We start from the raw sequence: 112,888 nt of genomic DNA, 5'->3' as shown, positions 1-112,888 counted from the left end.
AAACAAAATAGCAGACTATTTCCGATAAAAATAATACATTTAGAAACCATAATTGGAAATAAATATGCAATCTATCTGAAAAAAGTAATTGTGTAGTAAAATGGATTACGTTAAAACTCAAGACTTGGTCGGGATATAAAATAAACAGTTGTACCAAAAATACAAATACATTCATTAAAACAAAAGGTACAACGATTCCTTTAAACTTATTCCAGAAGAAACTACGGAAATTTTTATATTTATCTATCGAAAATGTAAAGCCTGATAAAAAGAAAAATAAAGGAATGTGGAATAGATAAACGATTGTTCTACCCGTTTTCGGGGTAAAGGTTATATGTCCAATAATTACTAAAATAATGGCTAATCCTTTTGCCATATCGATATAACCAATTCTCTTTTGCATTTTATTCTCCTTATTCTTCTTTTAGTTTAAAAATACTCATTTCAGATGTTACTTTCTCAACCTCTTCGAAGTACACATTTTTATTATAATGTTCCTTCATAATTTTAATGACACTATTCATGTTACCAGAATCTTTTGCCCAAAAGAAAATAACATTATCGTTATCAATTGAAGAAGATAATAAATTTTCGGAATCATCAATTTTATAGCTATTTAGTAATTGCTGATAATGAGGAGAAAATGTCTGCCAATTTCCTAGTGTCGTTGTATTAGATACAACTTGATTCGTACGAATTCTGAACGTTGAAAGTGTCTGATAGTGGACGATGTCAATCAAGGCAGAGTTACTGCAATTGTAGATAAGCAAATTGAACTATCGGCAGGAAAACATTCTCTTTATATGAAAGACATTCTGGGATTTACAAGTCAGACATTACTTATAGATATCAAAGAAAATGACAATGTCTCTGTTACAGTTGAAAACGCCCCCTCTTTCATTGTGTTAGTTGTTTTACTCCTTATCTTATCTATTCTGTTTAAGACTATGCCGTTTACAGCTGGTCTTTCTCTGGTGAACTAGGGGCTTCCAATTCTATGGATTATTTTCTTACTTTATTTAGTAGTTTTTCGTCGCCATAATCTTTATGATACTTCGAAATAAGGCAAACTTGCAGAGCAGTATGCTCAGTTCTCTTAGTTTTGTTTAAAGAATAGAATGAACAAGTTGAGAATTTGGCAATCAGATATTTTAGGTTGGGAATAATATGTTGTAAGTTGGGAATAATATATTGTAAGTAAGGGATTTCAGTGATATAATGAGGACAGCCCATTTGAATAACTACCACATTTTTTCTTACAGTATAATACAACTGGTTTTTTGTTAACTTATTCCACCTATCACTATGAATATAAACTATATAAATTGGCCAAATTTGATGATAGAGTGATCAGCTAAAAATCTGGATTTAGTCATATAAATTAAGATTGTTATGAACCAAATTATTATTGATACCTTTGTGGAAGAATGTAAAGAAACGACTATCATGGAAGTGTTGTTTGCGATTGCTGTCGGAAACAGATCTCACAGTAGCATATTATACAATTCATTGGCATCATTAACAAGGAGGAGTTTAATTAGACGATGAAAACAATCGGTTTAATCGGGGGTATGAGTTGGGAAAGCACCACTTCTTACTACCAAATTATCAATGAAACTATCAAAAGGGAACTAGGCGGTCTGCATTCGGCTAAAATCCTGCTTTACAGTGTGGATTTTGCGGAGATTGAGCATTATCAGGCTGTTGGAGACTGGGACAAGAGTGCGCAGGTGCTGGCGGACATTGCCCAGCGCTTAGAGCAGGCGGGGGCTGACTTTATCGTCATCTGTACCAATACCATGCACAAGGTTGCACCGCAGATTCAGAAGAAAATTGCAATTCCAATTTTGCACATTGCGCAAGCAACTGCTCAAGCTCTGGTAGATGACGGTATTCGAAAGGTTGGACTCTTGGGGACTAAGTACACCATGACCCAGGACTTTTACAAGGAGAAATTACTAGAATCTGGGCTGGAAGTGCTGATTCCAGACCAAGCAGGCATTGCGGACGTCAATCGAATTATCTATGATGAACTCTGTCTGGGAGATATCAGAGAAAGTTCAAAACAGACATATCTTACCGTTATAGACGATTTAAAAAATGCTGGTGCAGAAGCCGTTATCCTAGGCTGCACAGAGATTGGTCTTCTAGTAAAGCAAGCTGATATAGCTCTTCCTCTTTATGACACAACAGTTATCCATGCAGAGAAAGCAGCGGAGCTGGGGATTGAGTGAAAGACTGGTTGTATTTAGCTTAAGTTCTTAAGGCTATAAGTCAATTATTGGGGGATTTGATTCACGATATTTTTATACAAGCTTTCTAAAAAGAGATAAAAAAGAGGATGTTAGATAATTTTCAGAAGTTTTAGTAGGAAAAATTCTTAATGATAGAAGTGACGGAAAATTGATATGGTGATATGGTATTGTAGAAACTAGGATTTTAGAAAATATTAGTTTCTTTGCAGAAAGGCTGAAAATGATAAAAGTGTAGTAATAAAGGCTTTTAGTATTTAATGAAATTTAGGTTCCCCTTATATTTTGCCAAGACTATCTCTACAACACAAAAAGCAACAGCAGTAAACCGTTGCTTCTTACTTTAATCGGGAAGGCTATTGTCCCAGACTTCTAGAAAATGAGCATGACTTTTCCATTATTCCCAGACTTTATAGCCTGTGCTAGAGCTTCCTGAACATTATTAAAAGAATATATCTTTGCAACTCTGGTTTCTATCTTTGTTTCCGAAACAAGATGGACAATTTCTTCCAAGTCTTCCTTGTTTACTCTAACGTAATTATGTTCAGCAAAAGAGGTATGTTTTAGTACTTGTGGATCAATCTGTTCATCGCTGACAGTCACGAGTCTTCCACCCTTGTGGATAACATCAATACGATTTAGTACACCTGCCGTATCAAAGACAGCATCAAATTCAGGAATAGGATCATCATTTGTATAAATTTCTGTGTCTAATAAATTTATGCTCATTTTTTTTTTTTATTTCTTACTAAGCCAGATGCTTTAACTCCCATTTTCAGAGCAAATTGAAGTGCGTAATAGCCGACACTGCACTGCCAGCTCCCTTGTGGATGAAAAGCCACCACACGCTCACCAGCGGAAAAATTTGAATTCATATCAGCTTCTATTATAATCCCAGCAATATCCCAATCTAGAATTGTTGGGAAAGAAGGGACTTTCTGAATCGTTTCCGGCGTCATATACTTTATGTCTACTGGATTAATTGAAGAGGCAACTACTTGAATCATCACTTCTCCTGCTCGTCTAACGGGACTGTTAAATGTTCGAACCTTAGCAACCTTCGGTCCGCCATAATTCACTATTTCAATACCTTTCATTTATGCTATCCTCCTTTAAATGATAAATTTTCATCAATCGCTCTTTTAAGCGGGATTCAATCTGTTGTAAAATCTGAATTTGATGGCTAACTTCTTTAAGCTTATCCTCATAAATCATAATAACATCTTTACACATAAGGTTCTTATACAGAAAAACAAAGGGATCACAACCCATGACCTGCTGCATTTCTGCTGTTGTTAAACCTAAATCAAAATATAATTTTAATGTCTTAATTCGCTCTAGCGTTAATTTATCATAATCACGGTAACCGTTCTTTAATCTTTTTGGATGGATTAATCCTTTTTCCTCATAATAGCGCAACGATCTCATACTGACATTCGTCAATTTAGAAACCTCTCCAATCCTCATTTCTTTTCCTCCTTGTACTATCATTATACAGCTTGGCATGATGTGAAGGTCAATAAAAAATTATTTTTTTATTAACTCACTAGAAAAGTAAAAAGGTATCTCATACAATAAAGGTAACCTCTAGCTCAGTATTCTATTTTTTGGAAGTGTTGCGAAATTTACCTTATTCAAATGAAATTATTTGAAATTATATAACGTAAAGTGAAAAGTACATAGCGATAAAAGTGCAATAATAAAGGCTTTTAGTATTTAAAGAGGTGTAGATTCCACCAACCAGGTCTTAAGAAAGCTCGTAAAGCTAGCCAATTCTCAAAACGTTAATCGATACGATTATATCAACGTTTTTGGAACGCCCTACACTCTGTGTGGGGTGTTTTTTGTGCTTAAAAATAGGAAATTCCTTACCGTTTTCCTTACCACTAAATTAGTGAATGATGGTAGTATTGGTAAGGAATTTCCCTTTTCCTTACTTATTTTCTACAAAATTTGCGAAGTCTGAGCCGATAGCGCCCATAGTTCATAAAAACAATCTAATTATTTGTATAAGCGTCTCAGCCTTAATGCCAGTGACAAAAAAGCCATCAAGTTTATAAACTTGATGGCTTTAACTTTTATATTCTACCCTACATCCTTCCGACCAAACCACCAATAAGCCACTGCTAGCGAGCAGGCTGACAAGACCAGCCCTACTCCGACATAGCCTAGGTTTAGGCTGCCATTAGGAATGATTTCGGCGCCGTCCACGTAAGCGAAGGGCGTGAGCCATTTGAGGGCGCCCAGTCCAGGGGCAATATTGGCGACTAGGTTGGCTAGGTAGAAGCCTAGCACCAAGCCGATGCCGGCGCCTAGACCGGTGCCGCGACGTTTGCCGGACAAGGCCGACAGGCTCAGGCAGAGGGCGATGAACTCGAGGTGTAAGATTAGATAGGCCAAGTGCAAGAGTAGAAGTTGGCCCATAGGCGCGGACTCACCCATCAGGGTCAGACTTAACAGAACAACTGCTAGGGTCACCGCGTTGAGTATCAGAAGCTGGCTGACGAGGGCCAAGGCTTTGCTGGTGATAACAGAAGCCCGACTCAGGGGATGGGTCAGCAGGAATTCGGCGGTGCCGGCTTGTTCTTCTTTGGCTAGGGAATTGCTGGCTACAATGGCGGCATAGAGGGCGCCGCCCAGGCCTAGGACGCTTTGACATTCAACGGTATAGAAGCCGATGAAGGTTCCCATGTTGAGCTTGCCCAGGCCGAAGGCGTCGGAGAAGGCGCCCATGGTGCTAATCAGGCCGTTGATACTAGCCATTTGGTCCTTAACTTGAGGGAAAAGCAGGGAAATCAGGGCCATAAAACCCGCGATGGCCGCCGTCCACAGGATTAGGCTACGCCAACTTTGGCGTAATTCGTGGTGGAATAGAATCATGACAAATCGCCTCCTTCTTGGTAGTAGTGGCGGAAGATTTCTTCCAGGCTTGGCTCACCCAGGCTGAAATCGCGAACTTGGCCACGCGCCAGGCAGGCTAGTAAGGCATTGAGGTCTCCTTGATAGAGGAAGCTGGCTTGGTCTTTGCCCTTGGCTTGCCAGTTGGAGACGCCGGCTAGGTCTGCCAGGCCAGGTACTTGGCCAGACAGGCTGACGCGTTTGGCTTGGTGTTTCATGAGGCTAGCGACATCTTCGGTGGCCACGATTTGCCCTTGGCGGATAATGGCCGCTCGGTCGCAATGGTTTTGGACTTCGGACAGGACATGGCTAGATAGGAATACGGTCCCGCCAGCTTGACGGCGTTCCTCTAGGAGGGCGAAGAATTCTTCTTGGATCAGGGGGTCTAAGCCACTGGTAGGCTCGTCCAGAATCAAGAGGTCAGGTTGGTGCTGGAGGGCTGCCACAATGCCTACCTTCTTACGGTTACCCAGAGATAGTTGGTCTGCAGCAATTCCCAGGTCCAGCTGCAGCCGGTCGCTGAGGCGGCGACATTCGGCCTGGCAGTCTAGACCTCTCAGATTAGCAGATAATTTGAGTAGGTCGCGGGCGGTCATGCCGGCATAGAATTGGGTTTCGGATGGCAGGTAGCCCACCCGACGTAGGATTTGGCCTTGTTGGCGGCCGACTTCTAAGCCCAGGACCTGGGCACTCCCGCTGGTAGGCTTAATCAGCCCCAGTAGGGTGCGGATAGTGGTGGATTTGCCGGCTCCGTTAGGCCCGATAAAGCCAAAGAGCTCGCCCTGCTGAACGGCCAAGTCCAGGCGCTCGATGCCTCGGTGCTTGCCGTAGGATTTGGTCAGTTGTTGCGTTTGAATAGCGTACATAGGATCACTCCTTTCTAAGATAGAGAGACTTCCAGAAGTCGATTAGTTGGTTGAATTCCGCCTCGATGGTTTCGGGATCAACGGACCCTCGCTGGACATGCTCCCAGAGATAACCCTGGGCGGCCCAGGTCATATCCTTATACATGAGCTGAAAGTCGATATCGGGCCGAAAGCAGCTCATATCTAGCTTGTCCATGAGCTGGACCTGTTTCGCCTTGACTTGTTTCATGCGTTGGGCCAATTCTGGCATAATCTCGGGATCCTGCTCGTAGTAGGTCTTAAGGCTAAAGGCCAGCCAATCGGGATTGAGACGGGCTAGTTGCACCTTAGTCTGGGTCACGCTCTTGAAGAGCTCGAAGAAATCCAGGGTCTCATAGCAGCCTCCTTCTTTTAGGACGTTTTCGGTCTGCTGGACTAAGAGGTCGAAGAGGAAAAAGTAAAGTTCCTTTTTATTATGGAAATAATGAAAAAGCAAGGGCTTGGAAATCCCCGCCGCATCCGCAATGGCGCTCATGGGCGCCTTTTTATAAGCGTGCTGGCCGAAGACGCGGAAGCCGGCTTGGATAATGGCCTCCTGCTTGGCTTGGGGCAGGGCATAAAACTTAGGATTCATTGCTTTCTTGGCTCCTTTCATTAAGAAGTTAACTTCATTATAGACCCGTTGACCGTTTTTGAGAAGGGGTCAGAAACTTGTGTACCCTATCTACTAGTTCTACTAGTAGATAGGGTGCAGGGTGGGCGAAATTACGTGGTGAGAGGATAACAAAATGAAGAAAGTCTTGATATATAGGAGGTTTAGCTGTTGAAAGCGATTTTCCCATTATATCATATATGATATAATGGGAAAAAGGAGGTGCGTGTCATGGACGCACATTACAAGATTCCAGAAGACATTCTGGCCCTGGTAGAAGGCCTGCCCTACCAGCAAGCAGTCAAGGCAGTGGCAGCCTTAGAAATCATTGAGCGGGAGGGGTTGACACCTGCTGTGATTGAAAAATGGGGCCGAGGCAAAGGTCAGGCTAAGACACTGGTTATTCCTTTGGGTGAGATCAAGACAAGAAAGGAGGGTGAAGAGCATGTCACTCGAGTCCTTAAAGAATCGCTTAGCTTCCCAATATCCTGATTTTACTTTAGATTTGGCGGAGGAAGCTGCCCGGCAGGAAGTAGCTTTGAAGTTAGTGAAGTTGCGACTAGAGCGAGGCTTAAGCCAAGCTCAAATGGCTGAAAAGCTAGGCCTGCGCCAAGCCAACCTATCAAGGCTAGAGAGTGGCCAAGCCAATCCGACAGTGGGGATCTTGGGGAGGATAGTCGAGTCATTAAATTATGAATGGAATGTGGTGTTGACTAAGAAGGGCTAAGCTTGTAAAGGAGTCGATTCTGTTGGAAGAAATTAAACTTGTTAGAACGAGGAAGTACGAAGACAAAATCAAGGAATACAATCTTCAGGATATTGAGAGACATGAGCAAGAAATTCTAGCTAGAGCGATAAGTTATAAAAAATATAAGGATGAGCTGAGTCGGAAAAATGTAATTATAAGACTTTGGCATAGAATACTGGAAGCTCTGCGCGTCGATCATCCTGAAAGGAATTTCATCAATAATCCATGGCATACGATTCAAGAGACTGAAAGTGATAAGTGGGAAATAGCATATTTTTACAATCATAAAAAAAAGAAGTTGAATTTCGATAATATTATTCATTTACAATCAGGCGTTACGAAAAGCGAATCGAAGCATAAGATTTTAAATGTTACTAATAAAGAGCTTGATTTTCTTGATAAAATTGTGTTTTTGATATCGTTTATGTATGCTTGTCTACTCCCTATTGCATCTACCTGGGAATTTATTCAAGAATTTAAAAGTGTAACAAGTCTATCTAGAGAGACTAGGGATGCTTATCCATTTGTAATGTTGCTAACTGTTGCACTATGCTCTTGCTTTTTCTATTTAGCTGTCAGGATTAATAGAAAAGAAAACATAACACTATGGAAAGTAGCAAAGGAAGCAAAATGGAATGAAAAGCTATCATTCTTTACTGAAAGCTCCACTAAACAGGCGAGCCAGATTATTTATGAGTTTTTGTATTTTGTTGTATTATGGTTGAGTGTCGGTCTTGTTTTTCATGTGGAAGTAACAAAATATGCACCATTCGAAGTACTAAAAAATGTGCAAATGGAATATTTTATGCTATTCATCAATATCTATTGTGGCATTTCGCTGATATTCATTGTTCTGCGCTTGTTTATAAGTCCATTTGGGTTTTTCATTTGTTCAGTCGTTGTAACTGCTTTTTTGTTGAATGTCAATCTGTGGACCGGCATTACCTTGTTCGCTACTTTGTGGACCGCGCTACTTACTAAAAAGTTTTGGATGTTGAACCCCTCCAGTGAAGTGCCAGAATACATTATTAACCCAACAAATAAAAGTTCGAGGATAATGGAAGCAAATTTATTGAAGATAAAGGTGTATACTTCTATAGGGGTGCTCGTCACTTATTATTTGATAGCTCTAGTTGATAAATACCGACCATATTATCATATGCTTTTATTTCTTGGGCGTTTGTCGGAGGAAGAGCTAAAGCCTGCCTATTATCAGATTTTCACATACTTGATAGATAGGCTAATGGTGTTTGGGCTTGTAATAATAATTATGTTATTTATAAAAGAATCATATACTGCTAATATGAAAGGGGCTATTCATGACATTATAGATTCGTCGATTTCTAGCCTATATAATTTAATCTATCGTAACGTTAAGGAAGTAGAGGTACCTAAAATTAAAGAAAAGGTTGGCCTAAGTATAGCCTACCTAGATATAATCAAGCCAACCCAGCTATTAGAAAATAGCGAGGCGCTTCCAAAGGATATACAAGTCCAAGTTGAAGGGACTAGTGATCCTAATAAACGTAAGGTCATCGTTATCATGCCGGATCTAACTGTTCACAGTGGCATTGTAGAATTTGAACCCTAATAGAATAGAACCCTAGATTTCTCGCACCCCAATTCTAGGGCTCCCACCCTTCTTTTCAGCTATACTCAACTTGTTAGGAGGTCATACACATGAATATGATGGAAGCTTTTAACCGGACGCTAGACTATCTGGAGTCTACCCTGGATGGGGAGCTAGATGAGTTGCGGGTGGCGCGACTGTCGGGTTATCCTTACGCCATGTTTAGCCGGCTCTTCTCCATGCTGACGGGGACGTCACTGTCAGAGTATTTGCGGGAACGTCGCTTGACAGAGGCAGCGCTGGCCCTGCGCCAGTCTGAGGCCCGAATTATCGACATTGCCATCCAATATGGCTATGAATCAGCCGACGCCTTCGGGGCAGCTTTCAAGAAATTTCATGGTGCAACTCCGACACAAATTAGACAGGGGGCGCCTTTGCGCCTAGTTGGGCGATTACAGTTGCGACTGACCCTGCAAGGAGGAGATAGTATGAAAATCAATATCCAGAAAAAGCCTGCCTTGACTGTGGCAGGGCTCAATGCCAACCAAATCCCTAGTAGCCAGTGCCCTCAGGTCTGGCAAGACCTCTTTGGCAAGTGGTCCCACGATGATCTAGCCAGTCTAGGAAGTGGCCAAAGCCTGGGAGTCTGCCACGACATCGACACGCCAGAGCGGCTCAACTATATGGCCGGCTATGAGGTAACTGACCGGGCTAAGGCTGAGGCTATGGGGCTCGATATCTTAGAAGTGGCAGCGGCTGAATATGCGGTGGTTGAGTTGAATGGGCCAGTGCCAGACTGCATCCACGCAGGTTGGCGCTACCTCATGGAAGTCTTCTTCCCTGAGCAAGGCTTCCAACATTCGGGTGCACCTGACTTCGAAGTCTATCGTGAAGGCAATATGGGGGCGCCAGACTATCGTATGGAACTCTGGGTGCCGATTGTCAAAGTCGATTAAGCCAGGACAGAGTTAAGTAGACGGGCGGCCTGCTGGCAGGCGCCCGTTTTTTTTTACGACTTATTTGTGAGTACCTGTGCATTTTGGACATGAGCCGGCAAGTGGACTATAATAGGAAGCATCATTAATTTAGAGAGGTGATTCCCTATGGATAGACTGAAGAATATGTTTCAATCCCTCAACCGTGACTGGTTAATCCGCCATTATTTATTTGGTTTTGCTTTTTACGCCTTCTTCGTCTTTACATCCGTCAGCCAAGTGGGGAGATTCGATGCTAAACTGCTGATTTTCCTGCCTTGTGCCTTGCTTTATCCCTTTGCCATGTTTGTCTATGAGAGTCTAGTCGACTTCATTGTAGGCGACAACGTCTTCTTCATCAGTGGCCTCCTAATGCTGGCCTGGAAGGTTTTCCGCTTTGTCATTATCTGGGTCTTGGCCGTGCCAATTGGCTTGATTGGTTTTATCTATCTTTATTTTGTTTACGGACGTCAATCCTAAACTAGAAAAAATTTAGTTAGAAGAGGGAAGCGAGTGCGTTCCCTCTTTCTTTTTTTAACAATCGTGGTATACTATTCATGTTGACATTTCAAGATAGAAGGGAGCATTATAATGTCTAACTTATTACGCAAAATCGGCGCCGGGATCGCGGCCTTAGGTTTAGCTTTCACAAGCTTATCTGCGACACCTGTCCACGCCCAAAATGAATTCGAAGGCAAGACCGTCAAAATAGGGGTTGTCGGTTCAACCATGAAGGATATCATGACCTATGTAGCTGAAAAAGCTGCCAAGGAAGGGATTACCTTAGAGGTCACTGAACTGAACGACTACAACACGCCTAACACGGCTTTATTGGATGGCGATATCGATATGAACGCCTTCCAACACCAAGTATTCTTGGATGACTGGAACAAGGCTCACAATGCTGAACTCCAAAACATTGGCTACACTTTCGCAGTGCCTTTACGCCTCTACTCTAGCAAGTACAAGTCCTTGGACGAACTACCAGTCAAGGCTAAGATTGCCATCTCATCTGATCCAGTTGGTTCAGCTTATGCTATCAAGGTTTTAGCGACTGACGCGAAACTCTTCACGCTCAAGGATCCAGACATGGAAAGTCCTACCAAGGATGACATTGCTGACAATCCTAAAGGCATTGAGTTAGTAGAATTAGACGCAGCGCAAATTCCGACTTCTATGCCAGACGTGGATGCCGGGATTATCCAAGATTCCTTCCTCAAGGCGACTGAATTTAAGCCAACCGATGCCATCTACATCTATGGTGACAAGGCCGATACCTTGAATCTCAAGCGTACCAACATTTTCGCGGTGCGTAAGGAAGACAAGGATAACAAGCTCTACCAACGCATCGTGCAACTCTTCCAAGAAGAAGACGTAGCGAAGAAGATTACCGAAATCTCTGAGGGTGGCTTAATTCCTGCTTGGGATTTAGTTAAGGAATACCGAGAGAAACATCCAGATGCAGAATTGCCAGGTCTTCAAGCTGCTTCCAGCGAGGAAAGTAGCGCACCTGAAGCAGCACCAGCAGATGCAGCTTCAGAAGGGGCTCCTGCCGCTAATCCAATGCCACAAACTGAACAAACCATGCCACAATAAGCATGACTGATTGAAGTCACTTCCTAACTAGGTAGTGGCTTTTTTAGATTAGCGACTAAGCCAACAAAAGTCCGCAACCAATCATTTGCTATGTATATTTGGGGCGACTTATGGTACACTATAAATTATAGAGATAGAATCAATAGAGACTGAAATTAGGGAGTTTTATATAATGAAGAAATTAGTTATCCGCGGAGGAAAGCCCCTCACAGGTGAAATTACCATTAACGGGGCTAAAAATTCCACAGTTGCCTTAATTCCAGCCGCAATTCTAGCGGATTCGGAAGTCGTCTTAGAGGGTGTACCTGATATTGCAGACGTCTATTCCTTAATCGAGATTTTAGAAGATTTCAATGTTAAGGCTAGCTTCAAGGATAATGTCTTAACCATTGATCCAACCGAAATTAAATCCATCCCAATGCCAAGTGGGAAAATTCAGAGCCTACGTGCCTCTTATTACTTTATGGGGGCGACTTTGTCGCGCTTTGGCGAAGGGGTCATTGGCTTGCCAGGGGGCTGCTTCTTAGGCCCTCGCCCAATCGACCAACACCTCAAGGCCTTTCGTTCCTTGGGGGCTAAGGTAGAGGACGACTTTGGTGTAGTGACTCTGACGACCGACCAAGAAGGCCTTGTTGGAGCGCGTATCTACATGGACGTGGTCAGTGTAGGAGCAACCATCAACTGTATCTTGGCAGCCGTGAAGGCCAAGGGTAAGACCATTATTGAGAACGCCGCTCGCGAACCGGAAATTATTGATGTCGTTAACCTCCTTAACAAGATGGGAGCTAAGATTCGCGGGGCCGGGACTAGCGTCATCCGGGTAGAGGGCGTGGAGCATCTGCATGGCTGTACCCACACCATCATTCCGGACCGAATTGAAGCAGGGACCTATATTACGGCTGCCGTGGCAGCAGGCCAAGGGGTCCGTGTCAATAACGTTATTTTCGAACACATCGAAGGTTTCATTGCTAAGATTGAAGAAATGGGCGCTCAATTGGAGATTGGTGAAGATTCCATCTACGTTCATCCAAGTCCAAACCTCCGCATGGTTAGCGTCAAGACCCAGCCTTATCCAGGTTTTGCCACTGACTTGCAACAACCGCTGACGCCGCTTTTGGCTATTGCGGCAGGTAACGGGACCATCATCGACACTATCTACCCAGCCCGTGTCAAACATATTCCAGAACTCAACCGTATGGGGGCCGATATCAAGGTCGAAGGGGCCATGATTCGGGTCAATGGGCCAGCTCAGCTGAGTGGGGCGCAAGTTAAGGCCAGTGACTTACGGGCAGGAGCCTGCCTAGTCATTGCCGGTTTGTTGGCGGATGGCGTAACCGAGATTACTGGCGTCGACCATATCTTACGTGGCTACTCTAATATCGTAGGCAAGCTGCGTGATTTAGGTGCTGATATTGAAATGATTGAAGTAAGCGAGATGCAAGAGGCCTAAGGGCCTTTTGCTGTTTAGTGGAGGCTGATAGCCATGAAAATACATAAAACCAATGCCATGCGGCTACTCGACCAACACAAGGTGACCTATCAAGTACGGGATTACAGTCAGACCGGCGCCTTATCGGGCTTGGAAGTAGCAGAGGCCTTGGGCCAGAAGCCTGACCAGGTCTTCAAAACCCTGGTGACGGTGGGGAAATCAGGTGGCCATTATGTCTTTGTCATTCCAGTTGTAGCCAGCTTGGATTTGAAGAAGGCCGCGCGTGCCGTAGGCGAGAAGCATATCGCCATGATTAAGGAACGTGACCTCCTGCCCCTAACGGGTTATGTTCACGGCGGTTGCTCGCCCTTAGGCATGAAGAAGACCTTCCCGACCCATGTTCATGTTAGCGCCTGGGATTATCCCTCAATCATGGTTTCGGCTGGCAAGATTGGTATGCAGTTAGAGCTAGATGTTCGGGATTTGGCTTCTGTCCTAGCTCTGAGCGCGGATGATTTAGTTGAATAAGTTATGGTAAGCAGCAGTCCTCAGGGGCTTGATGCTTTTGATTTTCAAAAAAAGCTTGCTTTAGCATAGACGCAAGGGGCATCTTGCGCTATAATAGAATTAAGAAAACGTATACATAGCAGGAGGGGTCAACATGTCAGACTTAAACAAGCAACAACACGTGGTGACCGTCATTCAAGCTAATGGGCAAAGCGAATTTGAAAGTATTCCTATTGAAACCATTGAAGGGGATAGTCAATTGTGGCAGATGCTCGGCTTGAGTGCGGCCCAACTTACTTATTTCCTAGAAGATGAAATTCTAGAAAATCCCTTCATTGAACTAGACTATCCTAAGACTAAGCCCCGGCAAGCATCGGTTACCCTACAAGAACACAGTGCCATTATTGGGGTGGATCCTCAGATGCCGGAAGCACCGCGTAATCTGCCTATGTTTCTCTTCGAACAGATTATGATGTACCGCCATACCATCATTCGGGATGCCATGGTGCGCCTGATTGATTTATTAAATCCTCAAGGCTATCTGCCATACAGCTACCAGGAAGTGGCCAAACAACTAGGCATCGAACCCATCATTGCCTTGGATGCTATTACCCTTTTCCAACAATTGGAACCTGCCGGGATTGGGGCCTATGACTTGCGCGAATGCTTGATGTTGCAGACCGAGCAAGATGCGCATGCCCCTAATGTGGCCTACTACCTCTTAGAAGAATATTTTGACCAACTCAAGGCAGAAGATTATCAAGCCATCGTGACGGCTACTGGCCTGCCGCTAGCAGATGTCCTGGCCTGCGTTAGCTACTATCAAACCTTGCGGACCAGTCCAGCCGACCTCTTCCAAGTGGAAGAAGAGGAAGGTCTCCTAGATGACGTGACCGTTCTTCAAGACCAGGAAGGCATGAAGGTACGCTATAATGCCCACTACTATCCAAAAATAATCTTCAATGAGCCCTACTATCAAGAGATGTTAGCGACCCAAGATCCTGAGGTCCTAGCCTTCTCCAAGCCACAGAAACTCATGTATGATCGACTGTCACGTAACTTGCGGGTGCGGGAGCAATTGATTCTGAAAGTCGCGCAAGCCATTGCAGCGGTTCAGTACGATTACTTCAGCCAAATCTCAGATTCTAAGGTGCCACTCTTGCTCAAGCAGGTGGCAGAGATTACGGGCTTGCCTGAACCAGTCGTCAACCTCTTGGTGTCTAACAAGAACATGGGCTTCGGCCAATATGTCCTGCCGATGACGGACTTTATCACAGTGGCGACACGGGAAGACCGAGATGGCTTCTCTGCTGAGAAGATTAAGCAAATTATTCATGAGATTCTACATGATGCGCCAGCTGACTTAAGCGATGAGGAGCTGGTGGAGCGCTTAGAAGAACGTAAGATTATGATTAGTCCTTTCATGGTGCGTAACTACCGCCAAGCACTGGGCCATTAATAAACAACCCGCTCTAGACTTGAGGCTAGAGCGGGTGTTTTATATTAAATTGAAAAGCAAGATTTTGGTGTGATTTGTGGTTAACCAGAAGTCGCCCTAAAATCGTGATAGGACAAGAAAGTGATAGTTACTCCTGCAATTGCCGTCAAAATAAGATAGGGACTCATTTTATTGTTGAAAATATCGTATTTTAGACAAAAAGAATCCCCCGACTTCCATCAAGGAGTCCGGGGGATTTTTACGAAGCTACTATTTAACTTCGGCGCGGTTGAATAGTTTGACCGCAATCCAGAAGAAGAGAAGGAAGTAGGCCGAGGCCACGACTGGTGTCAAGTCGAAGTTTAGGTTGCCCCAGGTCAGCGGCTTGCCTACTTTTAGGAAGGTGAAGAAGAAGGCAAAAGCCTCATTCGCACTCATGAATTTCTGAACCACATTCCCCATGCTATCGCGATTAGTGGTTAAGAAGGTATAGGCTCCGCTTAAGATTGGGTTAATGAAGCTGAGCAGAAGATAAGTGAAAATCAGTGGTCCTTGGCCAGCGAAGAGGAAGGCAGGAATGCTTAAGAGGGCGATGTAGCCTAGGAAGAGGGGGATGCTAGGAATCAAATAGTTAGTGAAAAATTCGAGGATTTCATTACCCTTGAAAGTAGCACCCGACATGCTGCCCCCGATTAAGAGCCCAACCAGGCTCAAGCATGAAGCTAGTAAGAGGTAGAAGAGTCCTACCAGGATCTTGCTGAGGACGACAGAGCGACGGCGGTGGCCATAACTGATGGTGTTAATCAAGGTCCGGTTCTTAGTCTCGTTGTTAAAGGTCAGGATTTGAGCCACAAAACAAAGAATCAGGGGCATTTCCTTTAGGCCGACGGTATAGATACTCAAAACTTGATTGCCCACAAGAGCCTTAGTTAGTGCACTAGTACTAGTCCCGCTTTTTTCCCCGAAGAGAATCATGGAAGCTAGTGAAGCAATACCGAGTGTCGCCAAAAAGCTGAGCAGCAGCATAGTAAAAGGCGCCACCCGATGACGGATTTGATAGAATTCTGCGCGTAATAGCTGGAACATCTTAGTTGCCTCCTTCTGTAATATTCAAGAAGACGGATTCTAGGTCATTCTTGTGGCTACCCAGGAAGAGAAGTTCGAAGCCTTCATTTACTAGGCGTTTGGCAATTTCAGGTAGGGGCACTTCTAAGTCATAGATGGCAATGAGCTCTTTACCATCTGCTGCCACCTTATCTTGGCCCAGCCATTGGCTGAGGAAGTCCAGTGCCTTGGCATTGTCGGTTGTTTGAACCTGATAATAGGTGCTAGCTTGATGAGCGAGTTCTTGAGAGCTAATGTCGGCCACCTTGCGGCCTTTGTTAACGAAGACGAAGCGACTTGCCAAGTGCTCCAATTCCGACAGGATATGGGAAGAAATTAAGATGGTCATGTTCTTTTCCCGATTGAGTTTCAAGAGTAGCTCCCGCACATGGATAATCCCAGCAGGGTCCAAGCCGTTAATGGGCTCGTCTAGAATTAAGAGGTCGGGATCATGTAAGAGGGTTAAGGCAATGGCCAAACGTTGCTTCATCCCCAGGGAGAAGTTCTTGACTTTCTTATTGCCTGTCTTGTCCAGTCCAACCAAGGCCAAAACTTCGTTGATACGGGCGCCGCGGTCTTTGACCTTGCGTTGTAGGGCATAATGAATCATATTCTCCTTAGCGCTCATGTTATCGACAAAGGCAGGAGCCTCAATCAAGGCGCCGACGAAGTGGCGGTTGGTTAAGAGGGCCTCGTAGTCCACCGAGCCAAAGAGCTGAATGTTCTTCTCGGATGCAGGGGTTAAGCCCACGATGCTACGTAGCAGGGTGGATTTACCAGCCCCGTTGGGTCCGATGATGCCGACGATTTCACCGCGCGAGACGGAGAGGTCGAAGGAATCTAAGGCCCGTTGCTTCTTATAAATCTTAGTCAGCTGGCTTACTTGCAAGACAGACTCTAAGACGGATTCGGTCATGTAAATCTTCCTTTCTTAAAGGGAATCGCTATCTATAGTATAGCAAGGATGCCTGTTGATTCCAAGCCAGACGGGTAGTAGGCGGGTGTGGCTGAAGAAAAAAGATAAAGATTACGGTTGACATCCAGTCAGAAAGGCGTATAATAAATTATGGAAAAAGTAACCATTACATATTTTCATAGGAGGAAGATCGAATGAAACGTAAATTATCTGCACTTTTAGCAAGCCTAGTATTAGTACTTGGCTTATTGGCACCATTGGCTCCTACTGTCTCAGCTGCTGGCAAGAAGAAGGTCATGACCACCTTCTATCCAGTTTACTACTTAGCTCAACGCATTGCCGGGGATAAGGCGGAAGTTTCCATGCTCTTAGAAGGCAACCAAGATGCCCATGACTACGAAATGAGTGCCCGCGACGCAGCCAAGGTCCAAACTAGTGACCTCTTTATCTACCAAGATGATGAGATGGAGCACTTTGTTGAAGATTTAACCAAACTCTTGGATACTGACAAGACCAAGGTTCAAAAGACAACGGAAGGCATTGAGCTCCTCAAGGGTGATGCCGACCACGAAGATCATGAAGACCACGACCACGAAGCAGAATCTGGGGAAGAGCATCATGAAGAGGGCGAAGAAGGCCATCACCATGAATTTGACCCACACACTTGGATGGACCCAATGACTTATGCTAAGCAAGCGGAAAATGTCAAGAAGGCCTTGGTGGCCTTAGACCCTGACAATGCGTCAACCTATGAAGCCAATGCTGCTAGCCTAACAGAAGACCTTAAGAAATTAGACCAAGAATTTAAAGAAGGCACCGCTAAGCTAAGCGACAAGAACTTTGTGGTACAACACGCTGCCTTTGGCTACCTTGCCCACGCTTATGGCTTAGAACAACATGCTATTACGGGTATCTCTTCTACAGCAGAACCAAGTGCGGCTGCCCTAGCTAAGATGCAAGAATTTGTTAAGGAACACAAGACCAAGGTCATCTTCGTTGACCCATCCTTGGATGATGCCATTGCCAAGACCGTAGCATCTGCTACAGGTGCTGAGCTCCGTCCATTGCGTACCCTAGAAACCGTTAGCGCCGAAGAAATTGCGGCTGGTGCTGACTACTTCAGCCTCATGCGCGAAAACCTAGCTAACTTGACCAAGTAGCTAGTCAAGATTAAGACACCTCAAGCAAGCGGTGGCATTGCCACTGCTTGCATTTTTTGTCCTAAGTGGTCTATAATAGGAGGAGTCAAGTGTAGCAATTACTATCCAATGAATTGTTAACTCTTCAGTTTTGTCCCAACTAGCAGGAGGGACCTTTTTAGCCAGCAAATTATCTGCCAAGGAGGCAAATCATGACCTTAGTCAGTGTCAAAAACCTCTCCTTCTACTATGATCGGGAGAAGGTCCTTAATGAAGTAAATTTTGAAGTCAATCCGGGCGAGTTTGTCATTCTGACCGGGGAAAATGGGGCGGCCAAGTCCACCCTCTTGAAGAATATCCTAGGCCTACTTAAACCAGCGTCAGGCACGGTCACGATTGCTAAGACTAATGCCCTAGGCAAGCCCTTGTCTATCGGCTATGTGCCACAGAACGTCAACTCTTTTAATGCTGGCTTCCCTAGCCGGGTTCAGGAGTTTGTCGAGTCCGGTCGCTATCCAAAGGGGCGTTGGTTCAAGCGTCTAGACGCCCATGACAAGGAACACGTGGATCGGGCCCTATCGGCTGTCGGCATGAGCCATTTGCGCCATAAGAAAATTGGAGAATTGTCAGGCGGTCAGAAGCAACGTATCTGCCTAGCGCGGGTCTTCGCCACTGATCCGGACTTCTTCGTCTTAGATGAGCCAACCACCGGCATGGATATTGAGTCCCGGCGGGCCTTCTACCGACTCTTACGTCATGCCTGTAAACATCACGGCAAGTCCATCCTCATGGTGACTCATGCCGACCAAGAAATTGAAGGTTTTTATACCCGGGAAATTAGACTAGTGAGAGAGGAGGGAACCCCATGGAGATGTTTCAGCTTGACTTCATCCAACGCGCACTCCTAGCCGGCCTGGCTATTTCTTGCATTACGCCTATTATCGGCCTCTTGCTGATCCTGAAGCGCCAATCCATGATGGCCGATACTTTGTCCCATATCTCCCTAGCGGGGGTAGCCCTGGGAATGATTTTGCGGGTCAGTCCAACGGTGACCACTCTACTAGTCGTCATTGTGGCTTCGGTCTTGTTAGAATATTTGCGACTCATTTATCGGGACTTCTCCGAAGTGTCAGTGGCCATTATGATGGCGGGTGGTATGTCGGTGGCCTTGGTGCTTATGAATCTTAACCGCAACGCCTCTAACTTTAAGATAGAACAATTCCTTTTCGGTTCTATTATTTTGATTTCACCTCAAGAGGTAATTCTCTTGGCGGTCCTAGCGGGCATTGTCCTAGCCCTCTACCTACTCTTCCGTCGCCCCCTCTATGTCATGAGTTTTGATGAAGCGACGGCACATACGGCAGGCCTGCCTGTCAAGTTCATGTCCATTCTGCTGTCTGTCGTGACAGGGGTGGCCATTAGTGTCATGATGCCGATTGTGGGGGCCTTACTGGTATCTGCCCTTATTGTTATTCCGGCCGCGACTGCCATTAAGCTGTCCTCGAGTTTCAGACAGACCATTTTGATTGGCTTTGTCATTAATGTGCTAGGGATTATCGCTGGTTTGATGGCCTCTTACCATCTGAATACACCGCCAGGGGCTTCGATTACCCTAGGCTTTGTTATCTTATTTGTCGTGATTTCTCTGGTCCAGGGCCTACTTAGCTGGTGGCGGAGTAGAGCTTAATCTAGGCAAGAAAAGCGGCTGAGTCCTTGGCTCGGCCGCTTTTTATTTGCACAAAAGATAAAACAATTATGTAATAATTAATGATATACAAGCGCCTTACATATTGCGGGCAAAAAGTAAGTGAAATTGCCCGTCTATTACCGTCTTTCACATAAAGATACTAATAGCTAGGGCATGACCATGTCTAGACCTTTCGGCGGTAAAAAAATCAGAAAGACGAATATTGTGAAAAACAACTATGGAAAACGTTCTAGTTTCTGATATAATAAAGTTAAACCAAAAAGGAGTTGTGAATCATGGGTGTAGAAGCCAAGAAATTTAAACGCAATCATCGAATTGTATTCATCTGCCAGTATTTAATGGAACATCCCAATCAGCTAGTCACCTTGTCCTTCTTTGCAGATTACTTTGATTCTGCCAAGTCCTCAATCAGCGAAGACATCAATTTTGTTCGCGATGTCTTCCAAGAAAATGACCTCGGGGACATTCGCACAGTGGCTGGGGTATCTGGTGGTATTATCTTCTACCCGACGATTCAAGACCGTGATTTGAAGGACCTCTTCCAGCGCGTAGCTAAGAAAATGCAGTCAGGCAAACGGGTCCTGCCTGGCAACTATATATATATGGGTGATGTCTTGCAAGATTCTGACATTCTTAACCGCCTAGGTAAGTTGATTGCCTCTCGTTACCAACGAAGTGGCGTGGATGCTGTTATGACTATCGAGACCAAGGGGATTGGCTTGGCCGTCGCTGTTGCCCGCTATCTCAATGTCCCGCACGTAGTAGTTCGCCGTGACTCGCGTGACGCTGAGGGATCAACCATTTCCATTAGCTACCTATCTGGGTCCCTGCAAACTGTCAACAAGATGGAATTATCCAAACTAGCCCTAGCGCCTAAGAGCAAGGTCTTAGTGGTGGATGACTTCCTCCGTAATGGTGGGACTATTTTTGGACTCTTGTCCATGCTGGATGAATTCGAGTGTCAGCTAGCCGGCGTCTGTGTCTTCGCGGAGAATACGGACCAGGAGAAACAAAAATTGCCACCTCACGAGTCCTTGATGAAGATTCAAATGGTCTATAACCCAGAAATCGAACATTTTGAGCTCTATACAGAACCTGGTAGCTTCTTCCAAGACCAGGCTTTCGAGCCTTTCACCACTTCCCTCCACTAGAAAATGACAAATTGATAAAAAATGATAATTCGATTGGATATCTGCGCCTGAAATCGGTATAATAGTATCGGTAGATTACGAAATTAACGTGCCATGTCGTACGTAGTAAGCAAAGGAGTATGATGAATGGAGAATCGGATGGCAGTCATTCTAGCTGCAGGGAAGGGAACACGAATGAAATCTTCCCTCTACAAGGTCCTACACCCAGTGTGTGGTTTGCCTATGGTGGCCCATGTGGTGCGAGCAGTTGAAGCCAGTGGCGTCAACCAAATCGTTACCATCGTGGGGCATGGAGCGGAAGCTGTACAAGCCTACTTGGGCGATAAGTCTAGCTATGCCTTACAGGCAGAACAACTAGGGACAGGTCACGCAGTCCTACAGGCAGAAAGTGCTTTGGGACATTTAGCGGGCAGCACCCTGGTGATTTGTGGTGATACGCCACTCTTGACTGCTGAGACTTTATCGGCCCTTTTTGACTATCACCAAGCTCAAGGGGCAGGAGCAACCATTTTGACCGCTGTCACCGAAGATGCGACAGGTTACGGACGGATTGTCCGTGACGCTGAGGGTCAAGTTCTGAAGATTGTGGAACAGAAGGATGCCACAGAGCAAGAGGCGCTGATTCGTGAATTCAACACCGGGACCTATGTCTTCGACAATCAATTATTGTTTGATTGCCTCAAACGTGTGGGTAACGACAACGCCCAAGGCGAATATTACTTGCCGGATGTCATTGCGCTAGCCCGTCAAGCAGGTCGGACTGTAGCTGCTTACGTCATGGCAGATGAGACCGAAGCCATTGGGGTTAACGACCGAGTAGCCCTAGCGGAAGCGACCTTATCTATGCGTCGCCGCATTAATGAATATCATATGCGCCAAGGTGTGACCATGATTGATCCAGCTTCAACCTATATTGAAGCCGATGTGGTCATTGGTCCAGATACCACTTTGGAAGCCAATGTTAGCCTCAAGGGCCAAACCCGTATTGGGGCTCAATGCCAAATCGGGGCCAATACGGAAATCCATGACAGTCAATTAGCGGATGGCGTCTCCGTGACTCAATCCGTTATCGAGTCTTCAACAGTCGCCACTGGTGCTACTGTGGGACCATTTGCCCACCTGCGGCCAAATAGCCACCTAGGCCAAGATGTTCATATCGGCAACTTCGTCGAAGTGAAGAACTCTACCTTAGGGGCAGGCGTCAAGTCAGGCCACCTAACCTATATTGGCGATGCTGACTTAGGTCGTGATATCAATATCGGTTGTGGCACCATCTTCGTCAACTATGACGGCAAGAAGAAGCACCGTTCAACTGTAGGTGACCAAGCCTTTATCGGCTGTAATGCTAACATTGTCTCACCAGTCAAGATTGGCGACCAAACCTTTATTGCAGCGGGTACAACTGTGACGCACGATGTGCCAGATCAAGCCTTGGCCATTTCCCGTGTCAAGCAAGATAACATTCCCAACTATTGGCAAAAATTTAGCAAAAAGTAATTTTTAGGAGGAACCATTGTGGGTAAACATTATAAAGATCCGAAGTTGAAGATTTTCTCTTTGAGTTCAAACCGTCCTTTGGCAGAGAAGATTGCGGAGGCAGTTGGTCTAGAATTAGGGAAAATTAGCATTTCACGTTTCTCAGACGGTGAAGTCAAGGTCAACGTGGAAGAGAGTATTCGGGGGGCGCACGTCTACATCGTGCAATCGACTTCTGACCCAGTCAACGACAACTTGATGGAACTCTTGATCATGATTGATGCTTTACGCCGGGCAAGCGCTAAGACCATTAACGTGGTCATGCCTTACTACGGCTATGCGCGTCAAGAACGTAAGGCGCAGTCGCGTGAACCAATTACCGCTAAATTAGTTGCTAACATGATTACTATTGCTGGGGCAGACCGCGTCTTGACCTTAGACTTGCATGCACCGCAAATTCAAGGCTTCTTCGATATCCCAGTGGACCACTTAATTGGGGTGCCACTCTTGGCTGACTATTTCTTAGAAAAAGGCCTCTTCGGTGAGGATGTCGTGGTCGTTTCTCCTGACCACGGTGGGGTAGTGCGGGCTCGCAAATTGGCCGACTTCCTCAAGTCACCAATTGCCATCATCGACAAACGCCGTCCGCGTCCTAACGTCTCTGAAGTCATGAACATTATCGGGGATGTTGCAGGTAAGAAATGTATCATTATCGATGACATGATTGATACCGCAGGGACCATTACCTTAGCGGCAGCTGCCCTCCTCGATAAGGGCGCAGATTCCGTCTATGCTTGCTGTACCCACGCTGTCCTATCTGGCCCAGCGGTTGAGCGCTTAGATGAATCGGACATCAAAGAAGTCATCGTGACCGACTCTATTCAACAACCAGAAGGTCGCCACTTAGACAAACTCCAAACCATTTCTGTTGGTAACTTAGTTGGGGAAGCCATCAAGCGTATCCACGAAAATCGTTCAGTAAGTCCACTCTTCCAAGAAAAATTCAAGTTGGAAGATTTAAGCAAGGAAGACTAATCCTATTCCAGTCTAGAAAGGAAGAACCCCATGAAACAATTCTTCAAGAAAATGGCCGCTCTTGTGATGGCCTTGACCCTGATTTTCGTCTCTTTACCTAAAGTACAAGCGGAAGATTTAGCCATCTCTGAACTTTTAGGCCGTAGCTATGAAGCCTACCGTGGCCTCAAGAGCTTCCACACTCAAGGGACGCTCAAGGCTGCCATTGATCGTCAGACCCAACATATGGACCTAGGCCAAGTGCAAGTCGATGGTTATGTCGATATCCAAAACCTAAACGTTGATCTGCAGATGGTTATTGATTCAATTTTCCTACCGCAATTCCGCAATGTTCGTTGGGGTGTGAAGGACAATCAAACCTTCTATGAAATTGATGATCGTATCGCCCAAGTGGAAGATACTAGCGCGGAAAAAGCTGATCTTAAGAAAACTTTAGAGCGTGAAGGTTTCAACTTCCCTGCTAAAGACGAAGTCGTTAAGGCCTTGGCTCAACATGATGAGCTAATCAAGCAAATTTTCAAACTCACAGAGACAGATAGCGAATATGTACTCAGCCTGCGTGATGATATTGATGCCAAGAAACTCTTCGATGATAACAAGGCTGCTTTGGATGAATTCAAGCAACGAATCTATGATGAGATGGAAGAGCGTGGCGAAAAGGTATCACCAAGCTACAAGGCGCAAGTTGACCGCTTCTACAGTGCCGAAACTCTGAGCAAGTTCTTGGAAAGCAAGCCGGTTTATGAAGTTCACTTTGCTAAGGATAGCTACTTGGTGACATCTTATAAGGTGGAAGTGACCTTACGCTTCACAGACTTCCTAGATAGCAAAGAAGTTGAACAATTTGGCCTCTATAGCTTCTACTACAACGCAGAAATGACCTTCGACGGTTTCAACGAAAGCCGCGAGATTACTGTGCCAAAAGAAAAATTACCTGGTTCAGAGCCTGAATCAAGTCGCTTGACAGAATCAAGTGAAGACAGCTCTTCAAGTTCTGCTTCAGAATAAGGACAATTTTCTAGCAGCCCCTAGGGGCTGCCTTTTTTGTGAGGCGCTAGCGAAGGGCGAACTTTCCCCGCTTTAGAGCCTAGGATTTGTTCGGAATAATGGGCTTTTTCTCGGTCTAAAGTATGAAATTTATATGAAATCGAGGGCTTTTGGTTGTAATTTAAGCTGAGCGAGTTATAATAGGAACATGTAAAATCTTTTACGTAAAGGAGAATGATGATGAAATCCATCAAGAAATTTTTTGCTGTAACAGCTGTTGCTGCTACTGTATTCGCTACTACCCCTGCTACTACTGCTCACGCTGTAGGTTTGAATGAACTCTTCAGCAAAGCTGATGCAGCTTTGAAGACTGTGAAGTCTGTAGAATTGAAGGGTGACTTGGCAGTAGCTTTTGACCAAAACGGGACTAAAGTAAACGTTGCTAACGTAAACTTTGAAACTGAATTAGACGTAGAAAACGTTCAAGGTGAAGGTAAAATTGAAGTTGCGAGCCAATTGTCTCCAAACGCTCAAAAACAAGCTTTCCAAGTCAAAGATGACACCTTAGCAACTCAAACTGGTGATAAAGAATGGACTAAGGCAGACTTCTCTGCACAACGTAACCAATTCAAGACTGCTATCCAAAACGGCTTGCAAGCAGCTTACAAGGACTTAACTCCTGAACAAGAAGCTACTTTAGGTCAATACTTCGAAGTGAAGGAAGACGGCGAAGACTATGTTTACGCCCTCAAACAAGGCATCGACGGGAAGAAATTCTTCGAAGATAACAAAGAAACCTTCGCTCGCGTTAAGGAACAAGTCTTGAAACAAGCAGAAGCGAACGGTCAATCTGTATCTGATCAACAAAAAGCAACCTACGACAAGCTCTTCAGTGCAGAAACCATGGAAAAATTCTTTGCATCAAACCCTAAAGTAGAAGTTCGTTACAACAAATCTACTTTCTTAGTATCTAAGGTGACTCTTGATGTCAACTTGAACCCTGCTGACTTCTTGCCAGCTCAATCAGCTCAAGGCGCACCAGGTAAAGTATCTGTACAAGCTAACTTAGAAGCTAAAGACTACAACCAACCAATCGAATTAGAAAACCACTAATCCGTCATAAAAGCACCCTTAGGGGTGCTTTTTTAATGGCTTTTTGACTGCAGAAAAAGAAGAAACGAAAGAAATTCTACTTTTGTCTAACTTTTTGTGGGTAAAGACTTGAAGTCTGGCTCTTAAAGTGTTAGCATAATATTATCAGGTGCTTGCCTAGGCAAAACCTGGAATGTAACTGCGACTAAGAGGAGGAATGAAAATGAAAAAATTAGTCAAAGTATTAGTTGTTCTCTTGGCTTTCTTTAGCCAATTACCTTTCGCTGCAGCCCAAGATGCTGCGCCATCTTTCGTTGATTTGATGACCCAAGCCAACGAAGCAGCACTCAAGTTGGAGACTTTCCACTTGGAATCTAGCCTGTCCGTTATTGGTACTACTAAGACTACACCACGTAGTTTAACGGCTAACCTAACAGGTGACGTGGATGTTAAGAATGCTGAGCTCCAAGGTAAACTTGATTTACAAGTGCCACCAACCACCAACGGCCAATTTGAGGCAGTGGTAAAAGGTGCCAAAGCCTTCTTCCGTGAAGGAGACAATGACTGGCATGTATCAGATGTTTCCATCAACAAACAAGAATTCCAAAAAGCTTATGCCAAGTTTTTAGAAGTAGCTAAGACAAATTCTGAATTAGACAAAGAATTTAATACAGCTCTTTCTGAATTATTCAATGTAGAGGCAAAGGATGACGAGTATCAACTTTCCCTCAAACAAAACATTGACGGTGCTAAGTTCTATCAAGATCACGAAGCACTCTTTAAGAAATTACAACAAGCGGCTTTAGACCAAGCTAAACAAGCAGGTCAAAACGTTAGCGAAGATAGCTTTAGCAAGGTTTTCACTGCTGATAACTTCAAGAAGTTCTTCGAATTGAACCCTAGCTTGGTAGTAAGCTATGATAAAGAAACTCACTTCGTCAAAGCTTTCAACCTTGTCCTTCATGTAGACGTGGCTCAAGTGAATCCTAAATTAGCTGAGGGTGATGACGCACCGCAAACGATAGATGTAACCTTCACTGTGACTGTAAGCAACCACAACCAACCAGTTGATATCAAGGAACCTGAAGCAGGAGCTGGCAATGCTAATTCCGCTTCATCTTCTGAAGAATAAGCAAGCTAGAAGGCTAGGACTTGGTCCTAGCTTTTTTCTTGTCTAGCATTTATTTTGGCGTCAAAAGTGCTCAGAATTGCTTGTCCTCTAAGGCTTAAGGTATAATGAAGGGGTAGATGATTCCTGGAGGGATAATATGAATATCAAAGCAATTGCCAAGGAAGTCTTAGAATTCCTGGTTTACTTAATTATTATGGTGGCGGCGGTTTTCGCCTTGCGTCACTTTGTGGTGGAGTCTTTCCGTGTGGATGGTCATTCCATGGACTATACCTTACAGCATGACGAGCGCCTCTTTATGTGGAAATTAGCCAAAATTGAACGCTTCGACGTGGTGGTTATTAAGGCGCCGAGTGACCCTAGCAAACGCTATATCAAGCGTGTCATTGGCGTGCCAGGTGACACCATTGAAGTGCGCGACGACAAACTCTACCTCAATGGCGTCGCTACTGACGAGCCTTACTTAGCCGAGAAGGTGAAGGAATACCAGGCAGCCAATCCAAATGGCAACTTCACGCAAAACTTCACCCTAGCACAAGTAGCCGGTGCTAGCACAGTGCCAGAAGGTAAGTACTTCGTCTTGGGCGACAACCGCCAGAACTCCCTGGATGGCCGTTCCTTTGGTTTTATTGATGCCAACACGGTTGAAGGGGAAGCCGATGTCTGCTATTGGCCTTTAAACCGCCTGGGCTTTTTACAAAAGTATAAATTAAATGATGCGGGACAAATTGTGAACCGCTAATTGAGTCAGGTCCAGGGACGCCAGTCCCGGACCTTTTTTGTGCTAGGGAGTTAGCAGAGGGTAGCTTGACAAAGGGCCTAAAAATGCGTATATTTATAGCTGTAAATAGACTAGTACAGTCCCTATGGTTTTAGAGAGTGCGTCCTTGGCTGGAAGATGCATACCCTCTAGCGGATTGGAACCTACTATTGAATAGAACAAGTGGGTTGGCCTCCTTATCGGCTATAAGTTGGCCGGCGCCTATGTCGGCAAACAAGGTGGTACCGCGGAGTGACTGTGCTTCGTCCTTGATTAAGGATGAGGCACAGTCACGATTTTTTGTAAGGAGGTTTACCAGATGGTAACAAGACAAGAAGATTTCTCAAAATGGTATTTACAAACCATTCAACAAGCAGATTTAATGGACTACTCGCCAGTGCGGGGCTGTATGATTTTTAAGCCAGATGGCTATGAAATCTGGGAACATATCCAAAAAGCCATGGATGCTCGTTTCAAGGAAGAAGGCATCCGTAATGCCTACTTCCCAATGTTAATTCCTGAATCATTCTTCAACAAGGAGAAGGATCACATCGAAGGCTTTAGCCCAGAATTACCATGGGTAACGGAAGCAGCCGGTGAGAAATTAGAAGAACGTTTGGCCTTACGTCCAACTTCTGAGACCATTATTGGGGATGCCTTCTCCAACTGGATCCAGTCCTACCGTGACCTACCACTCGAAATCAACCAATGGGCCAATGTTTTCCGTTGGGAGAAGAAGACCTTACCATTCTTGCGGACCTCTGAGTTCCTCTGGCAAGAAGGCCATACAGCCCACGCCGACGGTCAAGAAGCCTTGGACCGCACCATGCGTATGCTCCAAATCTATAAGGAAGTCGTGGAAGGTGTCTTGGCTGTACCAGTGGTAGACGGTGAGAAAACACCTTCTGAGCGCTTTGCCGGGGCTGTTAGCACCTTCTCCATTGAAGCCATGATGCAAGACGGTAAAGCTGTTCAAGCCGGGACTTCCCACTACATGGGGACCAAGTTTGCGGAGGCTTTCGACATCCGTTACCTCAATACAGATAACGAGCACGTTTACGCGCACACTAGCTCATTCGGGGTATCCACTCGCTTGATTGGGGCTATGATTATGACTCACGGCGACGACAAGGGCTTGGTCTTGCCACCAGCTGTGGCCCCAACTCAAGTAGTCTTCGTTCCAGTAGGTCCATGGCAAAAGAACCCAGCTATTCTGGACAAAATCCATGAATTACAGGCGCAACTTAAAGCGGCAGGTATCCGTTGCCGCGTAGACGACAGCAACAACTCGCCAGGTTTCAAATTCAATGAATGGGAACTTCGTGGGGTGCCAGTTCGGATTGAGTGTGGTCCACGCGACTTAGAAAATGCGCAAGTCATGATGAAGGCTCGCGACTTAGATGAGAAGGTAGCCGTACCATTTGACAACTTCTTGGCTAGCGTTCAAGCGGAATTGACTGGCATGCAAGGACGACTCTTAGAAAAGGCGCGCCAAATGAACCAAGCCAACTACTATACGGACATCAATAGCTTAGATGAGCTCAAAGCCCACATCGAAAGCAAGCGGGCGGCTGGCCAAGTACCTGGTTGGGTGCTAGCTGGTTGGGATGGCACTGAAGAGAGCGAAGCCAAGATTAAGGAAGAAACTGGCTTCACCACGCGTAACATTCCATTTGCAGGTCAAGTGCCAGAGAAAGCAACCTGTATCGTGACAGGCCAGCCGGCTAAACACACCGTATGGTTGGCGCGGGCCTACTAAGAAAGAAGGAAGCTAAGATGGAGGCTAAGTTTTGCCGCGAATCTCGGGCGGTGCAAACCCACCGTATCCTACCTTTCCATTGTAATATGCACCAGACTCTTTATGGCGGTCAGCTCATGGAATTCATTGATAACTGTGCCAGTATTACAGTGTCCCGCCATACGCGTAGTCTCTGTGTGACGGCCTCGATGGACCAGCTCAACTTTATCCGGCCTCTGCACTTGTCTGACTCCGTCTGTGTGGAAACCATTGTCACAGGTACCGGCCGTACCTCGGTCGAAGTTTTTGCCAAGGTAGTGGGGGAACGTCTTGAGACGGGGGAACGTTATCTAGCAGCGACGGCCTTCTTGACCTTTGTGGCCATCGATGAGACGGGGGCTTCGGTTGAGGTCGCCCCTATTCAGCCAGAGGGCCCAGAGGAAATTTTCGTCTGCGCTAGTTACCCAGAACGCCAGGCTAAGCGTATGGCCGAACGCAAAGCATCGGCTCAATTCCAGTCAGGCCTCAACTTGGATTTCCCCTGGGATACCCACTAAGGCCTGTCTGACGCCAGGTGCTAGCTTTTCTAGCTAAGGACCAAATTTATTCTTTACATTTGGTAGAGAATTAGGTATGATATTAGTGTTGCACCGAGTGCAGACAAATAACTCTAGACTAGCAAATAGCCTAGGGCAGAAAGGAAGTTCATAAATGAGACCAGATATTCATCCAAACTACCAACCAGTTGTCTTCATGGACACTACTACTGGTTACAAATTCTTGTCAGGTTCAACGAAAACTTCTAACGAAACGGTTGAGTGGGAAGATGGCAACACTTACCCATTAATCCGTGTGGAAATTTCGTCTGATTCACATCCATTCTACACTGGGCGTCAAAAATTCACCCAAGCAGATGGTCGTGTGGACCGCTTCAACAAGAAGTACGGCTTCAACAAATAAGCCAACATTCTATCCACAGAAGATTAAGAGCCCCTCGGGGCTCTTTTTTGATTTTAGGTAACAATCTTGCGCAAAGCGTGACAAGACAAGGTTTTTGGCTTATAATAGAGGATGAGACTAAAATTCGAAAGGATGTTTTTTATGAGTACATTATGGACTGTTTTAGGGATTATTGCTGGGATTGTGGTCCTATTAGTAGTCTTCTGGGCATCTGTCTACAACCGTTTAGTTCGTTTACGTAACTGGTCTGAAGAGAGCTTCAGCCAAGTAGACGTGCAACTCCAACGTCGTAACGACTTAATTCCAAACTTAGTGGAAACAGTCAAAGGTTACTCTAAACACGAGAGTGAAACCTTAGACGCTGTAGTGAAGGCGCGTCAACAAATCGTTAACTTGCCAATGGATGCAACACCTGAGCAAAAGAACGAATTATCAAACCAATTGACAGGCGCTTTATCACGTTTATTGGCTGTAGCAGAAGCTTATCCTGAGCTCAAAGCTAACCAAAACTACTTAGACTTACAACGTAGCTTGGAAGAAACGGAAGACTTGATTGCCAAAGCACGTCAAATCTACAACTCAAGCATCGGCCAATACAACACTGGGATCCAAACCTTCCCTAACAGCTTGGTAGCTGGCTTAAGTGGCTTTGCACCAAAAGCTTACCTACAAGCACCAGCTGAAGCAAAAGAGGCACCAAAAGTAAGCTTCTAAGTCTAAACTTGCTCCCATTATACTATTGACCTACTAGCTAGCATGGAAAGGAGGCATGAGATGAAACGGGTTAACCTCTATGTGCATTATGACTCGGTTACCAACTATATGATGACCCGGGCCCTAAGTCTGACTAGTGACGATTTTAGTGCACAGAATTTACCTAATAACTTGATTTTGGCAGAAGCACCGGCTAATTTTGGTCGCTTTGATGTGCAGACCAACTTCAAGATTTTGCGGGGACGGTCAGAAGTCTTACGGTATATGGAGACAGTCCAAGCCCAGAAGCTACGGATGTCTAACTGGATTGACTTCGAATCCATTGAACTCATGCATCAATTGACTCCTCAGGAAATTGCGGAATTGCTTTATCTCTTCCACTCTTCCAATGTCCTACGCTCAGCTTTCTTCTATAAGTTGCAGAATAACTTTGTCTATCTCACTTTACCTAATGGGCTCAACAAGCTCTTCTATCGGCATATTCAAGACTTCTACCCGCGCTTTGCTCGGAATATGACCGAACGCATGATGGATCTGGTCAATGAGAATAAGAACCTCTTCTTCTCTAAACGCCAGACAGTCTCCCTCTTGCCTGCGCACGTAGCAGAGGAACTGGCCCCTTTATTCGCCAACGGCATCAAGGTGGACTTCGTGCAAGCTCACTCTCATAACGGAAAATGGTCAGTGCCACTCTTCGTGATTGAAGATGAGTTGACCCTGCTCTCACAGAATCAGAATATGGCAGAGCAGATTGGGGAGATTGTCTATGATACAAGTGCCAACCATTGGCGTCTGGTATTGAATATCTAAATTTGATGGAGGAACTTTACATGAAAATCGTCTTACTCTATGGTGGGCAGAGTGCTGAACATGATATTTCCTTGATTTCAGCACATAACATTATGCAGTCCATCATGTACAACTACTATGAGGTACAACCTGTTTACATTACTAAGCAAGGAGACTGGCTCAAAGGGGCGCCTTTATCAGGTCCGCTTAGCCACTCTAACCAACTGGCCTTAACTGTTGGTCCGCAAGCACGTTGGGCTGAGGGGCCGGAGGGTCAATCAGTCGGGACCTTAATTCAACCTGGCGATATTAAGGAGGCAGACACCATTGTCTTTCCTGTATTGCATGGTCCTAACGGCGAAGATGGGACCATCCAAGGTTTCTTAGAAGTCTTGGGTATGCCTTATGTTGGAGCTGGCGTGACTGCTAGCGCCTGCGGTATGGACAAGGTCATTTCCAAACAACTTTTCCACCAAGCTGGCTTACCACAAGTACCATACGTGGCCTTCGATTCTCGTGAATGGGCTCAGTCCCCTGAGGAATGGATGAATCGCTGCGAGGGCAACTTGCTCTATCCGCTCTTTGTAAAGCCTGCTAACATGGGCTCTAGCGTGGGGATTTCTAAAGCCACCACGACCGAAGAGCTACGCGCAGCCGTAGAGAAAGCTCTGCAATTTGACCGCCGTATCGTGGTGGAACAAGGGATTTCTGCCCAAGAATGCGAAGTAGCAGTCCTGGGCAACGATGATGCGCACGCTAGTGTAGTCGGCCGTCTGGTCAAGACTGCTGATTTCTATGACTACGATGAAAAGTATGTCAACAACACAGTTGAAATGGAGATTCCGGCTCAATTGCCAGATGCCATTAGTGACAAGATTCAAGAATATGCCCTACGCGCCTACCGCGCATTGGATGGCAAGGGCTTGTCACGGGTTGACTTCTTTGTAACGGCTAGCCACGATATCTATATCAATGAAATTAACACCATGCCAGGCTTCACGCCTTACAGCATGTATCCTTGTCTTTGGGAAGCGACCGGGCTTAATACCCGCGACTTGATTGAAGAGCTCTTGCAGTTAGCACTCAAGAGTTTCCAAGACAAGCAAGCCTATAAACAAGTAAGTCGTTAAAGACAAAACCACATGGCGGATGCCGTGTGGTTTTTGATAGCATTAGAAAAGCGAAGTGCAGAAGCACTTCGCTTTTTTCTTAGGCATTGAGCGCCTGAATAATGTCCGCAATTAAATCTTGCGGGTCTTCAATCCCTACGGATACCCGTAGTAAGTCGGCTGTTAAACCATAAGACTCGCGAATGTCTTGCGGGATATCAGCATGGGTTTGGGTGGTTGGATAGGTGATGAAGCTTTCGACACCCCCTAGGCTTTCGGCGAAGGTGAAGACCTTGAGAGCCCGTAAGAAGCTGTCTACCTTGTTGGCATCTTGAATCTTAATGGACATCATAGCGCCGCGACCAGGATAGAGGACTTCTTTGATTTGAGGGTGTTGGCTTAGGGCTTGGGCTAGGGCCTGAGCATTGGCTTCTTGCCGGTCTAGTCGCAGGGACAGGGTTTTAAGTGAGCGGATAAAGAGCCAACAGTCAAAAGGAGACAAGGTTGGGCCTGTTGTGTTGGACAACCAGACTAGTTGCTCGCCCAAGCTAGCATCCTTGGCCACCACCACACCAGCCAAGATGTCGTTATGGCCAGTCAGGTATTTGGTGCCTGAATGAATAACTAGGTCAGCCCCTAATTTCAAGGGGCGTTGACGTAGAGGCGTCAAGAAGGTGTTGTCCACGATCAGGAGTGTTTGGTGGTGTTGACAGAGTTGGGCAACAGCGGCCAAATCAATTTCTTGCATCAGCGGGTTGGTAGGTGTCTCGACGAAGACAGCAGCTACTTGATCGCTAATTAAGGAGGTCAAGTCTTCTAAATCTTGGAAATAAGTAAATTGATAGAAGCCTTGTGCTTGGAGTTTATCGAAGTAGCGGAAGCTACCCCCATATACGTCCCGTGTTACCAGGAATTGACTACCAGCTGGGAAGAGGCCCAGGACTAGCTGGATGGCACTCATGCCAGAAGAGGTCACCACTGCTTGGGCACCACCTTCGAGGGCAGCCAGGCCTTCTTCTAAGACTGTACGAGTAGGGTTTTTGGTTCGGGTATAGTCAAAGCCTGTGCTTTGGCCTAAACCTGGATGGGCGTAGGCGGTAGACAGGTGAATAGGTAGGGAGACTGCGCCGGTCTGTTGGTCTTGGCGGTTGCCCAGTTGGGCTAGTTGAGTGTCGCGATGGGTCATCAGGGTCAACTCCTTTATGGATTAATGGGTCAAAGAAAAAGCCCGACGCACAGGAAGAGACCTGTGCGCCGGGACGAATCTTCGTGGTACCACCCGATTTTGTGCTTGCCTCACAGCAAGCACCTTGGTAAGTCTAAGACTTGGCAGTAACGTTGCGAACGTCTCACTGGCTGAAAAACAGTGAAATTCTCAGAGGTCATCTTGGGTCAAGGTGGCCACCCATTTGCAGCAACTAGGGCTCTCTATAGACCAAGGCTTGACTTACTCATCTCGTCATCGAAGTAGTATTTGCCTCAGTGTAACACGAAAGCAGAAGCCTGTCAACAGAGCCATTTTGTCAGGAGTCGACTAATATGGCTGTTATGGGCTTTAATCATATTATTACCTCTTGGTGGCAATTCTTGACCTTGAACCACTAGGGGCTATCCAGTATAATAGAGACTATATTGGTGGCGACTTGGACTGAAAGGGAGGAACTATAATGGCGCAAAAAAATACAAAAAAATCTAATGTTTGGCTTCAGCTAGGCTATATAGTCTTGTGTCTTATAGTCGGCGCTGCAGTTGGCCTGCTGATTGGGCGCTTCTTCGGTTCTTCGTTGGCCAATCAGATACGCCATGTGTCCATTACCTATTTGCTGGCGACCTTTATAGTGAGCACAGTCTTACATATTATTATTCATGAAGGGGGCCATTTGCTTGGTGGCCTGCTGACAGGTTATCAATTTGTTAGTTTCCGGGTTATGGATTTAAAATTAGAAAAAACAGAGTCAGGTGGCTTTAAGTTTCGCTGGCAACATGTGGCCGGGACGGGTGGACAGTGTTTGATGCGTCCACCACGCTATCAAAGCCAAAAATTTCCTTTTAGGCTCTACTTAGCGGGTGGTTTTCTGGCCAATATTTTGACCAGTGTCTTGGCCTATTGGCTCTGGCCTAATATCTATGTCTTTGTCTTTGCTAGCCTAGGGATTTTAATGGGCCTGACCAACGCTATTCCCATGAGTTTCAATGATGGCAAGAACCTCCTATTATTGAGCAAAAGTGAATTAAACCGTCTGGTCTTCTTCCTAATGTTAGAGGATAATTACTGGGCTAATCGCGGTAAGTCTTATGATGAGAAATATCGCTATCTACGGCGTGTTACTATTAATGAGACGAACTTCTTGACTGATACTACGATTTTCTATGACTTAGAGCAACTAGTGGATCAGGGGCAGTTCGAAGAAGTCTACATATTGGCTAAGAAAATCTATCAGGAACGGGAGGATATGGTGACGCCCTATCGTCAGGAAATCTTGCGTCTCTTACTTTTTGCGGCTAGCCTGCAACATCCGGAAGATCCCCTGATTACGACCTTACTGGAAGAGCCACTCTTAGTGGCCATGCTGAAAACCAAGCGACCAGAAAACTCAACCGCCCAAGCTGCCTATCACTGGCGAGTTAAGGGGGATGTGGCGACGGCGCAGGAGCATTTGGCGCAAGCTAAGAAACGACTACCTCGTGCCCATAATCTTAGAGCCCAGGAGCAGGAAGCTCGGATTATTGATTACCTGGAAGAGAAAATTCAAGCAGAACACGCTAGTAATAATTAAAAAAACTCAAGTATCGGTTTGGTGCCGATTCTTGAGCTTTTTTTATTTGCGGCTCATAGTTTCCGGGGTATTAAAACCGGACATTTAGATTCAGTTGGCGCTTTTTGTTCGGAAAAGCTTTACTTTGAGCAGGATAATCGCTATATTTAGAGTAAACAATTTGAAAGGAGTGACAGTATGAACTGGTTCATTTTAATTGGTATTGTAATTATTGTCCTTGGTTTTTCGCTCAAGTTGGATACCATGGCGGTCTTAATCGTGGCGGCTTTGTCAACGGCTTTAGTGGCTGGCATTCACTGGCAAGAGGCATTAATTCTCTTGGGGGAAAACTTTGTCAAGAACCGTTTGGTCACCATCTTCTTGATTCCAATTCCCATGATTGCTATGGTAGAACGATTTGGTTTGCGTCAACAAGCCCAGCATCTGATTAGTAAGCTCAAGGGCTTGACGGCACCTATTTTGCTCTATACCTATGTTGTGATTCGTGAGGTGTCCCTGGCCTTCCAAATTCCTCTAGGTGGGCACGTGCAATTTATCCGGCCCTTGATCTATCCCATGACTGAAGCAGCGGTGCGCGAGAAATGCGGTGAGGATTTGAGTGACGAAGAAGTCGACGCGATTAAGGGTAAGTGTGCGGCTGTAGAAAATATTGCTAACTTCTACTCCCAAAATATCTTTGTTGGTTCTTCAGGAGTCTTACTGATTATTTCGACCTTAACTGAAGCAGGATATGATGTAGCGGCAACAGATGTGGCCAACACTGCTTTGACCGTGGGGATTGCTAGCTTAATCGTGGTAGCACTTTATATGGCATACTGGCAACAAGGGCTTAACAGAAAGGGGCGGAAATAATGGAAATTACTGCAGTACGTGATTTAATTTTAGAATTCGCCTATTACATTGCGGGCGCGATTTTCTTCCTGTCGGCCTACTATGTTTATCGTTCGGATAGTAAGACTCGGATAGGGACGACTCTCTTCTGGAGTCTCTTGGGGGTTATTTTTACTTTTGGTTCTTACCTACCTCCGCTTCTAGTGGGGATTCTTCTAGTGGTTATGGCAGTTCTGACTGTAACCAAGCAAGTGACTACGCCTAGTCTTCACGCGGTATCAGATGCAGTGAAGGAAGAACGTGCTAAACGTTTTGGCTTATGGATTTTCTTGCCTTCTCTAACCTTGGCCTTAGTGGTCGTTTTATTAGTCTATAATGTTAAGGGTTTAGGGGGCCAGGCGCCTTTAGTAATTGGTGGCTTAACCGCTTTGGTAGTTGCCTTGATTATGTTGCGACCTAAGCCAAAAGAAGTCTACGATGGGACTACGCAAATGACCCTGCAAATGGGGGTAACCATTATCTTGCCTCAGCTACTTGCAGCCCTTGGCATCATTTTTACTAAGGCCCAAGTCGGGACCTTGATTTCGACGGCAGTGGCTTCAGTGGTGCCAGCAGAGAACCGTTTGTTGGGTGTTGTAGCCTACGTTTTAGGTATGGTTATTTTCACTATGATTATGGGAAATGCCTTCGCAGCCTTCACGGTAATTACAGCAGGTATTGGGATTCCTTTTGTTTTCGCCTTGGGAGCTAATCCGGTGGTAGCGGGAACCTTAGCTATGACAGCAGGCTATTGCGGGACCTTGATGACCCCAATGGCAGCTAACTTTAATTCCATGCCGGCTTCTCTCTTAGAAATGAAAGACTCAAATGGCGTCATTAAGCAACAAGTGCCTGTCGCACTGGCCATGATTGTCCTCCATATTGCCTTGATTTACTTCATGGCATATTAGAATAGGAGATGAAATTATGAAAATTTTAGTAACTGGTTTTGATCCTTTTGGCGGTGAAGCCATTAACCCCGCCTGGGAAGCCGTTAGTCGCTTACCTAAGGAAATTGAGGGCGCTGAGATTGTGACGGTTCAGATTCCAACCGTTTTTGGTGATTCGGCTAAGCGTCTCTTTGAAGCGGTAGAACAGCAGCAGCCTGATGCGGTGGTCTGCGTCGGTCAAGCGGGCGGTCGCTTTGGCATTACGCCTGAACGGGTAGCCATTAACGTAGATGATGCGCGAATTGCAGATAACAAGGGCCAACAGCCTTTGGATACAGTGATTCAAGCAGATGGGGCGCCTGCCTACTTTACGACCTTGCCGGTTAAGGCCATGGTAGAGGCAGTTAAGGCAGCGGGCTTGCCTGCTAGCCTATCTAACACGGCTGGGACCTTTGTCTGCAACCACATCATGTATCAGAACCTCTATTATCTGACTAAACACTATCCTAATACTCAAGGGGGCTTCATTCATGTCCCTTATGTGACGGAACAAGTGGTAGACAAGCCAGGCCAGGCCTCTATGGCTTTAGCTGATATTGTCAAAGGCCTGACAGTCTGCTTAGAGACCATTGTAGCCTACCAAGGCAAGACAGATGCTCAAGTCGTGGGCGGCGAAACCCATTAACCGCAAATAAAAAATGAAGCCAACCCAAGGGTTAGGCTTCATTTTTTTTGTCTGAACTTGCTTCAGTTTCCTTAATAATATAGATAGGACGCCGTTTGGTTTCCATAAAGATTTTACCGATATAGTTACCGATAATCCCTAAAGACAGGAGTTGGATACCTGAGAAGAAGAGGATGATGGAGACAATTGACGGCCAACCAGCCACCCGGTCACCATATAGCATGGCCCGGACAATAATCACAACCAAGAAGAAGGCTGAAATTAGGCAGGTGATGGTCCCCATAATAGAGGCTAAAGTCAGAGGAACTTCAGAGAAGTTAATGATACCGTCAATGGAGTAACGGAGTAGTTGGAAGAAGTTCCAACTGGTTTGGCCCGCTACGCGGTCACGGTTCTCGAATTCTAGGTAGACCGTATCAAAGCCCACCCAGCTGAACAGTCCCTTAGAGAAACGGTTGTACTCGGATAGTTCTAGGATGGCATCCACCATTTGGCGGGTCATTAGACGATAGTCACGAGCCCCGTCTACGATTTCGGTTTGGCTGATACGATTAATCAATTTGTAGAAAAGGCGAGCGAAAAAACTACGAATAGGCGGTTCCCCTTTGCGGTTGGTTCGACGGGTTCCGACACAGTCAACACTTTTGCTCTGAATGAGATCGAACATCTGAGGCAGTAACTCTGGTGGATCTTGTAAATCGGCATCCATTAAGGTGATATAGTCGCCCCGACTGGCCTTGAGTCCAGCGTAAATGGCCGCCTCTTTGCCAAAATTACGGGAAAAGGATAGATAGCGAACCCGATCAGGGTGGGCTTGATGTAAGTTGCGTAAAACGTCTAAAGTTGAGTCCTTAGAGCCGTCGTTAACAAAAATATATTCGGCTGGAAAGTCCAAGTTCTTCACTACTGCTTCCGTAGCAGCAAAAAAATGTGGAATGGCATCTGCTTCGTTGTAGCAGGGCACAATAATGGATAACATGCTGATTCCTCCTGTCATATCTCGTGACTATTATAGCATACGGTGCCTAGCATTGCGAGGTTTGAGATGTGCTAGCGACGCTTTAAAGGTCAGCAAGCTCAGTAGGGAAAATAAGCTGAGAAAAAGCCCCTAAGTAAAATGAAATAGCTTACAAAGGCGTCAAAATATGCTAAAATAAAGCTGTCGCCTATCCAAATGTGGATAGCCAATCGATTATTACATTTGCCTTCTTAAGAGGCACTAGGGGAGTCTTATAGATGAAAGAACCAATTCTAGTCATCATGGCAGCCGGAATGGGCAGTCGTTATGGTGGCCTCAAACAGCTTGATTCAGTCGGACCAAGAGGGGAGGTTATGCTGGATTATTCGCTCTATGATGCGAAAGAAGCAGGTTTTAAGAAGGTTATTTTTATCATTAAACCTGACATGGCCGAACGTTTTAAGGCCCAAGTTGGCGACCGTGTAGCACAATATATGACAGTAGAATATGCCTATCAGAAATTAGAAGATTTACCGGCGGGTTTTGCCGTGCCAACTAGCCGAACCAAGCCTTGGGGGACTGCCCATGCGGTTTGGTGTGCGCGAGACTTGATTGATGCACCTTTTGCGGTTATTAATGCCGATGATTTCTATGGCCGGCACGCCTTCCAATCGGTCTATGATTATTTGGTGAAAATGCAGACCTATCGTAATCCGCGTTATAGTATGGTGGGCTATCCTCTCAAGAAAACGATCTCGGCTAACGGGGCGGTTTCGCGTGGTCTTTGCCAGATTAATGAGTCAGGCTACTTAGTTGAAATTGAAGAGCAGACTCAGATTGAAGCCTATCCAGAAGGGATTCACTATACGCAAGACGGTCTAAATTGGGTGAATGTAGATCCAGAAACCATCGTGTCCATGAACCTCTGGGGCTTTCCCCAAGGGTTCATCCAAGTTATTGAAGGCTATCTACCAGAGTTCTTGGAGAAGGGCCTTCGGACTAAGCCTGATAAATGCGAGTACTACTTGCCGAGTGTAGTTCGCAAACAAATTAAGTCTGACCAAGCCAGAGTCAAGATTTTAGAAACCCAATCCCAGTGGTTTGGGGTCACCTATCAAGAAGACAAACCTTTAGTGGTAGAAGCCATTGAAAGTTTGACTCAGTCAGGTGTTTACCCAAGTCCTTTGTGGCCAGAAGTTTAGGATAGTAGCAAAAGGAGTGAAGCATATGTCAACCGTTCTAGCGACCGAATCGCCGGCCTACTTGGCCTATCAAGCTTATGATTTACCAGGGAACCTGCTTGCCTTGGAACCCTTAGGTAACGGCCTGATTAATAAAACCTACCGCATCCAACAAGGGGATGATCAAGGCTGGCAAGGGGAGTATGTCCTCCAAGAAATCAACCAGTCTATCTTCCCAGATGTTCCTGGGCTTATGCAGAATATCTTGGCCGTGACAGATTACATGAAGGGAATTATCAGGCGTCGTGGTGGCGACCCCGAGCGGGAAACCTTGACGGTTGTACTTAATCGTGAGGGCTTACCATATACGCGCTTGGAAGATGGGACCTATTGGCGCATCTATGAGTTTATTAAGGATAGCTTCAGCATTGAACAAGTCACCAATGAGGACGAGTTCTATCGGGCTGGCCAAGCCTTTGGGGCTTTTGCCGCTGATTTAGATGATTTTGATGCTAGCCAGCTGACTGAAGTCATTCCCAAATTCCATGATACGCGTCATCGCTATGCTCAGTTTGAAGAGGCCGTCGCCCAAGATCGTGCGGGACGTGTGGCAGAGGTTCAGGAATGGATTGATTTTGTACGAACTCGCAAATCTGATTGCTACCTGCTCTATGACTTGTTAGACGCAGGCCAATTGCCTCTGCGCGTGACCCACAATGATACCAAGCTCAATAATATTCTCATGGATGCTAGTACTGGCCAGGCCCTCTGTATCGTAGATTTGGATACCATTATGCCAGGTCTGGTGCTCTTCGATTATGGGGATGCCATTCGCTTTGGGGCCAACCATAATGCGGAAGACGAGGCAGATTTGAGCAAGGTCCAATTTGATGCCCATTTATTTGAAGTCTATACGCGAGGCTTTTTGAAGGGGATGGGGGATCGCCTAACCACCTTAGAAATCGAATTGCTACCTTGGGGAGCACGGGTCATTACCTTGGAGCAGGGGATTCGTTTCCTGACCGACTACCTCAATGGCGACGTCTATTATGGCACCAGCCGTCCAGGCCAGAATTTGGATCGGACCGCCACTCAGTTGACCTTAGTGGCTCAAATGGAAGCTCAATGGCCTGAACTCAAAGCCATTGTAGCGCGCGCGGCTCAAGCTTGTTAGCAGCAAATAAATTAGACTCAAAAATGCCGACTTAGTCGGCATTTTTTATTGGATTTGAATAAGACCAAAAAGTTTTTATGGCTTTAAGTAGATTTTAAGTAAGCATCCTATACTTAAGCTATCAACTTCAATGGACACATCATCACCTTAGCAGACGGGACTGTCCTTAAATAAGCACAAAAAGCAGCCCTCCCACTTAGGGGAGGGCTCTTGCTGTGTTTGGAGGTCTTATTTTTAAGCTTGGTCATCAAGCGTGGTTAAATCATAAGGCGTTTGTTGATAAACCAAGTTCAGCCAATTATGGAAGAAGAGATAGGCGCTAGATCGCCAACGATGTTGGGGTGGTAAATCCGCTTGATCTTGAGGATAGTAGTTCAGAGGCAGGCAGACTTGAGGATTAGAACCTAAATCCCGACGATATTCTTGATCTAAAGTCAAGGCATCGTATTCCATGTGACCCGTGACAAAAATTTGCCGATTATCTTTGGAAGCGGCCAATAGGGTCCCCGTTTCAGGCGCGGTAGCCAGCACATCTAGCTCTGGGTGCTGGGCCAGTCTTGCTTCATCGATACCCGTGTGGCGCGATTGTGGCGCTAAGAAAGTGTCGTCTAGACCACGCGTTAGAGGATGATGGCGCTGGGTCAGGGTATGACTAAAAATACCAAAAAGCTTAATAGGTAGGGTATGCTTAGCTATGCCATAGTCGTTATAGAGTCGCGCTTGCGCCCCCCAGCAGATATGGAGGCAAGAAAAGACATGGCTTTTAGACCAGTCGAAGATGCTTTGGAGTTCTGACCAGTAGGTGACGTCTTCGAAGTCAAGGTGTTCTACTGGAGCTCCAGTCACGATTAATCCGTCATAATAGCGATCTTGGATTTGATTAAATTGATAGTAGAATTTCTCCAAATGAGAGGCATTGGTGTGGCTGGACTTACGGCTCGACATCTGGAGGAAGTCGACTTCAATTTGCAGAGGTTGGCTACCTAGAAGGCGTAGAAATTGAAGTTCAGTTTCTTCTTTTTTGGGCATGAGATTGAGGAGCAAAATTTTAAGCGGGCGAATATCCTGGCGCTGTGCGGTCTGCTCTTCCATGACCTGGATACCTTCATGAAGTAATTCTTGTTTGGCGGGTAGGCCATCAGCAATACGAATAGGCAAAGGGCAACCTCCTGACGCGATCACTCCTATCAAGTAAAGGAGCTTTTCTCTTATTGTAAGGGCTAAAGCGGGCCAGGGTCAATCATCTGGCTATACTGATTTTATAGGAGTATCTATAGTTTTTACTTATAGATAGAGGACGTTTAGAAAAAAATATGGAGATTTAGGCTAAAAAATAATGGCGAAAAGCGAAAGAAAGTTTATCGAAAACGGTTCAATTTTACTTGGCAAAGAAAAACAAGAATGCAAACCAAAAAAATCAATTAAAAGTTCATGTAAATCCGAATGTTAAAAGGGCGGAATAAGCACTTATTTAAGAAAATATTTTGAAAATCAATATATTGACCGCCCATCATTGGCGTGATATAATTATTTCGAATTCGAGATAACTAAGTGATTTAAGATACTGCTTTTAAAAATAGAGGGGAAGTAGTTCTTTTGCTGTGTGTCGTTTCGAATTTAGGATGATTGTGACGACGGCTGGTTCCAATCACATCAATCGCTTGTGGGTTAGATACCTAAATCTTATGCCACTTATGGTTCTTTTTTTCACCTGAGGGTGGATTCGGCTGAAAGAACCTATCCTGTCAGAGTGCAACGGCGCGTTGTATCGGATGATAGGGGATGTGAGTAGGCAAGAGATCAAGGACAAGTGATGGCTACAGCTTGGTTATTTGATAAGTGGTTTCTCTGCTTAATAGGGATGATAGCTTGCTACCACCGTTGATCACATTATCTGAGGTTGCCTTTTGAAGAGGCAGAAGATACCTCATCCTGTAACTTGACACTGACCATGAGATTGAGGGATCTCGGTCAGCCTAGTCAAGATACTTCATGGCTAGCACAAGGCTAGCATAACCTCATTATTATTGGTTACTATTCGAATGATGGAAGCGCTGATAAAGTAGTCGCCCTTTAGGGGAAGGCCGACCATGGTTCAGTTGAATATCGTCAGTCAAATAGGAAGTATAGGGGCATACCGAAAACTTTTCTATTTTGACGCGTTCTATCATGATGACAAAAGCGTGTTGACTTAGGGGAGTCAACACGCTTTTTCTTAGTCTTGGTTCTTTAGGAACTGAATATATTTGCCGCCCCAAGTACCTAGCTGTTCTAGGACTAGGCGAAACTCAATACCAATCTCGGTTAATTGGTATTCCACCTTAGGTGGAATCTGAGGATAGGCCTTGCGGAGGATGATACCATCTTCTTCTAACTGACGCAATTGCTTGGTTAGAGTAGCCTGCGTAATCCCGGATAGCTCACGGTGGAGGGCGTTAAAGCGTTTGGGACCTTGCTCGAGGGCATGGAGGATGAGAATAGCCCATTTGCCAGATAATACCTTTTGGGTGACGACAAATGGACAAGTGGGGAGTTTGTCACTGCTGAAGCGTGTCATATCATTTACTTCCTTCGTATATATATTTTTGATACTTAATATATTATATTAAGTTATAATCGAATCGTCAAGTACAAAAGTTTTTCTTGTTGAAAAAAACAAGACTTGTTATAATAGAACCTTAAGTGTGAAAAGAGGAGGAAGTTGTCTTATGCATCAGGAATTAGCATTAAAAGTTGTTGTGGGACTAGTGCGTACAAGTGGTCAACTGCTCCAATTTCTTAAGAGTGATATCACCCATTATGGGCTTAATACGACGGAGTTTGGGGTGCTCGAGTTGCTCTACTCCAAAGGGGAATTTCCGGTCCAGCAGATAGCTAAGAAAATTCTTATTTCTTCTTCGTCAACCACCTATACCATTAACCAGCTTGAAAATAAAGGCTTTGTGGTCCGAAGAGTAGATCCTAAGGACCGCCGAGTGGCCTATATTAGCCTGAGTCCGTCAGGCTATGAGTTAATGAAAGATATCTTCCCCGAGCACGCTGCTCGCCTCGATCAAATTTTCGGCAAATTAAGTGAGACAGAGTTAAAGCGACTTAGTACCCTATTAAAGAAGATTAAATTCGACTAAATTGAATAATCTATCGTGATGATGATTTTTTCAAACAGGGCGCCTGAAACAGGCCCCCTGTTTTTTTGTGTCGTTTAGGTAGGCAAAGGGAGGGATTATCCAATAGAATAAGACAAATTTAACAAAAAGGTAGTCGCATCAGTATAGTTAGGTATTTATAAACGGGCAATAGTACCTTTCGGTGTTGTGTATAGATTATAGTCATAATAATTTATGGTTTCTATTTAGTAGTTTGTAAATATCTATATTAAAAGGGATTCACCGCCCTAAACCAAATAATATAATGCTTACATTTACAAACTAAAGTGATAGTTAAGTCTAAAAATAAGGGTTCAATATAATTGTGCTTATACCCCTAATAAAGATAGCTAAAAATTGAACAAAACTATAATTTGTGCTAATTTTTCTATAGTTTGTGCATATTTTTTAAGGGTAGCCTCTCTTATACTGGAAGTATCAAATAACCAATAGGAGGAATCGAAATGGGAAAGAAACATTCTACCCGCTTCAAATATGCCTTGGCGACCTCTATCGCTCTAGGTATGGCCTTGTCCTATCAGGGACAAGCACAGGCAGTTGAACCTGCCAATTCCACTTCATCCGAAGTGCCAGTTCAGTCTACTGTCCCCGCAGTAGCTAGCAAGGAAGAGACTTCCCCGGTCTTACCACAAGTGCCTGCTGAATCCGTCAGCCCGGAATCAGCAAGCCAAACTCCTCAGACTGAGCCAGCTTCAGAGGCTAGTCAAACAAGTCCAGCTCCTCAAGCACCCTCTGAACAAGAGGAAAATGTGGTGCTTGGAGCAAGCATTACTTATCAATCTACGCCTGGTCAAAATGCCGAGACGGCCAACAAGATGTTGAACGGAACCAAAAAAGGCTTGTCAGATAAGTACTTTACGCCTAAGAGCCAAGCGCGTGTTGAGATTAAGTTAGACCGTCCGCGGACCATTGTGCGCTTGGTAGTGGAACATGCAGGGGCAGGTGGCGAAGATAGCGAGATGAATACGCGTGACTTCGACCTGATTTTCCGCGATATGAAGAGCAGAGGCTGGAAATTAGCTAAGGCCATTCGTGGCAATGAAGAATCTGTGACAGATGTCTTATTAGAACGTCCCTTCGAATCTGATGAGTGGGGCCTTGTTGTTAAGACGGCAACCAATGGTAACAAGCATCCAGGTGTTCGGATCTACAACTGGAAGATGTATGAAAAACCAAATCCTGAGACTCCGGCGCTGGATCCTAGCCAAGTGACCCTCCATGCTTTAGGGGAAGGCTACGTGCAATTGGGCTTGAAAAACTTGCCACAACATAGTACTGTAACCGTCTATGATAATGCCAAAGTACGTAAAATTGTAGCAACTGGTATTGCTGATCAAGGTGGCAATTTATTACTTAAACCGCTCGCCTTAAAAAATGATATCAAGACGCTCTATTATCGCATTCAAACACCAGGCCTAGCGCAAAGCGCAGTAGGTCAAGTGGATGTTCCAAAAGATGCCCACTTGGCAATTAGCCAGATGACCCTTGACGTAGATAAGGCAAAACGCATCTATAGAGTTGGGGAGAAATTAGACTTTAGCAACACGTCACTTCTTGTTCGCTATGTGGGTGATTTTGCAGGTAAGGTCTATGACCTCACTAACCCAGCCGTAACGGTTTCAGGCTTTAATAGCCAAACAGTAGGCCAACAAGACCTAGAAATCAGCTTCTTAGGCCACAAGGTACGCTTACCTTGGAAGGTCTTCGTCTACAAACCAGCGCCAGACAACTCACGCGTAGTTGTCGGCATGGATGTCGTGACCTTACCGAAAGCTGAATATATTCAAGGTGAAGACCTAGATTTAATTGGCGGACGCTTCCGTCTGCTCTATAGCGATGGGCGTGTAGTTCTGCAACCATTCGTTCATCGTCGTGTGGTCTACTCAGGCTATGACAAGAATAAATTAGGGACTCAACGCATCACCATGACCTTCAAAAATGAAGTGCTCAGCCACTTTGATGTGGTGGTTAAACCTAAGGAACAAATCGACTTCACACGTCTTAAAACCTTGGTTGCTGAAGCAGAAGCCGTCATCCAGACGGGTCACTACCAATATGCCACCTTAGGAGCGCGCGTAGCGGTCGATATGGCACTTGCCCGGGCTAAAGAGGCCTTGAATTCACCATTTACTCGTAGCAATGAGGAAGAAGGCGCTCGTTGGAGCCTCTATGGGGAGTTGCGTCGTCTCAACGGGACAGCCAACAAAGACAAGGTCTTAAATGATTTCAAGGCCCTCATCAACCGTGGGGAAAACTTGATGTCTCGCTTCCCAACATCCAGCTTATATCCATCCATTCAAAAAGCAGTGAACGCGGCTAAGGCCTTGTTGCCTTTAGAAGTGATTCCTGCTAGAGAAATAGAATCACTTAGCCGACAAATGAAAGACTTATTTGCTTGGTTTTAAGCCAGGAGGTGGGAGACTTAGGTCTCCCGCCTTTTTCTGTCTAAAGGGGCAAACTAGAGAATTTTTAGGGAAATGAATTTTGGCGAAATGCGAGACATTTTATCTGGTCCTGTTTGATATAGGGGCATCCTTTGTGTCTTATATAACTTTCTTGTTTGGCCACGATTTTGACTCGAGTTGTGGTTAACCACAACTCGGTGTAAAAAATTGCTGCAATAAGGTGATTTCCCCCTGGTTTGGACGACAGGCTCTTTGTTAGTAGCTTTGGCGCGCTTTAAGATAAGCCTATAGTTTGTCGCAAAAGGTCTATATTTTGTACAGTCAGGGTCATGCTATAATAAGGGTGAGGTGATGACGATGAAAGTAACATTTCCAGTAGATTTTTGGTGGGGTGGGGCAACTTCTGGCCCACAAAATGAAGGGCGATTCCATAAGCCCCATGTCAATGTATTTGATTATCATTATGATACTAAGCCGGAAGATTTCTTCCGTTATGTAGGGCCAGATGTGGCATCCGATTTCTACCATTTATATGAGTCTGATATCGCCCTATTCAAGGACTTAGGTTTTAATAGTTTGCGGACCTCCATTCAATGGACCCGCTTGATTGATGATTTAGAGGAAGGAAGCTTGAATCCAGAAGGGCTAGCTTACTACAACCGGGTCATTGATGCCCTCTTGTCTGCCGGCATTCGGCCGATTATCAATCTTCACCACTTTGATTTACCAATCGAACTTTATGAGCGTTACGGTGGTTGGGAGTCCAAACATGTCGTAGAGCTTTTTGTGAAATTTGCGCGCCGGGCCTTTGAATGTTTCGGCGATCGTGTGACCGACTGGATGACCTTCAATGAGCCTATGGTAGTCGTAGAAGGCCAGTATCTCTATGGTTTCCACTATCCTATGTTGGTAGACGGCAAGAAGGCTGTGCAAGTAGCCTATAACCTACAACTAGCCTCTGCTAAGGCCATTCAAGCCTACCGCCAAATCAATCAAAATCCGCAAGGTCGGGTCACCATTGCCCTTAACCTGACGCCGGCTTATCCAGCTAGCCAATCTGAAGAAGATTTGGCGGCGGCGCATTTTGCCAACTTATTTGTTAATCGCCTCTTCTTAGATGCTTCAGTTAAGGGGCATTTTCCAGAGGAATTAGTGACCATTCTGGCTAAAGACGGCGTCTTGTGGGAATCGACGCCAGAAGAGCTAGCCATTATCCGCGACAATCGCGTGGATTATATCGGGGTTAACTACTACCACCCTCATCGGGTTAAGGCTCCCGAAATCTCGCCTAACAGCTTAACCGTTGATTGGATGCCACAACGCTACTTTAATGACTATCAAATGCCAGGCCGTCGTATGAACGTGGACAAGGGCTGGGAAATCTATCCTCAAGCCCTCTATGATATTGCCAAGAACCTTCAAGATAATTATGATAATATTCCTTGGTTTGTCTCTGAGAATGGGATTGGCGTTTCGCGTGAGGAGCGCTATCTCGATCAGACCGGCATTATCCAAGATCAGTATCGGATTCAGTTCTTCAGCGAACATCTCTACTGGCTTAACCGGGCCATGCAAGAAGGGGCTAACTGCTTTGGCTACCATGTCTGGACACCAGTCGATGGTTGGTCCTGGCTCAATGCCTACAAGAACCGCTATGGCTTAATCTCTAACGATATTCATACCCAGACCCGGACCGTCAAGAAATCCGGCTGGTGGTTCAAAGATTTGACTGCTAATCATGGTTTTGAATGGGAGGAAATGACATGAGCGAGCAACTACTGGTTTGCGATGTCGGGGGGACGAGCGTTAAGTATGGGATTTTTGATGGGCAGGTACTGAGCCATCAAGGGAAGTTCCCGACGCCAGCGACTTGGGAGGCATTCCAGTCCCAGCTTGCCAAACTCCGCCAAGAATTGGACTTGCCGATCAAAGGGATTGGCTTTTCCGTGCCAGGGACCGTTTTGCCAGATAAAGGCATTATCGAAGGTATTAGTGCCGTCCCTTATATCCATCATCGGCCTTTTGTTCAAGAGATGACCCAAGCCTTCCAAGTGCCCGTTACCATTGAAAATGACGCTAACTGTGCGGCAGTAGCTGAAGTTCATTCAGGAGCTGCTCAGGGAGCCCAAGCCGCCGCCCTCCTAGTCTTAGGATCTGGCATTGGGGGCGCCCTGGTCTTAAATGGCCAGCTCTACCGGGGCCCAGGGGGCTTTGCCGGTGAGTTTGGTTATGGCATGGTCGACTTTAGTCGCCGGGTCAGCCCAACCATGAGCCCGGTCAATGTGGCACGGCGTTATAATGGGTCCAGCGACTTCAAGGCCCTTTTGGAACTGGCCACGCAAGGCTATCCAGAAGCTAAGGAAGCCGTCGATCAAATGGTAGATGACTTGGCTCTCTTGATTCATAATCTCTACGTCTTCATGGATTTGCCACTTATTTTGATTGGCGGCGCCCTGTCGGGTAATCAGGACTTCAGTCGGCTACTGGAAGAGCGGGTCAAGACCTTCTTAGATGCGTCTGAAGTCCCCCATCATCCTCAGGTGCGTTCTTGTGCCCATCAAGCAGAAGCTAATTTGATTGGGGCAGGGGTAACCTGGTTGGAAGCAGCTGAACTTAGTTGATTGGGGCAGGGGTAACCTGGTTGGAAGCAGCTGAACTTAGTGAGTAGTCTGGCTTCCAAGGAATCAAACTCAATTAGCTTATATTTAAGGCATGACTTCAGTCATGCCTTTTTGCTTTGATCTGACACGACCATAAAGTCTAGTAAAATATCTACTTAATTTAAGAGCGAGAGAGGGGCTTAAAAAGTACAAGTTAGTTGCTAGAGTCTCGGGCGAAATAACTATTTGTCTATACGGGTTTAGTGCACAATGTATGATTTAATACCTATAATTTTTAATAAATTACCTATGATTTGAGGATAGGAAGTCAGGGGCAATTGTCGTATAATACAAACTGTAAACGTTAACAGAAAAGAGGAGTGACAATGGAAGCAGCGCAAAAAGCTAAAAGCTCCAAAAAGCGACGCAAATGGAAACAAAATATACCCTTGCTCATTATGACTTTACCGGGGCTGATTTGGCTTATTTTTTTCTACTATATTCCAGTATTAGGGAACGTGGTGGCCTTTAAGCAATTTCGGTTCTCCAAGGGAGGATTTGTTCAGTCCATCCTCGACAGTAAATGGGTAGGGTTCGCCAACTTTAACTACCTATTTTCAAGTTCTAAGGCCTATCTCATTACCCGGAACACTGTCTTATACAACCTAGCCTTTATTATTATTGGTCTTATCTTCGCCGTTATGTTCGCGATTATTCTTAGCCAATTACGTAGTAAGCTTTTGGTTAAGACCATTCAAACTTCCATGCTCTTACCTTATTTCTTGTCATGGGTTATCATCAGTATCTTTGTCTTAACCTTCCTATCTACTGACCGCGGTCTTTTGAACCAAATGTTAGGGGATATGGGCATGAAGGCTGACACTAACTGGTATACAACACCTGATATGTGGCCACCATTCCTTGTCTTCATGGGGATTTGGAAAGGGATTGGTTATTCCTCCATTATCTACTTCGCGACCATCGTGGGGATTGACCGGACCTACTATGAAGCCGCTCAAATGGATGGCGCTAGCAAGTGGGATCAAATCCGTCACGTCGTGATTCCACATTTGGTGCCTATGATGATTATTCTGGTTATCTTGGGGATTGGGAACATCTTCCGGGCCGACTTCGGTCTCTTCTACCAAGTACCACTTCAATCTGGCCCACTTAAAAATGTCACGTCCGTCTTAGATACCTACATCTATGATGGTTTGAAAAACGCAGGGAACCTGGGGATGACCACCGCAGCCGGGCTTTATCAGTCCTTCGTTGGTTTCATCTTGTTGCTGTCAGCTAACTTGATTGTGCGCAAGATTGATCCAGATTCTGCTTTATTCTAGGAGGTGCCACCATGACTCAGACCAAGAAAAAACTGGGTAAGGTATCGGTGGATACCTTCGGCCCCAAAGCTAACTTCTTCTTCAGTCTTCTGATGACCTTGGTTGGTTTGACGGGTGTCTTTCCCTTCATCTTTGTTATCATCTTATCGCTGACCGATGAAAACTCCATTGTGCGGAACGGCTATCGCTTGATTCCGGATGCCTGGTCTACAGCAGGTTACGAGTATCTCTTTACGCAAAGTTCTACCATCGTCAATGCCTTTATGGTGACAGTCTTCGTGACCGTGGTTGGGACCTTGATTAACGTAACAGTTACTTCGACTTATGCCTATGCCTTATCACGACCTTACTTCATCTTCCGCCGCTTCTTCCTCTTCATCATTTTGGTGACCATGTTGGTAGGGGCTGGGATGGTGCCAAGCTATATCGTGATGACTTCCTTACTCAAGCTAAGAAACTCCATCTGGGCCTTGATTTTGCCAATGGCCTTGAGCCCATTCAACGTCATCATCATGCGGACCTTCTTCCGCAAGTCCATTCCTGAATCCATCATTGAATCCGCTCGGATTGACGGGGCAGGCGAATTTCGAATTTTCCGCCAAATCGTCCTACCACTGGCCATTCCAGGGATTGCAACTATTTCTCTCTTTGCGGCTATTGGTTTCTGGAACGACTGGTTTAGCGCTTTGCTTTACTTAGATGATCAAAACCTCTTCCCACTGCAATATGTCTTGATGCAAATCCAAGCCAATATTGACTATATCGTTAAAAATGCTGCCCAAGGTGCTTCGGCCGTATCGGGCGTCTCTATTCCGCGGGAAGCAACGCGTATGGCCATGGTGGTTATCTCAACCTTGCCAATCGCCTTAAGCTATCCTTTCTTCCAGAAATACTTTATTTCTGGTCTAACCATCGGTGGCGTCAAGGAATAGACGTGACCACTTCATTCTTACAGGTAATAACAATATAAAAATTTTAGGAGGAATCCACAATGAAAATGAAACGTCTTGTACGTAATATGGCTATGTCTGCTTTAGCAGCAGTATCGGTAGCTTCTGTCTTCACTCCAGCTGTTAAAGCTGAAGAGCCAACTACTATCACCATGTACCAAATCGGGACACCACCTGATAACTTGGATCAACTTTTGGCTAAAGTTAACGAAGCTTTCGTTCGTGACTTAAACCTTAAACTTGAAATCCGCTACCTAGGTTGGGGTGAGTACGATGACAAGATGAACGTAATGACCAACTCAGGTGAAAAATACGACATCGCACGTGCCTCTGGCTACATCCAAAATGCTTCAAAAGGCGCTTATGCTGACTTGACTGACCTAATCAAAGAACACGCTCAAGACTCCTTCAAGTACTTAGATGAAGCTTACATCAAAGGGAACACAGTTGACGGCAAGATGTATGCTTTCCCAGTAAACGGGAACGTTTATGCGCAAGAGTTCTACACCTTCAACCCAACCTTCTTGAAGAAATATGACCTCAAATTAGACGGCATCAAAGAACTCAAAGATGTAGAGCCTCTCTTACAAACTATCAAAGACAAAGAACCTAGTGTAGCGCCTTTAGCTGCAGGTCGTGGCTGGCGTGTAGGGCATGACTTTGACTATGTCATTGGCGATGCCGTGCCACTCGGGGTTTACCTCAAAGGCGATACTGCCAAGATCGTGAACCCTTATGAAGAAACAGATGCCTTCATTCCAGAAATCAAGGTAATGCACGAATTCTACAAGAAAGGCTTCGTACCTAAAGACGCTGCCACTTCTGACCAAGGTTACCCATTAGATGCTGATACTTGGTTCATGCGTCGAGAAACAGTAGGGCCACGTGACTACGGTAACTACTTACTCCGTGCTGTTTCTGGTAAAGCCTTAGAAATCGTGCCTCACGGCGACACCATTATCAAGACTAACGCTCAAGCACGTATGTCAAACTTCGTTATCGCTCAAAACTCTGATCACGTTGAAGAGTCAGTTAAATTGCTTAACTACATCAACTCTAAACCAGAAATCATGAACACCTTGGTGTACGGTCTAGAAGGCGAGAACTGGGAAAAAGTTGGCGAAGACAAGATCAAACTCTTGCCTAAGTACAACGAAGGTGCAACTCACATGTCTGCATGGAACACAGGGAACGCTGCCTTGCTTTACAAAGATGAACGCATCACACCAGAACAATTGGCTGCTTCTGAAAAAGGCTTGAAAGAAGCAACAGAGTCTCCACTCTTAGGTTTCAACTTCAACCAAGAACCTGTAGCGGACGAAATTGCTAACGTCAACAACGTCGTTAACGAATATGTTGCAGGTCTCCACACTGGTACAGTTGACCCTGAAAAAGTCTTACCTGAATTCAACAAAGCTTTGAAAGACGCAGGTATTGATAAGATCAAGGAAGAAATGCAACGTCAATACGACGAATTCTTGAAAAACAAAAACTAATGCCTAATGAATAAGGCGAGGCTGGGACTCAGTTCCAGCCTCTTGTTGTTAAAGGAATCTTCGATTCTTGCAACCGGGGCAGCCCGCTTACGTTGGCTTAGTCAGCATGCTCCGTCAGTCCAGGAATTGACGATTGAAAGAAAGGAAGAAAAGAGATGTCAGCTCCTTACCAAACCATTGATACCCGTTGGGGAACGCGGAATAGTCACCGCTTAGGTCAGGGCAACACCCTGCCTTATACTGGGGTACCCTTTGGCATGAATCATTTTGTTTTGGAGACCCGGCCTGGGGAATCACGATTTTTCCATCCGGAAGATGGGACTGCCTTTGGGATTCGTTTGACCCACCAACCCAGTCCCTGGATGGGCGACTTTGCCTGGGTGACTTGGCAGGTGGCCTGCCTAACGGATAAGGAGTGGGGTCAACTTAAGGAGCCACTGTCGGCTGAGGCCAGTCGAGAATTGGCTAGCTCGGGCTATCGCGGAGATTTGGCTCAATTTCGGCCAGGCTTTCTGTCCTACCAACGTTTACGCGACGGCTTGCAAGTGGCTTGTTGTCCAACGCAGGATGGGGCCAGCCTTAAGGTGACGCCTGACCGACGCTATCCTAAGGGACATTGGGTCATGAGCTTGGTTTTGGACCAAAGTGGTTGGTATGAGCTAGAGGGTCATCAGCTGACTTTCTACACCAATCAGCTAGCAGGGTCTAAGTACGGTCAATATGGTCAATATAGCCGGATGCTAGCGCCGGAGGGTGTCACCTTCAAGCTTTGCCAGGTGGTGGATTTGGGAGAGGGTCTCCACCAACTTTGGCTAGAGTTGGATGGCATTGAAGCTGTTCTAAGCCAGTTCTTGCACTTGGAATGGGTGACCTCTTATATTAGCCCAGCCCAGCTGGAGCTTAATTATCGGCAATCTGACTTCTTCGGCCAGACCTGGGACCAGCAGTGCGCTCAGACGGAGGCAGCGTGGGAGGACTATCTTAGTCGTTTAACAGTTAGCCATCGAGAAAGAAAGCTAGTCGATCGTTTTTACCATTGCCTCTATCGGACGTCCACCTTTCCTCAGGCGGCCTATGAGTGGTCGGAGACCGGGGAGCCTATCCACCAATCGCCTTATACGGGTAAGTTGGAGCCTGGCTACTTCTTCATCAACAATGGCTACTGGGACACCTTCCGGACTAACTACCCACTCTATGCCTTAATTGTGCCTGAAATGGTGCCACTCTTCCTAGAAGGTATTCTAGCTGTCGCCCGAGAAGATGGTTTCTTGCCTAAATGGTTGTCTCCTGATGAACGGGGGCTCATGCCAGGCACCTTGGTGGATGCGGTCATTGCGGATGCCATCGTTAAGAGGTTAGTGCCTGAAGAATTAGCCCAGGAGCTTTATCAGGCCATGCTTTATACGGCGGAGACAGAGAGTGGCCACCCCTTAGAAGGTCGCCAGGGAGCTAGCGATTATCGTCGATTGGGCTATTTGCCAGCAAGCTATGGCGAGTCGGTTAATAAAAGTTTGGACTACGCCTATAGTGACTTCTGTATTAGTCAGGTAGCTCAGGCTTTAGGTGATTCCGAGCGAGCCAAGTATTACCGCCAACAATCACTCAACTACCGCCAGCTTTTCGATGACGAAACCGGGCTGATGCGGGCCAAGGATCAAGCTGGCCGATTCTTAGGCGACTTTGTCAGCCAAGCCTGGGGTGGCCCTTATACCGAGGGCTCTGCTTGGCAGCAGTCTTTCGCAGTCTATCATAATTTAGCTGATTTAGTGGCCTTACATGGCGGGGATGCTGCCTTCTACGAGCAGCTGCAGGCCTTAGTTAATCAACCAGCCAGCTACCGGGTGGATGGCTATGGCTATGAAATTCATGAAATGTTAGAAATGGCCCGTCGTGACTGGGGCCAGCTGGCCCTGTCCAATCAGCCCAGCTTCCATTTGCCTTACTTGCCAATCTATGCTGGCTACCCACATATGGCCCATCAATTGCTTAAATCGCTCATGCTAGAAGCCTTTAAGTTGGAAAAAGAAGGTTATATTGGCGACGAGGACAACGGCTCCTTATCAGCCTGGTTTGTTTTGAGTTCTCTTGGAATTTATGCCGTGACACCAGGGACTAATCAATATGTCTTAGGGATCAGCATTTGGGACCAGGCCAGTCTCAACTTAAGTGAAGGACGGGGCTTCCAATGGACTACCCTGAATCCTAGCCAGGTACTCAATGTGGTTTTGAGCCGCCAATTAAATGGCCAAGATTATGCTGCTCACTTCCTGACTTATGAGGATATCATGGCGGGTGGCCAATTAGAGCAAGAACTGGGTTTCTTGCCGTCTCATAAGCCATTGGAAGCATCTTTAAGACCGTTTTCTCTAGCACTAAATGGCCAAAGGGAGTATAATAGTCTTGATTGTAAGATAGAGGAGGAAGCGCATGGAAACTAAACTTGTTGAGATGATGATGCGAGTCTACTATTGGATGAAGGGGGCGGCCTTTTTCTGGTTAGGTTGGTTGGCTGGCTTGGGCATTTTTGGCACCATGGCTAGTCTGACGGCCTTAACTGAAGCCCACCAAAGCGCTAAGTGGCGGGCAGACCTGCTGACTTTCTCTGGCTTTTGGGATAGCTATAAGGCCAATCGTCGTGATAGTTGGGGACTCAATCTCTTCTATACCCTCTTGTCTGTTTTCCTGTGCTGGTTGATTTTTATTACGTCTCAAATGCGGGGTCTGATCTTCTTGGTGGCCCTTGTCATCCAAGTGACCGTTTTAGTCTTAGTGAACCTAGCTTTAGTGGCAGAGAGTCAAATGCGGGTAGTCTACCAGGGGGAAGCTAGCCAATTCATTAAGTTTAGCTTCTTCCAACTTTTGGTGACGCCACGTCCCAATCTTCTAACCTTGGTTTATAGTTTGGTTATTGTCTGGGTAGTGATGACCTTCCCAGCCTTAGCCTTTATCTTCGCAGTCCCTCTCTGGGTGACTAGCTTGTCGTCCTTCTATTTGAGAGAATGGCGCCGGCAAGGAGTGATTCCGCATGAGCCAGAAGAAGAATCCCAATCGCTTTAGTCGCCTCTTACGCTACTATGCGACCCTGATTTTGGTCTTAGTTTTTCTTCTGCCTCTAGTAGCGGTCTACTTGCTCTATCAACATAACGTCAATAATGCCCTGGCGGAGCTTAATCTCATGCACTACCATATTCAGACAGAACTTGGTCAGGCCGACCAAGATACTCAGAAAATCGCGCAAAAACTGACCGAGTCAACAAAGCAGATTGAAGCCTTGCGCCATTATGCCAATTATAGCTACCAGGAGTCGCTAGAGAGTTTTCTGATGAATCGTCAATACAATCTCTACTTGCCGGATAAGCTCTATCGACTTCATCGGGAGTTTCAAGATATTACCTCGATTCTTATCCATGTTGATAATGCCAAAGAACTGATTGTCTCTACCGCCGACAACACACGAGGCCGTAAGATGATGCCGTCTGATATAAGTAAAGAAGAGGGTCAAGAGATTGGCTTTGACCGGCCCTTATTCGACTTGCGTTCTGGCCATAGTTTGGGGCAGGTACAAGTCAACTATCATGCCGATCGTTTCTTCCAAGGGGTGGCTGAGTCGCCACTCTTAACAAAGGCTCAAACGGTCGTCGTCGATGCCAAGCTAAAACGCATGCTCCTAGAACGTGGCAAGCTGAGTCAAGACAAGCTACAAGCAGTCATCAAAGGAGAAAACGTGCCTTCTGGCTACCTGATCAGCCGCATGGAGACGGGCGAAGATTTACTAATCATCAGCCTTCTGCCTAAGTCGATCATCTGGCAACGGGTTACGGGTCCAGTATTAGTGATTACCTTGATTACCATACTTGTGGCAGTCATCCTCTTGGCCTTGCTTTATCGTTTCTTCGGGGCCTATTCCAATCAGGTTCATGATATGGTCACGACCCTCAAGCGAATTGGAGAAGGGCAATTTTACTATCGTATTCGGGAAACGGATAAGCAGGATGAACTACGGGAAATTACCCATTCCATTAATACCATGTTAGATCAGTATCAGGTTAACATACAGGAACTCTATTCCATGGAAGCCCGCGAGCACGAAGCCATTCTCAAGGCTTTGCAGTCGCAAATCAATCCGCATTTTATGTATAATACCTTGGAATTTATTCGCATGAGTGCCCTAACGGAGGGGGCGGATGAGTTAGCCGATATCGTCTATGACTTCGCTGCCCTACTCAGGAATAATATTAGCGATGAGAAGGAGACGACCTTGGAACGTGAGCTTTCCTTCTGTCGTAAATACATCCACCTCTACCAGGTACGTTATCCTAACAAACTGCAGGTAGAGATTGAAGTGGCGCCAGAATGTCAAGCCTTTGTCCTACCTAAGTTTACCCTGCAACCCTTAATCGAAAACTATTTTGTGCATGGCGTAGATTTTGCCAGAAGCGATAACCGCTTAGCCATCAAAGTCTGGCTAGAAGACCTGGTCGACCAAGCTAGCCTGACTAGCAGGCTCTGGATTGAAGTGTCTGATAATGGGAGAGGTATGTCCCCGGAAACCCTCAGCGCCTTAAATCAAGGATTAAGAGAGGGAGCTCGACCCATTGAACCGAATAGCCGGCAGTCAATTGGAATCTTTAATGTGGCTGAGCGACTCCATCATTATTTTGGTGGCGAGGCTACTTTATCTTATCAAGTCAATGAAGAAGGAGGTGTCCGTGTATGGCTCAAGTGTCCTTTCAACCCGCCCCACTCAGGGTCATGATTGTGGACGATGAGTACATGATTGTCAAAGGCTTAGAACGCCTGATCCGCTGGCAAGAACTAGGCCTGCAACTTGCAGGGACAGCTGGTAATGGCCAGGAAGCCTTGGACTTAATGAGTCACCAAGCTGTGGATATTGTCATCACCGATGTCAATATGCCTAACGTGACGGGGATTGATTTTATTAGTCAAGCTAAGGAACTAGGCCAGGACTTTGCCTTCATTTTTGTGTCAGGCTATCAGGAATTTGAATATGTCAAGCGAGGTATGGAGTTGGGTGCCAAGAATTACCTGCTCAAGCCAATCGACAAGGTGGAACTACATCGGGTGCTTAGCCAAGTGGCCCAAGAAATTCGGGATAAGCGAGCCCTAGCTCAGGTTATTTCGGACCATGAGCAAGCTCAACTGACTAGTTGGCTAGAGACAGGCCAAGGGAGCTTACCTCTTCGTTACCAGGATGTCGCTGCCCCCAACTGGCAGTGGGTTTTGGCACAAAAGACTTGCCAGCCCCAATTGTTGGCTGCGGGCGGTTGGTCTATTATGGTGCTAGGTGACTGGCTACTAGGGATTATGCCTCAGTCGGATTCTTGCCAAGAGTCTCAAGATAGTAGCATGCAAATACAGACTAAGCTTAGCCTAACCGACATTCATCATAAACTCCAAAGCTTCCTTCAGGCTGAAAGTCGACGGCTTTTCTATGAATGGGAGTGGGATGAAGAGCGAGCTAGGCAAATCTTTTGGCAGGATGAGAGCGAAAGTACTCAAAGTGATCCGGCAACTGCCAAGTTAGTCGATCAATTAGTGGGCCATCTCTATGAAGCCATCGACAAGCAGAATAGTATTAAACTGGATGCAGACTTAGATAGTTTCTTGGCCTTTTGCCAGGAACGGGAATTGGCGCCGCAGGAAGTGGTGCAATTAACGGCCTTGATTCGGCATTATTTTGATATTAAATCTAACCAGCATACCCCAACCAGTCTCCTAGATGAAGGGGCCAATCAGCCTCTGACTTTTGCCTTGCTAAGCCAGCATCTCAAGGAGAATTTGGATTTAGGTGGGCATGAGAAACGCCACCACCTCTATCCGCCAATAGTCAATGAAGTCTTGGCGGCTATCTATGAGCGCTATAACGAGAATATCTCCATGAAGAGTTTGGCGGATGATCTCCATGTCAATGTCATGTACTTGGGCCAACTCTTCAAGCGCGAGGTCGGTATGACCTTGTCCCGTTATATCAATCAATATCGTCTAGCCATCGCCAAGGATTTACTGATTGCGTCTAAGCTGTCAGTGGCCCAGATTGCGGTCAAGGTTGGCTATCAGAATCAAGCCTATTTTTATCGGGTCTTTAAACAATCTGAGGGTGTCAGTCCCAAAGAGTATCGCCAACACTATCATGATCACCTTAAGGCTCAGGAGGATAAGCAAACGACACGGTAAGGGTTAGCCTTGCCGTGTTTTTATTTAGGACAGGGCCAGAGTCCTATGGGCTAACTGGGGCTCTTTTTAGCGAAAATACATTGTATTTTGACCCAATCAAGAGTAAAATAGTACTGATACAAAAGAATGCAAATCTATAGAAAAGGTGGCAGTATGATTTTGAATAAAGATATAGCCGGCTATGTAATAGACATCGTTGAAAGATTAAATCGGGGGCAGAAACAATTTTTCTGGGCCATCAGTGACTTAATAAGTTTTATTGTAGCCATTGTGGTATCCTATGTCCTCTTCTATACCTTGATTAACCCTAATCCCTTTGACTACATTGTGTATGTGGGGTTAACTTTTGCAATTTACCAAGTCTTAACCCATCTTATGGGCTTGGCAGCAAGTATGAGCCGCTACAATTCCCTAGATGAATTTATGAAGCTCTTTTCCACCATCGCCATTTCCAGTGTGGTGGGCTATGGCATTAGCTATGTCTTCTTGCCTCAGTTTTCAGTTCGTTTCTTGGTTCTCTTCATTCTCTTGAGTACCTTCTTGGTCTTTGCACCACGTTTGATTTGGCAGCTCTTATACTCCCAACGTGATCGCGGCCAGGAGGTGGCGACCAGTCGCCGGATTTTCCTAATCGGGGCTGGGGACGGGGGCGCGGCCTTCATGAACAGCTATCAACCCCAAACCAGTGATTTGGACATCGTGGGGATTTTGGATAACGACCTCAATAAGAAGGGACAACAGCTAAGTGGCGTGCCGGTCTTAGGTCGTTATGATGATTTAGCAAGCCTAGCCAAAGAATATGATATTGATGAAGTCATTGTGGCCATTCCCTCTCTGGAACCACGTGAATATGAACGTATCCTCGAAATGTGTAACAAGGCAGGCTTGACCGTCTATAAAATGCCTAAGGTTGAAGATGTTATTCAAGGGGCTGGCCCACAACGCAATGGGATTAAGAAAATTGACATTGTAGACCTCTTGGGTCGTAAGGAAATCCGCCTGGATGAGTCATGCCTGGACCAAGAGTTAAGCCATAAAACCATCTTAGTGACCGGGGCAGGTGGCTCAATCGGGAGCGAAATCTGTCGTCAAGTCAGTCGCTTCAAGCCTAAACGGGTCATTCTCTTAGGTCATGGCGAAAACTCCATTTATCTGATTTACCATGAATTAATTAAGAGTCATCCAGAAATTGAATATGTGCCCGTTATTGCAGATATTCAAGATTACCCACGCTTATTACAAGTCTTCCAGGATTATCAACCAGCTATCGTCTATCATGCAGCAGCTCATAAGCATGTGCCGATGATGGAGCGCAACCCTAAGGAAGCCCTCAAAAATAATATCCACGGGACCTATAATGTGGCCAAGGCAGTCGACCAAGCTGGTGTGCCTAAGATGGTCATGATTTCGACAGATAAGGCGGTCAACCCACCTAACGTGATGGGGGCAACTAAACGTGTAGCCGAACTGATTGTGACTGGCTTCAATAAGACCAGTCAATCCACCTATTGTGCCGTTCGTTTCGGTAATGTCTTAGGTAGCCGTGGCAGTGTCATTCCAGTCTTTGAACGACAAATTGCTGCAGGTGGACCTTTGACGGTGACCGACTTCCGCATGACCCGTTACTTTATGACCATTCCGGAAGCTAGCCGCTTAGTCATTCATGCTGGGGCATATGCCCGTGACGGTGAAGTCTTCATCTTAGATATGGGTGAACCTGTTAAGATTTATGACTTGGCTAAGAAAATGGTCCTGCTTAGTGGTCATACTGAAAAAGAAATCCCAATTGTTGAAGTAGGCATTCGTCCGGGTGAGAAACTCTATGAAGAGCTCTTGGTGGCATCAGAATTTGTAGATAACCAAGTACATGATCAAATCTTCGTTGGTAAGGTAAATACCATGCCACTGGCGACCATTGAAGCTAAAATGGCAGAATTCGATAACTTAGAAGGCGATGTCCTCAAAGAAGCCATCATTGGCTTCGCTAATCAAACTACTCAAGCTGACTAGGAGGCACCCATGATGAAATCAAAACTCCAGCATTTGCTTTTAATCCTCATCTTGGGCCTAGTTGCCAGTCTCTGGCAAGGGCCTCAGGTTCAGGCGACGCCTGAATCGGGGCCAATGTCTTTCCTCTTTCTGGGGATTGACACGGGGGAGCTGGGCCGGACAGAACAAGGTCGTTCTGATACCATCATGGTGATGACCCTCAACCCTGGCCACAAAACCCTACGCCTCGTTAGTCTACCGCGAGACACTTATGTCAATATTGAGGGCTACGAGGGCATGGATAAGCTCAACCACGCCTATGCCTATGGTGGGGCAGAGCTCTCTAAACTAACCGTGGAACACTTACTAGACCTTCCTATCCAACACTATCTAGCATTGAATATGAAGGGGCTAGAAGATTTGGTGGATTTAGTGGGTGGCGTAGAAGTGGTGCCGCCTGAGACATTTACCATTGATGGCTATGAATTTTACCAAGACACGCCGGTTTATTTAGATGGCCGGACAGCCCTTTACTATGTGCGAGATCGCTTCTCTTCAAGCGGTGACTATGCCCGCCAAGCCCGTCAACGACAAGTGCTAGAAGCCCTGATGCATAAGGCACAAGATGCCTCTTTTAAGTTAGATCCTTTGAAAGTGGCCTCTCTTATGACATCTGTCTCGACTGACTTGTCCTTGGATCAACTCATGGGGCTTTTCAATCAATATCGCCAAGCGGGCCTACAACTTGAACTAGGTCAATTGCAAGGGCAGGGACAAACCATTAATGGCATTTATTACGATATCCCTGACCAAGCCTCTCTAGCTGAATTACGCAAGACCTTACTGTCTGACTTGAAAGAATAGGAGACATCTCATGAAGAAAATTAGAAAAGCTGTTATTCCGGCGGCCGGCTATGGAACGGGCTTCTTGCCAGCCACTAAAGCCTTCGCTAAGGAAATGCTCCCGATTGTAGACAAGCCTATTGTCCAGTTTATTGTGGAAGAGGCCATTGCGTCTGGAATCGAGGAAATCTTGATTATTACGGGTAAAACCAAACGGCCTATTGAGGACCACTTTGACTCCAATATCGAGTTGGAAGACAACCTCCGCTCAAAAGGTAAGGCAGACTTGCTTAAACTAGTGGAGGGGACCACCCAGGCTAATCTCTTCTTTGTTCGCCAGTCTTATCCAAAGGGCTTAGGAGATGCGATTTTAGCGGCTAAGGCCTTTGTGGCAGATGAGCCTTTTGTGGTCATGTTAGGTGACAACATTATGACGGGGCAGCAACCTGTCACTCGTCAGCTCATGGATCTCTATCAAGAAACTCAAACGGCCAATGTCGCTATTATGGAAGTTTCTGATGAAGAAGCTGAGCAAATGGGGATTGTTGAATTGGGCAAAGTAGTCGACAATCAAGTGGGCCTACCGGTTCATCACATTAACAATATGGTGGAAAAGCCAAAGGCCAGTGAGCTCAAGAGTCACATGGCCATTGCCGGACGGTATGTCTTGCCACCTGAAATTTTCGAACTCTTGGAAGACTTACCTGTGGGTAAGGAAGATGAAGTTCAGCTGACGGATGCCCTTAACAAACTCAATCAAACCCAACGTGTGTTGGCTGTTCAGTGTCAAGGTAACCGCCATGATGTCGGCAACAAAATGGGCTACATGCGCTATATGGTGGAGTATGGCTTGAGTCACCCTGAAACCGCTGCGGGGCTAAAGGAATATATCAAAAATATAGCAACAACATTGCTCTAAAATAATGGATAATATGGAGGCTAAGACCTAGGTCTTAGCCTTTTGCTTTGTTTGGTCCTTAAGTCTAGGTATGAGAGTAGCGAGAGGTAGTAAAAGTTTGCTCAGCATTTGCTAGTAGTTTCTTCTATCATTTAAATAAAAGTGATGGTTAGCTTCTGAAATTTATTTTGAGAAGTATAGAATTTTTGGGTGACAGGTGCTATAATAAAGTGATGCAATAAATAGGAATTTATCAAATTCTATAAGGAGGACGCCCCACAGTGACCACGAAAGATCGTGATTTGAAAAAATTCTTAATTTGTATGGTTGACTTGATGGGTGTCATCTTGGTCGGCCTACTCTTAACCACCAGCCGCTCACCACGACTCCACATGGATATGGACGATGTCAATACCTTGTTACTAATTCATATAGCAGCCTTCTATGTGTCCAATCAATTTAACTCTTTGTTTGACCGCGGCTACTTGGAACAACTCAAGTCAGTTATTATTTATTCTATCTATTTCCTTGTCGGCATTACCATGATGGTCTTTATGTCTAAGAACCACTTCTATATTGCTCGGACGGCGTCCTTGGTTTTTGTGACGCTAAATGGGCTTTTGGTTTATGCTGTTCATTCCTCGATTAAATACTATTACCAGCACCTCTATCCAACCCTCAAATATTCGCGCAAGGTACTCTTGGTGACGACATCGGATCGCCTAGAACGTATTGCGGCTCGCTTTGAAGCCAGTAGAGCTTGGGGTGGGCAGATTTGTGCCATTGCGCTCTTAGATAAACCAGAGGAATTGGTCTTGCCTAAGATTTTCCAAGATAAGCTCATCCTTTCTGTAGATGAGCTCGAACCCTATGCGACTCAGAATGTGGTCGATGAAGTTTTCCTCAATTTGTCTCGTGATTTTGATGAGCAAATTGCGGATTACCTCTTGCTCTTTCAGTCCATGGGGATTGTGGTCAGTCTCAATATCTCAGCCTTTGAGATTCCCCTTAATTCGGACCGCCGAGTTCGTAAGCTAGGCAAGTACAGTGTCTTGACCTTCTCCACTAAATTCTATGACTACAAATGGATGACCATTAAGCGGGCCATTGATATCTTGGGTGCCTTAGTGGGCTTAGTCATTACCTTCTTAGTTGGCCTAATCTTAGTGCCTTTGATTAAGTTAGAATCTAAGGGTCCTGCTATCTTCGCCCAAAATCGTGTGGGCCGTAATGGACGGGTCTTTAAGTTCTATAAATTCCGCTCCATGTATGCTGACGCTGAAGAGCGCAAGAAAGAATTGGAACAATACAATCAGATGAAGGGTCTCATGTTCAAGTTAGAAGATGACCCACGTATCACCAAAGTCGGTCGCTTTATTCGCCGGACTAGTCTAGATGAGTTGCCACAGTTCTACAATGTTCTGATTGGTGATATGAGCTTGATTGGCACCCGGCCACCAACCGAGAGTGAGTTCAAGGCTTATTCTGCTGGCCATAAGAAGCGCCTCAAGTTGCGTCCTGGTATAACCGGGCTTTGGCAGGTAAGCGGACGTAGTGATATTACGGACTTTGAAGAAGTGGTCCAGTTAGATGCCGAATACATTGATAACTGGTCCTTGTGGCTAGATTTCAAGATTCTCTTGAAGACCGTTAGAATTGTCCTCCTAGGAAAAGGGGCACGCTAAAATAGTACTAGAAAAAGATCGGCCACGGCTGGTCTTTTTTCTGTCTATGGAAGGTTACTAGCTCAGTAACAGAGACAGTCAAAAGCCAGGCGAAAAGTTCACTGTACAAATATTTCCTTCCTCTAGCTAACTTATGGTATAATAAGTCGAATACAAGAGAAAGGTGAGGAGAAGATGTTGGATTGGTTTCATCAATTCTTAGTGGATAAGCCTTTAGTTCGACTCCTGGATATTGCCATAGTCTGGTACATTATCTATCGTGTCTTACTCTATGCACGTAATACACGGGCAATGAACTTATTAAAAGGGGTAGGCATAATCTTAGCCGCTAAATTTATTGCCTCGGTTGTAGGCCTGCAGACCATCGATTGGTTGCTGCAACAAGTTATTTCTTGGGGTGTGGTGGCCGTGGTCATCCTCTTCCAGCCAGAATTGCGCCGTGCCCTAGAGTCTATCGGGCGAACCGTAAGCTCTCGCTCGCGCAAGGGATTAGAGCAAGATCCGACCGCTCGTTTGATTCAAGACTTAGACAAGAGTATTTGGTACATGTCGCGGCGGAAAATCGGGGCGCTGATTTCGATTGAACGAGAAAATAGCCTGAATGAATACATCCAAACGGGGATTCCCATGGATTCAGCTATTTCCCATCAGCTCTTAGTCAATATCTTCATCCCCAATACGCCACTCCATGATGGGGCCGTTATTATCGCGGGCCATCGCGTGGCAGCTGCTGCCTGCTATCTACCTTTGTCTGGTAGTCAGGCCATTCCTAAGGAATTAGGGACACGCCATCGGGCAGCGATTGGTCTATCAGAAGTAACAGACGCGGTCACCTTGATTGTCTCAGAAGAGACAGGCGGGGTCAGCTTGGCTATGAGAGACCATTTGCACCGGGATGTGGATCCTAAGGAGCTCAAGGAACTCCTAAAACGTTACTTAAGTAGAGACGACCAGGGCGATAACGCTGAGTCTAGTCGTAACCGCCTGGTTAATGATCTCTTGTCATTCTTTAGCAAGCAGAAAGGTGGTGCCGCATGAAGAAGTTTTGGAATAGTCGTTGGTACGACAATAAATGGTTCTTGCGGATTGCTTCTCTAGTTTTTGCGGTCTTCCTCTATGGTATGGTACAGGCAAGTAGCCCCTCAGTGACTAGCCTATCTAATTTGCAACAAGTAGTCAGTGTGGATACAACCGAAACCATCTCCAATGTGCCAGTTAAATTAGGTAAGCACGACGACGACATTTTCGTCAGCCAACTGCAAGAAACCGTGACTGTTACCCTAACGGGTCCTAAGAATATCGTCTCTTCGTTAGCCAGTGATAATTTGGTTGTCCAAACCGAAGATCTAACCGGTATTGAGACAGGGCAACAAACCCTCAAATTAGAGATTCCTGGCTTGCCAGACAGTGTTAAATATCAGATTAACCCTTCGCGGGTAGTCGTTCAGGTCGCCAGACGTAAGACCGTGACTGTACCAGTAGAATACGAAATCGAAGAAGGTACCATTGCCTCTGGTATGGAAGTTGGAAATGTGACGCTCAACCCAAGTCAAGTTGAGTTAACGGGCAACGAGGAAAATATCAATAAGGTGAAACGCGCCTACATCCGCATCAGCAATGCGACGGCTCACAACCGAACATTTACCGGTAAGTTCAAACTCCAGGTAGTGGATGCTGACAACAAACTCTTGGATGTTAATGCCAATGTTAGCGAAGTAGAAGCTCATGTGGAGCTCAACGCCCAACAGCGTAAGACGGTTAACTTAGTGGTGGCCGCTCAAGGCGAATCCAATAGCTATCGTTACCAATACCAACTGGTTGATGCTAGTCAAATTGCCCTTCAAGGATCGGCTTCAGTATTAGAAAACATCCGTAATATTAAGGTCAATGTAGACGTCAGCAACCTGACCTCTAGTGCCACCCTCAAGGGGCAGTTAGAACTGCCAGAGGGTGTCACCGCCAATCTCTCAGGTCCCGTTTCAGTTGCTGTGACGGTCACCCCAATCACAACGGATACCAGTGATACTACCAGTAGCACACCTGCCGCTAGCTCCAGCAGTGCGGTGGAAGAAGCCCCAACAACCCCCAATCAAAACGGCGGCAATGCCAACCCAGGTGTGACAGAAGACAACAACGCCATTCCTGGCGGCCAAGATGTCGAATAAGTATAAGACATCCTTAGATTAGTTGATAAGAAGAAGGAGAACACAAACATAATGGGAAAATACTTTGGAACTGACGGCGTTCGCGGCGTCGCTAATACGGAATTAACACCGGAGTTAGCCTTTAAACTAGGCCGGTGCGGGGGTTACGTTTTAATGCAACATGCACCAGAACAGGCGCATCCACGCGTCTTGGTGGCACGCGACACCCGGATTTCTGGCCAATTACTAGAGCAAGCTTTAGTGGCCGGCCTTTTATCAGTAGGGATTGAGGTTATGCAATTAGGCGTTATCTCGACGCCAGCAGTAGCCTACCTGACCCGTACGCAGAATGCGGCAGCAGGGGTTATGATTTCTGCTTCCCACAACCCAGCTTTGGATAATGGGATTAAATTCTTCGGTTCTGACGGTTTCAAACTTTCTGATCAACAGGAAGAAGAAATCGAAGCCTTAATTGATGCACCAGAAGATACCTTGCCACGACCAAGTACCGATGGTCTTGGGACTATCGATGAGTTCCCAGAAGGGGCCATCAAGTACTTGCAGTTCCTGCAATCGACTATTTCGGGCGATTTGGAAGGTATTCGTGTCTGCATCGATGCAGCTAACGGGGCAACAGCACCTCTAGTTAACCAACTTTTCGCTGATTTGGAGACCGACTTCTACACTATGGGCGACCGTCCTAACGGCATTAACATTAACGATGGCGTAGGTTCTACTCATCCAGAAGGTCTGCAAGCCTTCGTCAAAGAAAAAGGCGCCATGGTTGGTTTGGCCTTCGATGGAGATGGCGACCGCCTGATTGCAGTAGATGAGAATGGCGAATTAGTTGATGGTGACAAGATTATGTTCATCTGTGGCCAACACCTTAAATCTAAAGGTCGCCTAGAGAAAGACACCATCGTATCGACGGTTATGTCCAACATTGGCTTCCACAAGGCCATTGAAGAGCATGGCATGGTCGCACTTAAAGCCCAAGTGGGTGATCGTTACGTAGTAGAAGCCATGCGTGAAGGTGGTTATGTCCTTGGGGGCGAACAATCTGGCCACATCGTCTTCCTTAACTTGAATACAACTGGGGATGGCCTCTTAAGTGCCGTTCAACTCCTAGCTGTAATGAAGGAAACAGGTAAGAGCCTGTCTGAATTAGCGGCTCAAGTGACCATCTTCCCGCAAAAACTAGTTAACATCCGCGTACGCGACAAACACACCGTTATGGATGAACCTGCTGTTAAGGCAGTGATTGAAGCGGTTGAAGCTGAAATGAACGGCGATGGACGTATCTTGGTTCGTCCAAGTGGGACTGAGCCTCTCTTACGGGTTATGGCAGAAGCCTCAACCGACGAGAAGGTTTCTCGCTATGTGGATACCATTGCCGATGTCATTCGTGCTGAACGCGGAATCGAATAAGCCTAGTATTAGGTTGGGACCTCAAGGGGTGCCAACCTTTTTCGTTAATGGCTAGTTCGATTGAAAAATCAGCGGATAAGGGCTATAATGTCCAATGACGATCATGCGATAGAAAAGTGTGGAAGGAGCCGATCATGACGGAATTAAAAAGTAAGAAAGACCGGACCCAGGACTGGCTTCAAACGCATTTGGGGCATCTGAGCCTGCGCTGCCATCACTGCCATCAGGCTTTGAGCCTGGAGGATTATAGTTTGGTTTGTCCTCAGGGACACCGAGTAGATAGCCATAAACAAGGCACCTATTTTTTGAGCAATAAGTCAGTTGATGACCATTATGACCGGAAACTTTTTCAGGCAAGACGGCGGTTTATACAAGAATCTGCTTATTACGCTCCCTTGCAGGACCTGCTAAACCAATTAGTAAGCGACCATCAAGCCAGCCTAGGACAATCAGACTCGCCTTATCGCATCCTAGATGCAGGTTCGGGCGAAGGGAGTCACTTGGCCTGGCTCTTGGCTCAAGATTCGAACCACCGGATTGGACTTGGTGTGGATTTGGCGCGGGCCGGTATTGCCCTGGCTACCGATTTTAATGGGCAACAACTCAATTTAGTAGGGGACTTGGCCCAGCTACCTATTAGCGACCAGACCATCGATGGCCTATTGTCCATCTTATCGCCCTCCAACTATCAGGAATTTGACCGGGTCTTGGCGCCGGGCGGACGGGTCTTCAAGGTTATTCCAAATGGCGGATATTTGGCAGAAATCCGCCGGGCCTTAGGGCAAGAGGCGGTTAAACAAACTTACGACAACCAGGCAACCCGACAAGTCTTTGAAAGCCACTACCGACACCATCAAGCCTATCCAGTGCAGGCAAAGCGTCTACTCACAGACCAAGCCAAGGCTGACTTGGTGGCGATGACACCTTTGACTTGGCACCTAGATGCAAGTCAGGCCAACCAACTAGTGGAGTCTCTGCCGGATGAATTTCTACTCGATCTGACGGTCTTAGTAGGCTGGAAGGAATAAGGTTTTACTTAAGGGGTTAGCTTGAGAGAGCTAGCTCCTTTTTCTATGGCATCTAGTCGCATATTAGCTTAGGTTTCTAGTAGCCGAAGGGGCTTCAAATATGATAAAATGAAGGGTGTGAGTATCAGGAGGTGGGTTGCATGATCGCGGATGATTTTATCGATGATTGGCAATTATTTTTGGCACCCTATGAGCAGGCAGTGGATGAGCTTAAGCTCAAACTTAAAAACCTGCGCAAGGAGTTTCGTATCGAGCATCGTCGGGCGCCTATCGAGTTTGTGACGGGGCGGGTTAAGACGCGGGAGAGTATCTTAGAGAAAATGGAAGTACGCAAGATTGCGCCAGAAGATTTTCTAGTAGGGGTACAGGATATTGCCGGTGTTCGGATCATGTGTCAGTTCGTAGAAGATATCTATGAAGTGGCCAATATTTTGAAGAATCGTCAGGACTTCAAAGTACTCTTAATTCGCGATTATATTCAAAACCGTAAGCCAAGCGGTTATCGCTCCTATCATATGGTTTTGGAGTATCCTGTCCAGCTGGCTTCCGGCGAAGTCAAGCAACTCATTGTTGAGGTTCAGATTCGGACCTTGGCTATGAACTTCTGGGCAACCATTGAGCACTCGCTCAACTACAAATACCAAGGCGAATACCCACAAGAAATCTTAGAACGGCTAGAGCGCGCCTCCGAGGCAGCCTTTCGCCTGGACGAAGAGATGTCGGAGATTCGCGATGAGATTCGTGAAGCGCTCTTGCTCTTTGACAAACGCTAAGGAAGGACAGTTGACGGATGAAACAAGCAATCATGATTTATACTAATCAACAGCCCCAATCCTTAGAAATTGAGGCCAGTCTCAAGGATAAATTGGAGCTTGCAGGCTTCCGATTGGTGGAACCTGGCCAAGTGCCTGATTACCTCATTACCATTGGCGGGGATGGCACGCTCCTAGCGGCCTTCCACGATTATCAGGACTGGTTGGATTGTGTCATCTTTATCGGGATTCACACCGGCCATCTAGGCTTCTATGCCGATTGGCTACCGCATGAATTAGATGAGCTGGTAGATAGTTTAGCTCGTTCTGGCGGTCAGGGCCATGTCAGCTATCCCTTACTTAAGGTAGAGGCAGCTTGCAAAGATGGCAAAACACATGAATGGTTAGCTCTAAATGAGTGTTCCTTGCGGACCATGGCTGGCACCATGGTAGCCGAGATTCAAATTAACGAGAAGTTCTTTGCGACCTTCCGTGGCGACGGCCTCTGTATCGCGACGCCAACCGGATCCACCGGCCTTAACAAGTCACTGGGTGGAGCCGTCATGCATCCTCGTGTGGATGCCTTACAATTAACGGAGATGGCCGCCCTTAACAATCGGGTCTATCGAACCTTGGGTGCTCCTATGATTATTCCACGCGATGAATATCTAACCTTGGTTATCCAAGAAGAAGCTCAGACCATGCTCATGATTGACCATCTCACTTGCGAGACTAAGGGCATCCAATCTGTCAAATTACAGTTGGCTGATACAAGGATTAAGTTTGCTAGCTTCCGCCACACCCATTTCTGGGACCGCGTAGAGAATTCCTTTATCGGCCATAAGCAGGAACGAGATGCAAAAATCAAACATTAACAAGTCAGTAAATAAAAAAAGAGGGAAAAATATGCGTTTTAATAAACAACACTTAATCAAACTCGGTCTTTTAGGCTTAGCTAGCTTAAGCTTGGCAGCCTGCAACTTAGGGCAAGGCGGCAACAACTCCAGCAACAATACGACTAATGCGACCGTAACCGAAGTCGATAAGAAAGTCGAAATCCCAGACAACACCAATATTGCGGGCATGTCTGAGTCTGAAAAAGCCAGTTTCTATTCTAGCTTAGACCAGATTACACTTGACACCAGTGAGGGCCTCAAGCCAGGTGAATACTCCAACATCAAAGAAATTATCACTGAGCAAGAGTATAATGATCTCATCCTATCAACGACCGATGGGCCTAAAATTGTCTATCTTGGCTTTGACGAGTGCCCATACTGCCATGCCTTCTCTCCTAAGATCAACCAATTGGCTAAGGAGAAAGGCGTCACTGTCTACTATTACAATACCCGTAAACACGCCAATGACAGCAACTTCCAATCTGCTATGCAAGTCTATGGGGTTAATAAGGTACCTAATGCCTTCATCGTCAAATCAGGCAAACCTGGCACCAATGTCAACCACTCAAGTAAAATGGCAGATCTCGAAGCTTTTATTAACGAGGCAGCGAAGTAAACGTGGTCAAGTTTCAATGGCACTATGAGGGAGACCATCCGGTTCGAATCAAGGACTACCTTAAGCATCTGGGCATCCCTCGCAAGTTCGTATCACATGTCAAATTCGAAGGCGGCAACATTTTACTGAATGGGCAAGAAGTCAATGTCCTGGCCAATTTAGAGGCAGGTGATATCCTAACCTTGGTGGCAGCTGATGAAGGAAGCCACGAGACGGTGCCACCTTCACATGTCCCCATTCAGGTTATTTACGAAGATCGGGACCTACTGATTGTCAATAAGCCGACTGACGTAGTCTCTATCCCTTCCAAACGGATTCCAGATTCTGCCATGGCCAATCGGGTTAAGGGCTATTATCAGCGCCAAGGCTACGCGGACCAGGTCATCCATATTGTCACCCGTCTGGACCGCCAGACTACTGGTCTCATGTTGATAGCTAAGCACCGTTTGGCTCACGCCATGCTGGATAAGCAGGTCCAAGGGGGTCAAGTAGAGAAGTATTATTTGGCCATTTCGACGAAAGCCGACTGGCCGGATCATGGCGTCATCGATCGGCCTATTGCACGCACAGAAGATTCGATTATCACGCGACGGGTCCATGAAAGTGGCCAGCGGGCAGTCACTGAATATTGGCTAAAGCATCGCTTTGCTGACAGCAGTCTACTCAAGCTTCGGCTTCATACCGGACGTACTCACCAGATTCGGGTCCATATGCAGAATGCAGGTGGGGTCCTAGTAGGAGATGACCTCTATGGTGGCCCGCATTTAGAGCGGATTAGTCGTCAGGCCCTGCACTGTGGTGAACTCCGTCTCACTCAACCCTTTACAGGCCAGCGCTTAGTGCTATCGGCTCCGCTGCCTGAGGATATGGCTGCTTGGCTAGCTAAAAGACAACATCACCTATAAGAAAAGAGCTCGATAGCCAAATATCGAGCTCTTTTCCTATAGAAAAAGCTTGGAGTTAGCTCCAAGCCTTGCTTAATGTAGACGATAGCTTCGAATACGATAGCCACGTCGTTCTAGCTGTTTGACTAATTGATTATACTCAACAGGGTCCAAACTGCTTGGAAGAGCATAGAGGATTTGGCCCTTGGTATCCATATCGGTTTTCTCTAGGGTGGTAGCAGAGACAATATCGCTAAAGCGATTGATTAACTTGCTGACTTGAGCCAGTTCGCCACGGCTACCCAAGGTCTCGACTAAGAGGGCAAAACCAGCATTAGGCATGGCCCAGGCTTGAGCTAGCCATTGTAACATAGTATTGTGTCGAATAATACCGCTGAAGCGATTGTCACGGTCTAAGACAGCGACGTAAGGTAAGTCGTTGAGGGTAAAGACCAGATGGTAGAAGGAGTCTTGCTCGTGAACGACCCGGGTGGTATTTTTTAGGAAGTGAGTGACAGGCAAGCGACTCAAATCCTCATCGGGGTGATGGTAGGCGTACTGATAGATATGATAGCGATAGAGATTACCGCGGTAAAGGGTTTGGGTGGCATCTAGGACGGGCACACAACGTAGCCCTTGGTCTTCTAATAAATCTAAGGCGCTAGCGCAGTTATCGGCTTCGGTTAGATAGGTAATCTGTTGTTTAGGGACGACCAGTTGTTCAATCATGGCGGTACTCCTTTCTGGGGAACTTCCAGCCCTATAATAGGGCCCAATCTCATATAGTGTATCAAAAATAAGGGTAAAACACAATGTTTTCTCATGGATATCTCATAGAATATTAAAAATATCTAAAAGAAAACGTATTATTGACCTCTAGCTCTTGCAATTTGCACCATTTTTACCTATTATTAAAGTTAACATTATATTGTAAAAGCAAAAGGAGATTGACGACAATGGACCCCTCGGGGAATTTAAGTACACAAATCTTATTAATCTTAGTACTAACCTTTATTAATGCGATTTTCTCGGCATCAGAGATTGCCTTCGTGTCGCTCAACCAACAAAAGATGACCCAATTGGCTGAATCAGGCAATGTTAAAGCCCAACGCGTGATGAAACTTTTGGATAATTCGGACGACTTTTTGGCCACTATTCAAGTAGCCATTACCTTAGCTGGCTTCTTCTCTAGTGCGTCGGCTGCGACTAGCTTCGCAGATCGAATCATGACTTGGCTACCAAGTTTGCCGGGCGGAAAAGCAGTCGCGATTTTGATTGTCACCTTTGTTTTATCTTATTTAACCCTGGTTTTAGGGGAGCTCTATCCTAAGCAAGTCGCCCTTCAAATGCCAGAAGAGGTTGCCTTAGGCACGGCGGGCTTTATCTCTGTTACTCAGTGGTTAGCCAAGCCTTTTGTGGGCTTGCTGACGGCTTCAACAGGGCTTTTGAAGCGATTGACGCCAATTGATTTTACCAAAGAAGAAGAAAAATTCACCCGTAGTGAGATGAAGGCCCTCTTGGCCAACAGCCGTAACGATGGGGCCATTGACACGGATGAGTTTGCTATGATGCAGGGCGTGCTATCGCTTGATAGTAAGTTGGCCCGTGAGGTCATGGTGCCTCGGACAGACACCCAGATGATTGATATTGAAGATCCGCTAGAAGAAAATATCAATGCCTTATTAGATAGTCCTTTCTCGCGGATTCCACTCTATGAAGGGGATAAGGACAATGTGATTGGTGTGATTCACGTTAAAAACCTCTTGCGTGCCTCACGCCAACATGGTTTTGATAACTTAGACTTACGTGAGATTGCCAATGAGCCAATGTTTGTGCCGGATACCATCTACACAGATGACCTACTCTTAGAGTTCCGTCGCGAACAAACCCATTTGGCCATCCTTAAGGATGAATATGGCGGTGTCGAAGGGATTGTCACCCTAGAAGACTTAATTGAAGAAATTGTCGGGGAAATCGAAGACGAGTCCGACATCAATAGCGAATCCTTCCAGGCCATTGACGAGACCCACTGGGAAGTTGACGGCGGGGTGACCCTAGATAAGTTTAATGCGACCTTCAATGAGTCTGTGCGATCAGAGGACGTGGAAACCATTGCTGGCCTCATGATTCAAATTATCGGCTATGTGCCAGATGATGATGAGCGTTTGTCGGTGCGGGTTAATGATTATGTTTTGACGACCACGCAAATTGAAAATGGCCGTATTCGTTGGGTGCTGCTGACACTAGATGCAGAGCGCACACTGGCAGCTGATTTTGACTACCAAGACTTCGAAGAAGAAGAATTTGGTGACGAAGAAAACGAAGAAAACTAGACTTCTAAAGGGGTAGAGACGGAGCGTCTCTGCCTCTTCTGCTATAGAGTTTGAGAGGAAGGAAAGAGTATGATTATCTTAATTACGGGGGCATCTCATACAGGCAAAACCCTACTCGCGCAGAGACTATTGGAAAAATATCATTATCCCTACCTATCCATCGACCATCTAAAAATGGGCTTGATTCGGAGTGGGCATAGTCCCCATCATGCCATGACGGATGATCAGACCTTGACCGAATTTCTCTGGCCGATTGTGCGGGAGATGATTAAAACAGCCATTGAGAATGGGCAAAACCTGATTGTAGAAGGGTGTTATATTCCTTTTGATTGGGCCAAGGACTTTGAAGCTGACGAGCTCAGTCAGATTAAGTCCTATCGCTTGATCATGAGCGAGGCCTATATTAGAAAGCATTTTGCTGACATCAAGGCACATGCCAACGCCATTGAACAAAGAGTCGATGACACTTGGTGCACCCTTGACAGTGTCTTGCGAGATAATGCAAGTCAGCTGGCCCAGGCTAAGCAAGCGGGTGCCAACTATCTTCTGATTCAGGATGATTATCAGCTAGATATTGACTTATAGAAGCGATTGGGACACTGCAGGAGCGGTGCCCCAATCGCTTTATCTGAAAAGAAACACTAAGTGAGACCTCAAATAAAAATAGGGGTCAAGTCTTCCATGGTACCGGTTTTATGGTATAACCAATAATTATGCCAAAAAACACCGTCAAAACGGTGTTCTAGTTTTCTTGTGACCCCCTTATGACCCCCTCCAATTTATCTGCTATGTCGCCATGGCGGCTAGGGTATAGGTGGCTATAAATATTGAGGGTAGTATCCACTCGCTCGTGACCCAATCTCTCACTGATGGCCAAAGGTGAGACGCCTAATTCAATCAGCATAGAGGCGTGACTATGGCGCAGGTCGTGGACCCTAATTCTTGGTAGCCCAGCCTTGTCTGCTCCCGTCCTAAGCGTCTTGCCATAACTATATACCCCTATGGTGAATAATCGCTCTGTCGGCTTGTAATATGGCAATTTAGAGGTGTAGTCATTTAGTAGTTCGAATATTGAGGGCGGTAAGGTGATGATGCGATTAGATTTAGGTGTTTTGGGCTCGGTGATCATATCGACGCCGTCAATCTTAACATAGGTCTTAGATATGCTGACAGTCTTTGCTTCCTGGTCGAAGTCCGATAGAGTTAAGGCCTGAAGCTCTCCAATCCGCATGCCGGAATAAAATAAAAGAGAGAACGCTAGCTGGTAGTAGATATTGTCCTCTACGGTGGATAGGAAGGTATCGAATTGGTCCTTAGTCCAAAACGCTACTTCACCGTTCCTAGTGCTCTTACCAATAGTACCTGCCACTCTGACAGGGTTATTTTTTATGCCATGGAATTTAAGTGCATAGTTAAAGATAGCGGATAGGTTAGCATTGACTGTCCTTAAGGTGGTCTGGGCTATCTTTTCACCTCGATTAGTTGGTTGATTCATGAGCCAGTTTTGCCATCGTCTGACTGTCTTAGCATCTATATCAAGCATGGATTGATGTCCGAAAAATGGGACCATCAGCCGATAGATTATCTTACGCTTGTTTAGCATGGTGACTGGCTTCAATCGATGAGAGCAATCCTCAAGGTAAAGTTCGACGAAAGACTCGAATGTCATATCGGATGCGCCAGATACCTTCTTCTTATATTCTTGTTCGAATGCCGTGGCCTCTCGCTTGGTCTTAAAGCCACGCTTTGTCTTGTAACGTCTTACGCCAAGGTCGTCCATATAGCTTACCTTGGCCATCCAGGTTTTCCTGGCCTTATCCTGTCTTACGCTCATTGTAGTACCTCCTTCGTTGTGGTACAATAAGGGCATAGCAAATAGCCCCATTGTGGGTGTTTTGTGGTAGCTCCACCCTGGCTCGCCAAAGTTCAGGGGTGGGGCTTTTTTTATTTCTGTTATGTCTTTACATCCCTCACACGTGGTGTTATAATATGGTTAAGATAACTTGGGAAGGATAAACGCTGGGTCCCAAAATGGGGTAGGTACTATGTACTGAGCATTCCTATGTGCCTGGGGTTATCTTTTTTTTGGGATTTCGAAGGCTCTCGACTATTCGTTGAGGGTCTTTTTTTATTTCTGCGACAATAAATTCGACGAGTTGTTGAGAATATGTGTAATGCAGACTTTTCCCAATTTTATGAGCATATGAAAATCTTGGATCAGACTTAACGTTATAAAAATCCATAAACAGATTCAATACGAATGTGTTAAATCCAGATTGGTAGCCAATTTTTATATTCCTTTTGTTCAATCTATCAACAACTATTTTAATCACACCATTATAAGAGATGGGATGAGTTGTAGAAGGGTCCTTCATGTCTTTAATAATTTCGACAGGTGTATCAGCATCTTTAGCGATGTAAACTAAAAAGTCCGCATCTTCTCTTTTTTTGACGATATATAGATTTTGTTTGATTTCAATTGCAAATTTATCCGACTTATATTCATCTGTTAGCACATCGATTTCAGTGACTTGTTGAATTAGTTTTTCGGCTATCTCGGGAGAGTACTTGAGCCTAATTTGCTCATTTGAAAGTGGTTCATAACTGGCTGATATCGTTAAAAAATTCTGAGCTATTTTTTCAGTAACATCAACGTTATGGAACCTTTTTAGTTCATTGGTGTAATTGAGTACGCATGCCTGGAACAGGGGGGCGTATTTAAGCTCATAATCTTCGGTGATATAGTGAGTGCTAATGTTCCTTAATTCAACAATACGTTCAAGATTCAAGCGTATACGAGTGTTCTCATCAGAATATATCTTCTTAATTGAAGCTTCTAGACTTAGAGTTCTGTCCGGATTATCTCTATAATAAATAGACTGTCCACGGTTTATAATCTCTGCCTTCAACATCAGCTCCCAGGCGTTGCACACAAAGAAACTGAAACCTTCAATTCTATACTTGATTGTGGGTTTGTTATAGACTTCTAGTCCCATGACAAATGCTTCGATACTCTTGTCTACTAGTCGTTCCGATAAGTTTTCCATACTACTCCTCCTACGTCCTTTTGGGCGTTTTTGATTTTCTTTCACGCCTTATTATGGGTTTTTTATTTTTTTCTAACCGATTGGAATTCCAACTGTTTTTAAAATCATCGGCTTTTCTTTTCCAAGTAAATTCCAATACGACACAAAACGTTGATTTGTCAAGGTTAGTTTCTTTTCCAAGCAAATTCCTAAAGTGTACATTTTATTTTATAAAACGCCCCATTTCTTTTGGAAGCCCGTAGTACTCCAGTACACCGCCAACCGTTTCGATTGAGTATTCCTCGTGGCTACCATCAATCAACAAGTTTGTGGCGAATTCGTTAGCCTCTCGCTCAATCTTAAGTTTGGACGTTAGACTCAACCTGGACAGCTTCGGCGTCTTCTCATCTGGGTGGAGAAGAGCGTGTCCCAATTCATGTGCACAAGTGAAGCGACGTTTATGGGAACTCAGATTTCGATTAAGAACAATCAATTTAATGCGTCTAACTCTAGTGTAATAACCCATGATATCTCCCAGGTCAGTTTCTAATATGTAAATTCCCTTGGACTCAGCAATCTTAAATGGATCTCTAGACTTCAAGGATTTAATATAACGTTTTAACTCCAATCATGATTCACCTCGATATTTCTTAGGCGTGTACTTACGCTTAGCTTCCATCTTAGCAATACGCACAGCCTGCTCTAATGATGCAATTAGTAGCTCTTTGGTTTCCTCGCTAAACTCTTCAGTTTCCTTGGAGTATTTGAGGCCATCCAGGTCTTCTATCAAGCGCTCAAGGTCTGCTTGGATAGATGGTTCGTCTTTTTCTGTCAAGCCATAGTATGGTGTTTCTGTTCGCCCTAGCAAGTAGTCAGTACTGACCTGGAAGTAGTCAGCGACTTTTTGAACTTTATCGATACCAGGGATTCGGGTGTCCCATCTACTGACAGTACCCCCACCTAAACCTAAGCTGCGTTCTAACTCTGCGATGGATATTTTTTTTGCACCGCAAAGTTCACGAACCTTGTCTACAATTGACATAATTACCAACTCCTAAGAGCTAACCGAAAAATATTTTTGCTTAAACGCAAATTTAGTGTTGACAGATTGCGTATAAGCAATTATACTTAACGTGTAAGCTAAATTGTTAAGCAAACATTTGACGCTTATTTATCTGAATAAAGTCCGCCAAGACAATGATAATGTACGCCTTAAAGTGTATGCTTATTTCTTATGCTTACACAATAGCATATACGCAAACAGATGTCAATCATAATTGCGTATGTGAATTGTCAATAAGCAACATTTTCTATAGGAAGGAGGATGGCTATGTCATTCGAAAAGCGAGTGAAGATTGCGCTCATTAAAAAAGATATGACTTTGGCAGATTTGGCACGCGAGATGGATATCACCCGCGCATATCTAGGAGACCTACTTAAAGGAAACCGGCAGACGCCAGATCGTATTGCTCAAATCAAAGATATATTAAAAGACTATTTAGAAGAGGAGGAATAACAGTGCCAACAGCAGTCAAAAGCCAAAATTACACAGCACAAGAAGTGGCTGACTTGCTCGGATGTAGCAAAAGCCACGCTTACAAGCTAGTACGCCAAATTAACAAGGATCTAGAGGAGCAAGGGTTCATTATTATCAATGGGAAGGTAAACAAAGTAGCCTTCCACAGAGCAGTGGGGGAGCTAGCAGAATGAAGCTGAGTATGAAAAATATGCACTGGTGGATGTTCGCATCCTTAATGCCAATATGCTTCATCATCATGGTTTGGGCTTGGTGGGTCAATGATTGTAAGCCAGGAGGCGATGGCATCGCAAATGGCATCTGCATCATAGCAATGGCCATCGGATTGGTAGCGTGTGGATTGGCAGATTCGATGCAGGAGGAAAATAAATGAGATACATCTTTTTCTATGACGATTTAAACGAACAAGCGCAAGAGATGGCAGAGCATCACGTAATCTCGGAGTTTGGACTATCTGACCCTGGAGACAGTAAATACGACATATACGATTACTGCAGATGCTTCTTATACGACAAGTGCGGATTCCCGATTGCTAAAGACATAGTAGATCGCCAATCTTTCTTGATTGATGAGATTGAGGATTCTATAGGTCGACTTGCTAGAACGGGTGACATGGATCATGCGATTGATATCCACATTTGGGTCAAAAAACTAAAAAAGACCGTCAAGGTTGCAGCCTTGAACGGTCCAATGAAATAACATTCTAAGGAGAGTATACATGATATCTGATGTAAAAACAAGGCCGGTACCGTACGACCTTCAGTCGGACGAACCAAGCAAAGACTGGCGTGGCTATCCTGTACATCCAAATTGGAAGTATGTCCTACTAGACCACGGCCACGAAACATATCTGGTATATGTTAACGAGATATGGGATTTTTACGACGAGGTAGGAGCCCATGTAGATGAAGATGAGAATGGAGTCATCTTTAATATTGATGGCAAAAGGGTACATGAGGATGACTTATTCGACTTTATTGTGACCAATTGGTGCGAGCCAATGTCGCCATTAGACGGCTCATTTTATTAAGTAAAAGAAAAGGAGAAACTAACATGAACGACTTAACAACTGAATTTAACAATCAACAAGGGCACGGCGCCATGATCCAAACGGCATCCACTCGTGAAATGGAAGAGGTTAAAGGGCAAATTTTCATGGCGAAACAGTTCCCACGGAACACATTCGAATCCGAGCGTCGAATCTTGGATGCTTGCAGACGGAAGGGGCTAGCTGAAGCAGCAGTTTACCAGTATCCACGAGGTGGGCAAAAGGTTAGTGGTCCATCAATCCGTCTAGCTGAGGTGCTGGCTCAAAACTGGGGAAACCTAGCATTTGGCGTCAAGGAGTTAGAGCGTCGTCCTGGAGAATCAACGGCCATGTCTTATTGCTGGGACCTTGAGACAAATGTTCGTCGAGAAATGGTCTTTAGTGTCAAACATGTTCGAGGAACGAAGCAGGGCAATAAGGTTCTGACAGACGAGCGAGATATTTATGAGCTAGTAGCCAATAACGGAGCTCGACGATTACGCGCTTGCATCCTAAGTGTAATCCCTGGAGATGTCACCGAGGCAGCCGTTAAGGAGTGTGAATCTACCCTTGCTGGCCAGAATGAAGGGTCACTCAAGGACACAATCTCGAAGATGCTGAACTACTTCAAAGAGACATACAAAGTGACTCAAGAGCAAATCGAACTCTATCTTGGATACAACGTCAATGCCTTCACCCAGACAGACATTGTCCAACTCAAGAAAGTTGCCACAAGCCTCAATGACGGCATGAGTGTAGTAGAGGATTACTTCCCTAAAGAGACCAACAAGAAACCAGACACGAAATCGCTAGAGGCTGATTTTGCTAAATCGGAAGCTAAGGTATCCAAGGCGAAAACAAAGGCGAAGACGGAGCAAGAGGTCCTGGATGATTCACTCATCGAAGAATTAACTCAAGAGGTAGAGCAGGGTGAGCTCTTATGATTCTATCGCACGACAACTACTACTCAGAAGAAGCTAACAAGGAGTATATGAGTGTCTCGCAGTTCAAGGACTTCATGAAGTGCGAGGCTGCAGCCTTGGCTAAGTTGAATGGTGAATATAATGACCTAGATAGCCAGGCTCTTCTAGTTGGTAACTTTCTACACAGCTACTTTGAGAGTCAGACGGCTCACCAATCGTTCATTGAAGACAACAGCGGGACTATCTACAAAAAGAATGGCGGAATGTACCAGCAGTTTGAAAAAGCAACAGAAATGATAGAGCGGTTGAAACAGGATGCTTTCTTCAATTTTATCTATCAAGGTGACAAGGAAGTGATAGTCGAGGGGGATTTATTCGGCTGCAAATGGAAGGCTAAGGTTGACCTGGTTAACCATCAAAAAGGCTACTTTATAGACCTTAAGACTACTCGTGAGCTACGCAAACGATACTGGTCTGACAAGTTCGGTCAATATGTGCCATTTGTTCTCGCTTACGACTACGTTCTCCAAATGTACGTCTACAAGCAACTGCTACAACAACAGCATGGAATTCCATACGATCCGTATATTGTGGCTGTGTCCAAGGAAACGCCAGTTGATATGGCGGCCATCACAATTGACCCGACAAGATACATCATTGAGGAGGATTACTTGGCCAATAATATTGAACGAGTGCTGGCGGTTAAAGAAGGCCGAGAAGAACCGCACTCATGCGGAAAGTGTCCATACTGCTTGTCGAAGAAGCGTCTGAGCGGATTCATCGAGATTGACCAGTTGTTTGATTAGGAGGTGAGAATATGGCCAGACCAATGAAGGACGGAATTAGTTATTTCAGTTTCGATGTGGACTTTCTAAATGATATCAAGGTCCGGAAGATTAAGCGGCAATTTGGTAACGACGGAATAGTTGTAGTCATCTCATTGCTGGCCAATATCTACCGAGATAGAGGCTATTACATGACATGGGATGATGATACTGCATTTGTCCTAGGTGATGAAGTTGATGTAGATGAAAAGGTTGTAATACGAATCGTAGACAAGGCTTTGGAAGTCGGAATGTTTGATCAGGAGATGTATGACAAGCACAGAATTTTGACATCAAGAGGAATACAGAAAAGGTTCCTAAAAGCTGCCGAACGACGCAAAGACCTCAAACTTGAGCCGAGTTATTGCATACATTAACCGAGTTATTGCATACATTAACCGAGTTATTGCATACATTAACTCGAAAAATGCATACAGAAGTACACAAAGTAAATAGAAAGTAAATAGAAAGTAAAGAAAAAAGAAAAAGAAAAGGCGGCGGGGGGCCGCCTTAGAAAGCAAAGTATATGCAGTAATCAATTAGAACGTACTAACTAAATTATATCTAGTATATAAAACATACTTGTTATAACTACTTAGTAAGTTGCATATGCCGTGGGAAGGAGACCACCATGCAAGAAATAGGGCAAGTTATGAGCACTCTGCCAATGTCAGAGGAACATCGCCAAAAAGGCAGAGAGAGAATCAAAGAGATTCTGAAGGACCAGGATGTGGTGGGGTTCGTGGCGGCCCACCGCCTCGATAAAGAGAAGATTAAGGAGTCGCTATCGCGGTTGAACGAGTTCTATATGGCTAAAAAGCAAGGCCATAGCAAGCCTCCAGAGCTTCGCTACAACGACGGACAGGTCCAAGTCTATTATCCACCAGTAGAGTTCACCCCTAGACAGCGAATGGGAATCAATACATCGCTAGTCTTGGACAAAGTCACCGAGGCATTACCAATCTTTACGCTAGACCAGATACACGTCAATCCGGAAGCAGAAGACATCTTAAAGGCATTCAAGCGATTGGTTCGAAACTATGAATTTATGGGTGAACAATCAGGTGTCTGGCTATACGGTGACTTTGGACTAGGAAAGAGCTACCTCATGGCAGGAGTCGCACGAAGCCTCAACGAGAAAGGAGCAGGTGTCGTATACATCACTACATCAAGTCTGTTGGAGGATCTAAAGAACATGTTCGGCACGGACGAACGGGGACATATCCGCAGGATAACTCAACTAAAGAACGCCGAGGTTCTTATCCTGGACGACATCGGAACAGAATCGACTGGGGAATGGGGCTACAAGACCATCCTGTACGAGATTCTAAACTACCGAGCGAACAACAACCGCTTGACGTTCTTTACAAGCAACCTCACGCAAGAGGAATTTGCCGCACAAGTAGAGCGCCGGCTCAAGAGTCGGCTAGATGCAGGACGGATGCTAGAGCGCATCCAGGTATTGTCAAAACAGGTCTTAATGACCGGACCGAACATGAGAAAGAAGGCATGACATGAAACTAGAAACTTTAAAAGAATGGCTAGAGCGAATTGGCTTTATATGTACCTGGGATAATAATTTAAGCGATAAAGACGCGCTTTCTATCTGGTGCATTAATGTCGTTGGCTACGTGTTTGACGACGGATATTTTTTATACACCACAAGCTATCACTCGCTATCAGACAAACACAAAGGCCAGATTGACTACCTAATCGCCAAGTGGAGAGGAGAACTGAAGCATGAGGCAATACTGGAATTCGGGCCGGAAAAAGGCTAACAAGTACGGAGCAAGGCCTAAGACGGTCGACGGCATACGCTTTGACTCGACCCTAGAGGCGGAATACTACGTGTATCTAAAGGCCTTGGAGAAAGCCAAGGTCATAGCCAAGCTAGAGCTACAAGTCAAATGCGAGCTGCTACCGGCGCAAAAGCACCCAGTAACCGGCAAGCATATAAGAGCCATTACCTATATCGCCGACTTCCGCGTGACTTATCCAGATGGCTCCGTCGAGTATCTGGACACGAAAGGCTACGAGAAGCCGGAATTCAAGCTCAAGGCTAAGTTATTCATAGCCAAATACAATCAGCCACTATGGTTGATTCGTAAATCGGGCAAAAATTGGGCCAAAGAGGCGATTTACGCTTGAGGTGATAGATTATATGCCTTTGATATAAAAATCGCTCCTGGGTAGGAAATTTTTAATCAGAGAGCAAGATAAGGGGGTAGCAAGATGAAATTCCATGAGATTAACTGGTACGAGGTCGGCAGACGCATCCGGCAGGTCAGAGAAAAATTAGGCTACGAGCAATGGGAAATGGCTCAAATCGTCGGATGCAAAAAGACCTCGCTAGTCAAATTCGAGCAGGGAGAGCGAGTCAACAGCACTCAAACGCTCGTCAACATCGCCAATGTAGGAAACGTCAGCATCGACTGGTTGATTCTTGGCGATAAGGAAATTTTAAGAAAAAATATGAAGCCATTGGGGAAACCACTGATGCAGTCATTAGTACAGCCTTTGGGTAGATATTGATACAGATAGGAGATGCAGAAATGGGAATCGTAATATTGGCAGCAATCGTTGTGTCGTTTGTTTCTTGGTTGTATCTAGGATGGATGCTATATCAAGAGAGCAAAGAAGAACGACGCCGCTTCACAGATGAGTGGCGGAAATGGAATGAGAGAAAGGAGCGAGAATAATGATACCTAAATTCAGAGCGTGGTACGACGGAACAATGTACACCGATTCAGTCATTGTGAACGATGGAAAAGTATTTTTAGACTACCGCCAATTTTTAGACTATGAAGTCATTGATGGCATCGAATTGATGCAGAGCACTGGGTTTAAAGACTGTACCGGGAAAGAACTGTTTGAAGGTGACATTATCGAGTTTGATGATGAAATTTGGTATGAAAATGACTCATACGGAGAAACCAACGAAGTTACAGGTGGAGAATGTGATGTAAAGAATTTAGCTGTCATCAAGATGAAAGGTGGTCTAAACCTAGGCGATTATAAGTATGGCGGTGAATCCTCGAAAGATAGCGTATCAGAACTAATGTATGGGTTGTATGAAAGAGAAATTGATTTAATGGACTTTTTGACTGATCCTACACACTTCAAAATTGTTGGTAATGTTTACCAGAACAAAGACTTGCTGGAGGTAGTGGATTAATGTTTATCAGAGTAACATTAAAAAACAATACCAAGGACGAGGCATACATTAACATTGCGCATATTGAAGGTTTTAGACAGTATGGGCAACATTCGAAAATATGGCTAAGCGGCGGAGACGTTATCCCAGTGGACGAGTCTTTGAGCAAAATCATGAATCAGATTGAGGAGGCAAAACATGAAAAAGCTGATTATTGAAATGCCAGATGAGGCTAACATGGTATCGCTGGCTACGGTTGCGGTTGAGCCAGATGGTACAGTGGCCAAATTGATGGTGCACTCTCATGTAGTCAATTTGGAAGGTGAGGTTACAGAGCCAGACCTAAAAACTGTGTGGGAGGAATATAAGAATGATTGATTTAATCTTAACAAGTGTAGGCTGCGCTATTGGAATAGTAGTTGGATTCTTCATCTTGTGGCTTAAGGATGAATTGAGGCAACAGAGAAGAGAGAAGGCTAATAATGAAGCGCTATATAACATTGTCATTGACCGACAATTAGAAACGATTAACGAGCTAAAGAAGAAGATTGAGGAGCTGGAATCATGATTAAAATTTATAAAGTTGATTCATTTGAGAAACTTGAATATCTACTTAACACTTTGCATGAGCGAGGGGCTAAGTGGGATAGTGGAGAACCTTTAGATAGCGAATTTTTAGCTAATAAATATTGGTGGTTATGGAGAGGTGTTGGCGTTTGTGTTTACAAAAAAGGCAAAAAAGTAACCATTTCCCACATCGGAATGATTAAGGACGCTATAAAAATATATGAGTGCACTGGGAAAGAGTACACCATCATCGAAGATGTGAAGTTGCCTAATTCAAAACAAACGGATGGCAGCCAAGTCGAGCAACCTAGACATTACATTGGAGATAAAGGATTGGAAGTCCGGGAAATCGAGGAGAATTTCCTAGTGCGCTACCAGGACGGATACCTAGCACACCTAGCCGGAGCATTGCTAGAGTACCTATTGCGAGCTCCATCCAAAGGTAAGCTGGAAGAGGACATCCAGAAAGTCCAATACCTTGCCAATGAGATGGCCGAATATGTTGAGAAGGTCAAAGAGGCTCGTTGATTATGAACCATAAGAAAAGAATCAAGTCGTTAATCAAGAAAACGCCTGCTTACGACTACCAAAGCCAAGTCATGAAGAAGCATGGTGACTTCATACGAGCGTATTGTGCCGACCGGATGGAACAGGCACTTTACAACTATCTCGGAGCCACGATGATGGTCTTGAGAGACAAATACGGATTTGGCAAGCAGCGGTTGGAAAGCACGATGAGAGAAATCACCACCCAGGTGGGCCACATCACGTCCAAACACGCAACAGCAGAGGACATGATTGCTCTCATCGAGGAAGAAACAGGATTCAATTTGCCAGCATTCGTTGCTGGAATGTATGAGGAGGAAAAGAAATGAGTTTAGTAGTACCAGCCATTGCAGTGGCATTGATTATAGGATTGGCAGCGTTAGGAGTGGACCGAATCGTCTGCCATGTGCTTAGAAAGCGTCATGAGCGAAACGAAGTCAAGGAACACATCGCCATCCTAGGATTTATCGCCGAATCATTAGGAGAGGCCATGGTTGAGTTGGTAGAGCGAGTTGAAAAGCTAGAAGCTGAAAGAGATACGGAGGAATAAGCATGAAAAATATCACTGTCTATGGAAAGCCTAATTGCCCTAACTGCGAAAAGACAAAAGCGTGGCTAGAAGAGAACGGTTTTGGATTTGATTATTATGACGTGACACTAGATCAGTCAGCACTCAACATTATCAAAGAGCATGGATACATGGAACTTCCAGTCGTATCAATCAACGACTTTGAAGAATCATGGAGTGGCCATAGTGCTCCAGCTCTCGTAAGACTGCTATGGGACGGTGAATAATATGAAAGTAGAAGATTTGAAAGTTGGGGTAGAGTACAAAATCGGTAACCGACATGGAAAGTTTGTTGAGATGCGAGGGAAAGTAGCAGTTCTAAACCACAATGGGCAAGAAGTTTATGCAAATCCAAATGATGGTATCAAACTGTTAGAAGAATCAGTAGAACAACCAAAATATAGCAACATGCAAATATGCAAGGGATGCAGACAGCGAAAACCTCTCACTGAGTTTCGCAGAACTAGAGGAGATGGGATTGGAAAGACTTGTAAAACTTGTCTTGCTAGAAACATACTTGCGGGCAGAGTTGCGAATGGAACGAAAACAGGGCCTAAGGGTCCTAGAAATAAAGAAAAGTCACATGAAGAGACAGTCGAACATAATTCGTTAGAGAAAAAAGTCGAAATGTCTGTTGGTACAGAAAACTTCGTTGACGCCCTAAGAGGTGAATATGGAAAAGATATGGTGAAGAACCCAGGGCATTACATCGGGGTTAAAGGTCTTGAGGTTAGAGAGGTGGAAGAAAACTTCTTACCAAAATTCCAAGACGGACATCTCGCACACCTTGCAGGTGCAGCTCTCGAATATTTACTTAGAGCTCCGTCTAAACACAGATTAGTGGAGGATCTCGAAAAACTGCATTACCTGGCAGGGGAGATGGTTGCTTATGCCAAAACTAAAAATTAAATATCGAGTAGTAAAATACTTTAGAGGTGTCTGGCAAGGCGAATGGTATTACGACACAGAAGAGGAAGCCATTAAAGCCAAACGAGAAAACAACTACGCAGCTATGTACTCTCCTCAAACTAGGTACGAGTACGAGGGGACAATAGAAGTCGAGGAGGAAGACGAATGAGAGTCACAGAAGAGAATCCAACTTATCACGAGGCATACGATGACCATGTCGTAATGAGCCGATTTGAGCCAGGAGACCACCGGACCATTTATCGATTTGAGAATGGCTTTGGAGCAAACGTCTTGGACCACTTATGGAGCGGAGGCACAAAGCTGACGCAGGTAGAATTCGGCCGGCATGGGGAGATTCGATGCCTAGAGCCTGGAGCTGATTCAATCGGCACAATCGAGGGAATCGTAGATAAGGATGAGCTAGCGCGCCATCTTGAAACCATCAAAGAAATGGAGAAATTAAAATGAATTTTACAGTCCAAATCGGACGCTTGGCAAAAGACGTCGAGCTCCGTTATACACAACAAGGCACAGCAGTTGCTAACTTCTCTTTGGCAGTGAACAGGGACAGAACAGCTAATGGCGAGCCAGAGGCAGACTTCCACCGATGCACAGCCTGGGGCAAGACAGCCGAAGCGATAGCTAACAATACAGGAAAAGGGTCCAAGGTGGCTATTTGGGGGAAGGTACAAAATCGTTCATACGACAAAGACGGTCAAAGAGTCTACATCACCGAGATTATAGTTGATAGAATCGAATTCTTGAGTCCTAGGAACCAACAGCAAGGCCAGGGACAGGCTCAAACGTATAGCCAAGGCAATTACAACACTAACGCTCAAAACTCCGCACAGGCTAGTTTAGGGGCCGATACGTCATTCATTAACGAGGGACATCCAATCGACATAAACGAAGATGACCTTCCATTCTAGGAGAATTGATTATGAGACTAAAAAAAGAAGTTGAATATGTCCTGAGAGATGCTATCGGAAGGGTCGTTATGGTATCACCGAGAAAATCTGATTTGCACCGATACCTCAATGAAACATACCCTTTCCCTGATAGGAACATAATTGGAGATGGTAGACGAGAGTACAGAGAAAATGTGCTTCCCCACGAGTTCACCATCAAGCGTAGAATCAGATCATAGTCAGGAGGCGCGGTGTGAATTTGTTTAAAGGATTAGATAGCGAAAAAACAAAACAGGCAGCAAAAAACACATTGGAGGCTTACCGGTTTCTAAAACGTGTTTCCGGAGAAAAGTTCTCATCCAAAGTAACAGCTGTATACAGCTTTGAACCACGGTCGTACACGGGGACTGTAAGCAATCCTATCGAGTCACACATGGTTCGTCAAGTCGCCGCGCAACAACGAGTCGACGAGATAGAGCAGGCCATAAACATGATGACAGAGGCCTTCCACAAGCAACTGCTGTACGAGAAGTACTGCATCATGAAAGAGCGAAAAGATATCGAAATATACATGATGCTTGAGTACTCTGAGACGGAATTCTATCGTATGCTAGATGAAGCTCTCTTCAATTTTGCTGAGGTATATAGGCACGGAGAACTCCTGGTCTTCAAGGATGGACAAAGCTTTGAAGATTTTTTGGGAGTAAATTGAAAGTAAGTTGAAAGTGGATGGCAAGTTAACTGTGCTAAAATGATAGTATGAGGTAGGAAGGTAAACTGCCTCGTTGGCTTTTATCTCCTTAAGGAAAGCCAGTATATACCAACGAGAGGGTTCTTTCACACTTTCTCCCTCTCGTTAAAGTTTCGAGGAAGAATTAAGGAAGTTCGCTCGACTTGCGAGTCAAGAGGTGTCGGTTCGATTCCGGCCCTCGAAATAGCAATGTGATTTCCCCCTATAGTCAGATTGCGGAAAAATTTCTCTCCAATAGAGTACCCCTCAACGCCGAGACCGAGGGGTCTTTTATTTTTTTATGAAACGAGGTGATGTATTCATGAACGAGAGACAAAAACGCTTTGCCGATGAATATATCATCAGTGGCAACGCGACTCAATCAGCTATTAAAGCCGGATATAGTGAGAGGTCGGCTTATAGTACTGGAGAGCGCATGTTGAAAAATGTTGAAGTGGCGCGGTATATCAGTAAGCGGACACAAGAACTGCACGAGGAGAGGGCTATGACGGTAGCTGAGGCATTGGCTATCTCCGCAAGTATTGCTAGAGGTGAAATTCAGTATGGCAAGACAAGAAAGAGGGTCAAGACTTACTTCAATGGAGCCCTTGATGGCGAAGAGGTAACGGAAACGGAATACCAGTTTACACCGACGATTGAAGAACGGCAACGGTCGCTAGATCATATTCTTAAGGTAAACGGGGCTTACCTGGACCGTAAAGAGATTGACGTTACCGGCATGGTCCAATTCATCGACGACATCGGAATCGGTGATGATGATGGCGAATAAGAAACGAATGAGCGATTTTATTCCGAGGGCCTTTCATTCAGTATGGCGAGCGGCCTTTGACCCTGCCAAGCTCCACGTTGTCTGCAAGGGCGGCCGTGGCTCCGGTAAGTCGTCTGATATTGCGCATATCATTGTTCAGATGATAATGAGGTACGCGGTGAACGCCGTCTGTATCCGAAAGGTGGACCGTGACCTACAAGAATCGGTATTCGAGCAAATTATGTGGGCTATCGAGGAGCAGGGCGTGAGACACCTGTTCAAAATCAATAAGTCTCCGCTCAAAATAACTTATGTGCCTCGCGGGAATCAGATTATCTTCCGAGGTTTGCAAGACCCAAACCGCCTAAAGTCCTTAAAGTCTAGCCGATTTCCTTATGCGATTGCCTGGGTTGAAGAGTTGGCCGAGTTTAAGGCTGAAGATGAAATAAAGATTGTGACTAACTCTATCCTTCGTGGCGAATTGCCTGAAGGTCTTTTTTATAAGTTTTTCTACACGTACAACCCACCGAAACGAAAACAATCCTGGGTTAACAAGAAATACAACACCGCATTATTGCCGGCTAATACGTTCGTACACCACTCGACCTACCTTGATAACCCATGGATAAGCCAAGCATTTATCGAGGAGGCAGAGGCCACTAGAGATAGGTCACAGAGGGCGTATGATTGGGAATACATGGGCCTAGCAGTTGGGTCCGGCGTATCGCCATTAGAAAACTTAGTCTTTACGAAGATACCAGACGACCTATTCGACACGTTCGACAATATCCGCCAAGGCGTCGACTTTGGTTATGCTAACGACCCACTGGCTTTCGTTCGCTGGCACTACGATAAGAAAAGACGTCGTATCTATGCTATGGACGAGTACTACGGCGTTAAGATTAGCAACCGTAGGCTAGCCGAGTTTATCAAGGCCAAGCGGTACAATACGACCGACACCACAGCCGATAGCGCCGAGCCTAAGTCTATCGACGAGATAGTTTACGAGCATGGCGTGCCTAGGTTCTACGGAGCCAAGAAAGGGCCGGATAGTATCGAGTATGGCGAGCGCTGGCTTGACGACTTATACGAGATAGTAATAGACCCAGAGCGGACGCCTAATATTGCTAGAGAGTTTGAGAATATCGACTATGCGACCGACAAGGACGGCAACCCGAAAACAAGGTTAGTTGAGACTGACAACCACACAATCGACGCGACACGATACGCGTTTGAAAATGATATGAAGCAGCCAGGCATAACGGTTGGCTGGTAGAAAAGGAGGTAAAAAATGGCAAAATGGTTTGACTGGCTCAAGGAGCGCGCTCTTGTGGCTCTTGAGTTATCAGAGAAAGAAATACTCGAAATCGAGATTGGCGAGCATGTCATTAGCAAGAGACAGGCCACTATGATCGCTGCCGAAAAGTACTACAACAACGAGACCGACATTATCAACAAGAAACAGGATGTTGACTGGAAGAACAACGCGCAACTGCGCCTTGGACTATTCAGAAAGATTGTAGACCAAAAGACAGGCTATCTACTAGCCAAGGAGCCGACGATTATGTATGGGGGCGACGACCAAGAGGACGTTGCAATCAAGGAGGCACTGGACAAGGTCTTTGACGAGAGTCTCCTAAAAGAGATTAAGGCTATCGGACGAGAGGCCATTATCAAAGGTATCGCCTATGGTATTCCTTACTACGACGAGACTGGGACCTTGCGATTGTACAAAGTGCCGAGTCAACAAATCATTCCGTTCTATGCCGACGAGCGACGGACTATCGTTGACGCGTTTCTCCGTATCTATCCGCAAGTCGTTTATAAGATTGGCGGTAAAAAAGAGACCGAGATTCACGTTGAATACTGGGACGGCGAGGGTATTAAGTACTACAAGCTAAAGCAAGGCAAGCTAGTAGAGAATAGCGCCTATAAAGGCGTACAGCCTCATTTCCGCTACAAGGACGAGCAAGGCCAAGTCCATAGCTACAACTGGGAGCGAGTGCCGCTTGTGGTATTCAAGTACAACGAGCAAGAGCAGTCCTTGTTAGAGCAAGTTAAGTCAATCATTGACAACATCGAAATGCAAGCCTCTGTTAATGCCGACTTGCTGGCCGACATTCCTAAGTTTATTTATATCCTTAAGGGCTACGGAGGCGAGGAGTTAGAGACATTCCTAAGCCAACTAAACCTCTACAAGGTTATCAAGATTCGCGACGGAGGCGGAGGAGTTGACAAGCTCCAGGCCGATATCAAGACAGAGTCGGTTGAGTCGGAGATTGCGCGCAACCGTAAAATGTTATACGAGGCAAGCCGAGCGATTGACACCCAGGACGAGAACCTGGGCAATGCTAGTGGGCAAGCTCTCAAGTGGCGCTATCTATCGCTAGACCTCGACGCTAACGACTTCGAGAATGAGTTACAGGCGTCTATCCGCTTGTTTATGTGGTTCGTTGCCAATGATATCAAGAACAAGACCGGCCGAGAGGTGGACCTGGAGAAGTTCCGCTATATCTTTAACCGCGACACGATCACAAACGAATCGGAGGCTATCCAGGACGCGCGCAACTCTATCGGTATCTTAGACGCTCGGACTATCCGCGAGCAGCACCCTTGGTACAGTCCGGAGGTCGAGGAGCGCCTAGCCGAGGAAGAAGAAAAGGCCGAGTTAGTCCTAGGCTATGACTTCGGACACAGCCACGACCACCCACCGGAAGAGGATAAAGAGCCAAAAGAAAAGGAGTGATAATCGATGGTTAGCCACAACTACTGGCTGAAACGAGCGTCACTCCAAGACTCTCTTATGCGAGCAACCGAAGACGAAACAATTAAGCGAATCAATGACCAGCTGGCCATCCTTGAAGATGACCTGGTCAAAGAAATTCACACTTTCTATTCACGGTATGCTCACGATAACCGGATGACCCAGGCTGATGCGATGAAGTACCTGACAGACGATGAGCTAAAAGAATTTCAGAACGTCAACCTGGCGCGCTTCAGAGAAATGGCCTTAGATCCAAAGACTGACCCCGCATTGTTAGATGCCTTGTCTTATCGTCACCGCATTTCTCGCAAGCAAGCGATGATTCACGAGATACAGCGCAAGACGAGGGAAGTGTATTCCAGCTCTGGGGCGATATCAGCGACAGTTGGCAAAGGGCTCGCTAGTGGCTATATCAAGACCGCTGCTCAGGTAGGTAAGGATATGGCGCAAGCTGGCATATTATCTATCAAACCTGCTATCAAACTTAATGATGACCTGATTCTTCGTCGGATGTCGTCTAAATGGTCAGGGAAAGAGTTTTCTAGCCGGGTATGGACCCAAGGGCAAGAACACTTTAATTCAATTCGAGAAACATTGGATAAGGCGTTAACTGGCGGTTGGAGTCTCGACAAGACGGTCCTGGAACTCCGCAAACGGACAGGCGTAGCAAGACATAATGTTGAGCGCCTGGTCCGAACTGAAATGACTGCCTACAACACCATGGCAAACTATGATATGTATAAGGCGCTGGGAGCCAAGACGTATAAGATTGAGGCTATCCTGGACTCCAAGACGTCAGATATTTGCCGACACCAAAACAACAAAGTCTATCTCATGGATGATTTTGCACCAAGGACTACCGCACCGCCTTTTCATGTGCACTGTCGGAGCAAGATTATACCGACAACGCCTGAGGAAGAGTCTGAATTCTTGGGATCTCACGGCTATGGTTCGCCTGATGATTCTAGTGATGAGCTAGACCAGGACGGTCAATCTACCTCTTGTCGCAAGCCGTCGCTTGACGAGGTCGTGCAAATGTATGCAGACCGGGCGAGAGAGTTGAGCGAGAAGTATGGTCTGCAAACTGTGGAACAGGTGCAGGCTATACGTAATTCGCCATCCGAACCTGACAAACACCAAGCGGATGCCTTGAGTAAAGAAAAATTGGCTGAGATAGCTAAGGTTGAGAGGGCCATAACTAAAGATATGAAAAGGATGGCCAAGGAGTCTGATGGTTATCTGGCCGGGCTCGAATTTCGTCTGAAGTCGCAGGAATCACTAGCTCGTAAAATTATTTCTGATTCAATCAATGAGGGGATAAGCCTAAAGGAAGCTGCTAGCAAAATTCGCGACGTCCTTAGGTATACTACAATTTTTGACGGTGAGTCATTTGTAGAAAACTATGAAACTATGAATAGGCTTTTAAATTCCGGAGAATATGGTATAATCAAAGTGAAGAATACTTGGCCACTACCATCTCCATACAAAGGAGTTAACACGACTTTGGAAAAAGACGGTACTCTATTCGAAATGCAATATCACACCAAAGAAAGCTTTGACCTTAAAAATGGTGAGTTGCATAAGCTTTATGAAGAGTTCCGTAAGGATGGGCTTAGTGATGAAGAAAGAGCAAGCATCAGCAAAAAGATGTTTAATTTAAGTAATAAACTGAATCCGCCTAGAGGGATAGAAAATATCGAATCGAAGTAAGGTGATTAAAATGAAAAAGTACTATGTGACTACAAGTGAAAATCCTAAAGTACTCAAATTTGATGTTGATACTATGTATGTATTTGATGGTGGATGGAAAGCTAGCTTTTACTGGTTTGATAAAATCCTTGTAAGTGACTACGTCGATTTCGATGAAATAACAGAAGAAAAGGCCTACGAACTCATTGGTCGTATGGTCGCCTAATTCTAGCACCTTTCGAGGTGCTTTTTCTTTGCCCAAAAAACGGAGGTGATCCAATATCTCGCAGACCAGCGTTACGGTCAACCGTCCTGAGCATGACGGCATAAACTGCTTATTTTTTATTTCTCCGGTGCCGTAACACCGAATAAAAACGAAGGGAAGATGTTTTATGAAGCGTGAAGAATTACGCGCTCTAGGCTTGACCGAAGAGCAGATTGAGAAAGTAATGGCCGAGCATGGCAAATCGCTAACCGAGGTAAATGCTAAACTGTCCGCTGCAGAGGAGAGCAAGAAAGCATTAGAGACCCAGTTGGCGGCCCGTGACAAGGACATTAAAGAGCTCAAGAAAGGCTCGGAAGACAACGCCGAATTAACTAAGAAGTACGAGGAATTAGAGTCCAAGTACAAACAAGAGAAAGCTGACTACGAACAGCAAATCAAGGACACCAATCTAAACCACGCGGTGGACATGGCCCTAACAGGTAAAGTACATGACGCCGGTATCGTCCGAGGCTTGCTAGACCGTACGAAGCTAACCATTGACGAGCAAGGCCAATTAGGAGGCTTAGACGAGCAGCTTAAAGGCCTATCCGAGTCAAAACCGTTCCTGTTTATTCCAACAGAAGGCAATACAGGAACTAATCCGTCGTTTAACGGAGCGAGACCGGCTGGCGGACAACCAACGCCACAAGTAACGCCTCCGTCTGGTGATGAAGCGCTATTCTTAGCCGGATTCGACAGCGTATAAGCCACTATCAAATCAAATCTATTTAGAAAGAGGTAAATATTATGCCAGTAAACTATGCACAAAAATTTAGTCCTAAAGTAGACGAGCGCTTTGCTCGCGAGGCTCTATCTCATGGAGCAGTCAACCAAAACTACGATTTCGAGGGCGTGGACACCGTTAAGGTCTACTCCGTACCAACCGCCGGCATGAATGACTACAAGACAACCGGCATGACTCGCTACGGTACTGCGGCAGACTTGGAGAACACCGTTCAAACGCTCACGTTAACCAAAGACCGCTCATTTACTTTTGTAATCGACCGCAAGAGCGAGCAAGACACTCAAGGCGTTATGGAGGCCGGTAAGGCTTTAGCACGTCAGTTGTCCGAGGTTGTCATTCCAGAGATTGACATCTACCGATTCGCGAAGATTGTAGCCGGTGCAGACGCTACTCAAGTCAAGACAGCAGCTATTACTAAGACCAATGCTTATGAGGCATTCTTAGACGCTCAAGTTGCCTTGACTGATTCAAAAGTGCCAGTTGTTGGCCGTATCGCTTATGTAGGCCCTCAATTTTACAAGAATATCAAGTTAGACCCAGCGTTCATCAAGTCCGGTGACTTGGCACAAGAAACCTTAATCAAGGGCCAAGTAGGGGAAATCGACGGTGTTGCTATCGTCTTAGTTCCTACGAGCTACTTACCAGATAAGGTTGAGTTCTTCGTAACCCACCCAGTGGCTACAACTGCGCCAGTTAAGTTGCAAGACTACAAGATCCATGACAACCCTCCAGGTATCAACGGTAAGTTGGTAGAGGGTCGCGTTCGCTATGACGCTTTCGTATTGGATAGCAAGAAGAAAGCTATCTACGTACACAAGAAAGCCTAATTTAGGAGGTAGCTAGCATGGCTAAATTAGAAACAGGTCAAGTGCTCTTGTCCAAGGACGGTCAAGAGCAAGTGCTATCAAACGACGTAATGATTAGCGCGTTTGAGAACAGCGGTTGGGAGGTCGTACAAGATGAACGAGCAACAGAAACTGAAGCTCCAGCAGAAATTGGCGAGCCTAGCCTTGCTAACGAAGCGCCGACTGAGGCTGAATAATAACCTTGAATTAGCAGAGGACGAGCACCTGGACTATATCCTTGCGGAGTTAGTCCAGAGAGTGCTCAACTATTGCAATATCGAGGAAATACCGGACGAGTTAGACTATACGATTGCACGTATGGCAGACCTCGCACTAAGACAGGCCACAGGTCATTTAGACGGTGAGGCTAAGACAATCAAGGTTGGAGACACGTCTGTTAGCTTTGATATCGACGCGGCCACTAAGGCACTTAACAGCCTTATGGGAGACTTTGAGGGCGAACTTAACGAGTTCCGCCGCTTGAGGTGGTAGCCATGGCTAAGATTAACCACGTCTTATCCAAGGCGCGTGGAGCCATTGATTGGACCTACGACAAGACCATGTCGGTTATGGAACAGACGTCTTATCGCAAGCCAAATGGCGCCACAGGCTCTAAATTCGGACCAGTACAAGGCAAGGCCAACATACCTTGCCGCGTATCTGTCCAAAGGCTCAACAACACTATGATTGACGAGGCCAACAAGCTTGAAGTAGTCGAGAAGTTATTCTGCCAGCCTGATATCGAAATCAAAGCCGGAAGCCAGCTATTGATTGGCGACGTTAAGTACACCGCTACAAATGAGCCTTTCGTCTATCCAACTCATCAGGAAGTGGTGATAGAGCGTGCCGGATGGATATGATTATTCAGAAATCATAGAATTCAACAATCGAGTAGATAGAGCGCAAGAAATTGTGGACGAACTTATCCGAGAAACTATAAAGGAGATTGCGTTAGACTTTCTCACAGTAGTAAAGGGAAAGACGCCTGAAAAAACTGGGTTGCTCAAAGATCGTTGGAAAATTGGTGAAATACAAAGAAAAGGCGACGATTACGTGATTGAGGTATTCGATAGCGTAGATTATGCCAGCTTTGTTGAAGATGGACACCGAACCCGAAAAGGGAAGGGCAAAAAGAGTTCTCGAATTAACTCAAAATTTTGGGTCGAGGGACGCTTTATGATGAAGCTAACCGAGGACGACATAAGGATGAAGATGCCGAGATATCTTCAAAAAATGGAAAAAAAATTAGCAGAGGAGTTGTTTAAGAACCTTGGATAACGTAAAGAATCTCTTAATCGCTCAACTGCGCGAGCGATTCAACGACACAGAGGTATACGATGAACCGATTCAGCAAGGTTTGTCGTTACCTTGTTTTATTATTAACGCAAAAAAAGCCACTCACATGCGTCTGGTGGGCGACCAAATGCTAACCCATCTATTCCTATTCCTTACATACTATCCGCGTGAGAGCGAGGATAAGAGGGCGGAAATGGAAGGTGTTATGGCAGAGTTCTATTCTGGTACGTGGAAGTACCTCCAAGGCAAGCATCATATCCATAATTTGGACATGGAGCACAACGACGAGGTGCTAACGATTAGCTTTACGATTGATATCCATCACGTCATGGCTAAATCAGACACAACCAAAATGGATGCTCTGGCTGGTACAGTGGCAGTTAAAACAGAGGATGACAGCCCTCAAATAAAAGGCCTGGAGCGCAAGCTAAAGGTCAAATAAACAATAAAGGAGTAATGATAAATGACGTGGACAACACAAAATAAGCGTCTGCCTGGTGCATACGTGAACTTTAAGGCCCGTAAAGAGCAAAAAGCCTTGGTATCCGGCGAGGGTATCCCGGCTTTAATGCTACAAGGTCAAACTTTAGCAGCGCCTGGCTTCCACACAATCCACCAAGGCGAGGACCTAGTTAAGTTCTTCGGACCTAATGCTAAATCAAACCTAGTTGCCGAGGCATTAGCAGTGGCTAACAAAGTCTTGGTGTACGTTCCAGCGGTTAGTGGCGGTGTTAAGGCAACCGGCACGTCCGGAGAATTTACTGTTACAGCGGTCAAAGAGGGCGCAGACGGTAATAACATCATGGTAATGGCTGGAACAGCTGGAGGCGAGTCAGTAGTGCGTACACTCGTTAATCGAGTTGAGGTTGACTCTCAAACACTCAAAACAGGGGAGTATCCAAAAGCCAACGACTATGTCACTTTCTCAGGTAACTTGCCACCAGCTGGACCACCTAAGCAAATTCAGCTTGCTGGTGGTGTAGACGGCACGATTGACACATCAGTCGAGAAGTTTATTAGCGAGTTATCCAAACAAGACTTCCGCGTTGTGGCTTATGGCACTGACACAGCCGACGACAAGAAGAAACTTGTTGACGCAGTCAAAGAGTGGCGGAACGAAGGTCGCGCGATCGTGGCAGTCATCAACAACTATGCTGAGGCCAACAACGAAGGCATTATCTCTGTCGACAACGGTGTAACCTTGGCCGACGGTACGAAGCTGTCTTCTAAAGAGGCTATCTATCGAGTGGCTGCTCTATCTGCGACTGCCGGCTCTAAGAGCCTCACACACGCCGAGTATGTTGGCGCTATCGACTGCGACGCTAAGACTCCACAAGAGCTTGCTCAAGCAATCGAAAAAGGCAACATTGTATTCCGCATGTTCCGCGGCCGCGTACTGATTGCACAAGACGTCAACACACTTGTAACGCCTCTTGACGGTCAGAACGACGACTTCAAAAAGAACAAGCTAGTGCGTACCATGGACATTATCGGCGAGGCTATCCAAGCGGTGTTCGTTGAGAACTTCGTCGGTCAAGTAGTCAACGACATTGACGGACGCGAGTTATTCAAACAGCATCTGATTGTGCGAGTGCTTGACCCGCTCGTGGCACAAAGTGCTTTAACCTATAGTGCGGACGACATCAAGGTTATGGAAGGTTCTCAAAAAGAGGCTATCCTGGTAACCCTTGGCGTTAAGTTAGCCGATGCTATGGAAAAACTCTACGTGACAGTAGAAGTAAAATAGGAGGTAAACTATGCCAAATTTAATGAATCAAAACGACACTATCTCTTCCAAGGAAGGGACAGTGTTCGTTACCGTTGATGGTAAGAACATTCCATTTGCTGAAATTATCGAAATGGAAGCCAAGGTTGAGTTAAAGACAACCGACGTTACACCGCTCGGACAACGCATGACGAGTAAAAAGGTAGTTGGGGCAGAGGGTACAGGGAGCGTTAAGTTCTACTATCAAAACCCAGCGGTCCGCAATATCGTCGCGAACTATGTCAAAGAGGGTAAAATTCCGGAGGTATCTATCAAGTATGCCAACGACGACCCAACTTCTCACGCTGGCAGAAACTCCGGTGTCCTTAAAGGCGTCATCTTCGAGAAAGCCTTGTTATTCAAGGCGTCAGGCGAAAACAACGTCCTAGAAGATGAAACTGACTTTAGCTTCAACGACATCGAGATTTTAGAGACATTTAAGCAAGCCTAGACTAACCGAAAAAGGAGATAATCAATCATGACATCTATCAAGTCGTTCTTGAAGAAGAACAAGAAGAAAACCGAAAACATCAAACTGAAGCTTGAAAGCTTTGACGAGCATATCGAGCTTCGTATCATTTCTGGTCGCGAGTATGACGCTATCCAGGACAAGTGCTACGTCAATAAGCCAGGTCGCAAAGGACGTCAAGAGCGCGTGCTAGACATGTCCAAGTTTAACAACTTGCTATGTAGCGCGTCCGTTGTCGTTCCAGACTTGCAAAATGCGGAGCTACAAGAGTCTTATGGGGTCCGTGGCGAACAGGACCTATACGGCGAAATGTTCACTTTCGCGGATCACCTGAAAATCTTAGAGGCAATCTCTAACGCGAGTGGCCTAGATAACTTTGACGATTTGGTGGACGAGGCAAAAAACTAATCAGAGAGGACAGTGAGAGCGGACTAGCTCATGCTGCCCTCCATAAATTCCATGTATTGCCTAGTCGATGGGTGTCAATGAGCCGTGAGGAAAAAGCATTCCTCGCGGCTTCTTTGGTTATCTACGGTGAAAGTCTGGACGAACAAAGAAAAGACATCGAAAGAAAGAGGAGGTGAGTAAGTGGCCGGTATCAATACAGCGATTAGCCTTACGGACCGCATAACTGGGACACTCAATAAGGTAGCCAATACGCAAGAGCGCGTAGCTAGGTCTGCTGAAAGAATGAACCAAAACACGCGTAAAATCGCACCAGCGCAAATCGAAATGGGTAACTCCGCTCAGATGGCTGGCGGTAAAGTCGCGAATATGTGGGCCAAGTTCAAAGGATATGTCATTGCCCTGTTTGCTATACAGGCGGTCACTAGGGCGCTACGGGCGCTATTCGGGGCCTCCGATACTTTTTCTAGTATCCAGGCCAGGTTAAACCTCATAAATGACGGTTCGCAAACGACCGCTCAACTCAATGAAAAGATATACAGGACCGCGCAAAGGTCGCGAGCCGAGTATACAGCTATGGCGGCGTCAGTTGCCAAGCTAAACATGCTAACTAACGGAGTGTTCAAGAACAATGACGAATCTATCCGATTCTTAGAGTTGGTTAACAAGTCATTTACGGTTGCAGGTGCTAGTGCCGAGGAGCAAAAGAGCGCCATGCTTCAGTTGACCCAGGCTATGGCTAGTGGACGACTGCAAGGCGACGAGCTTCGGTCTATCTCCGAGAACTCGCCAATGATTTTACAAGCCATTGAAAAGTACGCCGGCATCAGCCGAGCGGAGCTTCGGAAAATGGCCGCCGAGGGCAAGATTACCTCGGAATTGATTAAAAACTCTATCTTTGCTGCTGCCGAGGATATCGAGAGTAAGTTCTCCAAAGTGCCAATGACCATTGGTCAGGCATGGACGACGTTCTTAAACTATCTCCAAATGAGATTGCAACCAGTATTCCAAATGCTCCAGGAAGCTCTGCGGTCTGACGAGTTTAAGCAATTCGCGGCGGCTGCTACAGTAGCGATTGACGCACTAGTTTGGAGCGTCATGTTCCTGGCTCAAATCCTTGGAATTGTATGGAATACAGTAGTTAGCATTTATCAATTCTTCGCTTCTAATTGGAGTACGATTGGACCGATTGTAACTGGTATCGCGGCTGCACTAGCGGTCGTATATGGATATATGCTAGCTATGCGGATAATCGAAGCTATTCGCGCTGCTTGGGAAGCCTTGAATACAACCGTTAAGGTATTCAACATGTTAGTTGCGGCTAACCCTATCGTGGCTATCGGCTTAATCGTCATAGCAATTCTGATTGGTATTTCAGTCGCTACTATCGGCGTCGGCGAGACAGTCGAGTTAGTATTCGGAATTATCGGCGCTGCCTTGTATGGTCTAGCAGCGTTAGCATTTAACATCTTTATCGCTATCTGGAATATCGTCGTGACGGTGGTCGAGGCCATTGTCAACGCCTTTATCATGGGGGTTGATTTCATCAAGACGCTTTGGTGGGGCTTCTTAGTCGTCATAGGCACGATAGCCGAGACGATTGCTAACATCTTTATCGACGTCATTAACTTCTTGCTTGAGAAGTGGAACGACTTCGGCCATGGAATGAACCAACTCTGGTACAACATAGGCAAAGGCGTCGCGAAGATGGCAGAGGCTGCTGGCGGTGTCGTTGACGGTCTTATTAACGCTGTTCTTGGTGGTATCGAGGACATGATTAACAAGGCTATCGGCGGTATCAATGGCATGATTGAAGCGGTCAATAAGATACCTGGCGTCAATATTGGCGCTCTAACCAACGTATCGCTTGGGCGGTCTAGTATCGCTAGCTCTGCTAAGGCATGGGGCGACGCCATGGCTGCACCGGTCAAAGGGGCAGCTGCTAAGCTAGAGCGTATGCAAGGCATTGCTAAAGGCCTAGCTGGTGACAAGCCACAAGGCTCTCAATTATGGACCGCCCCAAGAGGCTCATTCGCCGACATTGGTTCTGCGGTCACTGACGGTTACAATGCCGGTAAAGGCTTTGGTAAAGGTATTGTTAATGGCGTCCAAGGTATCTTGGACAAGGTCAATAACGCCATGAATATCGGTGCTCACAACCCACTTAACCCAGGCGACCCTGGACTCGGTGGGGTCGGTGGTGCGACACCATTTGACCCTTCAATGCTCGGTGGTGGAAATGGCAAAGGTCCTAAAGGCGGTAAGCTTGACAAGGTCGACGAAGTTGGCTTGTCTGACGAGTACATGAAGCTGATAAAAGATGTGGCCGAGATGAAATGGCAACAGAACTTTATCACGATTAAGCCAGAAATCGTCAATAACCTTGAGGTTAAAGACGATAGAGACACGCAAGACTTTATTGCGAAGTTCAACGACCAACTGCTTGACGCGGTCGAGAACCAAGCAAGCGGTCTGCTTCATAACTAAAGGAGGTAGACCATGAAACTTTACATTAAAGGCGAGGACGGAACACTCTTTGAGTTACCTGTCCTGCCTGAAGAAATCTCGATTGACGAGAACCAAAAGATAGAGACCGTTGAGGTGTTGAGTGCCGGGGAAATTCCTATCCCAGGCTATCAAAGCCTTGTGACGTTCTCTATCACGTCATTCTTGCCAACTGTTAAAGACGGTAACTACATTTCCAATGGCGTCGACGCTTTGACGATCATTGACAAGCTACGACGTTGGAAGAAGTCAAATACACCGGTGAGGGTCGTCCTCACTGGTATGTTTGGCGCCAACATGAAGAACGCCAACGTGAACGAACTATATTTGATTACCGACTTTAAGACGTCCTCATCGTTTGGTTACGAGACGGACATCAAGTACACAATCAAGTTCTTGGAGTGGAAGAAGCTGGCGCCTCGTAAGCTCGAAGTGCCTAAGCCTAAGCCAACGGAGCCGGAGAAGAAACCACCTGCGGTCGTAACTCCTCCGCAACCTCAAAGACCGGCAACTACTCCACCTAAGCCGAAAGAGGCGCCTAAACGCTATCACACTGTGGTATGGGGCGATTGCCTATGGATGATAGCACGCAAGTATTATGGCGACGGTTCGCAATGGCGAAAAATCTATGAGGCGAATAAGTCCAAGATTAAGAATCCTCACTGGATCTATCCTGGACAGGTGTTCTTAATACCATGAGTGCCTTAGAGAAAATCGCCTTAATCGTCCAAAACATCAACGGTGGCGACATCTACGACTTGGCGCCTGTCACTAAGACAGTCAACTGGAAGACCAAGCGAAAGGGCGCGCCAGCTAGCCTAGAAATAGAGCTAGTGACGGACATAGCCTTTGACTATGGCTCTGTTATCGTCTACCAAGCCGACTCAACTAACCTATTTGCTGGTAAGTTGTTTAAGGTCAAGAGAGCCAAGCAGAACCAAGTGACGTTAGTCTTTTACGACCAGCTAAAGTATCTGCTCCGCAATAACTCTTACGTCATCAAGGACAAGACATTAGCAGACGTCGTTAAGATGATAGCAAATGATTATAGCCTGGACGTCGGCGCGCTCAATGCGCCCAACATCAAGCTGCCAACTCTGCTCAAAGAGGACAAATCAGCCATTGACATTATCCAAGAGTGCCAAGACCAGACCATCATCAACACTGGCCGCATGACAGTGTTCTGGGATGACGTTGGCAAGCTAAGACTCGATATGCCGGAAAACATGAGAATACGGACCGTCCTAGCAGACGCGTCGATTATCTCTGACTTCTCATGGGAAGGCTCAATCGAGGACTCTGCTAACCTGGTAAAACTGGTCCAAGAGAACAAGCAAGCCGGTCGACGTGACGTCTATATCCAGTACGACTCGAACCTTCAAAAAAAGTGGGGTATTCTCCAATTTTATAAAAAGGTCGACGAAAAAATGAATGAGGCACAGATTAAGCAAATGGCCGAAATGTACCTCAAGCTAAAGTCCAAGCCTAGCGAGACGGTTACACTATCGTTTTCAGTTGGCGACTATGACTTTAGAGCCGGTCGAGCAGTCTATGTGGACGTAAAGGAAATCAATCTCCATGGTTGGTATCTCTTAGACGAGGTCAACCACAAGGTAGACGCTACCGGTCATAGCATGGAGTGCAAGCTATTTATACCGAGAGAGGGGGCTAGCTAATGGCAGATTTTGATATCGAGCTTATTAAGAAACTCATTGAAAAAACTATCGCCAACATGCAGCCGGCGACAATGGCGACTGGGACGGTTGTTAGTATCAATCCTCCGAAAATAGCGATTGACAACAAGAACAATCTTGTTATCCCAGAGGAACTATTCACTATCACTTGGGGAGGTAAGCTAACCTCCGAGTATCTGAACAAGAAAGTATTCATGTTCCGACAAGACGGAGGGGGCCATTACTATGTATTTAGTGGTGGTTATGAGTATCAGAAGATAGGCCAGACGCTCTACGGTAACTTAGGCACGACCGTTAACTTTGACGTGCCAGACCGCCTCAAATTCATGGAACAAATGATTCGGCTCTGCGTTAAGTACGCGCGCAACCTCAAAGCCTCGGTATCTATCGCCCAGGCTATGCTTGAGAGTGGCCTAAGCCCAACAAACAAAGGTAGTGGCCTAGCCCTCAAGTATAATAACTGGTTCGGTATCAAGGCCGGCAGTTCTTGGACTGGTAAAGTGACTAATCTATCCACGCAAGAGGACAACGGAAGCGGTGGCCTGTACACGATACAAGCCGGTTTCCGGTGGTATGACTCTATGGAAGATTCTGTCAAAGACCACGAAGCTATCTTTGACTCTGCCTGGGCCAAGAGCCATTATGCTCGCGTGCTATCCGCTACGACAGCAGAGGCTCAATGCTATGGCCTACAAGGCACTTACGCTACCGACACAGCCTACGCCGGCAAGTTGATTAGGATAATTAACTCCTACGACCTCAAGAAGTTTGACGACCTCAAGCCAGCCAATGCTACAGGCACTAACGAAAAGCTAGAGGCTATGATTGGTTGGTTCCAATCGAAGTTGGGCAAGGTGTCCTATTCCATGGCCGCTCGTGGCGGTCCGTACTCTTATGATTGCTCTAGTGCGGTGTTCAGTGCCATGAAGCATGCCGGTATCGTGCCGGCCGGTACCCCATTAGGCTCGACTGAAACGCTATTCGGTATGCGTGGCAGATTGCTCAAGGAGATTAGCCGGTCAGAGGTCCGCCGAGGCGATATCTTCGTTTCTGGCGTACCTGGCTATTCTTCGTATGCTGCCGGTCATACTGGCGTATTTATCGACAATCAGAGAATTATCCACTGCACCTATTCTAAGAATGGTATTGCAATCACTCCGGCCGCCGGTTGGATGGGGTCGCCACCTCACTATTACCGGTTGCAGATTTAGGAGGTGCACAATGACAAATGACATTAATCGATTGCTAAGTCAAGTGACTGAAGTAATCACCGAAAAGCCAATAGAACCGTCGCTTACGCTCGACGAGACCAATATCTACCGCGAGATAGACGGGCTAGAGGCATTGAAGCAAACAATCAATCATATCTTAACCACAGAGCGGTATTCGTTATCTATTTACGATCACAGATACGGAGTCGAGTTCGACCAGTACATAGGCCAGCCAATGGACTTTGTAAAGGCCGATATCAACCGCATAATCAAAGAGGCGCTTATGGAGGACGACCGAATTAACGACGTCCATAGCTTCGAGCATGAAGTCAAAGGCTCCGAATTGCATGTGTCCTTTGTGGTTGAGAGCAAACTAGGAACATTGAACGGGGAGGTGCAACTTGCTAAAGATTAAGACTTATGACGAAATCATGGCGGACGTCCTGGCGCGATTTCCGGACAAGTACGACAAGCGTCAAGGCTCCGTCTTATGGAACCTATGCGCGCCTCTAGCGCAAGAACTAGCCATCCAATACGCGCAACTAGAGGACATGGAGCGCCAATTCTTCCTAGATACGTCAGAGGGCGACTTCTTGACGCGTCTAGCGGCCCAGTTCGGCGTGACTCGCTTGCCGGCTACTTCGGCTATTCGAGAGGTCCACTTCCAAGAACCCGTGCCGATTGGTACTCGTTTTTCCGTCGTGGATAGCACGCACAACTTCCGCGTATTAGAGCGCAAGCCAAGTGGCGAATACCTGCTTATTGCAGAGACGCCAGGCAAGGAGGCTAATGGCGTGGACGGTTCGCTTATCAATATTGACGTACTCCAGGAGTTTTCCGGCGCCATTTTAGGCAACGTGGTCGTACCTGGTGAGGATATCGAAAGCGACGACGCCTTGAGGGTACGAGCCACCAAGTACATTAAGACGCCTACTCTTAATGGTAACCTGTCCCAGTACGAAAAATGGGCCGACGAGTTCGAGGGCGTTGGCTCCGTATTTATGCAGCCACTACATGCCGGACCGAACACGCTCAAGCTATCCATTACTAATGCCAATGGCGAGGAAGCTAGCGCAGAGTTAGTTAAGAGGTTCCAAGACTTCCTAGATCCAGAGCCAAAAGGTCACGGTAAGGGTGTCGCGCCAATCGGTGCTTATGTAACGGTCCAAAGCGTCCGGACACAGGAAGTTACGATTGCAGCGGACATCAAAATTAAGGATGACGCCGAGATTGAGGTTATTAAAGCAGATGCCACTAAAGCACTTGCTAACTATCTCAAGACTGAGGCCTTCCAAGAAAAAGAAGTCCGAAGCTACAAGGTTGCTACTATCATTGATAGAGTCCATGGCGTTAAAGACGTCGATAACTTGTTAATCAATGGCACAACCAGCTCTGTCGAATTACCTGTTGAAATTCTGCCGAAATTAAGAGAGGTGACTCTGAATGTCAGATAGCAAATTAGTCAAGGATAGAATGCTAAATGCTAGCCCTATCCAAGACGAAAAAGTAGAGGCTCTAATCATGGCTCAAGTGCCGGAGGCAGAGCTTATCACTGACATTATCGAAGCCGAGCAAACACTCTTGTTTCTGCCATATGCAGACGAGGGACATATCGACCGATGGGAAAAATCTCTAAGCCTCAAGGCGGTATCTAATGACCTTGAGGAGCGACGACGGTATTTAATTACAATGATTAGCTCTAAGCTCAAGGTATCGACTGATACCTTGGCAGAGCTATCACAGAGCTTTACAGGCGTACAATCGCTTGTGTCCGTCGAAGGCTCAAACGTTAAAGTACGGTTCCTTGGAGAGCTGCCGAAGGTCTCGCTTAATCGATTTACCAACTATCTTAAAGCGGTCATCCCAGCTCACTTAAACGTCGGTATCAATGTAGAAGCACCAATGCTAGCGCCAGTATTCATTGTGGCCTCGATACCTTACCACGAAACAACACTTAAATTTAACTAGAAAGGAGCTAATCAATGAGTAAATATTTTATTCAACCGGTCGTGACTAACGCCGGTCGTGCCGCTCTAGCCAAGGCTCTAGCAGCTAAAGAGCCTATTACATTTACGCGCATGGGCATTGGTACTGGCCGAAAGACTGAAAAAATCGAGGCCATTACTGCCTTGGCCTCCGAGAAAATGTCTTTGCCTGTATCTCAAGTCAAAGCGCCTCAACTGTACGATTTTAGAGTAGCCGGACGGCTTACTAACTTCGAGGCCGAAGAAGAGTTTACCGTTACCGAAATCGGTATTTTTGCCAAGGTCGGCAACGAGCCGGAAGTGCTCTATATGTACACAAGCGCCGAGGCCGGCGACCTCATTCCTAAAAGTAGGGAGGCTATCCTGGTCCGCGACTACGAGTTCAACGTCCGTATTTCAAGCAACGGCGAGGCGAAAGTGACTTACATTCCGTCAACATCCACATTGGCTAAGAAGTCCGAGGTCAATGAGGTTAAAGAGGCGCTAGAAGACTTTAAGGAAGAAGTCTTTATGAAAGTGGATGGAGAGGCTCTTAAGTCCAAAGCTGCCAACATCGAATCCTCTATCAACGAGCACAAGCTCAAAAAAGATAACCCTCACGGAGTTACCAAGGTACAAGTTGGATTAGGAAACGTGACAAACGTTCAACAAGCGCCAAAGACAGAGTTTGACATGCACAAGAACGACACGAATATACATGTCACCACACAAGACAAGGCCAACTGGAACGGTAAGATTAGCAAGCCTGACTTTGACGCTCATAAGACTAACTATAATAACCCGCATGTTGTAACTAAGGCACAAGTTGGATTAGGTAATGTCGACAACGTTAAGCAGGCTAGCAAAGTGGAATTTGACGCTCACAATAGCGACAATAACCGTCACGTTACGACTGCCGAGAAAGCAACTTGGAATAGTAAGGCTAGCGGTGTGCACTCACACCCGACAAGTCAAATCACAGGCTTAGACACTAAGCTAGCTGGCTATGACGGCCACCTTGGCAACAAGAACAACCCTCATGGCGTCACAAAGGCACAGGTAGGTTTGAACAATGTGGACAATGTCAAACAGGCTCCAAAGACCGACTTTGACGCGCTTAAGGCCGATTACGATGTAAAGGTGCCTTCTCTTAACCAATACCGCATCAATACCGGTAGTGCTGCTAGATATGAATGTCCAAAAGGCACTGATTTAGCAACATTCCTCAAAGGTTCAACTGTGCCAAATGGTTTGTACGTAATTAAAGACCTTAACACTAACCGATATCTGCGGGTAGTTAAGCAGGACTCGTCCAACATCTATTGTGACTCGATTCTCGGAGACGGTCATTACATCTATGTGATCGCCAATGGGCAAACATTAGGGTGGCAACAAGACGGGCCTGTTTCAGGCGAAAACAGCAATGGTAACTGGACTAAGTTCCCAGACGGAACTTTGATTTGCTGGGGCCTGCCTCGTATTGATTATGGTGGTGCAGTCTACTCACCAATCAATACGATCACATTCCCTATGGCTTTTGCTAAGCATCCAGGTATTAGCATTACACCTTACCTATCGCCAGCATCCGAGTCATTTAAGCGACTCCCTGGCGTCAACATTGTGGACCAGAACCTGAGAAACTTCAGCTTCACAGTCGGAGACAATGCCGGTGGACGTGCTGGGTCTTATATGTGGGCTTACTGGATTGCTGTTGGGAGGTGGAAATAATGAAGATTAGATTTACGGAGCAAATTGGCAATGGCGAGCGTGTTTCCTACGAGATTAACAACGCGCATGTCCTAAAGGTCTCTATCGCCTTACCAGGGCAAGAGACGAGCGTCCAATTTATTGATTTATCCAAGATTGACCTGGATAAAAAGTGGTACTGCTCGGAGTTAATCCAATCGGTCGAGAAGGTCGGTGACGACATTGGCGTGACCTTGGTCCACATCATGACCGAAACGGACGAACCGCTCGATAAGGCCATGACTGAATGGCATGAGCCAAGAACTTCAGATTTTGTTATCGACCAACCTATCGTCGAACTGCAAGGTCAAACCCAAGGACAAGATGATTTAGCTAATCAAGAACTCGTGACAGTCGAGGAAATGAAGAAACAGATCGCCATTGCAGTAGCTAAGGCGACTAAAGAAATCTACGCGACTGTTAGCTCGATGATTGGAGATGACGGCGATAATGAAGCAACTCGTTAAGCCTCTCTCCCTACTACTCACCGGATATTTAATTGGAAAGGGGGTGAATAAAATGGCTAAACACCGCAAGAAATACCGCTTCACAGCGGACAGCGAGGTTGTTAAGTTTTGGGTCTTTGCTATCAAAACAGGTCAAGCGACCATGGATGATGTGCCAGACACATTGAACCTGATTGATCTTGTTGCTTCTATCCTTAAATTGGAAGAAGTAATCGAGCCTGAAGGCGAACAACCTAACATCTAATTACTGAGGGGCCAATATGGCCCCTTTTAATTTTGAAGGAAGTGATTATTTGAATGAAGATGACAGAGCTAACCGCGCTCATAGGGGCGTGTATGGCGGCTCTTAAAGTTATTTGGGATATGGTCCAATCTAACCGAAACCTATCCAATCAAATATCAGAAGTTTTGAAGCGTATGAGTACGCTAGAGTCAAACCAACAAGAATTACATCGAGTCGGACAGGCTAATAGCTTAGGTAATCGCAATCTTACGCGATATCGTATTAGACAGGAGATGCTAAAGGCGATTCGCCAAGGGTATGAGACCTACGATAACTTCCAGGAGGTTGTGAATCTAGTCGATGGATATCACGCCGCAGGAGGAAACGGAGCAATCGACGCCTTGTTTGACGAGTATAAAAAATTACCTAGGAAGGAAGCGTGAATATTATGAATATCAACTGGAAATTACGTTTGCAGCACAAGTCTTTTTGGGTCGCTTTAATCGGCCTTTTGGTTATCTTAAGCCAACAATTAGGCATTAAATTCTTGCCGGACAACGTGGCGGATATTACCAACACTATCTTAGCTATTGGCGTCTTGGTCGGTGTTATCACAGACCCAACTACTGCCGGCCTTGGTGATAGCAACCAGGCGCTAGGCTATGACAAGCCAAAGGAGGATAACTAATGGCTAACTCGTTTATCGAGCAAATCGCGCCATTGGTACAAAAATATCCGTCTAAGATTTTCAACAGCATTACGATTGCCCAGGCATGCCTTGAGTCTGCCTGGGGCCAATCTGACTTGGCGCGAGGCGGAAATAACTTATTCGGTATCAAGGCTAGCGCGCCTTGGACAGGACCGGTATTCAACAAGGATAGCCTGGAGGAGCGGTCTGGCGTACTCAAGCCGGAGAACTCCGACTTTCGTTCTTACGCCTCTATTGAGGAATCTATCGCGGACCATGCTAGCTTTTTTGAGAGTACTCCGTACCGTAAGGACTACTATAAAAAAGTCCTCAACGCAACAACGCCGGAGGAGCAAGCGCGCGCTCTTACAGGCACTTACGCCACAGATTCACGCTATGGCGAGAAGCTCATTAAATTTATTAACGATTACGACCTGAAGCAATACGACGAGGCAAAGCCGGCCGTTGCGCCACAGGTCCAAGGAGGTTATACAACTATGCCAACTATTTTATTTGTAGCCGGTCATGGCGAAAAGCCAGACGGTAATTTCGACACAGGGGCCATTGGCTATATCGCACGAGGCGAGCATAAATACATGGAGGATATCTTCTTTCCGGCCATTAAAAACGCTCTGCCAAGCGGTGCTAATGTAGCGTTCTTCTCTGAACACGACTGCTACACTTATGGCGATATCGCCAACCAAGCGGCTAAATATGGCTCTGATACCATTGTAGTTGAGTGCCATTATGACGCGGCTAATAGCAGCAGTGCGACCGGCGGCCATGTCATTGTCTATAAAGGTTTTGACCCAGACGAGTATGACATTAAGCTCCGCGACGCATTGGCCGAAACTATCGGAGTATTTCCTTATAACCATAAAGGCTACAAAGGTATCTCCGGACGCGACGACCTCGCCAATGCTAACCGGACCGCTAACTCTGGCACTAACTGGCGCCTAATCGAGCTTGGTTTTGGTACTAACCCAGACGACGCGGACTACATGATGAACCATGCGGACGAGTTGGCCGGCGCTATCGTTAAGCACTTGCTCGGCTCTGCTGCCTCAACTGCAGAAAAGCAACCTACTGGTTGGATCAGCAAAATCGAGAATGGCATCAAGCGTTGGTGGTTCCGGAATGAGGACGGCAGTTACAAAAAGTCCGAGTGGTACGAGGAATATGGCAACGACTATTACTTTGACGAGGAAGGTTGGGCCGCTCAAGACGGAGTTAAGGAGATCAAAGGTAAGAAGTACCACTTCAAGCCTAACTGCGTAATGTCTACCGGTTGGGTTAAGATTGACGGCAAGTGGTATCACTTCAACGGGCGTGACGGTTACATGGAAACTAAGACAATGGTAGAGGGTAAAGACGGCCGCCTCTATTACTTAACCGAGGACGGTTCTATGTTGTCTAATACCGACGTCAAAGTTGCCGAGGACGGTTCTCTAATCGAGTCTGCGACCGGCAAGCCAATCGGCACAATGTAGGTCCCTTAAAACAGACCAATCTTAATAAGTCCAGTATTCCGGACTCTTTTTATGACATCACCCCTGGGCTTCGGCCTGGGGGTCTTTTTTATTTTCACTTCTTGACCCCATTTTGACCCCTGAAATTTAGAAAGAGGTCAGAATGGGGTCTTTTTTTGCGCAATATGAATAATAGGAATAACGTAAAATAGCCAATGCTATTTATTCGGCATTTATGGTATACTATAGGTAGATAAAGATGGGAAGGAGATGAGGCCATGCACGCT

Annotated in this window: 125 protein-coding genes, 1 tRNA gene and 1 pseudogene (1 of these 127 cut by a window edge); 110 read left to right on the top strand and 17 right to left on the bottom strand. The window is 45.8% G+C overall.

The window, feature by feature from the left end:
• On the bottom strand, window positions 1–403 hold the 5' end (the start) of the coding sequence (locus ACO53F_RS01935) for an acyltransferase family protein (RefSeq protein ID WP_314211302.1). The gene continues 626 nt to the left of window position 1, outside the view; 403 of the gene's 1,029 nt are visible here — the first part of the coding sequence; its start codon is at window positions 401–403; the stop codon falls past the left edge of the window.
• 319 nt (window positions 404–722) lie between these two features.
• On the opposite strand from ACO53F_RS01935, the gene ACO53F_RS01930 reads away from it, so the two are divergent.
• On the top strand, window positions 723–983 hold the full coding sequence (locus ACO53F_RS01930; protein ID WP_485137112.1) for a hypothetical protein: 261 nt from the start codon (window positions 723–725) through the stop codon (window positions 981–983).
• A gap of 561 nt (window positions 984–1,544) precedes the next feature.
• Entirely contained in the window at window positions 1,545–2,234 is a 690-nt protein-coding gene (locus ACO53F_RS01925) for an aspartate/glutamate racemase family protein (protein ID WP_485137111.1), read from the top strand.
• A 390-nt stretch (window positions 2,235–2,624) separates the two neighbouring features.
• Here ACO53F_RS01925 and ACO53F_RS01920 read toward each other — a convergent pair.
• From ACO53F_RS01920 to ACO53F_RS01900, 5 genes and pseudogenes are all read right to left on the bottom strand, one after another.
• Window positions 2,625–3,349 (bottom strand): annotated as a pseudogene (locus tag ACO53F_RS01920) (alcohol dehydrogenase catalytic domain-containing protein).
• Window positions 3,336–3,719 carry a MerR family transcriptional regulator gene (locus ACO53F_RS01915; protein ID WP_485137110.1) on the bottom strand — a complete coding sequence of 128 codons (384 nt, stop codon included), beginning with the start codon at window positions 3,717–3,719 and terminating at the stop codon, window positions 3,336–3,338. Before ACO53F_RS01915 ends, ACO53F_RS01920 begins: the two are co-directional and overlap by 14 nt.
• A gap of 618 nt (window positions 3,720–4,337) precedes the next feature.
• The gene (locus tag ACO53F_RS01910) at window positions 4,338–5,132 is read right to left on the bottom strand and encodes an ABC transporter permease subunit (protein ID WP_485137109.1); all 795 of its coding nucleotides are present in this window, start codon (window positions 5,130–5,132) and stop codon (window positions 4,338–4,340) included.
• Window positions 5,129–6,016 (bottom strand): ABC transporter ATP-binding protein, encoded by an 888-nt coding sequence (locus tag ACO53F_RS01905; RefSeq protein ID WP_485137108.1) that lies wholly within the window; start codon window positions 6,014–6,016, stop codon window positions 5,129–5,131. The genes ACO53F_RS01910 and ACO53F_RS01905 overlap by 4 nt, the downstream gene beginning before the upstream one ends.
• A 4-nt stretch (window positions 6,017–6,020) precedes the next feature.
• Window positions 6,021–6,629: a TetR/AcrR family transcriptional regulator gene (locus ACO53F_RS01900; RefSeq protein ID WP_314180350.1), complete on the bottom strand. Its 609-nt coding sequence runs from the start codon at window positions 6,627–6,629 to the stop codon at window positions 6,021–6,023.
• 249 nt (window positions 6,630–6,878) lie between these two features.
• On the opposite strand from ACO53F_RS01900, the gene ACO53F_RS01895 reads away from it, so the two are divergent.
• The 9 genes from ACO53F_RS01895 (at window position 6,879) to ACO53F_RS01855 (ending at window position 14,930) form a co-directional block, all read left to right on the top strand.
• The gene (locus tag ACO53F_RS01895) at window positions 6,879–7,139 is read left to right on the top strand and encodes a hypothetical protein (RefSeq protein WP_485137107.1); all 261 of its coding nucleotides are present in this window, start codon (window positions 6,879–6,881) and stop codon (window positions 7,137–7,139) included.
• A complete protein-coding gene (locus ACO53F_RS01890) occupies window positions 7,093–7,374 on the top strand; it encodes a helix-turn-helix domain-containing protein (RefSeq protein WP_456048636.1) in 282 nt (93 codons plus the stop codon). Before ACO53F_RS01895 ends, ACO53F_RS01890 begins: the two co-directional genes overlap by 47 nt.
• Before the next feature lie 22 nt (window positions 7,375–7,396).
• Entirely contained in the window at window positions 7,397–8,986 is a 1,590-nt protein-coding gene (locus tag ACO53F_RS01885; RefSeq protein WP_485137106.1) for a hypothetical protein, read from the top strand.
• 89 nt (window positions 8,987–9,075) lie between these two features.
• Window positions 9,076–9,921, top strand: a complete 846-nt coding sequence (locus tag ACO53F_RS01880; protein ID WP_485137105.1) for an AraC family transcriptional regulator — start codon at window positions 9,076–9,078, stop codon at window positions 9,919–9,921.
• A gap of 147 nt (window positions 9,922–10,068) precedes the next feature.
• Window positions 10,069–10,419, top strand: coding sequence for a hypothetical protein (locus tag ACO53F_RS01875; RefSeq protein WP_485137104.1), 351 nt, complete (start codon window positions 10,069–10,071; stop codon window positions 10,417–10,419).
• Window positions 10,420–10,530: 111 nt separating this feature from the next.
• Window positions 10,531–11,535, top strand: a complete 1,005-nt coding sequence (locus ACO53F_RS01870; RefSeq protein WP_485137103.1) for a MetQ/NlpA family ABC transporter substrate-binding protein — start codon at window positions 10,531–10,533, stop codon at window positions 11,533–11,535.
• A 172-nt stretch (window positions 11,536–11,707) separates the two neighbouring features.
• On the top strand, window positions 11,708–12,985 hold the full coding sequence (locus tag ACO53F_RS01865) for a UDP-N-acetylglucosamine 1-carboxyvinyltransferase (RefSeq protein WP_485137102.1): 1,278 nt from the start codon (window positions 11,708–11,710) through the stop codon (window positions 12,983–12,985).
• Between the two features lie 33 nt (window positions 12,986–13,018).
• Complete coding sequence (gene ybaK, locus ACO53F_RS01860; RefSeq protein ID WP_485137101.1) at window positions 13,019–13,492, top strand: Cys-tRNA(Pro) deacylase; 474 nt, start codon at window positions 13,019–13,021, stop codon at window positions 13,490–13,492.
• Window positions 13,493–13,625: 133 nt separating this feature from the next.
• The gene (locus tag ACO53F_RS01855; RefSeq protein ID WP_485137100.1) at window positions 13,626–14,930 is read left to right on the top strand and encodes an RNA polymerase factor sigma-54; all 1,305 of its coding nucleotides are present in this window, start codon (window positions 13,626–13,628) and stop codon (window positions 14,928–14,930) included.
• A gap of 249 nt (window positions 14,931–15,179) precedes the next feature.
• On the opposite strand, the gene ACO53F_RS01850 is transcribed toward ACO53F_RS01855, so the two are convergent.
• Both ACO53F_RS01850 and ACO53F_RS01845 read right to left on the bottom strand, forming a co-directional pair.
• The gene (locus tag ACO53F_RS01850; protein WP_485137099.1) at window positions 15,180–15,995 is read right to left on the bottom strand and encodes an ABC transporter permease; all 816 of its coding nucleotides are present in this window, start codon (window positions 15,993–15,995) and stop codon (window positions 15,180–15,182) included.
• Between the two features lies 1 nt (window position 15,996).
• On the bottom strand, window positions 15,997–16,929 hold the full coding sequence (locus ACO53F_RS01845) for an ATP-binding cassette domain-containing protein (RefSeq protein ID WP_485137098.1): 933 nt from the start codon (window positions 16,927–16,929) through the stop codon (window positions 15,997–15,999).
• A gap of 194 nt (window positions 16,930–17,123) precedes the next feature.
• On the opposite strand from ACO53F_RS01845, the gene ACO53F_RS01840 reads away from it, so the two are divergent.
• The 16 genes from ACO53F_RS01840 to ACO53F_RS01765 all read left to right on the top strand — a co-directional run bounded on the left by ACO53F_RS01840 (window position 17,124) and on the right by ACO53F_RS01765 (window position 32,737).
• Window positions 17,124–18,089, top strand: coding sequence for a metal ABC transporter solute-binding protein, Zn/Mn family (locus ACO53F_RS01840; RefSeq protein ID WP_485137097.1), 966 nt, complete (start codon window positions 17,124–17,126; stop codon window positions 18,087–18,089).
• A 191-nt stretch (window positions 18,090–18,280) separates the two neighbouring features.
• Window positions 18,281–18,976 (top strand): metal ABC transporter ATP-binding protein, encoded by a 696-nt coding sequence (locus tag ACO53F_RS01835; protein WP_023391323.1) that lies wholly within the window; start codon window positions 18,281–18,283, stop codon window positions 18,974–18,976.
• Window positions 18,934–19,755 (top strand): metal ABC transporter permease, encoded by an 822-nt coding sequence (locus ACO53F_RS01830; protein ID WP_303886285.1) that lies wholly within the window; start codon window positions 18,934–18,936, stop codon window positions 19,753–19,755. Before ACO53F_RS01835 ends, ACO53F_RS01830 begins: the two co-directional genes overlap by 43 nt.
• 296 nt (window positions 19,756–20,051) lie before the next feature.
• The gene (gene purR, locus ACO53F_RS01825; protein WP_485137096.1) at window positions 20,052–20,927 is read left to right on the top strand and encodes a pur operon repressor; all 876 of its coding nucleotides are present in this window, start codon (window positions 20,052–20,054) and stop codon (window positions 20,925–20,927) included.
• A gap of 126 nt (window positions 20,928–21,053) precedes the next feature.
• On the top strand, window positions 21,054–22,424 hold the full coding sequence (gene glmU / locus ACO53F_RS01820; RefSeq protein WP_485137095.1) for a bifunctional UDP-N-acetylglucosamine diphosphorylase/glucosamine-1-phosphate N-acetyltransferase GlmU: 1,371 nt from the start codon (window positions 21,054–21,056) through the stop codon (window positions 22,422–22,424).
• 18 nt (window positions 22,425–22,442) lie between these two features.
• Window positions 22,443–23,438 carry a ribose-phosphate diphosphokinase gene (locus ACO53F_RS01815; RefSeq protein WP_314196826.1) on the top strand — a complete coding sequence of 332 codons (996 nt, stop codon included), beginning with the start codon at window positions 22,443–22,445 and terminating at the stop codon, window positions 23,436–23,438.
• Window positions 23,439–23,468: 30 nt separating this feature from the next.
• Complete coding sequence (locus ACO53F_RS01810; RefSeq protein WP_485137094.1) at window positions 23,469–24,446, top strand: hypothetical protein; 978 nt, start codon at window positions 23,469–23,471, stop codon at window positions 24,444–24,446.
• Window positions 24,447–24,665: 219 nt separating this feature from the next.
• Window positions 24,666–25,538, top strand: coding sequence for a hypothetical protein (locus ACO53F_RS01805; protein ID WP_485137093.1), 873 nt, complete (start codon window positions 24,666–24,668; stop codon window positions 25,536–25,538).
• Between the two features lie 202 nt (window positions 25,539–25,740).
• A complete protein-coding gene (locus tag ACO53F_RS01800; protein ID WP_485137092.1) occupies window positions 25,741–26,649 on the top strand; it encodes a hypothetical protein in 909 nt (302 codons plus the stop codon).
• Between the two features lie 136 nt (window positions 26,650–26,785).
• The gene (gene lepB, locus ACO53F_RS01795; RefSeq protein ID WP_485137091.1) at window positions 26,786–27,388 is read left to right on the top strand and encodes a signal peptidase I; all 603 of its coding nucleotides are present in this window, start codon (window positions 26,786–26,788) and stop codon (window positions 27,386–27,388) included.
• A 337-nt stretch (window positions 27,389–27,725) separates the two neighbouring features.
• Window positions 27,726–29,165 (top strand): proline--tRNA ligase, encoded by a 1,440-nt coding sequence (gene proS, locus ACO53F_RS01790; RefSeq protein ID WP_485137090.1) that lies wholly within the window; start codon window positions 27,726–27,728, stop codon window positions 29,163–29,165.
• 17 nt (window positions 29,166–29,182) lie between these two features.
• Complete coding sequence (locus ACO53F_RS01785; RefSeq protein ID WP_485137089.1) at window positions 29,183–29,701, top strand: acyl-CoA thioesterase; 519 nt, start codon at window positions 29,183–29,185, stop codon at window positions 29,699–29,701.
• A gap of 154 nt (window positions 29,702–29,855) precedes the next feature.
• The gene (locus tag ACO53F_RS01780; RefSeq protein ID WP_023391311.1) at window positions 29,856–30,104 is read left to right on the top strand and encodes a type B 50S ribosomal protein L31; all 249 of its coding nucleotides are present in this window, start codon (window positions 29,856–29,858) and stop codon (window positions 30,102–30,104) included.
• A gap of 141 nt (window positions 30,105–30,245) precedes the next feature.
• Window positions 30,246–30,818 carry a LemA family protein gene (locus ACO53F_RS01775; RefSeq protein ID WP_070756217.1) on the top strand — a complete coding sequence of 191 codons (573 nt, stop codon included), beginning with the start codon at window positions 30,246–30,248 and terminating at the stop codon, window positions 30,816–30,818.
• Window positions 30,819–30,878: 60 nt separating this feature from the next.
• On the top strand, window positions 30,879–31,628 hold the full coding sequence (locus tag ACO53F_RS01770; protein WP_035363975.1) for a hypothetical protein: 750 nt from the start codon (window positions 30,879–30,881) through the stop codon (window positions 31,626–31,628).
• 20 nt (window positions 31,629–31,648) lie between these two features.
• Window positions 31,649–32,737, top strand: coding sequence for a D-alanine--D-alanine ligase (locus tag ACO53F_RS01765; protein ID WP_485137088.1), 1,089 nt, complete (start codon window positions 31,649–31,651; stop codon window positions 32,735–32,737).
• 79 nt (window positions 32,738–32,816) lie between these two features.
• On the opposite strand, the gene ACO53F_RS01760 is transcribed toward ACO53F_RS01765, so the two are convergent.
• Window positions 32,817–33,902 carry an aminotransferase class I/II-fold pyridoxal phosphate-dependent enzyme gene (locus ACO53F_RS01760; RefSeq protein WP_485137087.1) on the bottom strand — a complete coding sequence of 362 codons (1,086 nt, stop codon included), beginning with the start codon at window positions 33,900–33,902 and terminating at the stop codon, window positions 32,817–32,819.
• A gap of 481 nt (window positions 33,903–34,383) precedes the next feature.
• On the opposite strand from ACO53F_RS01760, the gene ACO53F_RS01755 reads away from it, so the two are divergent.
• The 4 genes from ACO53F_RS01755 (at window position 34,384) to pcp (ending at window position 37,938) form a co-directional block, all read left to right on the top strand.
• Window positions 34,384–35,493, top strand: coding sequence for a hypothetical protein (locus ACO53F_RS01755; RefSeq protein ID WP_485137086.1), 1,110 nt, complete (start codon window positions 34,384–34,386; stop codon window positions 35,491–35,493).
• Window positions 35,494–35,670: 177 nt separating this feature from the next.
• The gene (locus ACO53F_RS01750; protein WP_023391305.1) at window positions 35,671–36,345 is read left to right on the top strand and encodes a 5-oxoproline transporter, DUF969 family subunit; all 675 of its coding nucleotides are present in this window, start codon (window positions 35,671–35,673) and stop codon (window positions 36,343–36,345) included.
• Window positions 36,345–37,274: a DUF979 domain-containing protein gene (locus ACO53F_RS01745; RefSeq protein ID WP_485137085.1), complete on the top strand. Its 930-nt coding sequence runs from the start codon at window positions 36,345–36,347 to the stop codon at window positions 37,272–37,274. The genes ACO53F_RS01750 and ACO53F_RS01745 overlap by 1 nt, the downstream gene beginning before the upstream one ends.
• A 16-nt stretch (window positions 37,275–37,290) precedes the next feature.
• Window positions 37,291–37,938 (top strand): pyroglutamyl-peptidase I, encoded by a 648-nt coding sequence (gene pcp, locus ACO53F_RS01740; protein ID WP_485137084.1) that lies wholly within the window; start codon window positions 37,291–37,293, stop codon window positions 37,936–37,938.
• Between the two features lie 31 nt (window positions 37,939–37,969).
• Here pcp and ACO53F_RS01735 read toward each other — a convergent pair whose 3' ends face one another.
• Complete coding sequence (locus tag ACO53F_RS01735; protein ID WP_485137083.1) at window positions 37,970–38,917, bottom strand: glycosyltransferase family 2 protein; 948 nt, start codon at window positions 38,915–38,917, stop codon at window positions 37,970–37,972.
• Between the two features lie 257 nt (window positions 38,918–39,174).
• Between ACO53F_RS01735 and ACO53F_RS01730 the strand changes: the two genes are divergently transcribed.
• Together ACO53F_RS01730 and ACO53F_RS01725 are read left to right on the top strand one after the other, a co-directional pair.
• Window positions 39,175–40,098, top strand: coding sequence for a nucleotidyltransferase family protein (locus tag ACO53F_RS01730; protein WP_485137082.1), 924 nt, complete (start codon window positions 39,175–39,177; stop codon window positions 40,096–40,098).
• 25 nt (window positions 40,099–40,123) lie between these two features.
• Complete coding sequence (locus ACO53F_RS01725; RefSeq protein ID WP_485137081.1) at window positions 40,124–41,251, top strand: phosphotransferase enzyme family protein; 1,128 nt, start codon at window positions 40,124–40,126, stop codon at window positions 41,249–41,251.
• 234 nt (window positions 41,252–41,485) lie between these two features.
• On the opposite strand, the gene ACO53F_RS01720 is transcribed toward ACO53F_RS01725, so the two are convergent.
• On the bottom strand, window positions 41,486–42,409 hold the full coding sequence (locus ACO53F_RS01720) for a homoserine O-succinyltransferase (protein WP_485137080.1): 924 nt from the start codon (window positions 42,407–42,409) through the stop codon (window positions 41,486–41,488).
• A 1,057-nt stretch (window positions 42,410–43,466) separates the two neighbouring features.
• Entirely contained in the window at window positions 43,467–43,808 is a 342-nt protein-coding gene (locus tag ACO53F_RS01715) for a winged helix-turn-helix transcriptional regulator (RefSeq protein WP_314255085.1), read from the bottom strand.
• A gap of 151 nt (window positions 43,809–43,959) precedes the next feature.
• Between ACO53F_RS01715 and ACO53F_RS01710 the strand changes: the two genes are divergently transcribed.
• The 23 genes from ACO53F_RS01710 (at window position 43,960) to ACO53F_RS01600 (ending at window position 72,591) form a co-directional block, all read left to right on the top strand.
• Window positions 43,960–44,379, top strand: coding sequence for a MarR family winged helix-turn-helix transcriptional regulator (locus ACO53F_RS01710; protein WP_485137079.1), 420 nt, complete (start codon window positions 43,960–43,962; stop codon window positions 44,377–44,379).
• Window positions 44,380–44,861: 482 nt separating this feature from the next.
• Window positions 44,862–46,823, top strand: a complete 1,962-nt coding sequence (locus ACO53F_RS01705) for a bacterial Ig-like domain-containing protein (protein ID WP_485137078.1) — start codon at window positions 44,862–44,864, stop codon at window positions 46,821–46,823.
• Window positions 46,824–47,180: 357 nt separating this feature from the next.
• A complete protein-coding gene (locus ACO53F_RS01700) occupies window positions 47,181–48,590 on the top strand; it encodes a glycoside hydrolase family 1 protein (protein ID WP_485137077.1) in 1,410 nt (469 codons plus the stop codon).
• The gene (locus tag ACO53F_RS01695) at window positions 48,587–49,444 is read left to right on the top strand and encodes an ROK family protein (protein WP_485137076.1); all 858 of its coding nucleotides are present in this window, start codon (window positions 48,587–48,589) and stop codon (window positions 49,442–49,444) included. Before ACO53F_RS01700 ends, ACO53F_RS01695 begins: the two co-directional genes overlap by 4 nt.
• Before the next feature lie 365 nt (window positions 49,445–49,809).
• Window positions 49,810–50,766: an ABC transporter permease gene (locus ACO53F_RS01690; RefSeq protein WP_396229644.1), complete on the top strand. Its 957-nt coding sequence runs from the start codon at window positions 49,810–49,812 to the stop codon at window positions 50,764–50,766.
• A gap of 11 nt (window positions 50,767–50,777) precedes the next feature.
• Window positions 50,778–51,698 (top strand): carbohydrate ABC transporter permease, encoded by a 921-nt coding sequence (locus ACO53F_RS01685; RefSeq protein ID WP_023391290.1) that lies wholly within the window; start codon window positions 50,778–50,780, stop codon window positions 51,696–51,698.
• 59 nt (window positions 51,699–51,757) lie between these two features.
• Window positions 51,758–53,212 carry an ABC transporter substrate-binding protein gene (locus ACO53F_RS01680; protein ID WP_070756235.1) on the top strand — a complete coding sequence of 485 codons (1,455 nt, stop codon included), beginning with the start codon at window positions 51,758–51,760 and terminating at the stop codon, window positions 53,210–53,212.
• 155 nt (window positions 53,213–53,367) lie between these two features.
• Window positions 53,368–55,650: a GH92 family glycosyl hydrolase gene (locus tag ACO53F_RS01675; RefSeq protein ID WP_485137075.1), complete on the top strand. Its 2,283-nt coding sequence runs from the start codon at window positions 53,368–53,370 to the stop codon at window positions 55,648–55,650.
• Window positions 55,640–56,269: a DUF624 domain-containing protein gene (locus tag ACO53F_RS01670; RefSeq protein ID WP_070756237.1), complete on the top strand. Its 630-nt coding sequence runs from the start codon at window positions 55,640–55,642 to the stop codon at window positions 56,267–56,269. The genes ACO53F_RS01675 and ACO53F_RS01670 overlap by 11 nt, the downstream gene beginning before the upstream one ends.
• On the top strand, window positions 56,238–57,968 hold the full coding sequence (locus tag ACO53F_RS01665) for a sensor histidine kinase (protein ID WP_485137074.1): 1,731 nt from the start codon (window positions 56,238–56,240) through the stop codon (window positions 57,966–57,968). Before ACO53F_RS01670 ends, ACO53F_RS01665 begins: the two co-directional genes overlap by 32 nt.
• Window positions 57,926–59,407: a response regulator gene (locus ACO53F_RS01660; RefSeq protein ID WP_485137073.1), complete on the top strand. Its 1,482-nt coding sequence runs from the start codon at window positions 57,926–57,928 to the stop codon at window positions 59,405–59,407. Before ACO53F_RS01665 ends, ACO53F_RS01660 begins: the two co-directional genes overlap by 43 nt.
• Window positions 59,408–59,560: 153 nt before the next feature.
• Window positions 59,561–61,417, top strand: coding sequence for a polysaccharide biosynthesis protein (locus tag ACO53F_RS01655; protein ID WP_485137072.1), 1,857 nt, complete (start codon window positions 59,561–59,563; stop codon window positions 61,415–61,417).
• A 12-nt stretch (window positions 61,418–61,429) separates the two neighbouring features.
• Window positions 61,430–62,260 (top strand): LCP family protein, encoded by an 831-nt coding sequence (locus ACO53F_RS01650; RefSeq protein WP_485137071.1) that lies wholly within the window; start codon window positions 61,430–61,432, stop codon window positions 62,258–62,260.
• A gap of 10 nt (window positions 62,261–62,270) precedes the next feature.
• Window positions 62,271–63,158 (top strand): UTP--glucose-1-phosphate uridylyltransferase GalU, encoded by an 888-nt coding sequence (galU, locus tag ACO53F_RS01645; protein WP_485137070.1) that lies wholly within the window; start codon window positions 62,271–62,273, stop codon window positions 63,156–63,158.
• A gap of 260 nt (window positions 63,159–63,418) precedes the next feature.
• On the top strand, window positions 63,419–64,822 hold the full coding sequence (locus ACO53F_RS01640; protein WP_314255077.1) for a sugar transferase: 1,404 nt from the start codon (window positions 63,419–63,421) through the stop codon (window positions 64,820–64,822).
• A 174-nt stretch (window positions 64,823–64,996) separates the two neighbouring features.
• Window positions 64,997–65,860, top strand: a complete 864-nt coding sequence (gene cdaA / locus ACO53F_RS01635) for a diadenylate cyclase CdaA (protein WP_485137069.1) — start codon at window positions 64,997–64,999, stop codon at window positions 65,858–65,860.
• Window positions 65,857–66,987 carry a CdaR family protein gene (locus tag ACO53F_RS01630; protein WP_485137068.1) on the top strand — a complete coding sequence of 377 codons (1,131 nt, stop codon included), beginning with the start codon at window positions 65,857–65,859 and terminating at the stop codon, window positions 66,985–66,987. Before cdaA ends, ACO53F_RS01630 begins: the two co-directional genes overlap by 4 nt.
• 51 nt (window positions 66,988–67,038) lie before the next feature.
• A complete protein-coding gene (gene glmM / locus ACO53F_RS01625; protein WP_070756244.1) occupies window positions 67,039–68,394 on the top strand; it encodes a phosphoglucosamine mutase in 1,356 nt (451 codons plus the stop codon).
• 134 nt (window positions 68,395–68,528) lie between these two features.
• Entirely contained in the window at window positions 68,529–69,422 is an 894-nt protein-coding gene (locus ACO53F_RS01620) for a methyltransferase domain-containing protein (RefSeq protein WP_485137067.1), read from the top strand.
• Between the two features lie 140 nt (window positions 69,423–69,562).
• Complete coding sequence (locus ACO53F_RS01615) at window positions 69,563–70,195, top strand: GTP pyrophosphokinase (protein ID WP_023391276.1); 633 nt, start codon at window positions 69,563–69,565, stop codon at window positions 70,193–70,195.
• 17 nt (window positions 70,196–70,212) lie between these two features.
• Entirely contained in the window at window positions 70,213–71,049 is an 837-nt protein-coding gene (locus ACO53F_RS01610) for an NAD kinase (RefSeq protein WP_485137066.1), read from the top strand.
• A 31-nt stretch (window positions 71,050–71,080) separates the two neighbouring features.
• Window positions 71,081–71,686, top strand: a complete 606-nt coding sequence (locus ACO53F_RS01605; protein WP_485137065.1) for a thioredoxin family protein — start codon at window positions 71,081–71,083, stop codon at window positions 71,684–71,686.
• Between the two features lie 2 nt (window positions 71,687–71,688).
• A complete protein-coding gene (locus ACO53F_RS01600; protein ID WP_485137064.1) occupies window positions 71,689–72,591 on the top strand; it encodes an RluA family pseudouridine synthase in 903 nt (300 codons plus the stop codon).
• Window positions 72,592–72,663: 72 nt separating this feature from the next.
• Here the strand turns inward: ACO53F_RS01600 and cbpA are convergent, their stop codons facing one another.
• The gene (gene cbpA / locus ACO53F_RS01595) at window positions 72,664–73,299 is read right to left on the bottom strand and encodes a cyclic di-AMP binding protein CbpA (protein ID WP_454927293.1); all 636 of its coding nucleotides are present in this window, start codon (window positions 73,297–73,299) and stop codon (window positions 72,664–72,666) included.
• Between the two features lie 227 nt (window positions 73,300–73,526).
• On the opposite strand from cbpA, the gene ACO53F_RS01590 reads away from it, so the two are divergent.
• Together ACO53F_RS01590 and ACO53F_RS01585 are read left to right on the top strand one after the other, a co-directional pair.
• Window positions 73,527–74,903 (top strand): hemolysin family protein, encoded by a 1,377-nt coding sequence (locus ACO53F_RS01590; protein ID WP_485137063.1) that lies wholly within the window; start codon window positions 73,527–73,529, stop codon window positions 74,901–74,903.
• A gap of 69 nt (window positions 74,904–74,972) precedes the next feature.
• Window positions 74,973–75,488, top strand: a complete 516-nt coding sequence (locus ACO53F_RS01585; protein ID WP_485137062.1) for a zeta toxin family protein — start codon at window positions 74,973–74,975, stop codon at window positions 75,486–75,488.
• A gap of 157 nt (window positions 75,489–75,645) precedes the next feature.
• Here the strand turns inward: ACO53F_RS01585 and ACO53F_RS01580 are convergent, their stop codons facing one another.
• The 4 genes from ACO53F_RS01580 to ACO53F_RS01565 all read right to left on the bottom strand — a co-directional run bounded on the left by ACO53F_RS01580 (window position 75,646) and on the right by ACO53F_RS01565 (window position 78,971).
• A complete protein-coding gene (locus tag ACO53F_RS01580; protein WP_485137061.1) occupies window positions 75,646–76,737 on the bottom strand; it encodes a site-specific integrase in 1,092 nt (363 codons plus the stop codon).
• Between the two features lie 226 nt (window positions 76,738–76,963).
• Window positions 76,964–77,950 (bottom strand): DUF3644 domain-containing protein, encoded by a 987-nt coding sequence (locus ACO53F_RS01575; RefSeq protein WP_485137060.1) that lies wholly within the window; start codon window positions 77,948–77,950, stop codon window positions 76,964–76,966.
• A 202-nt stretch (window positions 77,951–78,152) separates the two neighbouring features.
• Window positions 78,153–78,557 carry an ImmA/IrrE family metallo-endopeptidase gene (locus tag ACO53F_RS01570; protein ID WP_485137059.1) on the bottom strand — a complete coding sequence of 135 codons (405 nt, stop codon included), beginning with the start codon at window positions 78,555–78,557 and terminating at the stop codon, window positions 78,153–78,155.
• Window positions 78,558–78,971: a helix-turn-helix domain-containing protein gene (locus ACO53F_RS01565; protein WP_485137058.1), complete on the bottom strand. Its 414-nt coding sequence runs from the start codon at window positions 78,969–78,971 to the stop codon at window positions 78,558–78,560.
• Window positions 78,972–79,259: 288 nt separating this feature from the next.
• Here ACO53F_RS01565 and ACO53F_RS01560 point away from each other — a divergent pair, with 288 nt between their 5' ends.
• The 52 genes from ACO53F_RS01560 to ACO53F_RS01305 all read left to right on the top strand — a co-directional run bounded on the left by ACO53F_RS01560 (window position 79,260) and on the right by ACO53F_RS01305 (window position 112,622).
• Window positions 79,260–79,445, top strand: coding sequence for a helix-turn-helix domain-containing protein (locus ACO53F_RS01560; protein WP_485137057.1), 186 nt, complete (start codon window positions 79,260–79,262; stop codon window positions 79,443–79,445).
• Window positions 79,446–79,447: 2 nt separating this feature from the next.
• Window positions 79,448–79,639: a helix-turn-helix domain-containing protein gene (locus ACO53F_RS01555; RefSeq protein ID WP_485137056.1), complete on the top strand. Its 192-nt coding sequence runs from the start codon at window positions 79,448–79,450 to the stop codon at window positions 79,637–79,639.
• The gene (locus tag ACO53F_RS01550) at window positions 79,636–79,839 is read left to right on the top strand and encodes a hypothetical protein (protein ID WP_485137055.1); all 204 of its coding nucleotides are present in this window, start codon (window positions 79,636–79,638) and stop codon (window positions 79,837–79,839) included. Before ACO53F_RS01555 ends, ACO53F_RS01550 begins: the two co-directional genes overlap by 4 nt.
• Window positions 79,836–80,165, top strand: a complete 330-nt coding sequence (locus tag ACO53F_RS01545; protein WP_485137054.1) for a hypothetical protein — start codon at window positions 79,836–79,838, stop codon at window positions 80,163–80,165. The genes ACO53F_RS01550 and ACO53F_RS01545 overlap by 4 nt, the downstream gene beginning before the upstream one ends.
• Before the next feature lie 19 nt (window positions 80,166–80,184).
• Window positions 80,185–80,496 (top strand): hypothetical protein, encoded by a 312-nt coding sequence (locus tag ACO53F_RS01540; RefSeq protein WP_485137053.1) that lies wholly within the window; start codon window positions 80,185–80,187, stop codon window positions 80,494–80,496.
• A 23-nt stretch (window positions 80,497–80,519) separates the two neighbouring features.
• Complete coding sequence (locus ACO53F_RS01535) at window positions 80,520–81,437, top strand: hypothetical protein (RefSeq protein ID WP_485137052.1); 918 nt, start codon at window positions 80,520–80,522, stop codon at window positions 81,435–81,437.
• On the top strand, window positions 81,434–82,222 hold the full coding sequence (locus ACO53F_RS01530) for a PD-(D/E)XK nuclease-like domain-containing protein (RefSeq protein WP_485137051.1): 789 nt from the start codon (window positions 81,434–81,436) through the stop codon (window positions 82,220–82,222). Before ACO53F_RS01535 ends, ACO53F_RS01530 begins: the two co-directional genes overlap by 4 nt.
• An 11-nt stretch (window positions 82,223–82,233) precedes the next feature.
• Window positions 82,234–82,617: a DUF4373 domain-containing protein gene (locus tag ACO53F_RS01525; protein ID WP_485137050.1), complete on the top strand. Its 384-nt coding sequence runs from the start codon at window positions 82,234–82,236 to the stop codon at window positions 82,615–82,617.
• 254 nt (window positions 82,618–82,871) lie between these two features.
• Entirely contained in the window at window positions 82,872–83,753 is an 882-nt protein-coding gene (locus tag ACO53F_RS01520; protein ID WP_485137049.1) for a DnaA ATPase domain-containing protein, read from the top strand.
• 1 nt (window position 83,754) lies between these two features.
• Window positions 83,755–84,018 carry a hypothetical protein gene (locus tag ACO53F_RS01515; protein ID WP_485137048.1) on the top strand — a complete coding sequence of 88 codons (264 nt, stop codon included), beginning with the start codon at window positions 83,755–83,757 and terminating at the stop codon, window positions 84,016–84,018.
• On the top strand, window positions 83,981–84,388 hold the full coding sequence (locus ACO53F_RS01510) for a DUF1064 domain-containing protein (RefSeq protein WP_485137047.1): 408 nt from the start codon (window positions 83,981–83,983) through the stop codon (window positions 84,386–84,388). The genes ACO53F_RS01515 and ACO53F_RS01510 overlap by 38 nt, the downstream gene beginning before the upstream one ends.
• Window positions 84,389–84,472: 84 nt before the next feature.
• Window positions 84,473–84,772 (top strand): helix-turn-helix domain-containing protein, encoded by a 300-nt coding sequence (locus ACO53F_RS01505; protein ID WP_485137046.1) that lies wholly within the window; start codon window positions 84,473–84,475, stop codon window positions 84,770–84,772.
• 166 nt (window positions 84,773–84,938) lie between these two features.
• A complete protein-coding gene (locus tag ACO53F_RS01500; protein ID WP_485137045.1) occupies window positions 84,939–85,415 on the top strand; it encodes a YopX family protein in 477 nt (158 codons plus the stop codon).
• Between the two features lie 177 nt (window positions 85,416–85,592).
• A complete protein-coding gene (locus ACO53F_RS01495) occupies window positions 85,593–85,772 on the top strand; it encodes a hypothetical protein (protein ID WP_485137044.1) in 180 nt (59 codons plus the stop codon).
• Window positions 85,765–85,962, top strand: a complete 198-nt coding sequence (locus tag ACO53F_RS01490; RefSeq protein ID WP_485137043.1) for a hypothetical protein — start codon at window positions 85,765–85,767, stop codon at window positions 85,960–85,962. Before ACO53F_RS01495 ends, ACO53F_RS01490 begins: the two co-directional genes overlap by 8 nt.
• Window positions 85,959–86,489, top strand: coding sequence for a DUF3310 domain-containing protein (locus ACO53F_RS01485; protein ID WP_485137042.1), 531 nt, complete (start codon window positions 85,959–85,961; stop codon window positions 86,487–86,489). The genes ACO53F_RS01490 and ACO53F_RS01485 overlap by 4 nt, the downstream gene beginning before the upstream one ends.
• A gap of 2 nt (window positions 86,490–86,491) precedes the next feature.
• Window positions 86,492–86,836: a hypothetical protein gene (locus ACO53F_RS01480; protein ID WP_485137041.1), complete on the top strand. Its 345-nt coding sequence runs from the start codon at window positions 86,492–86,494 to the stop codon at window positions 86,834–86,836.
• The gene (locus tag ACO53F_RS01475; protein WP_485137040.1) at window positions 86,833–87,057 is read left to right on the top strand and encodes a hypothetical protein; all 225 of its coding nucleotides are present in this window, start codon (window positions 86,833–86,835) and stop codon (window positions 87,055–87,057) included. Before ACO53F_RS01480 ends, ACO53F_RS01475 begins: the two co-directional genes overlap by 4 nt.
• Window positions 87,058–87,059: 2 nt before the next feature.
• Window positions 87,060–87,302: a glutaredoxin family protein gene (locus tag ACO53F_RS01470; protein WP_485137039.1), complete on the top strand. Its 243-nt coding sequence runs from the start codon at window positions 87,060–87,062 to the stop codon at window positions 87,300–87,302.
• Window position 87,303: 1 nt separating this feature from the next.
• Window positions 87,304–87,984 (top strand): DUF3310 domain-containing protein, encoded by a 681-nt coding sequence (locus tag ACO53F_RS01465; protein ID WP_485137038.1) that lies wholly within the window; start codon window positions 87,304–87,306, stop codon window positions 87,982–87,984.
• 165 nt (window positions 87,985–88,149) lie between these two features.
• The gene (locus ACO53F_RS01460) at window positions 88,150–88,452 is read left to right on the top strand and encodes a hypothetical protein (protein WP_485137037.1); all 303 of its coding nucleotides are present in this window, start codon (window positions 88,150–88,152) and stop codon (window positions 88,450–88,452) included.
• Entirely contained in the window at window positions 88,449–88,913 is a 465-nt protein-coding gene (locus tag ACO53F_RS01455) for a single-stranded DNA-binding protein (protein ID WP_485137036.1), read from the top strand. The genes ACO53F_RS01460 and ACO53F_RS01455 overlap by 4 nt, the downstream gene beginning before the upstream one ends.
• Window positions 88,914–89,145: 232 nt before the next feature.
• Window positions 89,146–89,604 (top strand): ArpU family phage packaging/lysis transcriptional regulator, encoded by a 459-nt coding sequence (locus ACO53F_RS01450; protein ID WP_485137035.1) that lies wholly within the window; start codon window positions 89,146–89,148, stop codon window positions 89,602–89,604.
• Window positions 89,605–89,755: 151 nt separating this feature from the next.
• Window positions 89,756–89,827, top strand: a tRNA-Ala gene (locus tag ACO53F_RS01445).
• Between the two features lie 96 nt (window positions 89,828–89,923).
• Entirely contained in the window at window positions 89,924–90,412 is a 489-nt protein-coding gene (locus tag ACO53F_RS01440; RefSeq protein WP_485137034.1) for a terminase small subunit, read from the top strand.
• Window positions 90,399–91,667, top strand: a complete 1,269-nt coding sequence (locus ACO53F_RS01435) for a PBSX family phage terminase large subunit (RefSeq protein ID WP_485137189.1) — start codon at window positions 90,399–90,401, stop codon at window positions 91,665–91,667. The genes ACO53F_RS01440 and ACO53F_RS01435 overlap by 14 nt, the downstream gene beginning before the upstream one ends.
• Window positions 91,668–91,682: 15 nt before the next feature.
• On the top strand, window positions 91,683–93,137 hold the full coding sequence (locus ACO53F_RS01430; RefSeq protein ID WP_485137033.1) for a phage portal protein: 1,455 nt from the start codon (window positions 91,683–91,685) through the stop codon (window positions 93,135–93,137).
• 6 nt (window positions 93,138–93,143) lie between these two features.
• Entirely contained in the window at window positions 93,144–94,865 is a 1,722-nt protein-coding gene (locus ACO53F_RS01425) for a minor capsid protein (protein WP_485137032.1), read from the top strand.
• Between the two features lie 10 nt (window positions 94,866–94,875).
• Window positions 94,876–95,070: a hypothetical protein gene (locus ACO53F_RS01420; RefSeq protein WP_314394051.1), complete on the top strand. Its 195-nt coding sequence runs from the start codon at window positions 94,876–94,878 to the stop codon at window positions 95,068–95,070.
• Between the two features lie 166 nt (window positions 95,071–95,236).
• Window positions 95,237–95,815: a phage scaffolding protein gene (locus ACO53F_RS01415; RefSeq protein WP_485137031.1), complete on the top strand. Its 579-nt coding sequence runs from the start codon at window positions 95,237–95,239 to the stop codon at window positions 95,813–95,815.
• A 41-nt stretch (window positions 95,816–95,856) separates the two neighbouring features.
• Entirely contained in the window at window positions 95,857–96,681 is an 825-nt protein-coding gene (locus ACO53F_RS01410) for a N4-gp56 family major capsid protein (protein ID WP_485137030.1), read from the top strand.
• 17 nt (window positions 96,682–96,698) lie between these two features.
• Window positions 96,699–96,896: a hypothetical protein gene (locus tag ACO53F_RS01405; protein ID WP_485137029.1), complete on the top strand. Its 198-nt coding sequence runs from the start codon at window positions 96,699–96,701 to the stop codon at window positions 96,894–96,896.
• A gap of 61 nt (window positions 96,897–96,957) precedes the next feature.
• Window positions 96,958–97,191 carry a head-tail connector protein gene (locus ACO53F_RS01400; protein ID WP_485137028.1) on the top strand — a complete coding sequence of 78 codons (234 nt, stop codon included), beginning with the start codon at window positions 96,958–96,960 and terminating at the stop codon, window positions 97,189–97,191.
• Window positions 97,192–97,193: 2 nt separating this feature from the next.
• Entirely contained in the window at window positions 97,194–97,559 is a 366-nt protein-coding gene (locus ACO53F_RS01395) for a hypothetical protein (RefSeq protein WP_485137027.1), read from the top strand.
• On the top strand, window positions 97,543–97,977 hold the full coding sequence (locus ACO53F_RS01390; RefSeq protein WP_485137026.1) for an HK97 gp10 family phage protein: 435 nt from the start codon (window positions 97,543–97,545) through the stop codon (window positions 97,975–97,977). Before ACO53F_RS01395 ends, ACO53F_RS01390 begins: the two co-directional genes overlap by 17 nt.
• On the top strand, window positions 97,970–98,437 hold the full coding sequence (locus tag ACO53F_RS01385; protein ID WP_485137025.1) for a phage tail terminator family protein: 468 nt from the start codon (window positions 97,970–97,972) through the stop codon (window positions 98,435–98,437). Before ACO53F_RS01390 ends, ACO53F_RS01385 begins: the two co-directional genes overlap by 8 nt.
• A 21-nt stretch (window positions 98,438–98,458) precedes the next feature.
• Window positions 98,459–99,742 (top strand): phage tail sheath subtilisin-like domain-containing protein, encoded by a 1,284-nt coding sequence (locus tag ACO53F_RS01380; RefSeq protein WP_485137024.1) that lies wholly within the window; start codon window positions 98,459–98,461, stop codon window positions 99,740–99,742.
• 10 nt (window positions 99,743–99,752) lie between these two features.
• On the top strand, window positions 99,753–100,211 hold the full coding sequence (locus tag ACO53F_RS01375; protein WP_485137023.1) for a phage tail tube protein: 459 nt from the start codon (window positions 99,753–99,755) through the stop codon (window positions 100,209–100,211).
• A gap of 27 nt (window positions 100,212–100,238) precedes the next feature.
• Entirely contained in the window at window positions 100,239–100,637 is a 399-nt protein-coding gene (locus tag ACO53F_RS01370; protein WP_338542387.1) for a phage tail assembly chaperone, read from the top strand.
• Window positions 100,638–100,817: 180 nt separating this feature from the next.
• Entirely contained in the window at window positions 100,818–103,121 is a 2,304-nt protein-coding gene (locus ACO53F_RS01365; protein WP_485137022.1) for a tape measure protein, read from the top strand.
• Between the two features lie 12 nt (window positions 103,122–103,133).
• The gene (locus ACO53F_RS01360; RefSeq protein WP_485137021.1) at window positions 103,134–103,838 is read left to right on the top strand and encodes a LysM peptidoglycan-binding domain-containing protein; all 705 of its coding nucleotides are present in this window, start codon (window positions 103,134–103,136) and stop codon (window positions 103,836–103,838) included.
• Window positions 103,835–104,815: an XkdQ/YqbQ family protein gene (locus tag ACO53F_RS01355; protein WP_485137020.1), complete on the top strand. Its 981-nt coding sequence runs from the start codon at window positions 103,835–103,837 to the stop codon at window positions 104,813–104,815. Before ACO53F_RS01360 ends, ACO53F_RS01355 begins: the two co-directional genes overlap by 4 nt.
• A complete protein-coding gene (locus ACO53F_RS01350; protein WP_485137019.1) occupies window positions 104,815–106,044 on the top strand; it encodes a peptidoglycan amidohydrolase family protein in 1,230 nt (409 codons plus the stop codon). Before ACO53F_RS01355 ends, ACO53F_RS01350 begins: the two co-directional genes overlap by 1 nt.
• Window positions 106,045–106,054: 10 nt before the next feature.
• Window positions 106,055–106,459, top strand: coding sequence for a DUF2634 domain-containing protein (locus ACO53F_RS01345; protein WP_485137018.1), 405 nt, complete (start codon window positions 106,055–106,057; stop codon window positions 106,457–106,459).
• Complete coding sequence (locus ACO53F_RS01340; protein WP_485137017.1) at window positions 106,446–107,498, top strand: baseplate J/gp47 family protein; 1,053 nt, start codon at window positions 106,446–106,448, stop codon at window positions 107,496–107,498. The genes ACO53F_RS01345 and ACO53F_RS01340 overlap by 14 nt, the downstream gene beginning before the upstream one ends.
• The gene (locus tag ACO53F_RS01335) at window positions 107,488–108,012 is read left to right on the top strand and encodes a hypothetical protein (RefSeq protein ID WP_485137016.1); all 525 of its coding nucleotides are present in this window, start codon (window positions 107,488–107,490) and stop codon (window positions 108,010–108,012) included. Before ACO53F_RS01340 ends, ACO53F_RS01335 begins: the two co-directional genes overlap by 11 nt.
• A gap of 14 nt (window positions 108,013–108,026) precedes the next feature.
• The gene (locus ACO53F_RS01330) at window positions 108,027–109,736 is read left to right on the top strand and encodes a gp53-like domain-containing protein (RefSeq protein WP_485137015.1); all 1,710 of its coding nucleotides are present in this window, start codon (window positions 108,027–108,029) and stop codon (window positions 109,734–109,736) included.
• The gene (locus ACO53F_RS01325; protein ID WP_485137014.1) at window positions 109,736–110,221 is read left to right on the top strand and encodes a hypothetical protein; all 486 of its coding nucleotides are present in this window, start codon (window positions 109,736–109,738) and stop codon (window positions 110,219–110,221) included. The genes ACO53F_RS01330 and ACO53F_RS01325 overlap by 1 nt, the downstream gene beginning before the upstream one ends.
• A 52-nt stretch (window positions 110,222–110,273) precedes the next feature.
• Entirely contained in the window at window positions 110,274–110,465 is a 192-nt protein-coding gene (locus ACO53F_RS01320; RefSeq protein ID WP_485137013.1) for a hypothetical protein, read from the top strand.
• Window positions 110,466–110,518: 53 nt separating this feature from the next.
• On the top strand, window positions 110,519–110,887 hold the full coding sequence (locus tag ACO53F_RS01315) for a hypothetical protein (RefSeq protein WP_485137012.1): 369 nt from the start codon (window positions 110,519–110,521) through the stop codon (window positions 110,885–110,887).
• Window positions 110,888–110,892: 5 nt separating this feature from the next.
• Complete coding sequence (locus ACO53F_RS01310; RefSeq protein WP_485137188.1) at window positions 110,893–111,132, top strand: phage holin; 240 nt, start codon at window positions 110,893–110,895, stop codon at window positions 111,130–111,132.
• A complete protein-coding gene (locus ACO53F_RS01305) occupies window positions 111,132–112,622 on the top strand; it encodes a glucosaminidase domain-containing protein (protein ID WP_485137011.1) in 1,491 nt (496 codons plus the stop codon). The genes ACO53F_RS01310 and ACO53F_RS01305 overlap by 1 nt, the downstream gene beginning before the upstream one ends.
• Window positions 112,623–112,888 lie beyond the last annotated feature (266 nt).

The sequence above is a fragment of the Abiotrophia sp. genome (genome assembly GCF_057275535.1).
This window is presented reverse-complemented; position numbering and strand designations above follow the sequence as displayed.

What these genes read in the sequence shown, in the direction of transcription:
- ACO53F_RS01765 (WP_485137088.1), top strand. Translation starts at nt 31,649, where the DNA reads ATGAAAATCGTCTTACTCTATGGTGGGCAGAGTGCTGAACATGATATT.
- ACO53F_RS01355 (WP_485137020.1), top strand. Translation starts at nt 103,835, where the DNA reads ATGAGTGCCTTAGAGAAAATCGCCTTAATCGTCCAAAACATCAACGGT.
- ACO53F_RS01855 (WP_485137100.1), top strand. Translation starts at nt 13,626, where the DNA reads ATGTCAGACTTAAACAAGCAACAACACGTGGTGACCGTCATTCAAGCT.
- ACO53F_RS01615 (WP_023391276.1), top strand. Translation starts at nt 69,563, where the DNA reads ATGATCGCGGATGATTTTATCGATGATTGGCAATTATTTTTGGCACCC.
- ACO53F_RS01850 (WP_485137099.1), bottom strand. Translation starts at nt 15,995, where the DNA reads ATGTTCCAGCTATTACGCGCAGAATTCTATCAAATCCGTCATCGGGTG.
- ACO53F_RS01610 (WP_485137066.1), top strand. Translation starts at nt 70,213, where the DNA reads ATGAAACAAGCAATCATGATTTATACTAATCAACAGCCCCAATCCTTA.
- ACO53F_RS01775 (WP_070756217.1), top strand. Translation starts at nt 30,246, where the DNA reads ATGAGTACATTATGGACTGTTTTAGGGATTATTGCTGGGATTGTGGTC.
- glmM (WP_070756244.1), top strand. Translation starts at nt 67,039, where the DNA reads ATGGGAAAATACTTTGGAACTGACGGCGTTCGCGGCGTCGCTAATACG.
- pcp (WP_485137084.1), top strand. Translation starts at nt 37,291, where the DNA reads ATGAAAATTTTAGTAACTGGTTTTGATCCTTTTGGCGGTGAAGCCATT.
- ACO53F_RS01810 (WP_485137094.1), top strand. Translation starts at nt 23,469, where the DNA reads ATGAAACAATTCTTCAAGAAAATGGCCGCTCTTGTGATGGCCTTGACC.
- ACO53F_RS01655 (WP_485137072.1), top strand. Translation starts at nt 59,561, where the DNA reads ATGATTTTGAATAAAGATATAGCCGGCTATGTAATAGACATCGTTGAA.
- ACO53F_RS01485 (WP_485137042.1), top strand. Translation starts at nt 85,959, where the DNA reads ATGATTAAAATTTATAAAGTTGATTCATTTGAGAAACTTGAATATCTA.
- glmU (WP_485137095.1), top strand. Translation starts at nt 21,054, where the DNA reads ATGGAGAATCGGATGGCAGTCATTCTAGCTGCAGGGAAGGGAACACGA.
- ACO53F_RS01725 (WP_485137081.1), top strand. Translation starts at nt 40,124, where the DNA reads ATGTCAACCGTTCTAGCGACCGAATCGCCGGCCTACTTGGCCTATCAA.
- ACO53F_RS01435 (WP_485137189.1), top strand. Translation starts at nt 90,399, where the DNA reads ATGATGGCGAATAAGAAACGAATGAGCGATTTTATTCCGAGGGCCTTT.
- lepB (WP_485137091.1), top strand. Translation starts at nt 26,786, where the DNA reads ATGAATATCAAAGCAATTGCCAAGGAAGTCTTAGAATTCCTGGTTTAC.
- ACO53F_RS01755 (WP_485137086.1), top strand. Translation starts at nt 34,384, where the DNA reads ATGGCGCAAAAAAATACAAAAAAATCTAATGTTTGGCTTCAGCTAGGC.
- ACO53F_RS01875 (WP_485137104.1), top strand. Translation starts at nt 10,069, where the DNA reads ATGGATAGACTGAAGAATATGTTTCAATCCCTCAACCGTGACTGGTTA.
- ACO53F_RS01455 (WP_485137036.1), top strand. Translation starts at nt 88,449, where the DNA reads ATGAATTTTACAGTCCAAATCGGACGCTTGGCAAAAGACGTCGAGCTC.
- ACO53F_RS01410 (WP_485137030.1), top strand. Translation starts at nt 95,857, where the DNA reads ATGCCAGTAAACTATGCACAAAAATTTAGTCCTAAAGTAGACGAGCGC.
- ACO53F_RS01650 (WP_485137071.1), top strand. Translation starts at nt 61,430, where the DNA reads ATGAAATCAAAACTCCAGCATTTGCTTTTAATCCTCATCTTGGGCCTA.
- ACO53F_RS01895 (WP_485137107.1), top strand. Translation starts at nt 6,879, where the DNA reads ATGGACGCACATTACAAGATTCCAGAAGACATTCTGGCCCTGGTAGAA.
- ACO53F_RS01680 (WP_070756235.1), top strand. Translation starts at nt 51,758, where the DNA reads ATGAAAATGAAACGTCTTGTACGTAATATGGCTATGTCTGCTTTAGCA.
- ACO53F_RS01840 (WP_485137097.1), top strand. Translation starts at nt 17,124, where the DNA reads ATGAAACGTAAATTATCTGCACTTTTAGCAAGCCTAGTATTAGTACTT.
- ACO53F_RS01925 (WP_485137111.1), top strand. Translation starts at nt 1,545, where the DNA reads ATGAAAACAATCGGTTTAATCGGGGGTATGAGTTGGGAAAGCACCACT.
- ACO53F_RS01865 (WP_485137102.1), top strand. Translation starts at nt 11,708, where the DNA reads ATGAAGAAATTAGTTATCCGCGGAGGAAAGCCCCTCACAGGTGAAATT.
- ACO53F_RS01520 (WP_485137049.1), top strand. Translation starts at nt 82,872, where the DNA reads ATGCAAGAAATAGGGCAAGTTATGAGCACTCTGCCAATGTCAGAGGAA.
- ACO53F_RS01880 (WP_485137105.1), top strand. Translation starts at nt 9,076, where the DNA reads ATGAATATGATGGAAGCTTTTAACCGGACGCTAGACTATCTGGAGTCT.
- ACO53F_RS01395 (WP_485137027.1), top strand. Translation starts at nt 97,194, where the DNA reads ATGGCTAAGATTAACCACGTCTTATCCAAGGCGCGTGGAGCCATTGAT.
- ACO53F_RS01910 (WP_485137109.1), bottom strand. Translation starts at nt 5,132, where the DNA reads ATGATTCTATTCCACCACGAATTACGCCAAAGTTGGCGTAGCCTAATC.
- ACO53F_RS01785 (WP_485137089.1), top strand. Translation starts at nt 29,183, where the DNA reads ATGGAGGCTAAGTTTTGCCGCGAATCTCGGGCGGTGCAAACCCACCGT.
- ACO53F_RS01430 (WP_485137033.1), top strand. Translation starts at nt 91,683, where the DNA reads ATGGCAAAATGGTTTGACTGGCTCAAGGAGCGCGCTCTTGTGGCTCTT.
- ACO53F_RS01370 (WP_338542387.1), top strand. Translation starts at nt 100,239, where the DNA reads ATGACATCTATCAAGTCGTTCTTGAAGAAGAACAAGAAGAAAACCGAA.
- ACO53F_RS01915 (WP_485137110.1), bottom strand. Translation starts at nt 3,719, where the DNA reads ATGAGGATTGGAGAGGTTTCTAAATTGACGAATGTCAGTATGAGATCG.
- ACO53F_RS01630 (WP_485137068.1), top strand. Translation starts at nt 65,857, where the DNA reads ATGAAGAAGTTTTGGAATAGTCGTTGGTACGACAATAAATGGTTCTTG.
- ACO53F_RS01760 (WP_485137087.1), bottom strand. Translation starts at nt 33,902, where the DNA reads ATGACCCATCGCGACACTCAACTAGCCCAACTGGGCAACCGCCAAGAC.
- ACO53F_RS01325 (WP_485137014.1), top strand. Translation starts at nt 109,736, where the DNA reads ATGAAGATTAGATTTACGGAGCAAATTGGCAATGGCGAGCGTGTTTCC.
- ACO53F_RS01550 (WP_485137055.1), top strand. Translation starts at nt 79,636, where the DNA reads ATGAAGCTGAGTATGAAAAATATGCACTGGTGGATGTTCGCATCCTTA.
- ACO53F_RS01690 (WP_396229644.1), top strand. Translation starts at nt 49,810, where the DNA reads ATGGAAGCAGCGCAAAAAGCTAAAAGCTCCAAAAAGCGACGCAAATGG.
- ACO53F_RS01695 (WP_485137076.1), top strand. Translation starts at nt 48,587, where the DNA reads ATGAGCGAGCAACTACTGGTTTGCGATGTCGGGGGGACGAGCGTTAAG.
- ACO53F_RS01710 (WP_485137079.1), top strand. Translation starts at nt 43,960, where the DNA reads ATGCATCAGGAATTAGCATTAAAAGTTGTTGTGGGACTAGTGCGTACA.
- ACO53F_RS01315 (WP_485137012.1), top strand. Translation starts at nt 110,519, where the DNA reads ATGAAGATGACAGAGCTAACCGCGCTCATAGGGGCGTGTATGGCGGCT.
- ACO53F_RS01380 (WP_485137024.1), top strand. Translation starts at nt 98,459, where the DNA reads ATGACGTGGACAACACAAAATAAGCGTCTGCCTGGTGCATACGTGAAC.
- ACO53F_RS01830 (WP_303886285.1), top strand. Translation starts at nt 18,934, where the DNA reads ATGGAGATGTTTCAGCTTGACTTCATCCAACGCGCACTCCTAGCCGGC.
- ACO53F_RS01590 (WP_485137063.1), top strand. Translation starts at nt 73,527, where the DNA reads ATGGACCCCTCGGGGAATTTAAGTACACAAATCTTATTAATCTTAGTA.
- ACO53F_RS01780 (WP_023391311.1), top strand. Translation starts at nt 29,856, where the DNA reads ATGAGACCAGATATTCATCCAAACTACCAACCAGTTGTCTTCATGGAC.
- ACO53F_RS01770 (WP_035363975.1), top strand. Translation starts at nt 30,879, where the DNA reads ATGAAACGGGTTAACCTCTATGTGCATTATGACTCGGTTACCAACTAT.
- ACO53F_RS01350 (WP_485137019.1), top strand. Translation starts at nt 104,815, where the DNA reads ATGGCAGATTTTGATATCGAGCTTATTAAGAAACTCATTGAAAAAACT.
- ACO53F_RS01575 (WP_485137060.1), bottom strand. Translation starts at nt 77,950, where the DNA reads ATGGAAAACTTATCGGAACGACTAGTAGACAAGAGTATCGAAGCATTT.
- ACO53F_RS01660 (WP_485137073.1), top strand. Translation starts at nt 57,926, where the DNA reads ATGGCTCAAGTGTCCTTTCAACCCGCCCCACTCAGGGTCATGATTGTG.
- ACO53F_RS01805 (WP_485137093.1), top strand. Translation starts at nt 24,666, where the DNA reads ATGAAATCCATCAAGAAATTTTTTGCTGTAACAGCTGTTGCTGCTACT.
- ACO53F_RS01360 (WP_485137021.1), top strand. Translation starts at nt 103,134, where the DNA reads ATGAAACTTTACATTAAAGGCGAGGACGGAACACTCTTTGAGTTACCT.
- ACO53F_RS01540 (WP_485137053.1), top strand. Translation starts at nt 80,185, where the DNA reads ATGATATCTGATGTAAAAACAAGGCCGGTACCGTACGACCTTCAGTCG.
- ACO53F_RS01500 (WP_485137045.1), top strand. Translation starts at nt 84,939, where the DNA reads ATGATACCTAAATTCAGAGCGTGGTACGACGGAACAATGTACACCGAT.
- ACO53F_RS01685 (WP_023391290.1), top strand. Translation starts at nt 50,778, where the DNA reads ATGACTCAGACCAAGAAAAAACTGGGTAAGGTATCGGTGGATACCTTC.
- ACO53F_RS01330 (WP_485137015.1), top strand. Translation starts at nt 108,027, where the DNA reads ATGAGTAAATATTTTATTCAACCGGTCGTGACTAACGCCGGTCGTGCC.
- ACO53F_RS01900 (WP_314180350.1), bottom strand. Translation starts at nt 6,629, where the DNA reads ATGAATCCTAAGTTTTATGCCCTGCCCCAAGCCAAGCAGGAGGCCATT.
- ACO53F_RS01420 (WP_314394051.1), top strand. Translation starts at nt 94,876, where the DNA reads ATGAAAAAGTACTATGTGACTACAAGTGAAAATCCTAAAGTACTCAAA.
- ACO53F_RS01495 (WP_485137044.1), top strand. Translation starts at nt 85,593, where the DNA reads ATGAAAAAGCTGATTATTGAAATGCCAGATGAGGCTAACATGGTATCG.
- ACO53F_RS01565 (WP_485137058.1), bottom strand. Translation starts at nt 78,971, where the DNA reads ATGTCAATTGTAGACAAGGTTCGTGAACTTTGCGGTGCAAAAAAAATA.
- ACO53F_RS01480 (WP_485137041.1), top strand. Translation starts at nt 86,492, where the DNA reads ATGAACCATAAGAAAAGAATCAAGTCGTTAATCAAGAAAACGCCTGCT.
- ACO53F_RS01375 (WP_485137023.1), top strand. Translation starts at nt 99,753, where the DNA reads ATGCCAAATTTAATGAATCAAAACGACACTATCTCTTCCAAGGAAGGG.
- ACO53F_RS01515 (WP_485137048.1), top strand. Translation starts at nt 83,755, where the DNA reads ATGAAACTAGAAACTTTAAAAGAATGGCTAGAGCGAATTGGCTTTATA.
- ACO53F_RS01800 (WP_485137092.1), top strand. Translation starts at nt 25,741, where the DNA reads ATGAAAAAATTAGTCAAAGTATTAGTTGTTCTCTTGGCTTTCTTTAGC.
- ACO53F_RS01530 (WP_485137051.1), top strand. Translation starts at nt 81,434, where the DNA reads ATGATTCTATCGCACGACAACTACTACTCAGAAGAAGCTAACAAGGAG.
- ACO53F_RS01905 (WP_485137108.1), bottom strand. Translation starts at nt 6,016, where the DNA reads ATGTACGCTATTCAAACGCAACAACTGACCAAATCCTACGGCAAGCAC.
- ACO53F_RS01715 (WP_314255085.1), bottom strand. Translation starts at nt 43,808, where the DNA reads ATGACACGCTTCAGCAGTGACAAACTCCCCACTTGTCCATTTGTCGTC.
- ACO53F_RS01750 (WP_023391305.1), top strand. Translation starts at nt 35,671, where the DNA reads ATGAACTGGTTCATTTTAATTGGTATTGTAATTATTGTCCTTGGTTTT.
- ACO53F_RS01465 (WP_485137038.1), top strand. Translation starts at nt 87,304, where the DNA reads ATGAAAGTAGAAGATTTGAAAGTTGGGGTAGAGTACAAAATCGGTAAC.
- ACO53F_RS01705 (WP_485137078.1), top strand. Translation starts at nt 44,862, where the DNA reads ATGGGAAAGAAACATTCTACCCGCTTCAAATATGCCTTGGCGACCTCT.
- ACO53F_RS01890 (WP_456048636.1), top strand. Translation starts at nt 7,093, where the DNA reads ATGTCACTCGAGTCCTTAAAGAATCGCTTAGCTTCCCAATATCCTGAT.
- ACO53F_RS01560 (WP_485137057.1), top strand. Translation starts at nt 79,260, where the DNA reads ATGTCATTCGAAAAGCGAGTGAAGATTGCGCTCATTAAAAAAGATATG.
- ACO53F_RS01415 (WP_485137031.1), top strand. Translation starts at nt 95,237, where the DNA reads ATGAAGCGTGAAGAATTACGCGCTCTAGGCTTGACCGAAGAGCAGATT.
- ACO53F_RS01490 (WP_485137043.1), top strand. Translation starts at nt 85,765, where the DNA reads ATGATTGATTTAATCTTAACAAGTGTAGGCTGCGCTATTGGAATAGTA.
- ACO53F_RS01505 (WP_485137046.1), top strand. Translation starts at nt 84,473, where the DNA reads ATGAAATTCCATGAGATTAACTGGTACGAGGTCGGCAGACGCATCCGG.
- ACO53F_RS01735 (WP_485137083.1), bottom strand. Translation starts at nt 38,917, where the DNA reads ATGTTATCCATTATTGTGCCCTGCTACAACGAAGCAGATGCCATTCCA.
- ACO53F_RS01425 (WP_485137032.1), top strand. Translation starts at nt 93,144, where the DNA reads ATGGTTAGCCACAACTACTGGCTGAAACGAGCGTCACTCCAAGACTCT.
- ACO53F_RS01670 (WP_070756237.1), top strand. Translation starts at nt 55,640, where the DNA reads ATGGAAACTAAACTTGTTGAGATGATGATGCGAGTCTACTATTGGATG.
- ACO53F_RS01545 (WP_485137054.1), top strand. Translation starts at nt 79,836, where the DNA reads ATGAGATACATCTTTTTCTATGACGATTTAAACGAACAAGCGCAAGAG.
- ACO53F_RS01845 (WP_485137098.1), bottom strand. Translation starts at nt 16,929, where the DNA reads ATGACCGAATCCGTCTTAGAGTCTGTCTTGCAAGTAAGCCAGCTGACT.
- ACO53F_RS01835 (WP_023391323.1), top strand. Translation starts at nt 18,281, where the DNA reads ATGACCTTAGTCAGTGTCAAAAACCTCTCCTTCTACTATGATCGGGAG.
- ACO53F_RS01460 (WP_485137037.1), top strand. Translation starts at nt 88,150, where the DNA reads ATGAGAGTCACAGAAGAGAATCCAACTTATCACGAGGCATACGATGAC.
- ACO53F_RS01535 (WP_485137052.1), top strand. Translation starts at nt 80,520, where the DNA reads ATGAACGACTTAACAACTGAATTTAACAATCAACAAGGGCACGGCGCC.
- ACO53F_RS01870 (WP_485137103.1), top strand. Translation starts at nt 10,531, where the DNA reads ATGTCTAACTTATTACGCAAAATCGGCGCCGGGATCGCGGCCTTAGGT.
- ACO53F_RS01525 (WP_485137050.1), top strand. Translation starts at nt 82,234, where the DNA reads ATGGCCAGACCAATGAAGGACGGAATTAGTTATTTCAGTTTCGATGTG.
- ACO53F_RS01470 (WP_485137039.1), top strand. Translation starts at nt 87,060, where the DNA reads ATGAAAAATATCACTGTCTATGGAAAGCCTAATTGCCCTAACTGCGAA.
- ACO53F_RS01730 (WP_485137082.1), top strand. Translation starts at nt 39,175, where the DNA reads ATGAAAGAACCAATTCTAGTCATCATGGCAGCCGGAATGGGCAGTCGT.
- ACO53F_RS01700 (WP_485137077.1), top strand. Translation starts at nt 47,181, where the DNA reads ATGAAAGTAACATTTCCAGTAGATTTTTGGTGGGGTGGGGCAACTTCT.
- galU (WP_485137070.1), top strand. Translation starts at nt 62,271, where the DNA reads ATGAAGAAAATTAGAAAAGCTGTTATTCCGGCGGCCGGCTATGGAACG.
- ACO53F_RS01310 (WP_485137188.1), top strand. Translation starts at nt 110,893, where the DNA reads ATGAATATCAACTGGAAATTACGTTTGCAGCACAAGTCTTTTTGGGTC.
- ACO53F_RS01320 (WP_485137013.1), top strand. Translation starts at nt 110,274, where the DNA reads ATGGCTAAACACCGCAAGAAATACCGCTTCACAGCGGACAGCGAGGTT.
- purR (WP_485137096.1), top strand. Translation starts at nt 20,052, where the DNA reads ATGGGTGTAGAAGCCAAGAAATTTAAACGCAATCATCGAATTGTATTC.
- ACO53F_RS01345 (WP_485137018.1), top strand. Translation starts at nt 106,055, where the DNA reads ATGACAAATGACATTAATCGATTGCTAAGTCAAGTGACTGAAGTAATC.
- ACO53F_RS01475 (WP_485137040.1), top strand. Translation starts at nt 86,833, where the DNA reads ATGAGTTTAGTAGTACCAGCCATTGCAGTGGCATTGATTATAGGATTG.
- ACO53F_RS01620 (WP_485137067.1), top strand. Translation starts at nt 68,529, where the DNA reads ATGACGGAATTAAAAAGTAAGAAAGACCGGACCCAGGACTGGCTTCAA.
- cbpA (WP_454927293.1), bottom strand. Translation starts at nt 73,299, where the DNA reads ATGATTGAACAACTGGTCGTCCCTAAACAACAGATTACCTATCTAACC.
- ACO53F_RS01405 (WP_485137029.1), top strand. Translation starts at nt 96,699, where the DNA reads ATGGCTAAATTAGAAACAGGTCAAGTGCTCTTGTCCAAGGACGGTCAA.
- ACO53F_RS01305 (WP_485137011.1), top strand. Translation starts at nt 111,132, where the DNA reads ATGGCTAACTCGTTTATCGAGCAAATCGCGCCATTGGTACAAAAATAT.
- ACO53F_RS01335 (WP_485137016.1), top strand. Translation starts at nt 107,488, where the DNA reads ATGTCAGATAGCAAATTAGTCAAGGATAGAATGCTAAATGCTAGCCCT.
- proS (WP_485137090.1), top strand. Translation starts at nt 27,726, where the DNA reads ATGGTAACAAGACAAGAAGATTTCTCAAAATGGTATTTACAAACCATT.
- ACO53F_RS01580 (WP_485137061.1), bottom strand. Translation starts at nt 76,737, where the DNA reads ATGAGCGTAAGACAGGATAAGGCCAGGAAAACCTGGATGGCCAAGGTA.
- ACO53F_RS01665 (WP_485137074.1), top strand. Translation starts at nt 56,238, where the DNA reads ATGAGCCAGAAGAAGAATCCCAATCGCTTTAGTCGCCTCTTACGCTAC.
- ybaK (WP_485137101.1), top strand. Translation starts at nt 13,019, where the DNA reads ATGAAAATACATAAAACCAATGCCATGCGGCTACTCGACCAACACAAG.
- ACO53F_RS01745 (WP_485137085.1), top strand. Translation starts at nt 36,345, where the DNA reads ATGGAAATTACTGCAGTACGTGATTTAATTTTAGAATTCGCCTATTAC.
- ACO53F_RS01585 (WP_485137062.1), top strand. Translation starts at nt 74,973, where the DNA reads ATGATTATCTTAATTACGGGGGCATCTCATACAGGCAAAACCCTACTC.
- ACO53F_RS01510 (WP_485137047.1), top strand. Translation starts at nt 83,981, where the DNA reads ATGAGGCAATACTGGAATTCGGGCCGGAAAAAGGCTAACAAGTACGGA.
- cdaA (WP_485137069.1), top strand. Translation starts at nt 64,997, where the DNA reads ATGTTGGATTGGTTTCATCAATTCTTAGTGGATAAGCCTTTAGTTCGA.
- ACO53F_RS01605 (WP_485137065.1), top strand. Translation starts at nt 71,081, where the DNA reads ATGCGTTTTAATAAACAACACTTAATCAAACTCGGTCTTTTAGGCTTA.
- ACO53F_RS01675 (WP_485137075.1), top strand. Translation starts at nt 53,368, where the DNA reads ATGTCAGCTCCTTACCAAACCATTGATACCCGTTGGGGAACGCGGAAT.
- ACO53F_RS01440 (WP_485137034.1), top strand. Translation starts at nt 89,924, where the DNA reads ATGAAACGAGGTGATGTATTCATGAACGAGAGACAAAAACGCTTTGCC.